The organism is Cellulomonas sp. KRMCY2 (assembly GCF_000526515.1).
In the GTDB taxonomy this organism is placed as follows: Bacteria; Actinomycetota; Actinomycetes; order Actinomycetales; family Cellulomonadaceae; genus Actinotalea.
In genome coordinates this window covers 2,171,557-2,286,441 of record NZ_JAGF01000001.1, presented here as the reverse complement: position 1 = coordinate 2,286,441, position 114,885 = coordinate 2,171,557, and the positions used below count along the sequence as shown (strand labels likewise).

At 72.7% G+C, this 114,885-nt stretch carries 103 protein-coding genes and 2 riboswitches (2 of these 105 cut by a window edge); of the genes, 48 read left to right on the top strand and 55 right to left on the bottom strand.

The annotated features are described in order from the left end of the window. Together K415_RS0111050 and K415_RS21765 are read right to left on the bottom strand one after the other, a co-directional pair. Positions 1-339, bottom strand: the 5' end (the start) of a protein-coding gene (locus K415_RS0111050) for an SPFH domain-containing protein (RefSeq protein ID WP_024287118.1). 597 nt of this gene lie to the left of the window's left edge; only the first 339 of its 936 coding nucleotides appear in the window; the start codon lies at positions 337-339; its stop codon lies off the left edge, out of view. Between the two features lie 82 nt (positions 340-421). Next, positions 422-1,078: a general stress protein gene (locus K415_RS21765; protein WP_024287117.1), complete on the bottom strand. Its 657-nt coding sequence runs from the start codon at positions 1,076-1,078 to the stop codon at positions 422-424. A gap of 112 nt (positions 1,079-1,190) precedes the next feature. Here K415_RS21765 and K415_RS0111040 point away from each other — a divergent pair, with 112 nt between their 5' ends. Further along, on the top strand, positions 1,191-2,480 hold the full coding sequence (locus K415_RS0111040) for a magnesium transporter MgtE N-terminal domain-containing protein (protein WP_024287116.1): 1,290 nt from the start codon (positions 1,191-1,193) through the stop codon (positions 2,478-2,480). Further along, positions 2,473-3,030, top strand: a complete 558-nt coding sequence (locus K415_RS0111035) for a DUF1003 domain-containing protein (RefSeq protein ID WP_024287115.1) — start codon at positions 2,473-2,475, stop codon at positions 3,028-3,030. Before K415_RS0111040 ends, K415_RS0111035 begins: the two co-directional genes overlap by 8 nt. Positions 3,031-3,049: 19 nt before the next feature. On the opposite strand, the gene K415_RS0111030 is transcribed toward K415_RS0111035, so the two are convergent. Next, positions 3,050-3,847 carry a maleylpyruvate isomerase family mycothiol-dependent enzyme gene (locus K415_RS0111030; protein ID WP_024287114.1) on the bottom strand — a complete coding sequence of 266 codons (798 nt, stop codon included), beginning with the start codon at positions 3,845-3,847 and terminating at the stop codon, positions 3,050-3,052. A 143-nt stretch (positions 3,848-3,990) separates the two neighbouring features. On the opposite strand from K415_RS0111030, the gene K415_RS0111025 reads away from it, so the two are divergent. The 8 genes from K415_RS0111025 to K415_RS0110985 all read left to right on the top strand — a co-directional run bounded on the left by K415_RS0111025 (position 3,991) and on the right by K415_RS0110985 (position 13,925). Continuing rightward, entirely contained in the window at positions 3,991-5,133 is a 1,143-nt protein-coding gene (locus K415_RS0111025) for a P-loop NTPase (protein ID WP_024287113.1), read from the top strand. Positions 5,134-5,193: 60 nt separating this feature from the next. Further along, complete coding sequence (locus K415_RS0111020; protein ID WP_024287112.1) at positions 5,194-6,036, top strand: DeoR/GlpR family DNA-binding transcription regulator; 843 nt, start codon at positions 5,194-5,196, stop codon at positions 6,034-6,036. After that, on the top strand, positions 6,033-7,253 hold the full coding sequence (galT, locus tag K415_RS0111015) for a galactose-1-phosphate uridylyltransferase (protein WP_024287111.1): 1,221 nt from the start codon (positions 6,033-6,035) through the stop codon (positions 7,251-7,253). The genes K415_RS0111020 and galT overlap by 4 nt, the downstream gene beginning before the upstream one ends. Then, positions 7,250-8,482: a galactokinase gene (gene galK, locus K415_RS0111010; RefSeq protein WP_024287110.1), complete on the top strand. Its 1,233-nt coding sequence runs from the start codon at positions 7,250-7,252 to the stop codon at positions 8,480-8,482. Before galT ends, galK begins: the two co-directional genes overlap by 4 nt. A gap of 329 nt (positions 8,483-8,811) precedes the next feature. Further along, positions 8,812-9,876, top strand: coding sequence for a hypothetical protein (locus K415_RS0111000; protein WP_024287108.1), 1,065 nt, complete (start codon positions 8,812-8,814; stop codon positions 9,874-9,876). Between the two features lie 247 nt (positions 9,877-10,123). Next, positions 10,124-11,740 (top strand): efflux RND transporter periplasmic adaptor subunit, encoded by a 1,617-nt coding sequence (locus tag K415_RS0110995; RefSeq protein ID WP_231494873.1) that lies wholly within the window; start codon positions 10,124-10,126, stop codon positions 11,738-11,740. Then, positions 11,737-12,468 carry an ABC transporter ATP-binding protein gene (locus K415_RS0110990; RefSeq protein ID WP_024287106.1) on the top strand — a complete coding sequence of 244 codons (732 nt, stop codon included), beginning with the start codon at positions 11,737-11,739 and terminating at the stop codon, positions 12,466-12,468. The genes K415_RS0110995 and K415_RS0110990 overlap by 4 nt, the downstream gene beginning before the upstream one ends. Continuing rightward, positions 12,468-13,925: an ABC transporter permease gene (locus tag K415_RS0110985; RefSeq protein WP_024287105.1), complete on the top strand. Its 1,458-nt coding sequence runs from the start codon at positions 12,468-12,470 to the stop codon at positions 13,923-13,925. The genes K415_RS0110990 and K415_RS0110985 overlap by 1 nt, the downstream gene beginning before the upstream one ends. 67 nt (positions 13,926-13,992) lie before the next feature. Here the strand turns inward: K415_RS0110985 and K415_RS0110980 are convergent, their stop codons facing one another. After that, the gene (locus K415_RS0110980; protein ID WP_024287104.1) at positions 13,993-14,592 is read right to left on the bottom strand and encodes a transcriptional regulator; all 600 of its coding nucleotides are present in this window, start codon (positions 14,590-14,592) and stop codon (positions 13,993-13,995) included. Positions 14,593-14,649: 57 nt separating this feature from the next. Between K415_RS0110980 and K415_RS0110975 the strand changes: the two genes are divergently transcribed. Continuing rightward, positions 14,650-15,978, top strand: a complete 1,329-nt coding sequence (locus tag K415_RS0110975) for an MFS transporter (protein WP_231494872.1) — start codon at positions 14,650-14,652, stop codon at positions 15,976-15,978. Positions 15,979-16,041: 63 nt separating this feature from the next. Here the strand turns inward: K415_RS0110975 and K415_RS0110970 are convergent, their stop codons facing one another. The 4 genes from K415_RS0110970 to K415_RS0110955 form a co-directional block, all read right to left on the bottom strand. Then, a complete protein-coding gene (locus tag K415_RS0110970) occupies positions 16,042-16,839 on the bottom strand; it encodes an exodeoxyribonuclease III (protein ID WP_024287102.1) in 798 nt (265 codons plus the stop codon). A 296-nt stretch (positions 16,840-17,135) separates the two neighbouring features. Continuing rightward, positions 17,136-18,035: a bifunctional methylenetetrahydrofolate dehydrogenase/methenyltetrahydrofolate cyclohydrolase gene (locus tag K415_RS0110965; RefSeq protein ID WP_024287101.1), complete on the bottom strand. Its 900-nt coding sequence runs from the start codon at positions 18,033-18,035 to the stop codon at positions 17,136-17,138. Next, positions 18,032-19,312 carry a serine hydroxymethyltransferase gene (glyA, locus tag K415_RS0110960; protein WP_024287100.1) on the bottom strand — a complete coding sequence of 427 codons (1,281 nt, stop codon included), beginning with the start codon at positions 19,310-19,312 and terminating at the stop codon, positions 18,032-18,034. Before glyA ends, K415_RS0110965 begins: the two co-directional genes overlap by 4 nt. Positions 19,313-19,382: 70 nt before the next feature. Then, positions 19,383-19,468: riboswitch (ZMP/ZTP riboswitch) on the bottom strand. A gap of 13 nt (positions 19,469-19,481) precedes the next feature. After that, a complete protein-coding gene (locus K415_RS0110955) occupies positions 19,482-20,048 on the bottom strand; it encodes a GNAT family N-acetyltransferase (protein ID WP_024287099.1) in 567 nt (188 codons plus the stop codon). Between the two features lie 140 nt (positions 20,049-20,188). Between K415_RS0110955 and purU the strand changes: the two genes are divergently transcribed. Beyond that, on the top strand, positions 20,189-21,061 hold the full coding sequence (gene purU, locus K415_RS0110950) for a formyltetrahydrofolate deformylase (RefSeq protein ID WP_024287098.1): 873 nt from the start codon (positions 20,189-20,191) through the stop codon (positions 21,059-21,061). 82 nt (positions 21,062-21,143) lie between these two features. Here the strand turns inward: purU and K415_RS0110945 are convergent, their stop codons facing one another. From K415_RS0110945 to K415_RS0110930, 4 genes are read right to left on the bottom strand one after another with little or no spacing between them, the layout of a single operon-like run. After that, positions 21,144-22,382, bottom strand: coding sequence for a sugar ABC transporter permease (locus K415_RS0110945; protein ID WP_024287097.1), 1,239 nt, complete (start codon positions 22,380-22,382; stop codon positions 21,144-21,146). Continuing rightward, a complete protein-coding gene (locus K415_RS0110940) occupies positions 22,379-23,173 on the bottom strand; it encodes an ATP-binding cassette domain-containing protein (protein ID WP_024287096.1) in 795 nt (264 codons plus the stop codon). The genes K415_RS0110945 and K415_RS0110940 overlap by 4 nt, the downstream gene beginning before the upstream one ends. Continuing rightward, a complete protein-coding gene (locus tag K415_RS0110935; RefSeq protein WP_024287095.1) occupies positions 23,173-24,258 on the bottom strand; it encodes a substrate-binding domain-containing protein in 1,086 nt (361 codons plus the stop codon). The genes K415_RS0110940 and K415_RS0110935 overlap by 1 nt, the downstream gene beginning before the upstream one ends. Beyond that, positions 24,255-25,373, bottom strand: a complete 1,119-nt coding sequence (locus tag K415_RS0110930) for an ROK family transcriptional regulator (RefSeq protein WP_231494871.1) — start codon at positions 25,371-25,373, stop codon at positions 24,255-24,257. The genes K415_RS0110935 and K415_RS0110930 overlap by 4 nt, the downstream gene beginning before the upstream one ends. A 443-nt stretch (positions 25,374-25,816) precedes the next feature. On the opposite strand from K415_RS0110930, the gene K415_RS0110925 reads away from it, so the two are divergent. From K415_RS0110925 to K415_RS0110915, 3 genes are all read left to right on the top strand, one after another. Next, positions 25,817-27,106 (top strand): ABC transporter substrate-binding protein, encoded by a 1,290-nt coding sequence (locus tag K415_RS0110925; protein WP_024287093.1) that lies wholly within the window; start codon positions 25,817-25,819, stop codon positions 27,104-27,106. Positions 27,107-27,187: 81 nt separating this feature from the next. After that, positions 27,188-28,093, top strand: coding sequence for a carbohydrate ABC transporter permease (locus tag K415_RS0110920; protein WP_024287092.1), 906 nt, complete (start codon positions 27,188-27,190; stop codon positions 28,091-28,093). A 32-nt stretch (positions 28,094-28,125) separates the two neighbouring features. Continuing rightward, complete coding sequence (locus K415_RS0110915) at positions 28,126-28,986, top strand: carbohydrate ABC transporter permease (RefSeq protein WP_081785221.1); 861 nt, start codon at positions 28,126-28,128, stop codon at positions 28,984-28,986. Positions 28,987-29,014: 28 nt separating this feature from the next. Here K415_RS0110915 and K415_RS0110910 read toward each other — a convergent pair whose 3' ends face one another. From K415_RS0110910 to K415_RS0110885, 6 genes are all read right to left on the bottom strand, one after another. Then, the gene (locus K415_RS0110910) at positions 29,015-29,560 is read right to left on the bottom strand and encodes a hypothetical protein (RefSeq protein ID WP_024287090.1); all 546 of its coding nucleotides are present in this window, start codon (positions 29,558-29,560) and stop codon (positions 29,015-29,017) included. 81 nt (positions 29,561-29,641) lie between these two features. After that, the gene (locus K415_RS0110905; protein WP_024287089.1) at positions 29,642-30,298 is read right to left on the bottom strand and encodes a class I SAM-dependent methyltransferase; all 657 of its coding nucleotides are present in this window, start codon (positions 30,296-30,298) and stop codon (positions 29,642-29,644) included. A gap of 86 nt (positions 30,299-30,384) precedes the next feature. After that, positions 30,385-36,204, bottom strand: a complete 5,820-nt coding sequence (gene pulA / locus K415_RS0110900; RefSeq protein ID WP_024287088.1) for a pullulanase-type alpha-1,6-glucosidase — start codon at positions 36,202-36,204, stop codon at positions 30,385-30,387. Between the two features lie 159 nt (positions 36,205-36,363). Then, positions 36,364-36,645, bottom strand: a complete 282-nt coding sequence (locus K415_RS0110895; protein ID WP_024287087.1) for a DUF167 domain-containing protein — start codon at positions 36,643-36,645, stop codon at positions 36,364-36,366. 38 nt (positions 36,646-36,683) lie between these two features. Further along, complete coding sequence (locus K415_RS0110890) at positions 36,684-37,688, bottom strand: malate dehydrogenase (protein ID WP_024287086.1); 1,005 nt, start codon at positions 37,686-37,688, stop codon at positions 36,684-36,686. Beyond that, positions 37,688-38,929 (bottom strand): NADP-dependent isocitrate dehydrogenase, encoded by a 1,242-nt coding sequence (locus K415_RS0110885; protein WP_024287085.1) that lies wholly within the window; start codon positions 38,927-38,929, stop codon positions 37,688-37,690. The genes K415_RS0110890 and K415_RS0110885 overlap by 1 nt, the downstream gene beginning before the upstream one ends. A gap of 231 nt (positions 38,930-39,160) precedes the next feature. Here K415_RS0110885 and K415_RS0110880 point away from each other — a divergent pair, with 231 nt between their 5' ends. Beyond that, on the top strand, positions 39,161-40,150 hold the full coding sequence (locus K415_RS0110880) for an aquaporin (protein WP_024287084.1): 990 nt from the start codon (positions 39,161-39,163) through the stop codon (positions 40,148-40,150). On the opposite strand, the gene K415_RS24655 is transcribed toward K415_RS0110880, so the two are convergent. Further along, positions 40,114-40,500 (bottom strand): hypothetical protein, encoded by a 387-nt coding sequence (locus K415_RS24655; RefSeq protein WP_024287083.1) that lies wholly within the window; start codon positions 40,498-40,500, stop codon positions 40,114-40,116. The two genes, K415_RS0110880 and K415_RS24655, sit on opposite strands and share 37 nt — an antisense overlap. A gap of 22 nt (positions 40,501-40,522) precedes the next feature. On the opposite strand from K415_RS24655, the gene K415_RS0110870 reads away from it, so the two are divergent. Next, positions 40,523-41,830: an NAD(P)/FAD-dependent oxidoreductase gene (locus K415_RS0110870; RefSeq protein WP_231494870.1), complete on the top strand. Its 1,308-nt coding sequence runs from the start codon at positions 40,523-40,525 to the stop codon at positions 41,828-41,830. Between the two features lie 99 nt (positions 41,831-41,929). Here K415_RS0110870 and purH read toward each other — a convergent pair whose 3' ends face one another. Next, positions 41,930-43,561, bottom strand: coding sequence for a bifunctional phosphoribosylaminoimidazolecarboxamide formyltransferase/IMP cyclohydrolase (gene purH / locus K415_RS0110865; RefSeq protein ID WP_024287081.1), 1,632 nt, complete (start codon positions 43,559-43,561; stop codon positions 41,930-41,932). Positions 43,562-43,598: 37 nt separating this feature from the next. Continuing rightward, a riboswitch (ZMP/ZTP riboswitch) is annotated at positions 43,599-43,690 on the bottom strand. Positions 43,691-43,737: 47 nt separating this feature from the next. Then, entirely contained in the window at positions 43,738-44,544 is an 807-nt protein-coding gene (locus K415_RS24275; RefSeq protein WP_024287080.1) for a TetR/AcrR family transcriptional regulator, read from the bottom strand. 120 nt (positions 44,545-44,664) lie between these two features. Here K415_RS24275 and K415_RS0110855 point away from each other — a divergent pair, with 120 nt between their 5' ends. Continuing rightward, the gene (locus tag K415_RS0110855) at positions 44,665-45,615 is read left to right on the top strand and encodes an NAD-dependent epimerase/dehydratase family protein (protein ID WP_024287079.1); all 951 of its coding nucleotides are present in this window, start codon (positions 44,665-44,667) and stop codon (positions 45,613-45,615) included. Between the two features lie 39 nt (positions 45,616-45,654). Here K415_RS0110855 and purN read toward each other — a convergent pair whose 3' ends face one another. Next, positions 45,655-46,257 (bottom strand): phosphoribosylglycinamide formyltransferase, encoded by a 603-nt coding sequence (purN, locus tag K415_RS0110850; protein ID WP_051480508.1) that lies wholly within the window; start codon positions 46,255-46,257, stop codon positions 45,655-45,657. 181 nt (positions 46,258-46,438) lie between these two features. Here purN and K415_RS0110845 point away from each other — a divergent pair, with 181 nt between their 5' ends. Continuing rightward, entirely contained in the window at positions 46,439-47,059 is a 621-nt protein-coding gene (locus K415_RS0110845; protein WP_024287077.1) for a hypothetical protein, read from the top strand. 25 nt (positions 47,060-47,084) lie between these two features. Here K415_RS0110845 and K415_RS21760 read toward each other — a convergent pair whose 3' ends face one another. The 3 genes from K415_RS21760 to sucC all read right to left on the bottom strand — a co-directional run bounded on the left by K415_RS21760 (position 47,085) and on the right by sucC (position 50,776). Beyond that, a complete protein-coding gene (locus K415_RS21760) occupies positions 47,085-48,512 on the bottom strand; it encodes a DUF6350 family protein (protein WP_024287076.1) in 1,428 nt (475 codons plus the stop codon). Positions 48,513-48,657: 145 nt separating this feature from the next. Beyond that, the gene (gene sucD / locus K415_RS0110835; protein ID WP_024287075.1) at positions 48,658-49,545 is read right to left on the bottom strand and encodes a succinate--CoA ligase subunit alpha; all 888 of its coding nucleotides are present in this window, start codon (positions 49,543-49,545) and stop codon (positions 48,658-48,660) included. A gap of 49 nt (positions 49,546-49,594) precedes the next feature. Continuing rightward, positions 49,595-50,776 (bottom strand): ADP-forming succinate--CoA ligase subunit beta, encoded by a 1,182-nt coding sequence (gene sucC, locus K415_RS0110830; protein WP_024287074.1) that lies wholly within the window; start codon positions 50,774-50,776, stop codon positions 49,595-49,597. Between the two features lie 170 nt (positions 50,777-50,946). On the opposite strand from sucC, the gene K415_RS0110825 reads away from it, so the two are divergent. Genes K415_RS0110825 through K415_RS0110810 form a run of 4 tightly spaced genes read left to right on the top strand, consistent with a single transcriptional unit; the run spans position 50,947 to position 53,117 of the window. Then, positions 50,947-51,681 carry a hypothetical protein gene (locus tag K415_RS0110825; protein ID WP_024287073.1) on the top strand — a complete coding sequence of 245 codons (735 nt, stop codon included), beginning with the start codon at positions 50,947-50,949 and terminating at the stop codon, positions 51,679-51,681. Beyond that, on the top strand, positions 51,674-51,973 hold the full coding sequence (locus tag K415_RS0110820) for a hypothetical protein (RefSeq protein ID WP_024287072.1): 300 nt from the start codon (positions 51,674-51,676) through the stop codon (positions 51,971-51,973). Before K415_RS0110825 ends, K415_RS0110820 begins: the two co-directional genes overlap by 8 nt. Positions 51,974-51,990: 17 nt before the next feature. Continuing rightward, complete coding sequence (locus K415_RS0110815; RefSeq protein ID WP_197024705.1) at positions 51,991-52,722, top strand: hypothetical protein; 732 nt, start codon at positions 51,991-51,993, stop codon at positions 52,720-52,722. Between the two features lie 2 nt (positions 52,723-52,724). Then, positions 52,725-53,117 carry a hypothetical protein gene (locus K415_RS0110810; protein WP_155859434.1) on the top strand — a complete coding sequence of 131 codons (393 nt, stop codon included), beginning with the start codon at positions 52,725-52,727 and terminating at the stop codon, positions 53,115-53,117. Between the two features lie 109 nt (positions 53,118-53,226). Here K415_RS0110810 and pcrA read toward each other — a convergent pair whose 3' ends face one another. Then, the gene (pcrA, locus tag K415_RS0110805) at positions 53,227-55,818 is read right to left on the bottom strand and encodes a DNA helicase PcrA (protein WP_024287069.1); all 2,592 of its coding nucleotides are present in this window, start codon (positions 55,816-55,818) and stop codon (positions 53,227-53,229) included. A gap of 55 nt (positions 55,819-55,873) precedes the next feature. Further along, on the bottom strand, positions 55,874-57,448 hold the full coding sequence (locus K415_RS0110800; protein WP_024287068.1) for a methyl-accepting chemotaxis protein: 1,575 nt from the start codon (positions 57,446-57,448) through the stop codon (positions 55,874-55,876). 117 nt (positions 57,449-57,565) lie between these two features. On the opposite strand from K415_RS0110800, the gene ppk2 reads away from it, so the two are divergent. The 10 genes from ppk2 to fdxA all read left to right on the top strand — a co-directional run bounded on the left by ppk2 (position 57,566) and on the right by fdxA (position 68,175). Then, complete coding sequence (ppk2, locus tag K415_RS0110795; RefSeq protein ID WP_024287067.1) at positions 57,566-58,396, top strand: polyphosphate kinase 2; 831 nt, start codon at positions 57,566-57,568, stop codon at positions 58,394-58,396. Positions 58,397-58,844: 448 nt separating this feature from the next. After that, the gene (locus tag K415_RS21755; protein WP_024287066.1) at positions 58,845-60,632 is read left to right on the top strand and encodes a nitrite/sulfite reductase; all 1,788 of its coding nucleotides are present in this window, start codon (positions 58,845-58,847) and stop codon (positions 60,630-60,632) included. Further along, positions 60,629-61,342: a phosphoadenylyl-sulfate reductase gene (locus tag K415_RS0110790; protein WP_024287065.1), complete on the top strand. Its 714-nt coding sequence runs from the start codon at positions 60,629-60,631 to the stop codon at positions 61,340-61,342. Before K415_RS21755 ends, K415_RS0110790 begins: the two co-directional genes overlap by 4 nt. Beyond that, positions 61,339-62,295: a sulfate adenylyltransferase subunit CysD gene (gene cysD / locus K415_RS0110785; RefSeq protein WP_024287064.1), complete on the top strand. Its 957-nt coding sequence runs from the start codon at positions 61,339-61,341 to the stop codon at positions 62,293-62,295. Before K415_RS0110790 ends, cysD begins: the two co-directional genes overlap by 4 nt. Then, positions 62,295-63,602, top strand: a complete 1,308-nt coding sequence (locus K415_RS0110780; protein WP_024287063.1) for a sulfate adenylyltransferase subunit 1 — start codon at positions 62,295-62,297, stop codon at positions 63,600-63,602. The genes cysD and K415_RS0110780 overlap by 1 nt, the downstream gene beginning before the upstream one ends. Positions 63,603-63,647: 45 nt before the next feature. Continuing rightward, complete coding sequence (locus K415_RS0110775; RefSeq protein WP_024287062.1) at positions 63,648-64,733, top strand: ABC transporter substrate-binding protein; 1,086 nt, start codon at positions 63,648-63,650, stop codon at positions 64,731-64,733. Positions 64,734-64,735: 2 nt separating this feature from the next. Further along, a complete protein-coding gene (locus K415_RS0110770) occupies positions 64,736-65,497 on the top strand; it encodes an ABC transporter ATP-binding protein (protein ID WP_024287061.1) in 762 nt (253 codons plus the stop codon). Then, positions 65,487-66,503: an ABC transporter permease gene (locus K415_RS0110765; RefSeq protein ID WP_024287060.1), complete on the top strand. Its 1,017-nt coding sequence runs from the start codon at positions 65,487-65,489 to the stop codon at positions 66,501-66,503. The genes K415_RS0110770 and K415_RS0110765 overlap by 11 nt, the downstream gene beginning before the upstream one ends. Beyond that, the gene (gene cobA / locus K415_RS0110760; RefSeq protein WP_024287059.1) at positions 66,500-67,843 is read left to right on the top strand and encodes a uroporphyrinogen-III C-methyltransferase; all 1,344 of its coding nucleotides are present in this window, start codon (positions 66,500-66,502) and stop codon (positions 67,841-67,843) included. The genes K415_RS0110765 and cobA overlap by 4 nt, the downstream gene beginning before the upstream one ends. Next, positions 67,840-68,175, top strand: coding sequence for a ferredoxin (gene fdxA / locus K415_RS0110755; RefSeq protein ID WP_024287058.1), 336 nt, complete (start codon positions 67,840-67,842; stop codon positions 68,173-68,175). Before cobA ends, fdxA begins: the two co-directional genes overlap by 4 nt. Positions 68,176-68,218: 43 nt before the next feature. Here fdxA and K415_RS0110750 read toward each other — a convergent pair whose 3' ends face one another. Continuing rightward, positions 68,219-68,914: a response regulator transcription factor gene (locus K415_RS0110750; RefSeq protein ID WP_024287057.1), complete on the bottom strand. Its 696-nt coding sequence runs from the start codon at positions 68,912-68,914 to the stop codon at positions 68,219-68,221. Further along, the gene (locus K415_RS0110745) at positions 68,911-70,146 is read right to left on the bottom strand and encodes an ATP-binding protein (protein ID WP_024287056.1); all 1,236 of its coding nucleotides are present in this window, start codon (positions 70,144-70,146) and stop codon (positions 68,911-68,913) included. Before K415_RS0110745 ends, K415_RS0110750 begins: the two co-directional genes overlap by 4 nt. Before the next feature lie 164 nt (positions 70,147-70,310). On the opposite strand from K415_RS0110745, the gene K415_RS0110740 reads away from it, so the two are divergent. Together K415_RS0110740 and K415_RS24650 are read left to right on the top strand one after the other, a co-directional pair. Continuing rightward, positions 70,311-71,981 carry a PspC domain-containing protein gene (locus K415_RS0110740; RefSeq protein WP_197024704.1) on the top strand — a complete coding sequence of 557 codons (1,671 nt, stop codon included), beginning with the start codon at positions 70,311-70,313 and terminating at the stop codon, positions 71,979-71,981. Next, complete coding sequence (locus K415_RS24650; RefSeq protein ID WP_024287054.1) at positions 71,978-72,493, top strand: hypothetical protein; 516 nt, start codon at positions 71,978-71,980, stop codon at positions 72,491-72,493. Before K415_RS0110740 ends, K415_RS24650 begins: the two co-directional genes overlap by 4 nt. A 205-nt stretch (positions 72,494-72,698) precedes the next feature. Here the strand turns inward: K415_RS24650 and K415_RS0110730 are convergent, their stop codons facing one another. Both K415_RS0110730 and K415_RS0110725 read right to left on the bottom strand, forming a co-directional pair. Then, positions 72,699-73,169, bottom strand: a complete 471-nt coding sequence (locus K415_RS0110730) for a hypothetical protein (protein WP_024287053.1) — start codon at positions 73,167-73,169, stop codon at positions 72,699-72,701. Positions 73,170-73,408: 239 nt separating this feature from the next. Beyond that, complete coding sequence (locus K415_RS0110725; RefSeq protein ID WP_024287052.1) at positions 73,409-74,629, bottom strand: glycosyltransferase family 4 protein; 1,221 nt, start codon at positions 74,627-74,629, stop codon at positions 73,409-73,411. A 95-nt stretch (positions 74,630-74,724) separates the two neighbouring features. Here K415_RS0110725 and K415_RS0110720 point away from each other — a divergent pair, with 95 nt between their 5' ends. After that, the gene (locus K415_RS0110720) at positions 74,725-76,170 is read left to right on the top strand and encodes a GGDEF domain-containing protein (protein WP_024287051.1); all 1,446 of its coding nucleotides are present in this window, start codon (positions 74,725-74,727) and stop codon (positions 76,168-76,170) included. A gap of 70 nt (positions 76,171-76,240) precedes the next feature. On the opposite strand, the gene guaA is transcribed toward K415_RS0110720, so the two are convergent. Continuing rightward, positions 76,241-77,833 (bottom strand): glutamine-hydrolyzing GMP synthase, encoded by a 1,593-nt coding sequence (guaA, locus tag K415_RS0110715; RefSeq protein ID WP_024287050.1) that lies wholly within the window; start codon positions 77,831-77,833, stop codon positions 76,241-76,243. Positions 77,834-77,883: 50 nt separating this feature from the next. Further along, positions 77,884-78,219, bottom strand: a complete 336-nt coding sequence (locus tag K415_RS0110710; protein ID WP_081785219.1) for a DUF3817 domain-containing protein — start codon at positions 78,217-78,219, stop codon at positions 77,884-77,886. A 169-nt stretch (positions 78,220-78,388) separates the two neighbouring features. Here K415_RS0110710 and K415_RS0110705 point away from each other — a divergent pair, with 169 nt between their 5' ends. Continuing rightward, positions 78,389-80,266, top strand: a complete 1,878-nt coding sequence (locus K415_RS0110705) for an ABC transporter ATP-binding protein (protein ID WP_024287048.1) — start codon at positions 78,389-78,391, stop codon at positions 80,264-80,266. Continuing rightward, positions 80,247-81,980 (top strand): ABC transporter ATP-binding protein, encoded by a 1,734-nt coding sequence (locus tag K415_RS0110700; protein ID WP_024287047.1) that lies wholly within the window; start codon positions 80,247-80,249, stop codon positions 81,978-81,980. The genes K415_RS0110705 and K415_RS0110700 overlap by 20 nt, the downstream gene beginning before the upstream one ends. A gap of 79 nt (positions 81,981-82,059) precedes the next feature. Here K415_RS0110700 and K415_RS0110695 read toward each other — a convergent pair whose 3' ends face one another. After that, a complete protein-coding gene (locus tag K415_RS0110695; protein ID WP_024287046.1) occupies positions 82,060-82,668 on the bottom strand; it encodes a GNAT family N-acetyltransferase in 609 nt (202 codons plus the stop codon). Positions 82,669-82,771: 103 nt separating this feature from the next. Between K415_RS0110695 and arfB the strand changes: the two genes are divergently transcribed. Beyond that, positions 82,772-83,209, top strand: a complete 438-nt coding sequence (gene arfB / locus K415_RS0110690) for an alternative ribosome rescue aminoacyl-tRNA hydrolase ArfB (RefSeq protein WP_231494869.1) — start codon at positions 82,772-82,774, stop codon at positions 83,207-83,209. Here arfB and K415_RS0110685 read toward each other — a convergent pair. Further along, complete coding sequence (locus K415_RS0110685) at positions 83,166-84,008, bottom strand: SURF1 family protein (RefSeq protein ID WP_024287044.1); 843 nt, start codon at positions 84,006-84,008, stop codon at positions 83,166-83,168. The two genes, arfB and K415_RS0110685, sit on opposite strands and share 44 nt — an antisense overlap. A gap of 236 nt (positions 84,009-84,244) precedes the next feature. Between K415_RS0110685 and K415_RS0110680 the strand changes: the two genes are divergently transcribed. Genes K415_RS0110680 through K415_RS23480 form a run of 5 tightly spaced genes read left to right on the top strand, consistent with a single transcriptional unit; the run spans position 84,245 to position 91,783 of the window. Continuing rightward, positions 84,245-86,737, top strand: a complete 2,493-nt coding sequence (locus tag K415_RS0110680) for a phosphoketolase (RefSeq protein ID WP_024287043.1) — start codon at positions 84,245-84,247, stop codon at positions 86,735-86,737. Between the two features lie 20 nt (positions 86,738-86,757). Beyond that, entirely contained in the window at positions 86,758-88,905 is a 2,148-nt protein-coding gene (gene pta, locus K415_RS0110675) for a phosphate acetyltransferase (RefSeq protein WP_024287042.1), read from the top strand. After that, the gene (locus K415_RS0110670) at positions 88,902-90,104 is read left to right on the top strand and encodes an acetate/propionate family kinase (RefSeq protein WP_024287041.1); all 1,203 of its coding nucleotides are present in this window, start codon (positions 88,902-88,904) and stop codon (positions 90,102-90,104) included. The genes pta and K415_RS0110670 overlap by 4 nt, the downstream gene beginning before the upstream one ends. A gap of 46 nt (positions 90,105-90,150) precedes the next feature. Then, complete coding sequence (locus K415_RS24645) at positions 90,151-91,038, top strand: tetratricopeptide repeat protein (protein ID WP_024287040.1); 888 nt, start codon at positions 90,151-90,153, stop codon at positions 91,036-91,038. Next, entirely contained in the window at positions 90,941-91,783 is an 843-nt protein-coding gene (locus tag K415_RS23480; protein WP_231494986.1) for a GGDEF domain-containing protein, read from the top strand. The genes K415_RS24645 and K415_RS23480 overlap by 98 nt, the downstream gene beginning before the upstream one ends. Positions 91,784-91,809: 26 nt before the next feature. Here the strand turns inward: K415_RS23480 and K415_RS0110655 are convergent, their stop codons facing one another. The 15 genes from K415_RS0110655 to K415_RS0110585 form a co-directional block, all read right to left on the bottom strand. Continuing rightward, entirely contained in the window at positions 91,810-93,417 is a 1,608-nt protein-coding gene (locus K415_RS0110655) for a succinic semialdehyde dehydrogenase (RefSeq protein ID WP_024287038.1), read from the bottom strand. Positions 93,418-93,513: 96 nt separating this feature from the next. After that, positions 93,514-95,205, bottom strand: coding sequence for a phosphoenolpyruvate--protein phosphotransferase (gene ptsP, locus K415_RS0110650; RefSeq protein WP_024287037.1), 1,692 nt, complete (start codon positions 95,203-95,205; stop codon positions 93,514-93,516). Beyond that, positions 95,202-95,480 (bottom strand): HPr family phosphocarrier protein, encoded by a 279-nt coding sequence (locus K415_RS0110645; protein ID WP_024287036.1) that lies wholly within the window; start codon positions 95,478-95,480, stop codon positions 95,202-95,204. Before K415_RS0110645 ends, ptsP (K415_RS0110650) begins: the two co-directional genes overlap by 4 nt. Positions 95,481-95,536: 56 nt before the next feature. Further along, complete coding sequence (locus K415_RS0110640) at positions 95,537-96,577, bottom strand: zinc-dependent dehydrogenase (protein WP_024287035.1); 1,041 nt, start codon at positions 96,575-96,577, stop codon at positions 95,537-95,539. Further along, positions 96,574-97,056: a PTS sugar transporter subunit IIA gene (locus K415_RS0110635; protein ID WP_024287034.1), complete on the bottom strand. Its 483-nt coding sequence runs from the start codon at positions 97,054-97,056 to the stop codon at positions 96,574-96,576. The genes K415_RS0110640 and K415_RS0110635 overlap by 4 nt, the downstream gene beginning before the upstream one ends. Next, the gene (locus K415_RS24640; protein WP_024287033.1) at positions 97,046-97,357 is read right to left on the bottom strand and encodes a PTS lactose transporter subunit IIB; all 312 of its coding nucleotides are present in this window, start codon (positions 97,355-97,357) and stop codon (positions 97,046-97,048) included. Before K415_RS24640 ends, K415_RS0110635 begins: the two co-directional genes overlap by 11 nt. A gap of 30 nt (positions 97,358-97,387) precedes the next feature. Then, positions 97,388-98,617: a PTS mannitol transporter subunit IICB gene (locus tag K415_RS0110625; protein ID WP_024287032.1), complete on the bottom strand. Its 1,230-nt coding sequence runs from the start codon at positions 98,615-98,617 to the stop codon at positions 97,388-97,390. An 83-nt stretch (positions 98,618-98,700) separates the two neighbouring features. Next, positions 98,701-99,666 (bottom strand): 1-phosphofructokinase, encoded by a 966-nt coding sequence (gene pfkB, locus K415_RS0110620; protein ID WP_024287031.1) that lies wholly within the window; start codon positions 99,664-99,666, stop codon positions 98,701-98,703. After that, on the bottom strand, positions 99,663-100,424 hold the full coding sequence (locus K415_RS0110615; RefSeq protein ID WP_024287030.1) for a DeoR/GlpR family DNA-binding transcription regulator: 762 nt from the start codon (positions 100,422-100,424) through the stop codon (positions 99,663-99,665). Before K415_RS0110615 ends, pfkB (K415_RS0110620) begins: the two co-directional genes overlap by 4 nt. A gap of 213 nt (positions 100,425-100,637) precedes the next feature. Further along, positions 100,638-102,329, bottom strand: a complete 1,692-nt coding sequence (gene ptsP / locus K415_RS0110610; RefSeq protein WP_024287029.1) for a phosphoenolpyruvate--protein phosphotransferase — start codon at positions 102,327-102,329, stop codon at positions 100,638-100,640. A gap of 10 nt (positions 102,330-102,339) precedes the next feature. Then, positions 102,340-102,609 carry an HPr family phosphocarrier protein gene (locus K415_RS0110605; protein ID WP_024287028.1) on the bottom strand — a complete coding sequence of 90 codons (270 nt, stop codon included), beginning with the start codon at positions 102,607-102,609 and terminating at the stop codon, positions 102,340-102,342. 33 nt (positions 102,610-102,642) lie between these two features. Then, positions 102,643-104,172, bottom strand: coding sequence for a PTS fructose transporter subunit IIC (locus K415_RS0110600; protein WP_024287027.1), 1,530 nt, complete (start codon positions 104,170-104,172; stop codon positions 102,643-102,645). After that, positions 104,169-104,627: a PTS sugar transporter subunit IIA gene (locus K415_RS0110595; RefSeq protein ID WP_024287026.1), complete on the bottom strand. Its 459-nt coding sequence runs from the start codon at positions 104,625-104,627 to the stop codon at positions 104,169-104,171. Before K415_RS0110595 ends, K415_RS0110600 begins: the two co-directional genes overlap by 4 nt. A gap of 1 nt (position 104,628) precedes the next feature. After that, positions 104,629-105,579, bottom strand: coding sequence for a 1-phosphofructokinase (pfkB, locus tag K415_RS0110590; protein WP_024287025.1), 951 nt, complete (start codon positions 105,577-105,579; stop codon positions 104,629-104,631). A gap of 434 nt (positions 105,580-106,013) precedes the next feature. Continuing rightward, positions 106,014-107,138, bottom strand: coding sequence for a GuaB3 family IMP dehydrogenase-related protein (locus tag K415_RS0110585; protein WP_024287024.1), 1,125 nt, complete (start codon positions 107,136-107,138; stop codon positions 106,014-106,016). Between the two features lie 139 nt (positions 107,139-107,277). On the opposite strand from K415_RS0110585, the gene K415_RS0110580 reads away from it, so the two are divergent. Then, the gene (locus K415_RS0110580) at positions 107,278-107,997 is read left to right on the top strand and encodes an exonuclease domain-containing protein (protein ID WP_024287023.1); all 720 of its coding nucleotides are present in this window, start codon (positions 107,278-107,280) and stop codon (positions 107,995-107,997) included. A 45-nt stretch (positions 107,998-108,042) separates the two neighbouring features. On the opposite strand, the gene K415_RS0110575 is transcribed toward K415_RS0110580, so the two are convergent. From K415_RS0110575 to K415_RS21745, 4 genes are all read right to left on the bottom strand, one after another. Then, entirely contained in the window at positions 108,043-108,876 is an 834-nt protein-coding gene (locus K415_RS0110575) for an inositol monophosphatase (protein WP_029663567.1), read from the bottom strand. 35 nt (positions 108,877-108,911) lie between these two features. Next, positions 108,912-110,390, bottom strand: coding sequence for an IMP dehydrogenase (gene guaB / locus K415_RS0110570; RefSeq protein WP_051480883.1), 1,479 nt, complete (start codon positions 110,388-110,390; stop codon positions 108,912-108,914). Positions 110,391-110,508: 118 nt separating this feature from the next. Next, on the bottom strand, positions 110,509-111,147 hold the full coding sequence (locus K415_RS0110565) for a LuxR C-terminal-related transcriptional regulator (RefSeq protein ID WP_024287020.1): 639 nt from the start codon (positions 111,145-111,147) through the stop codon (positions 110,509-110,511). Between the two features lie 156 nt (positions 111,148-111,303). Next, positions 111,304-112,383 (bottom strand): MerR family transcriptional regulator, encoded by a 1,080-nt coding sequence (locus K415_RS21745; RefSeq protein ID WP_155859432.1) that lies wholly within the window; start codon positions 112,381-112,383, stop codon positions 111,304-111,306. 243 nt (positions 112,384-112,626) lie between these two features. On the opposite strand from K415_RS21745, the gene K415_RS0110555 reads away from it, so the two are divergent. Continuing rightward, complete coding sequence (locus K415_RS0110555) at positions 112,627-112,917, top strand: WhiB family transcriptional regulator (protein ID WP_024287018.1); 291 nt, start codon at positions 112,627-112,629, stop codon at positions 112,915-112,917. Between the two features lie 75 nt (positions 112,918-112,992). Here the strand turns inward: K415_RS0110555 and groES are convergent, their stop codons facing one another. Beyond that, complete coding sequence (groES, locus tag K415_RS0110550; protein ID WP_024287017.1) at positions 112,993-113,289, bottom strand: co-chaperone GroES; 297 nt, start codon at positions 113,287-113,289, stop codon at positions 112,993-112,995. 217 nt (positions 113,290-113,506) lie between these two features. Between groES and K415_RS0110545 the strand changes: the two genes are divergently transcribed. Further along, positions 113,507-114,694 (top strand): class I SAM-dependent methyltransferase, encoded by a 1,188-nt coding sequence (locus K415_RS0110545; protein WP_024287016.1) that lies wholly within the window; start codon positions 113,507-113,509, stop codon positions 114,692-114,694. Next, on the top strand, positions 114,694-114,885 hold the 5' end (the start) of the coding sequence (locus tag K415_RS0110540) for a glutamate--cysteine ligase (protein ID WP_024287015.1). Its footprint extends 945 nt past the window's final position; 192 of the gene's 1,137 nt are visible here — the first part of the coding sequence; the start codon lies at positions 114,694-114,696; the stop codon falls past the right edge of the window. The genes K415_RS0110545 and K415_RS0110540 overlap by 1 nt, the downstream gene beginning before the upstream one ends.

The following is a 114,885-nucleotide window of genomic DNA, read 5'->3' as shown; positions in this document are numbered from 1 at the left end:
CGGGATGACCCAGATCAGGCCTGCGCGGCGCACGGTGCCGACGTAGCGGCCGAAGAACTGCACGACGTTCGTCCGGCCCGGCTGGACGATCGCGAGCGACCCGGCGATGACGACCATGGCGAGGTAGGCGAGCGTCCCGAGCACGGCCATGAGGGCCGTGCCGTCGGCGTCGGCGCGGATGAGCGCCCAGGTGCCGAGCCCGGCGAGCAGGAGGGCGGCGCCCACCCCGACGAAGCCGTTGGCCTGCCAGGCGGGTCGTTCGCGGATGTCGACCTCGACCCCGCTGTGGCCGACCGGTCGTCCGGCGGGCGTGGGGTCACGTTCGACGATGGACGTCATGATTGCTGCCTCCTCGATCCGGCGACCACCGTGGTCGCCGCGATCAAAGTGATATCACATTGGAAGCAGCCGTGTCAGGTGCTCAGACCCCCGGGTCGGCCGGCGGCGCGGGCGGCCCGGTCCGATGGCCGGGTTCGGTCCGGTCACCGGGCTGGGCCGGCACACCGGGCTCCGGGGGCTGCGGGAGCTCTGCGGCTGTGGCCGGTCGCGCAGGCTGGGCCGGGACGGCCGGAACCGCGGCGCGACCGAGCCCAGGACCGCCGGCCTCGGCCAGGAGCGCGCGCGCCTTGTGCGCGTGCTCGGAGCCGCACAGCAGGGCGTAGGTCGACGCGACGATCTGGCTCGACGACGTGAAGTCCCGCCTGCCGCCGGCGAACGCGTAGGAGATCACCGAGAACAGGATCCCGAAGGCGGCACCGATCGCGACCGCCGGCAGGATCGGCAGCGCGGCCGCATCGGTGGTGGCGAAGAGCGACAGGAGCAGCCCGACGAAGAGCCCGAACCAGGCTCCGGAGGCGAGCCCGGCCAGGGCGACCCGCGAGTAGGTCAGGCGCCCGGTGACCCGCTCGACCATCCGCAGGTCGGTGCCGACGATGGTGACGTGCTGGACCGGGAAGGCCTTGTCCGAGAGGTGGTCGACGGCGTGCTGCGCCTCGAGGTAGGTGTCGTACGCCGCCACCTGCTCACCCTTCGGCAACGTCGGGACACGGGGGACGCCGGACGTCCGGTTCATCGTCATGGTCGTGATTCTCGCCCATCGGACCGGCCGGGGCCACCACTGCCCTCGAGCACGCGCGCTCCGGCCCGGCGGGCCATCGGACGCACGTGTCCGGTCGCACTACGCTGACCGCGTGAGCGTCGGAACCCGCGTCTTCGCCGCGCGCCTGGCTGGAACCGTCGTCTTCGACCCGATCGGGGACCACGTCGGCCGCGTGCGCGACGTCGTCGTGCTCCTGCGCAGCCAGGGACCCCCGCGCGCGGTCGGCCTGGTGGTCGAGGTCCCGGGACGCCGCAGGGTCTTCCTGCCGCTGACCCGGGTGACCAGCATCGACGCCGGCCAGGTGATCAGCACCGGCCTGCTCAACATGCGGCGGTTCGAGCAGCGCGCGTCGGAGACGCTCGTCATCGGCGAGCTCCTGGACCGCCGGGTCGAGCTGACCGACGGCTCGGGCGAGGCGACGATCGTCGACGTCGCCCTCGAGCAGCAGCGCTCGCGGGACTGGCTGGTGACCCGGCTCTTCGTGCGGCGGCAGCCCGCCGGCAAGGGGCTCGCTCTGCGCCGCCGTGGCGAGACGTTGCTGATCGACGCCCACGAGGTCAAGACCCTGGCCGGCGGCGCCGCCCAGGGTGCCGAGCTGATGCTCGCCTCCTACGAGGGCATGAAGCCGGCCGACCTCGCCGACGTGCTGCACGACCTCGGCGCCACCCGACAGCTCGAGGTTGCCAGCGCCCTGGACAACGACCGCCTCGCCGACGTCCTCGAGGAGCTGCCCGAGGACGACCAGGTCGCGATCCTGTCCGCGCTCGGTCTGAACCGGGCGGCCGACGTCCTGGACGTCATGCAGCCCGACGACGCCGCAGACCTGCTCAGCGAGCTGCCCGTCGAGCAGGCCGCCGAGCTGCTCGAGCTGATGGAGCCGGAGGAGGCCCGCGACGTCCGCCGCCTCCTGGCGTACGAGGAGAACACCGCCGGTGGTCTGATGACCACCGAGCCCGTCGTGCTGCCGCCCGAGACCACGATCGCGGCTGCGCTGGCACACATCCGCCGCCAGGACCTGCCGCCGGCCCTGGCCTCGATGGTCTTCGTGGTGCGCCCACCGCTGGAGACCCCGACCGGCCGCTTCCTCGGTGCTGTGCACTTCCAGCGGCTGCTGCGCGAGGCACCGCACGAGGCGATCGGCGCCCTGGTCGACACCGAGATCGAGCGGGTGACCGCGGACGCCCCCCTGAGCCAGCTGACCCGGCTCCTGGCGACCTACAACCTGCTCGCGCTGCCGGTCGTCGACGAGGAGCGGCGCCTGCTCGGCGCGGTCAGCGTCGACGACGTGCTCGACCACCTGCTGCCGGAGGACTGGCGCGAGAACGACGCCGAGGACACCGACCGGGCGATGACCGCCCAGATGGAGGCGGGCCGTGGCTGACCGACTCGACCTCCCCCGCGACGCCCGCCGGTCGCTCGTCCGACGGCCCAAGTTCCGGCCCGACGTCTTCGGGCAGGTGTCCGAGGGCATCGCCCGGTTCATGGGCACGCCGCGCTTCCTCCTCTACATGACCGTCTTCTGTCTCACGTGGCTGTCCTGGAACACCTGGGGCCCCGACGACCTGCGGTTCGACAAGGCCGCGCTGGGATTCACGGCACTGACGCTCATGCTCTCGCTGCAGGCGTCGTACTCGGCGCCACTGATCCTGCTCGCACAGAGCCGGCAGACCGACCGCGACCGGGTGGCTGCCGAGCAGGACCGCCAGCGCGCGGACCGCTCGCTCGCGGACACCGAGTACCTCGCGCGCGAGATGGCCGCCCTGCGCATCGCCCTCGGCGACGTCGCCACCAGGGACTTCGTCCGGTCCGAGCTGCGTGACCTCCTGCAGGAGATGTCGGCTGAGCGGGAGTCCGAGCGCGAGGCGGACCGCGAGGACCAGCAGCCCGACCGGGCGGGTGAGCGCACGGCCCGCCAGGACGCCCCGCGCTGACCTACTGGGTCGCTCTGACCTACTGGGTCGCCTCGGTCACCAGCGCACGCAGCCGCTCCAGCAGCGCGCGGTCGCCCGAGATCGTCAGCGCGTCCGCCGTGCCCCGGCCCCAGAGCCACCGGTCGAGGTCCCAGGCCGAGCCGTTGAGCGTCAGGTCGTCCGCCCCGCCATCGTCCTCGTCGAGCACCGCGGCGGCATCCAGGTCGTAGGTCGTGCCCGATGTGGCGCTGGTCCCGGTGAACCTGCCCAGGGCCAGCACCCAGGAGGCGTCGACGTTGTCGCAGGCGATCGCCACCGTGACGCCGTCCGGCGTGAAGGTGCCCCAGTCCGGTACGCCGTCCAGCATGACCCGCAGCAGCTCGTCGACGCCGTCCGCGGCCAGCTCGGCCGACGGGGGCCCGGCTGCCCGGCCGGCCGTGAGGTCGGCGTCGACCCGATGGATCAGCGCCTCGTGCGCCTGCCGACGGGCCACCCAGCCGACGGTGCCGCCGTCCTCGTGCCACGACCAGCAGGGCTCGTGCGGGTCATGGGCGGCGAGGGCGGCGAGCAGCTCGGTTCCGGACCGGGCCGCGAGCGCTCGCAGTCCGGCGACGTCGGTCGGTCGCGGTCGTTCGGCGACGTCGTCACCCGTCACACCTGTGCTCACCACCTGCGCCCAGGAGTACTGGACGTCGGTGAGGTGCCAGAGCAGGTCGGCCGCCGTCCAGCCGGCGCACGAGGGGACGGGTGCGTCACCGGGGATGCCGGCGAGCGCCTCGAGGAAGCGCTCGGACTCCTCGCGGATCGCGATCAGGTACGTGCCGTGCTCGATGTCCATGTCCCGGAGCGTAGACACCAGCACCGACGCCCGCGCGCCGGTCGGTCGGTCGGTCGGTCCGGGAGTCTCTCCGTGGCGCAGCCCACAGCCACCGGTGTGGTCGGTCCCGTACCGGATCCGCGACGCCCGCTTACGATGTCCGCATGCCAGTGCCCACAGTCGAGTCCGTCACCGCTGCCCTCGCCGGCGTGATCGACCCGGAGATCCGCCGCCCGATCACCGAGCTCGGGATGGTGCGCTCGGTCACCCTCGACGAGACGACGGCCGGTGCTGAGGTCGTCGTCGGTATCGACCTGACGACCGAGGGCTGCCCGCTCAAGGACACGATCACCACGGACGTGACAGCGACGGTCACCGCCCTCGAGGGTGTCGCCTCGGTCCGGGTGGACCTCGGCGTGATGAGCCCGGAGCAGCGGTCCGAGCTGCGCTCGATGCTCCGCGGGGGTGCGTCCGAGCCGGTCATCCCGTTCGCCCAGCCCGGCAACCTGACCCGGGTCTACGCGATCGCATCGGGCAAGGGCGGCGTCGGCAAGTCCTCGGTCACGGCCAACCTCGCGGTCGCGATGGCCGCCGACGGGCTCAAGGTCGGCGTGCTCGACGCAGACGTCTACGGGTTCTCGATCCCGCGCATGCTCGGCGTCACGCAGACCCCGACCAAGGTCGACGACATGATCCTGCCGCCGATCGCGCACGGCGTGAAGGTGATCTCGATCGGCATGTTCGTCCCGCCCGGCCAGCCGGTGGTCTGGCGCGGCCCGATGCTGCACCGGGCACTGCAGCAGTTCCTGGCCGACGTCTTCTGGGGCGACCTCGACGTGCTGCTGCTCGACCTGCCACCCGGGACCGGCGACATCGCGATCTCGGTGGCCCAGATGCTGCCGTCCAGCGAGCTCGTGCTCGTGACCACGCCGCAGGTCGCGGCGTCCGAGGTCGCCGAGCGCGCGGGTTCGATCGCCCTGCAGACGCGGCAGCACGTCGTCGGGGTCGTGGAGAACATGTCGTGGCTCGAGCAGGCGGACGGCAGCCGCCTGGAGATCTTCGGCGCCGGCGGTGGGCAGATCGTCGCGGACAACCTGGCCCGGGCCACCGGGACGCAGGTGCCGCTGCTCGGTCAGGTGCCGATCGACGTGGCGCTCCGCGAGGCCGGCGACGACGGCACCCCCGTCGTCCTGACCGCACCGGACTCCCCCGCCGCGCTCGTGCTGCGCGAGGTCGCCCGGTCGCTCTCCCAGCGCTCGCGCGGGCTGGCCGGCCGATCACTGGGCCTGACTCCCGCCGGTCGCTAGGCACGGCCCCACACCGCACGCGGTGTCGACTTCTGTTCGCTTGTGGTGAATACTGTTCGGGTGCTGGCTTCTCAACGGCAAGAGCTGATCCTGGGCGAGGTCCGCGCGCGCGGCGCAGCCCGGGTGGCCGACCTCGTCACCCGGCTCGACGTCTCCGACATGACGATCCGGCGGGACATCTCCGAGCTCGCGCGGCGGGGCCTGGTCGATCGCGTGCACGGCGGGGCAGTCGACGCACGGCACGCGGCGCACGAGCCCGGCTTCCGCGCCAAGCGCGAGCTCGCCGCGACCCAGAAGTCGGCCATCGCACGCGCGGCTGTCGAGCACATCACCCCGGGCGGGGCGATCGCACTGTCCGCCGGGACGACGACGCACCTGCTCGCCCAGCTCGTCGCCGACGACGTCACGCTCCGGCCGCTGACCGTCGTGACGAACTCGCTGCCCGCCGCCGAGGCGCTGCACCGCCCGGACGACCACGCGCTGACCGTCATCCTGACCGGCGGCACCCGCACGCCGTCCGACGCACTCGTCGGACCGGCCGCCATCCGGAGCCTCGAGGCCCTGCACGTCGACGTGGCCTTCCTCGGCGTGCACGGCCTGGACCCCTACGCGGGCCTGACGACGCCGAACCTCCTCGAGGCGGAGACCGACCGCGCGCTGATCGCGTCCGCCCGCCAGACGGTCGTCCTGGCGGACCGGTCGAAGTGGGGCGAGGTCGGCCTGAGCCGGATCGCCGACCTCTCCGACGTCGACGTCCTGATCTGCGACGACGGCCTGGACGCCGACGCGGTGGCCATCCTGCGTGACGCCGTCGGCCGGCTCGTCCTGGTCTCCGTCGACGCGTCGCCCCCGGCCCCCGAACCCCACCGAGCACCCGCCCGCACCGCACAAGGAGCACCGTGACACCCACCGGCTCAGCGCCCACCGGTCCAGCGCCCACCGGCGTGCGTCGCACGGCGACCACCCTCGCCGACGGCCGTGACCTGATCTACTTCGACGACTCCGAGCCGTACGCCTCCGGAGCGTCGACCCGCCGGCTGGACGACCCCCGCCCGCTGCCGAACCGGTTCGCTCCGGTCGTCGGGCCGGACGGCGTCGAACGACCGGTCACCGGCCCGGAGATGCGGCTCGACCCGCTGACCGGGGACTGGGTGCCGATGGCCTCGCACCGGATGAACCGCACGTTCCTGCCGGCCGCCGACTCCTGCCCGCTGTGCCCGGCCCGCCCGGGGGCGGAGTACTCCGACGGCGAGATCCCGGACACCGACTACGACGTCGCCGTCTTCGAGAACCGCTTCGCCGCGCTCATGCAGCTGCCGACCGACACGCTCGGCGAGGGCTGGCAGGTCGACGGGGAGCCGCTGTGGCAGGCCCGCCCGGCAGCCGGCCGCTGCGAGGTCGTCTGCTTCTCGGCCGATCACACGAGCTCCTTCGCCGACCTGACCCCCCAGCGGGTGCGCACGATCATCGAGGCATGGGCGGACCGCACCACCGAGCTGTCCGCCATGCCCGGCATCGAGCAGGTCTTCTGCTTCGAGAACCGCGGCCGCGAGATCGGCGTGACCCTGCCGCACCCGCACGGCCAGATCTACGCCTTCCCGTACGTGACCCCCCGGACCCAGGCGATGCTGCGCCAGGCTGCCGAGCACCGCGAACGCACCGGCGGCCACCTGCTGCGCGACGTGCTCGACGCCGAGCGGCGCGCCGGGACCCGCGTGGTGCTCGAGTCCGAGCACTGGACCGCCTACGTGCCGGCCGCTGCCCGATGGCCGGTCGAGGTGCACCTGGCCCCGAACCGCGACGTCCTGGACCTGCCCGGACTGACCGACACCGAGCGGGACGACCTCGCCGTCGTCTACCTGCAGCTGTTGCGCCGGCTGGACCGGTTCTTCGTCGAGGCGGACGGTGGCCCGATCCCGCTGCCCTACATCGCCGGCTGGCACCAGGCCGTCGTCGGGCCGGGCCGGGAGCTCGGCCGCCTGCACCTGCAGGTCTTCTCGGTGCTGCGCGCCCCCGGCAAGCTCAAGTACCTCGCGGGGGTCGAGTCCGGGATGGCCTCCTGGATCAGCGACACCACCCCCGAGCTGATCGCCGCGCGCCTCCAGGCGATCGCGCTGTGACCGCGACCTGGATCGAGGCGTGGGCGCCCGCCGACGGGGCCGCTCGCGTCCGCGACGCGTTCGAGGCGCGGTTCGGTGCCGCGCCCGACGGCGTGTGGTCGGCCCCCGGGCGGGTCAACGTCATCGGTGAGCACACCGACTACAACGGCGGTCTGTGCCTGCCGATCGCCCTGCCGCACCGCACGTACGTGGCCCTGCGCCGCCGCCGGGCCACCGACGGGCAGGACGACGTCATCCGTCTCGCCTCCGCGCAGGAGGCCTCCGCGGGCGTCGTGACCGTCCGCCTGTCCGACGTCGCACCGGGCACCGTGCCGGGCTGGGCGGCCTACGCGGCCGGCGTCGCCTGGGCGCTGCGCCAGGCGGGCCACCCGGTCGGCGGGTTCGACGCCGTGGTGGACTCGTGCGTCCCCTACGGGGCCGGTCTCTCCTCCTCCGCCGCGCTCGAGTGCGCCGTCGCGGTTGCGCTCGACGAGGTGCACGACCTGGGTCTGGCAGCCCACGACAGCGGCCGGGCAGCGCTCGCGGACATGTGCATCCGGGCGGAGAACGAGATCGCCGGCGCACCGACCGGCGGCATGGACCAGTCCGCGTCCCTGCGCTGCACCGCCGGGCACGCCCTGCTGCTCGACGTCCGTGACGGCTCGACCCGCCACATCCCGTTCGACCTCGCCGCGCACGGCCTCGCCCTGCTGGTCGTCGACACCCGCGCCGAGCACCAGCTGGTCGACGGTCAGTACGCGGCCCGTCGGGCGATGTGCGAGCAGGCCGCGCGGGCACTGGGTGTGGCCACGCTGCGCGACGTCGCCGACCTGCCCGCCGCGCTGGCCCGGCTGGCCGGGGAGTTCGCCGACCAGGCCGACGTCGTGGCGCGCAGGGTGCGGCACGTCGTGACCGAGATCGCCCGGGTCGAGGAGGTCGTGCGCCTGCTGGACGCCGACCAGGTCGAACAGGTCGGCCCGGTCCTGACGGCGGCGCACGTCTCGCTGCGCGACGACTACGAGGTCAGCTGCCGCGAGCTCGACCTGGCCGTCGACTCGTGCCTCGCCGCCGGCGCGCTCGGCGGCCGGATGGTCGGCGGCGGGTTCGGCGGCTCGGCGGTCGCGCTGGTCCGGTCCGGCGACACCGGGCGGGTCGCCGCAGCGGTCGCCGCGGCCTTCGCCGACGCCGGCCTCGCCGCGCCGGCGTTCGTCGTCGCCACCCCGGCGGAGGCTGCCGGCCGCACCGCGTGACCTCGCCCGGGCCGGGCTCCGCCGACCTGTGACGGAACCGTGACTCAAATGCCCTGAGAGCGGTTCCAGGTGCGCGCTACGGTGGGCCCTTGGCTGCTCATGTGCAGTCACAGCGACCATCCAGTGACCCGTCCGGGCCGATGGCGCTCCGGGGGCACAACGTTTTGTCGCCGCCGGACGTCATGAGTGCTGGGGTCGTCTGCGCACCGCCCGGGCAGATCCGACCATGGCCGTACGAGAGGTCATCCCGCAGGACGATCTGCACGACGACCGCCCGCCAGTACGTTCGCTTCGAGACCGGCCACACGTCCTTCCCGAGAGGCACATCGATGAAGATCTCCACGTCCCGGACATCAGTCGCGGCCGCAGCCTGCGCGGCCCTGGCCCTGACCCTCGCCGGCTGCGGTTCGGGCGGCGAGAAGGACGACGGCGCGGCGTCCGCCGCGGAGCCGGAGCTCGGCCCGCTCGACGAGTACTTCGAGCAGATGTACGGCGACTACGACGAGGAGCAGGGCAACGCGGACATGATCCGTGTCGAGGAGCTCACCGCCGAGTGCATGGCCGACCTCGGCTTCCAGTACACCCCGGTCGACTACTCGTCCAAGAGCAGCGGCATGGCCCTCTCTGCGGATGCGGAGGACATCCCGTGGGACACCCTGGAGTTCGCCGAGCAGTACGGCTACGGCGCGACGACCAACCCGGGGGGTGAGGAGCAGCCGCTGCCGGAGGAGGAGGGGCAGGAGTTCGTCGACCCCAACCAGGAGTACGTCGAGACGATGTCCGAGACCGAGCAGCAGGCCTACTGGGAAGCCCTGTACGGGGTGCAGAACTTCGACGAGACGGACCCCGAGGCCGAGTACGAGTACAACTGGGAGGACGCCGGCTGCCAGGGCAGCGCCTCCAACGAGGTCTACGGGGACATGGGCATGGGCGGGGGCGACGACGAGTTCGCCGCCCTCCAGGAGGACATGAACGCGATGTGGGAGGCCGCCATGGTCGACCCGCGCATCACCGAGCTCAACGCCGAGTGGGCCACCTGCATGGCCGACGCCGGCTACGCGGGGCTGGCCGAGCCCGCGGACGCCCAGAACCTGATCTACGACAAGACGAACGCGATCTACGAGGACGCCTACGCGGACATGGACCCGAACGGGGAGTGGACCGAGGAGGACTACGCCGCGATCGAGGCGGGCATCCAGGACGATCTCGCTGCCATCACCGACGAGGAGATCGAGACGGCGGTGGCCGACTACACGTGCCGGGACGAGGTCGACCTCACCAAGGCGCAGCAGGACATCAACATCGAGTACCAGCAGGACTTCGTCGACCAGCACAAGGACGAGCTGGACGCCTGGCTCGCGTCCACGCAGGCCGACTCGGGCGCCAAGGGCTGAGCCGCCGGCGCGCCGTCCCGCGCCTGGCCGTCACACCGGCCGGGCGCGGGACGCAACCTGTCAGGCAGATGGTTGTCCACCCCCGGTCGCGACGTCGTGACGTGCGCGTCATCCCGTGGGGTGATCTACCTGGTTCGTACGATCGCTACGGTCGCTCCAGCGGCCCACCTGCCTGCCCGGTCCACCCGGTGGGAACCACCAGAACACCCCGAGCCGACGCCATGAGAGGCCTTGCACGATGACGACGATGACGGGCTCGACCCGCACGATCTGGATCATGGCGATCACCGCGGTGGTCAGCCTCGGCGCCGGCCTCGGCCTGAGCCGCCTGATCATCTCGCCGGCCGACGCCGCCGCGAACGCGGCCCCGCCGGAGGCCGGTCAGATCACCGTCCCGGTCGAGCGGCGGCTGCTCGCCAACGACGTCGTGCTGCGCGGCGACGCGATCTACGAGGACCCGGTGAACGTCACCCTCGAGACCGGCGACCTCGGCGGGGCCGCCATCGTCACGGGCCAGGTCCCCGAGGTGGGCGCAACGCTCGACGCCGGCGCCGTGATGCTCGAGGTGACCGGCCGGCCGGTCATCCTGCTGGCCGGTGAGCTGCCGGTCTACCGGACGCTGCGGGTCGGGGTCTCGGGGCCGGACGTGCTCCAGCTCAAGGCGGCGCTCGGTGCCCTGGGCATCGACGCGGGCGACCCGGAGTCCGACGACTACGACGCCGCGACGGCCGCTGCGGTCGTCGAGCTGTACAACCGGGTCGGGTACGCACCACCCACCGCCGGCGCGGACGCCGACGACGCCCTCGACGCCGCCCGGGACATGGTCCGCAGCGCCGAGGAGCAGGTGACGACGGCACGGCAGGAGGTCGACCACCCGCAGGGCGGGACTCTGCAGTCGCAGCGGCTGGCAGCACGGCAGGACGCCGACCTGGCATACATCGCGTACCACGAGCTCCTGGACAGCTGTGCCGCACCGGTCCCCGAGGGCACCGATCCGCCGAACTGCAGTGACTCGGCTGTCAGGTCACTCGAGTTCGCCATGAACGTGGCGATCGCGGCCCGCGACGAGGCGAATGCCGCTCCCGACACCTCTGCCGCCCAGGCCGCCCTGACCTCGGCCCAGCGAGCCCTCACGGACGCCCGCGAGGACCTCGCCAAGGCCCAGCAGGACGTCATCACCCCGCTGCCCTCGAGCGAGGTCGTCTACCTCAGCGCCACCCCGCGCCGTGTCGACTCCGTGAACGTCAAGCGGGGTGCGACAGTCGCCGGCACGGCCGTGATGAGCGTCTCGGGTGCGACCCTGCAGATCGCCGGGAACGTGTCGCAGACGGACGCCGACCTCATCGCCGAGGGCTCACCGGTGACGATCACGCTGCCCGGCGGCGAGGACGTGACCGGCACGGTCCTGACGGTCGGCGTGCCGGCCGCAGGTGACACCGCGTCGGAGGACTCGGACCGCAAGCGCGTCGTCGTGGTCCCCGATGCCCTGACCGAGGAGCAGCGCGCCGAGCTGCAGGGCGCGAACGTCCGGATGACGATCCCGGTCAGCTCGACCGAGGGCGAGGTGCTCGCGGTCCCGACCGCAGCCCTGACGGCCGGTCCGGGCGGTGAGGCCCGCGTCGAGGTCCTGGGCGACGACGACGCGTCGACCCTCGTCACCGTCGAGCCCGGCCTGGCCGCAGGTGGCTTCGTCGAGGTCACGGCCGTCGACGGGGAGCTCGCCGAGGGCGACCGGGTCGTCATCGGCATCACGGGCGGTGGCGCGGCCGACGAGCAGGGCACCGATGAGACGGACGCCGACACCGAGGAGCCGACGGACGACGCGACGACCGAGCCGACCACCGACGAATCGGGCGACGCATGACCCTGATCGACGTCGTCCACAGCCCTGGACAGGAGCCCGCGGCGACCCCGGTGCCGTCCCCGGTGATCGAGCTGCGCTCGCTGACCCGCACGTTCCCCGGCACCCCGCCGGTCGAGGCGTTGCGCCAGGCGAACCTGCGGGTGGACACCGGCGAGTACGTGTCCGTCGTCGGGCCGTCGGGTTCGGGCAAGTCCACGCTGCTGCACATCCTTGGCCTGCTCGACCGTCCGACGTCGGGTGACTACCTGCTCGACGGCGTGCCCACCGGGACCGCGTCGGAGCAGGACCGCTCGGCCCTGCGCGGCGGGCGGATCGGCTTCGTCTTCCAGTCGTTCCACCTGCTCCCGCACCGCACCGTGATGGACAACGTGCTCCTGGCCACGCTCTACAGCGGTGTCCCACGGGCCGAGCGCAAGGAGCGGGCGCTCGCGGCGCTGGAACGGGTGGGACTCAGCCACCGCCTGAGCTTCATGCCGACTGTGCTCTCCGGGGGTGAGCGCCAGCGGGTGGCGATCGCCCGTGCCGTCATCGCGTCGCCGCACGTGCTGCTGGCCGACGAGCCGACCGGGAACCTGGACTCCACGACGTCGGCCGGCGTGATGGACCTGTTCGACGAGCTGCACCGCGACGGTCTGACGCTCCTGGTCATCACGCACGACGCCGCAGTCTCGGCACACGCCCAGCGGCAGGTCCGGATCGCCGACGGCGTCCTGACCGAGGTCGCCTGATGGCCTGGCCCAACGTGCTGAACCGGTCACGTGGTGCAGGTCCGGCCGACGAGGGCACCGAGGGCACGCTCCCGGCGGACGGCTCTGTCGTCGATGGCGCCGATGGCGCCGACAGCGGAGCCCGCACACGCTCCCGGGGCAGGAGGTGGCTGCCACGGTGGCTGCCACGGTGGCGCCCGGCGTCGCTGCGACTGCCGGGCGCACGGCGGCGGCGGTCGTCCGTCGTCCCCCGCGGCGCCGCGCTCGACCGGTACGGCATCCGTGACCTGGTCGCCGAGGCCGCGCACGGCATCGGTGCCCGACCCGGCCGGCTCGTCCTGACGATCATCGGCACCGTGCTCGGCATCGGCTCGCTGGTGGTGACCGTCGGGCTCGCGCAGACCGCGGCCGGCCAGATCGCGCGCCAGTTCGACGCCGTGGCCGCGACCCAGGTCGTGGTGCAGCCTGCGACCAGTCGAACCCAGAGCGGCGAACGCGCCGTCGGCCGGATCCCGTGGGACGTCGAGGACCGGCTCGAGCGGATCGCCGGCGTGGAGGCGGCCGGCGGCATCAGCTCGGTCGACATCGGCGAGGCGACGATCACGGCGGTGCCGGTCAACGACCCGTCCGCGCCGACGCTCGCCACCCCGAAGGTCGTCGCCACGACCCCGGGCCTGCTCGAGGCCATCCGTGGCCAGGTGGTGACCGGCCGCTACTTCGACTCCGGCCACGACGAGCGGGCCGACCGCGTCGTGGTGCTCGGCGCACGGGCGGCGACGCGGTTGGGCGTCAACCGGGTCGAGAGCCAGCCGTCGATCTTCATCGGCGAGCGCTCGTACACGGTGATCGGGATCATCGACGACGCCAAGCGTCGGACGGACCTCCTGGACGCCGTGATCATGCCGGTCGGCACGGCCCGCGCCGACTTCGGTCTCACCGGGCTCGAGGAGGCCCACGCCACGATCGCCGTCGGGGCCGGGCCGGTCGTCGGCGCGCAGGCCGGGCTGGCACTCGAGCCGAACAACCCCGAGAACATCGACGTCCAGGTGCCGCCGAGCGGCTCGGCCGTACGGCAGAACGTGCAGGCCGACATCAATGCGATCTTCCTCGCGCTCGGCGGGGTGGCGCTGCTGGTCGGTGGGCTCGGGATCGCGAACGTCACGCTCCTGTCGGTACGCGAGCGGATCGGCGAGATCGGTCTGCGGCGGGCGTTGGGCGCGACCAGGTCGAACATCGGCAACCAGTTCCTCGTCGAGTCCGTGGTGATCGGTCTGCTGGGCGGCCTGATTGGCGCGGCGCTCGGCGTCGGCGTCGTGGTCGCCGTCTCCCTGGCCAAGGAGTGGACGCCGATCCTCGACACCCTCGTCGTGATCGGCGCCGCCCTGCTCGGCGGGGTCATCGGCCTGGGCGCCGGCACGTACCCCGCCCTCAAGGCCGCCGGCATCGAGCCGATCACGGCGCTGCGCGGCGGCACCTGACCCCCGCCCGCCCTCCCGGGTCCGTCCGACCGGCGCACCGGCCGAGCAGCCGCACCGGCCGAGCAGCTCAGTGGGGCTGTGGGTCGGGCAGGCGGGTCGGCGTGGGGAGACGGGCGGCGTCCTCGTGGATGGCCAGGAAGATCGAGTAGGGCGTCCCGGCCGGATCGGCCGGGCGGTCGGCGAGCTCCTGGAAGATGTCGGCCATCCGGCGCTCGAGCTCCGCGTAGGCGGCAGCATCCAGCCGGACGCCGAGGCGGGTGGCGCGCAACGAGCTGGGGTCCGCGTCGTCGACGTCGGCCAGGAACGCATCGATCAGCACCCGGTTCTGGTCGGGCCCGGTGGCCGCCCGCCAGGACTTCCTGGTCGCCAGGTACGGCACCTCGCGTGCGCCGCGTGCCCCACGACGCTCGGACTGCGCGGCCAGGAAGCCCCGGCCGGCGAGGGTCCGGACGTGATGGAACGTCGCCGCGGGCTCCTTGCCGAGCCGATGCGCGATCTCCTTGTTCGTCAAGGCCTCGTCGAGGCACAGCCGCAGGATCCGCACGCGGATGACCGACGCGAGTGCGCGGGCGTCGGCGTCGCGCGCGGCATCGTCCGGTGGACCGGGGGTGACCGGGGGCCGTGCCGCACCACCCTGCCCGCCCGCCATCTGCTCAGCCTGTTCCATGGCAGCCACTGTAGCCAGTGATTGACAACTCCCAATCACTAATGCATGCTTCCGACCGTGACCAGCGAACCCACCGAACGCGACGCCACCGCCGGCCAGGCCGTCCCTGGGCTCCCCGGCCCGGCGCACCGGTCGTTGGCCTTCCACCGCAACTTCCGCCAGCTGTGGATCGGCGATGCGCTCGGTCAGTTCGGCGCTCAGCTCACCGGGCTGGCCCTGCCCGTCTACGCCGTCACGAACCTGCACGCCACCGAGTGGCAGATGGGCGCCCTGAACGCCGCCGAGACGGCAGCGTTCCTGGTCATCGGTCTACCGGCCGGCGCGTGGGTGGACCGGATGCGCAAGCGCCGGACGCTCATCGTCGCCGATCTGGTCCGTGCCGCCGTCCTCGCAGTCGTCGTGCTCACGGCCGTGGCGGGGCACGCGTCGATGCCGGTCCTGTACGCCGCCGGCCTGGTCCTGAGCGCAGCGACGGTGTTCTTCGACGTCGCCCACCAGAGCTACGTGCCCGGTCTGGTCGGCCTCGAGCACATCGTCGAGGGCAACTCCAAGCTGCAGGCCACGCAGTCGGTCGCGATGGTCGGGGCACCGGCGATCGGCGGCGCACTCCTGAGGGTGGTCACGGCACCGGTCCTGATCGGCGGAACCGTGGTGACGTACCTGTTCTCCGCCCTGTTCGTCGGCCGGATCCGCGACGCCGAGACGCTGCCCGCCGTCGAGGACCGGCGCCCGCTGCGCACCGAGATCGCCGAGGGCCTTGGGTTCGTCGTCCGCCAGCCGCTGCTGCGCAGGATCGTCGCGTGCACCTCGATCGGCAACCTCTTCGGCGCCGTCTCGTCAGCCGTCGTCGTGATCTTCGTGCTGCGGATCGTCGGCCTCGACGCTGCGGCGCTCGGTCTGGTGCTCTCCGCGTCGAGCGTCGGTGGGCTGGTCGGCGCTGTGCTCGCCGACCGCGCCGCGCGGTTGCTCGGCGAGGGCCGGGTCGTCGTCGTCTCGGCGCTTGCGATGGGGCCGGCGTTCGCACTCACCCCGCTGACCCTGCCCCTGGCCGCCCTCGGGGTCCCCCCGGAGGTCCCGCTGATCGCCGGCGGCGTGCTCTTCACCTTCGCGGTCGTGGTCTACAACGTGGCTCAGGTCAGCTTCCGCCAGCGGCTGTGCCCACCGGCCCTGCTGGGCCGGATGAACGCCTCGGTGCGCTTCATCGTGTGGGGCACGCTGCCGATCGGCGGCCTGCTCGGCGGACTGTCCGGGACGCGCCTCGGGGTCACGCCGACGCTGTGGCTCGCGGCCGGCGGCGTGGCAGCGTCAGCGCTCCCCGTGCTGCTGTCGCCACTGGTCCGGATGCGCGACCTGCCGGTGCCCGCCCATGAGCCCCACCGCGCGTGAGCACCGCCGCCAGTGAGCCCCACCGACCGTGAGCCCCACCGACCGTGAGCCCCGAGAATCGAATCAGAGGTCGTAGGTGACCACGAGGGGCGCATGGTCGCTCCACCGCTGCGCGTACGACGGCGCCCGGTCCACCTCGGCCTTCAGAGCCCGGTCGGCGAGCTCCGGCGAGGCGATCTGGTAGTCGATCCGCCAGCCGGCGTCGTTGTCGAAGGCCTGGCCGCGCCACGACCACCACGTGTAGGGGCCTGGTCCGTCACCGCCGAGGCGCCGGCCGAGGTCGACCCAGCCCTGCTCGTCGAACCAGCGATCGAGGTAGGCGCGCTCCTGCGGCAGGAAGCCTGCGGCCTTGAGGTTGCCCTTCCAGTTCCTGATGTCGATGTTCCGGTGCGCGATGTTGAGGTCCCCGGTCAGGACGACGTACCCGCCCGCCGCCCGGAGCTCGGCCAGGCGCGCGGTGACCAGATCGAGGAAGTGGTACTTCTCGTCCATCGTCGGGGTCTCGGCCGTGCCGGAGTGGACGTACGTGGAGATCACCGTCAGTGCGCCGCTGCCCGGCAGCTCCAGGTCCGCCTCGACCCAGCGACCGCTGTTGCTCACCACGTCCCGGTCCAGCCCGATCCTGATCGCGCTCATCGGCAGGCGCGAGGCGATCCCGACCCCCGCTCGCCCCTTGGTCCGGCACTCGGCGTGCGCAAGGTCCCACTGGTCGGGTGGAAGGAAGTCACCGAGCATCTCCTGCGGGGCCCGGACCTCCTGCAGCAGCAGGACGTCGGGCTTGCGGGCCTCGACCCAGTCCCCCATCCGCCGCCGGAAGGCGGCCCGGATCCCGTTCACGTTGGCAGTGGCGATCGTCAGCACGCGCTCATCCAAGCCCATCGGTCCGACATCGCGCGCGCACGTCCACCCGGGGCTCCTCCCACCGTGACGCCCAGCCCGTCCGGCCAGCGCCCAGCCCGAATGGAGCGTTCGGACGCCGACGCGCCGAGCGTGTCAGGCTCGAACGCTCCACTCACGGGCCGAACGCTCCACTCACGGGCCGGACGCTCCACTCACAGGCCGGACGCTCCACTCACGGACCGGACGCTCCACTCACGGACCGGACGCTCCACTCACGGACCGAACGCTCCACCGGGCGGGAGGTGCGCCGGGGCGGGTCAGGCGGTGGTGGTCGAGGAGCGGGTGGCGGCCTCGGCGGAGTCCACCACGTTGGCGAGCAGCATCGCGCGGGTCATCGGGCCGACCCCGCCGGGGTTGGGCGAGATCCACCCCGCGACGTCCCGGACGCCCGGATCGACGTCGCCGATCAACCGGGCCTTGCCGGTCAGGTCGTCGACGATCCGGGACACGCCGACGTCGAGCACGACCGCACCGGGTGCGACGTCCTGCGCCCGGACGATCCCCGGCACCCCCGCCGCCGCGACGATCACGTCCGCCCGCTTCAGGTGCGCCGACAGGTCCCTCGTCCCGGTGTGCGTGAGCGTCACTGTCGCGTTGTGCTCGCGGCGGGTCAGGAGCAGGCCGATGCTGCGGCCCACCGTCGTCCCGCGCCCGACGACGACCACGTGCTTGCCCGCCACGGTGATCCCGTGCCGTCCGAGCAGCTCGAGGATCCCGCGCGGCGTGCACGGCAACGGCGAGTCGATCGGCTCGTTGACCCGGAGCACCAGGCGACCGAGGTTCGTCGGGTGCAACCCGTCGGCGTCCTTGGCCGGGTCCATGCGTTCGAGGACCGCGTTGGTGTCGATGCCCTTCGGCAGCGGCAGCTGGACGATGTATCCGGTGCAGGCCGGGTCCGCGTTGAGCCGGTCGACCGCCGCTTCGACGTCGGCCTGGGAGGCCGTCACCGGCAGGTCCACCCGGATCGAGGCGATGCCGACCTCGGCGCAGTCGCGGTGCTTGCCGCCGACGTACGCGAGCGAGCCGGGGTCGTCGCCGACCAGGATCGTGCCGAGGCCGGGCACGGCCCCCGCCGCCCGGAGCGCCGCGACCCGCACGGCGAGCTCCGCCTTGACCGCCGCCGCTGCCGCCGCGCCGTCGAGAACCCGTGCGGTCACTGCTGCAGACCCGGGTAGAGCGGGAACGCCTCGGTCAGCTTCTGCACCCGGGCGCGCAGTGCCTCGACATCGGTGCCCTGGCCGGCGACCAGGGCCGTCGCGATGATGTCGGCGACCTCGGTGAACTCGGCGTCGCCGAAGCCCCGGGTGGCCAGCGCGGGCGTGCCGATCCGCAGGCCGGAGGTCACGCGCGGCGGCCGCGGGTCGAAGGGCACCGCGTTGCGGTTGACGGTGATCCCGGCCGTGTGCAGGAGGTCCTCGGCCTGCTGACCGTCCAGGTCGGAGTGCCGCAGGTCGACGAGCACCAGGTGCACGTCGGTGCCGCCGGTCAGGACCGAGACGCCGGCCGCTGCGACGTCAGGCTGCGAGAGGCGGTCGGCGAGGATCCGTGCACCGTCGAGCGTGCGCTGCTGGCGGTCCCGGAACCCGTCGGTGCCGGCGATCTTGAAGGAGACCGCCTTGGCCGCGATGACGTGCATCAGCGGGCCACCCTGCTGGCCGGGGAACACCGCCGAGTCGATCGAGCGGGCGAACTCCTCGCGGCTCAGGATGAAGCCCGAGCGCGGGCCGCCGATGGTCTTGTGCACGGTCGAGGAGACGACGTCGGCGTACGGGACGGGGCTCGGGTGCAGGCCGGCTGCGACCAGGCCGGCGAAGTGCGCCATGTCGACCCAGAGCTTGGCGCCGATCTCGTCGGCGATCGAGCGGAAGGCCGCGAAGTCGAGCTGCCTCGGGTACGCGGACCAACCGCCGATGATGACGTCGGGCCGGTGCTCCAGCGCCGCCTCGCGGACCTTGTCCATGTCGATCAGGAACGTGTCGGGGTCGACTCCGTAGGCCGAGACCGCATACAGCTTGCCGGAGAAGTTGATCTTCATGCCGTGGGTCAGGTGCCCGCCGTGAGCCAGCTCGAGGCCGAGGATCCGGTCGCCCGCGTTGATCAGCGCGTGCAGGACTGCAGCATTGGCCGTGGCGCCGGAGTGCGGCTGGACGTTGGCGTGCTCGGCGCCGAAGAGGGCCTTGGCGCGCGAGATCGCCAGTCTCTCGGCGATGTCGACCTGCTCGCAGCCGCCGTAGTACCGCTTGCCCGGGTAGCCCTCGGCGTACTTGTTGGTCAGGACCGAGCCCTGGGCCTGCAGGACGGCGCGCGGGACGAAGTTCTCGCTCGCGATCATCTCGAGGGTGCCCCGCTGGCGGGCGAGCTCACCGTCCAGGACGGCCTGGATCTCGGGGTCGAGCTGCGACAGCGGCAGGTCGAGGACGTTCTCGGAGGTCATGGCTCTCCTTGCGCATCAGCAGTGTGGTGGTGGCCCCGGGTCTGTCCGGGCACGCACACTCGGTGTGGTGACCGGGGGCCCAGGCGTACGACCCGAAGTCTGCTGCTGCGTCGCTCCCCGGTGGTGACCCACCCTTCGCCAGTCGCGACCGGCTCAGACTAGCGCGTCGTCAGACGGGCTCTGCCTCGGTGGCAGCGTCCGCGGTCTCGTCCGGCTCGTCGTCGTCCGTGTCGTCGGCGTCATCGGCGTCGTCGGCGTCGTCACCGAGGATCTTGCGCAGGTACGCGTAGGTGAGGTCGCCCGCCGCCTGGTCGTACTGGTGCTCGTACCCGTGCTTGGTGTACATCGCGAGGTTCTGCAGCGAGTCCTGGCCGGTGAAGACCCACACCTCGGAGGTGTCGGCGCGAAGGTGCGCCGGGACCGCGAGCAGGAGCTGGGTGCCGATCCCCTTGCCCTGCAGGTCGGGAGCCACCGCGAGCCGACCGAGGGTGGCCTTGGGGCCCTCGAGGCCGACCCGGATCGACCCGACGAGGCGGTGCCCGATCCACGCGCCGAGCGTCACGACGTCGGGATCGGCGAGGTCGGCCCGCAGCTCCTCGAGAGTCTGGGTCAGCGGTGGGATGTTCGGGTCGTCGTAGATCTGCGCCTCGCTGACGAAGGCAGCACGGCGCACGGTCAGCAGCTCACCGGCCGCCTCGTCCCGGACGATGTCGATCCTCACCTCTGGCGTGCTCATGCAGCCATCGTCTCAGACGCCCGGGATCGGCGGGCCGGACACTCCGCCCGCAAGACGGTCGTCGGGCCGAACCGCCATCCTGCATCGACGCGACCGTGCCGCTCACGGGACCGGGCGTGAGCCGGGTAGCCTCGGGCCTCGTGACCGATGCGCCGATCGCCCCCGCCGTGCCGACCCACTGGGTGCTGAGCCTGTCGTGCCCGGATCGTCCAGGCATCGTGCACGCCGTCGCCGGTCTGCTCGCCGAGCACGGCGGCAACATCACCGAGTCCCAGCAGTTCGGCGACCCGCTCAGCGGCCTGTTCTTCATGCGGGTGCAGGTCGAGTCCCGCACGTCCCGCACCGAGCTCACCTCGGCCTTCGAGCTGCTCGCCGCCACGTTCTCGATGACCTGGCAGCTCGACGTCGTCGGCCGGCCGATGCGGACCCTCGTCATGGTCTCGACGGCTGCGCACTGCCTCAACGACCTGCTGTTCCGGCAGCGCTCCGAAGGCCTGCCGGTGGACATCGTCGGCGTGGTCGGCAACCACGTCGACCTCAAGGGCCTCGCCGAGTTCTACGGGATCGGCTTCCACCACGTGCCGGTGACCCGCGACACCAAGGCCGCGGCCGAGGCCCGCCTGCTCGAGCTGGTCGAGGAGCTCGACGTCGAGCTCGTCGTGCTCGCGCGCTACATGCAGATCCTGTCCGACGACCTGTGCCGCGCCCTGAACGGCCGGATCATCAACATCCACCACTCGTTCCTGCCGAGCTTCAAGGGCGCGCGTCCCTATGCCCAGGCCCACGAGCGCGGGGTCAAGCTGATCGGCGCGACCGCGCACTACGTGACCGGCGACCTCGACGAGGGCCCGATCATCGAGCAGGACGTCGAGCGGGTGGACCACTCACGCCGGGTCGAGGACCTGATGGCCCTGGGTCAGGACGTCGAGCGGCGTGCGCTCGCGCGAGCGGTGCGGTGGCACGCCGAGCACCGCGTGCTCCTCGACGGGCACCGCACGATCGTCTTCCGCTGAGCAGTCCGGGGCACCGAGCAGTCCGGGTCACCGAGCAGTCCGCGGCACCGAGCAGTCCGCGGCGCCGGCCGGTCCGGGTCGGTCAGCGCGTCGGCGCCGGCCGCGAGCGACGCGACAGCGCGTCGAGCGTGACCGCGAGCGCGAGGACCACGCCGGTGACGATGTAGCGGATCGAGCCGTCGACGTTGAGCAGGGTCAGACCGCTCGAGATCGACTGGATGACGAAGACGCCGAGCACGGCCGACCACGCGCTGCCGCGGCCGCCGAACAGGCTCGTCCCACCGATGACCGCCGCGGCGATCGCCGTCAGGTTGGTGTCCGAACCACCGGTCCCCTGGTTGGCTGCGGCGAGCCGGCCGGCCGAGAGCACGCCGCCGAGCGCCGCGAGCCCGGCCGACGCCATGAAGCACGAGACGTACACGCGGCGCACGGCGAAGCCGGCGCGCCGCGCCGAGTCCACGTTGCTGCCGATCGCCCGCACCGAACGGCCCCATCGGGTGCGTCGGAGCAGCAGGTCGGCCACGGCGACCAGCCCGACGAACAGGGCGAACATGGCGCCGATGCCCCGGTTGAGGTTGAGGTACCAGGTCGGCACGAGGACCACGATGCCGAGCAGGCCGGTCCGGACCGCGACGGTGGTGAGGGTCGCCGCCGGCAGCTCGGCAACGAGCCGCCGGTGCCGCTCGAGCAGTCGCGAGGCCGCATAGCCGACGACGACGACCACGACCACGACGTAGGACGTGACCGGATGCAGGAAGGTCTGCTGGCAGAACCGCACGAGCCACGACTCGTAGGGCAGGTTGACCGACCCGGTCGACCCCAGGACCCGTACTTGGATGCCGACGCACACGAGCAGGCCGGCCAGGGTGATGACGAAGCTCGGGACGCCGAGCCGGGTGAACAACCAGCCGTAGATCGCACCGACCCCGGCACCGAGGGCGACGGCAGCCACGACCGCCACCACGAGCGGCCAGCCCCGCTGCATGAAACCCACGGCGACGACGGCCGCGGCGAGCCCGCTCACCGCACCGACCGACAGGTCGATCTGGCCGACGAGCAGGATGAGGACGACGCCCAGCGTGATGACTCCGATGGTCGCCGACTGCAGCGTCAGGTTCACCAGGTTGTCGCTCGACAGGAAGTTGCTGTTGAACGCCTGGAAGACGAGCGCGAGAACGCCCAGCGCGACCAGGACCGGCATCGACCCGAGGTCACGACCCGGCCGCGGACGCCAGGGCGCACCCCCGTGCCGCCAGGACAGCTCGTGGCCTGCTGTGCGGTGCGCCCGCTCGCCCGTCGGCGCGGACCACGACCTGCTCATGAGATCTCCCCGTGCGCCCGGTCGCGGCGCGGGACGGCGGGGCCGACCCCGGTGATCGCGGCGATGATGTCCTCGTAGCTGGCCTGGTTGGCGTCGAAGTCCCCGTTGAGCCGGCCCCGCCGCAGCACCACGACGCGGTCGGCGACGGCTTGCACGTCGGTCATGTTGTGGCTGATCAGGACGACGCCGTAGCCGCGGTCGCGGACCCGCTCGACGAGGTTGAGCACCTCGGCCGTCTGGGTGACGCCGAGCGCGGCGGTCGGCTCGTCGAGCACCAGGACGCGTGGCTCACCGAGCAGCGCCCTGGCGATCGCGACGACCTGGCGCTGGCCGCCCGACAGGCTGGCGACGGGCGCGCGCACGGAGGGGATCCGCGCGGCCAGCTGGTCGAGCAGGCGCCACGCCTCGCGCTCCATCGCGACCTCGTCGAGGGCCGGCCCGTGGCGCAGCTCCTGACCGAGGAAGAGGTTGCCCACGACGTCGATGTCCTCGCACAGCGCGAGGTCCTGGAAGACGGTGGCGATCCCCAGGTGCCGGGCCACGGCCGGTGAGCTCAGCTCGACCTGACGGCCGCCGACGCTCACCTCGCCGGCGTCGGGCCGCAGCACGCCGGACATCACGCCGACGAGCGTCGACTTGCCCGCGCCGTTGTCACCGACGACGGCCACGACCTCCCGCGCGTGCACGTCGAGGGCGACGTCGACGAGCGCCCGGACCGCCCCGAAGCTGTACGAGATCCCGCGCAGGGACAGCACCGGCCCCGCCGGTTCAGCCGGTTCCACCACGTCCATCACTCCTCCTCCGCCTCGAGCAGCCCGAGGTCGCGACATGCCGGCACATAGGGCTCCACACAGATCTCCTCGACCGTGTAGACCCCACCCCGGACGATGACGTTCTGCACCTGGTCGCGGGTCACCGCGACCGGTTCGAGCAGCAGCGACGGGATCCCGTCCACCCGCGCGGTCGCCACCGGGCTCTCGCCCCGCAGCACCCGCACGGCCAGCTCGGCAGCCGTCCTGGCCTGCTGGCTGATCGCCTTGTAGACGGTCATGTCCTGGTCACCGGCGACGATCCGCTGGATGGCCGCGAGCTCGGCGTCCTGGCCGGTGACCGGCGGCACCGGGTCCATGCCGGCGGCCCGCATGGCCGAGATCGCGCCGCCTGCCGTGCCGTCGTTCGCGGCGTAGACGCCGATCACCCGCTCGGAGAACTGCGTGAGCTGGCCCTGGACCCACTCCTGCGCCTTGTCCGGGCTCCAGTCCGGGGTGTCGTACTCGGCGAGCACCTCGAGACCGGACCCCTCGAGCGCCTGCGCGAGCCCGCGCTTGAGCCCGGCCACGTTCGGGTCGGTCGGCGAGCCGTGCACCGCGAGCACGCCGTCGCCCGGTCGGATGTCGCCGCCGATCGCCCGCACGAGCGCCTGGCCCTGCAGCATCCCCACCCGTGCGCTGTCGTAGGCCACGAAGTAGTCGAGCGGCACGTCGGAGATGAACCGGTCGTAGGCGATCACCGCGACGCCGCGGGCCTCCGCGGCCGTCACGATGCTCTGCGCGGCCGCAGCATCGACGGCGTCGAGCACGAGGACACCGACGCCCTGGGTCAGGACCGACTCGGCCTGCTGCTGCTGCAGGGCCGCGTCCTGGTCGGCGTTGGCATAGAGCACCGTGCACTCCGGGCAGCGCTCGGCCACCACGTCCTCGAAGGTCGGGCGGTCGATGCTCTCGTAGCGCGCGGTCTTGGACTCGGGCAGCAGGAGCGCGATCGACCGGACCCCGAGGTCGTCGGGCGACGGGTCGGCCGGTGCGGTGCAGGCGGCGAGGAGCGCCGCGAGCGCAGCCAGGACGACCAGGCCACGCGTGGCCTCGATGAGCCTCATCCGGCGGCCACCACGGAGCCTGCGATGCTGGCCCGGTCCAGGGCGACGACGAGTGCGCCGCGGACCTCGGCTGTCGCGCCGAGCTCGGAGGGCAGCACCTCGATGTCGCCTGCCGCGCTCGGCAGGGTGCGCTGGGCCAGCACGGCGCGCAGCGGGTCGAGCAGGATCGCCCCGGCCTCGGCGAGCTGCCCGCCGACGACCACCAGCTCGGGGTCGAAGAGGTTGCACACGCTCGCCGTGGCGACGCCGAGGTGCTTGCCGGCGTCGAAGATGACCCGGCGGCAGCCCGGATCACCCTCCTGGGCGCGGGTGATCACGTCGCGCAGGGTCAGGCTGCCATGGCTGGACTGGAGCATCGCCAGCAGGACCGGCGCACCGACGAAGGTCTCGAGGCAGCCGCGGTTGCCGCACCGGCAGATCGGACCGTTGTCGTCGATCGTGACGTGCCCGATCTCACCCGCCATGCCGGACCGGCCGTGGAACACGTCGCCGTCGATCACCAGGCCACCGCCGACGCCGTGCGAGACCCGCACGTAGACGACGTTCCGGCGCCCGCGCGCAGCACCGAGCCGAACCTCCGCCAGCGCACCGAGGTTCGCGTCGTTGTCGATGTAGGCCGGGACGCCGAGCCGGCGCTCGAGCTCGTCCGGCACCGAGACGCCGTCCCAGCCGCGGAGCATCCCGACGGTGGAGACGAGACCGGTGCGCACGTCGACCGGAGCCGGCACACCGACGCCGACGGCCAGCACCTCCTGCATGCTCGCGTCGACCGACTCGACCATCTCGCTGATGAGCAGGGCCGCGCTCTCCAGGCCGGAGTCGGCCCGGTGGTCCGGGGGCAGCGGCATGCGCTGCTCGGCGACGATCCGGTGCGTCACGTCGGCGAGCGCGACCCGCAGGGACCGGGTGCCGAAGTGCACTCCTGCGACCAGGCCGAGGTTGCGCGCGAGGGTGACCTGCTGCGCCCGACGGCCGCTGCGCGAGGTGGGCGCGGTGTGCAGGAGACCGCTTGCCGTGAGCTCCTTGACGATGTTCGACACGGTGGCAGGTGACAGCCCGGTCACCCCGGCCAGCTCGACCTGCGTCAGGGAGCCGCGCCGCTGGACCGCACTCACGATCCTGGCCCGGTTGGCTTCACGGAGTGAAGTTTGAGAGCCGGGAGTCACCCGGTCATTGCCCACAGCGGGAAGGATACACAGGGCGACCTGGGCGACTCGGCACCGCCACTCCTGGCTTCACTAAGTGAAGACATCGATTCTCCCGTGACGAACGACCGCGCGGTCGCCGAGCACTGCTCAGACGCCCCGGGCCCCCGGTGGGTCGCCGGTGGCGGCCCGTGGCGCGCGAAGATCACGATTGGGGCACGCTTGCGTACACTTCTTGACACCAAAAGCCGCCAGTCGTTGGATCGGCCTTAGGACGGCAGAGCGATCTGCGTCGTTCGGCCCTGCTGCCCGCGATGATGCGCTGCAGCAACCCGCAGGGCGATCACCTCAGTGTCCCGGGCCGGGCCCTCACCTGACCCCATCCGTATGGCGACGAAGGCAGAGGAGACACGATGCGAACAAACCGGAGGTTCATCGCAGCGGCGACAGGGCTGGCCTTGGCAAGCCTCGCCCTGACGGCCTGCGACTCGGGCGGCGAGTCCGACGACACCGGTGACACGGGTGACGGGACGGCCGCGGAGGAGGTCGAGGTCTTCACCTGGTGGGCCAGCGGCTCGGAGAAGCTCGGCCTGGACGCGATGGTCGGCGTGTTCGAGGAGCAGCACCCCGACGTGACCTTCATCAACGGCGCGGTCGCCGGCGGTGCCGGTTCGGCCGCCAAGGACCTGCTCCAGTCCCGCCTGCAGGCCAACGACCCGCCGGACACCTTCCAGGCGCACGCCGGCGCGGAGCTCACCGACTACATCACCGCCGGCCAGCTCGAGGACGTCTCCGCCCTCTACGACGAGTTCGACCTGCGGGACGCGTTCCCGGCCGACCTTGTCGACCGCCTGACGGTCGACGGCAAGATCTACTCGGTGCCGTCGAACATCCACCGGTCGAACATGGTGTGGGCCAACCCGGCGGTGCTCGAGGAGGCGGGGCTCGACCCCGCAGCGCAGTACGCGAGCCTCGACGACTGGTTCGTGGCCCTCGACGCGGTCCAGGCCACGGGCAAGACCCCGCTGTCGATCGCAACGACGTGGACCCAGGTCCACCTGCTCGAGAACGTGCTGCTCGCGGACCTCGGCGCCGAGGCCTACTCCGGTCTGTGGGACGGGACGACCGACTGGGCCGGCGGCGAGGTGCTCGGTGCGCTCGAGGACTTCGAGAAGCTGCTCTCGTACACGAACACCGACCGTGACGGCCTCGACTGGCCGGATGCCACCCAGCAGGTCATCGACGGTCAGGCCGCCTTCAACGTGATGGGCGACTGGGCTGTCGCGGCCTTCGACGAGGCCGGCAAGGAAGCCGGGACCGACTTCATCTACTTCCCGGTGCCGGGAACCGATGGCGTCTTCAACTTCCTCGCCGACTCCTTCACCCTCCCGGTCGGCGCCCCGCACCCTGACGGCGCGAAGGCGTGGCTCGAGACCGTCGGCTCCGCCGAGGGCCAGACCGCGTTCAACAAGGCCAAGGGCTCCATCCCGGCCCGCACGGACGCGAACCCCGAGGACTTCAGCGAGTACCAGCAGACCGCGATCGAGTCCTTCGGCCAGGACACGATCGTCTCCTCGCTGGCGCACGGTGCCGCAGCGCCGATCGCGACGCTCAACGGGATCTCCGACGCGACCAGCAAGTTCACCACCGGGGCCTCGGACGTCGCGACGTTCCAGTCCGAGCTCGCCGAGGCCGTCGGCTGACGACCGCGCAGTGCCCGATGCCGTCCCGCCGACCTCCGTGAGGCCGGCGGGGCGGCCCGTCCGTTCGAGGGAGAGGCCGCCGTGCGTCGCGTCGTCCGTCGTTGGGGTCCGCCTCTCCTGCTGATCTCGCCGTCGTTGGCCCTGCTCGCGGTCTTCGTCTACGGGCTGCTCGCCGTCAACGCACACACCTCTGCCACGGACATCCACACCTCGGCGCAGGCCACCGGCCAGCTGCCCAACAGCTTCGTCGGCCTGGCGAACTACGCGGAGCTCCTCGGGGACGACGCCTTCCAGCACTCCCTGCGGAACCTCCTGCTCTACACGGCCGTCTTCCTCGGCGGCACGATGTTCTTCGGCTTCCTGTGGGCATGGCTGCTGGACCGACCGGTGCGGTTCGAGGGCCTCTTCCGCTCGGTCTACCTGTTCCCGATGGCCGTCTCGTTCGTCGCATCCGGCGTGGTGTGGCGCTGGCTGCTCAACTCGAACCAGGGCGAGGCGGCGTCCGGCCTGAACCGGCTGTTCCAGATGGTCGGTCTGGGCTTCCTGCAGAACAGCTGGTGGAACAACGTCAACTGGGGCATCGCCGCCATCGCCGTCCCGGCCATCTGGCAGCTGTCCGGCTACGTGATGGCCCTGTTCCTCGCCGGGTTCCGGGGTATCCCGGAGGAGCATCGCGAGGCCGCCCGGATGGACGGTGCCAGCGAGTGGCAGCTGTACCGGTACGTGATCTTCCCCCAGCTGAGCCCGGTCGCCCTTGCCGCTGTGATCGTCGTCGGCCACATGTCCCTCAAGGCGTTCGACCTGATCATGTCGATCTCCAAGCCCGCCAACTACCAGACCAAGGTTCCGGCCATCGACATGTACGTGTTCAAGTCGAGCTTCGACTACGCCAACTCGGCGGCCGTCGGCGTCGTGCTCCTGGTGATCGTGGCGCTCCTGATCGTTCCGTACCTCGTGCACCTGAACCGCAAGGGGGCCGACTCGTGACCGCCGTCGCCCCGGCCGCGCTCACGGCACCGCTGGGCAAGGTCCCGGTGGTTGCCGGGCCGAGGCCCAAGAGTCGTCTCTCGATCGGCAGGACGCTGCGCTACGTCGCGCTCCTGCTCTTCCTGCTCGTCGTGCTGATCCCGGTGTACGTGCTGCTCGTGACGAGCTTCAAGGGGGCCGGGGACGCCGCTCCGACCCGCGCCTGGGACCTGCCGCAGGCCTGGACCCTGGAGAACTGGCGAGGCGCATGGACCGCCCTGTCCCCCGCCCTGTGGCGCACGGTCCAGATGGTCGTGCCGGCCGCCGTCATCTCGTCCTTCCTCGGCTCGATGAACGGCTTCGTGCTGGCACGGTGGCGCTTCCCGGGCGCCGACGTCGTCTTCACGCTCATCCTGTTCGGGATGTTCATCCCGTACCAGGCGGTGATGATCCCGCTGCTGCAGCTGATGCTGGGGGCGGGCGTGCCGAGCGGCGTCCCGTCGCTGATCCTGCTGCACGTCATCTACGGCCTTCCGATCACGACGCTGATCTTCCGCAACTACTACATGTCCGTGCCCGAGGAGCTGGTCGAGGCGGCCCGGGTCGACGGGGCCGGCCTGCTGCGGACCTACGCGTGGGTCGTGCTGCCGATCTCGGTACCCAGCTTCGTCGTGGTGCTCATCTGGCAGTTCACGTCGGCGTGGAACGACTTCCTCTTCGCCGTGTTCTTCTCCTCGAGCCAGAACGGTCCGGTCACCCTCGCGCTGAACAACCTGGCCAACGGGGCGCTGCTGCAGGACTACGGCATCTCGATGGCCGGCGCCCTGCTGGCCTCGCTGCCCACGCTCCTGGTGTACATCCTGCTCGGCAAGTACTTCATCGGCGGCCTCATGTCCGGCTCGGTCAAGGGCTGAGCGAGCCAACGGACGATCGGCGCACGGATCAGCCGCGGCGGTACTGCACCGCTCCCCGGACGAGCGCGACGATCCCCCACAGGACCGCACCCCACAGCACCGTGAACCTGCCACCCGGTTCCGCGAAGGCGTAGGTCAGCCCGGTGACCGCGAGCCCGGCTGCTGCGATCCCACCACCGATGAGCATCGCGCGCTTGCCTGCCTGTCGCTCGGCCGACGGCCCCACCGCGAACGGCGAGACCCCCGGGGCGTACATGGCGCCCGCCGGGGCGTAGGCCGCACCCGGGGCGTAGGCCGCACCCGGGGCGTAGGCCGCACCTGAGGCGTGAGCCGGGCCCGCCGGCGACGTGCCGGTGGCGAAGCCGTCGTACGGCGGCGCGAGCACCGCCCCGGTCGGTATCAGGGTCGCCGACGCGGGCGCGTGGGCCGGTGCGTAGGTCTGCGGATCGGCACGCCACCACAGCCAGTCGGCCGGTGCCGGCGGCCAGCTCGGGTCGGGCTGCCAGCCCTCCGGTGGGGTCCATCCTGCTGGTGGCGTCGGCCAGCCCGGAGGCGAGTTGAAGGTCTGGGTCACGCCCGGACAGTACCGGCTGTGACGATCATGCCGGTGGCGCAGTCGCCCCGGGCGCGGCAGATTCACCCACCTGCACCAGCGTCAACGCCGGCGGGCGACCGCGACGAGGTGGGGGCTCAGGCCGAGCACGCTCGGCTCCACCTCGATCACCCGCGCGGCCTGCAGGATGGCCTGCCGGTCCGCCGGCTCGTCCCAGCGCGACGCCAGGTGCCTGAGCCATGGCGCGAGGCCCTCGACACCGACGACCTCCAGCACCTCGAGACCCGCGTCGTCCGCCTCCGTGCGCAGCTCCTCCGGTCGGTGGAAGTACGCCGTCGTGAACCAGCCGGGGTCCCCCGTCGGGTTCTCGTGCCGACCGGTGGCGAGGTCCGCCTCGACGAGCGTCCGGAACCGCGGTTCGAACAGATGGCCCTGAGCCAGACCGTCGAAGAGGGACGCGAACCGGGAGATTGCCATCCCGAGCACGAGACCGCCAGGGACGACGACGCGCGCCGCCTCCCGCCAGGCGGCGACGCGGTCGGCCCGCTCGGGCAGGTGGTACAGCGGGCCGAACATCAGCGCGACGTCGAAGGTCGCACCACCGACGTCCGGGACGCGCTGCGGCCCGGCGGTCAGGTGCCGACGGACGATCTCCTGGACGCGCGCGTGCTCGAGCCGGCCCAGGCCACCCCGCAGCCGTGCGTCCTCGTCGACATGGTGCTCGTAGTGCTCGCGGATCTCGTCCGGCAGCGCAGTCATCCGGGCACCGCACGCGGGTGCCCGGACGACTGTCGCCGGAGATCGGTGCCCGCCGCCGACCGACGGGCCCCGCACGCAGGTCCGTCTCAGCTCGGGCGGCAGCCGCCCGATCCACCATGGCCACCGCCGTGACCGTGGCGCTGGTCGTCGACCAGCGCGGTCACGGTGCGGGCCGGGACGGTCACGGTGCCGGTGGCGACGTCCCACCCCGTCTGCCGCACGACGTCGTCGCTGCCGGCTGCCAGCACCGGCGAGAGCGCGTACGTCGTGCCGGCCAGGCCGTCCACCGGAACCGTGATCTCCTCGTCCGAGGCGTTGAACACGACGAGCAGGCCGTCCAGGCGGCGGTCGACGTCGCGGCCGACCGTGTCGTCGACCCGCATGACGATCACACCCGGTGCCGCGTCGGGTCCGCTGTTGGGGAACGTGACCTTCTGCTCGATCAGGCCGGCGTCGCCCAACCGGAAGAGGTCGGTCGAGAACCGCAGCCGCAGCATGTCCTGGGCTGCCGCCGTCGCCGCTGCGATGTCCTGCGGCGTCGGCACCAGCGCCGGGTCGGCCAGCAGCGGCTGCTGGTAGGGCCACTTGGCGGCGTTGTCCCCGGCCGGCGGCAGGCCACGGCCGAAGCCGTTCTCCTGGCCGGTGAAGTCGAGCTCGTTGAACCAGTCGCCGGAGTTGTAGCTGTTGCGGTCCAGCGACTTGCTGCGCAGCAGGTCGGTGCCCGCGTGCCAGAACGACGGCGTCTGGGACAGGGCCGTGGTGGCCAGCGACAGGGTGTTCATCCGCACCCGGTCAGCCATCGGGGTGTCCGTCGGCAGCTTGAGCGTCAGGGCGTCGAAGAGCGTCTCGTTGTCGTGCGCGTCGACGTAGGTGATGACCTCCTCCGGTGACGTCGCGTAGCCGGCCGGCTGGCCGTTGTAGTCGAGCTCGGCACCCGTGGTGACCTGGCCGTCGCTGGCGACGAAGGAGTAGTCGCGCAGGTTGCCGGCGAGCCCGAGCCGGACCAGGTCGCCCTGGTGCTGCAGGCGGGCGAGCTGCTCGTCCTCGGTGCCGTTGACCGCCGCCCCGTTGGGGTCGGTGTAGGCGCCGCTGCCGAAGCCCTGGATCCGCGGGTCCTCGTCGAAGGGCCCACCGCCCCGGACCGCGTCGCGCAGCCGGTCGCTGAACGTACCGATGCCGGTGCCGTCGAGCTGGCCCTGGGTGGCCTGGGTGAAGAGCCGGTTGTCGGCCACCTCACCGAAGTTCCAGCCCTCGCCGTACAGGTAGACCTTCGAGCCGTCGACGCCGTCCTTGCGCATCGTCAGCTCCTCGAGCGCATCCCGGACCGCCTGCATCGTCTCGACGCTGTGGTGACCCATCAGGTCGAAGCGGAAGCCGTCGACCTTGTACTCGCTGGCCCAGGTGACCACCGAGTCGACCATGAGCTTCTCGGTCATGGAGTGCTCGGTCGCCAGGTTCTGGCAGCACGTCGACGTCTCGATCGCGCCGACCGCGTTGAGCCGGTGGTAGTACCCGGGCACGATCCGGTCCAGCACCGACTTCGGGTCCTGGCCGCTCGCAGCGGTGTGGTTGAACACCTGGTCGAGCACGACCTGCAGGCCGTCGGCGTGCAGCGCCCCGACCATCGTGCGGAACTCGGCGACCCGGGCACCGCCGTCGGGGTCGACGGCGTAGGAGCCCTCGGGCGCCGAGAAGTGCAGCGGGTCGTAGCCCCAGTTGTAGCCGTCCGCATCCCGGATCGGGTCGATGCAGGCCTGTTGCTCGATCGAGTCGGGCGCGAAGGATGCCAGGTCGCACGGCGGCGTGGCCTGTGCGCTGCGGTCCTCCTCGATCGACGCGATGTCGAACGTCGGCAGCAGGTGCACGGTGGTCAGGCCGGCTGCGGCCAGGTCGCGCAGGTGCGTACGGCCGGCACCGTTGACCGCGAAGGCCCGGTAGGTGCCACGCAGCTCGGCCGGGACCGTCGCGTCGTTGATCGAGAAGTCCCGGACGTGCAGCTCGTAGATCGTCTGGTCGACCGGCTCGACGACGGGCTGGCGCGTGCGCTCCCACTGCCGCGGGCGGTAGGCCCGGTCGTCCAGGTCGACGAGCACCGAGTGCGTCGAGTTGACGGTCAGTGCGACCGAGTACGGGTCGGTGACCTGGTTGACCTCGACCGCGTCGGTCGACGGCGCGTAGACGGTCACCTCGTACAGGTACGAGGCGCCGGACCAGAACCGCTTGCCCTGGACCGTCCAGGTGCCGTCGGACCGGCGCAGCATCGGCACCCGCTCGGGCTCGGCCGTGGTGTCGCCGTCGCGCCACAGCAGCACGTCGACGTCCTGCGCGGTCGGTGCCCACAGGGCGAGGGACGGCGTGTTGTGGCGCCACGTCGCACCGAGCGCGCGTTCGGCCGCGTCGGCCGCGTAGAGATCGTCGACGACCCCGGGGATCTGCACCCCGGTGATCGCCGTCGCCGCCGCGTCGGCCCCCGGACCGTCGTACTGGCCCACCAGGAGCTCACCGGTCAGCCAGGTGGCGACGTCGGGCTGCGCGACGCCGTCGAGGTGCAGGGCGAGGTAGCCCTCGAGCGCCGGGAAGCGTTCGAGCTGGGCAGCACTCAGGCCCGCGGGGTCGAGCACCAGGTCGACCGCCTCGCCGCCGGTGACCGCGTTGTCGACGACCTCGAGCGAGGCGTCCGGCGCGTGGTGCAGTCGCCAGACCAGGGTGGCCGGGTCGGCGCCCTCGGGCACCAGGTCGGCCGGCCAGGCGATCGTCGTCGCGTCGACCCAGTGCGCCTGCCACAGACCCAGACCAGCCAGCGGCGGGTCGGTGACCTCGATGGTCAGCAGGTGCGTGGCGATGTCGTAGGTGAAGGTGATCGGCTTGCCGCCCGGGGCCGAGAACGGGATGTTCGCCCCGCCCGGTGTCCCGCCGACACCGTAGTTCTCGTCCCACCCGAGGTTGTGCGCGACCTTGAGCTCGTACGCCCCGGCCGGGATGGCGGCCGTCGTGTACGTGTAGGTGCCGTCGCCCTCCTTGTCCTGGAGGGACGTCACGACGCAGTCCGGCTGCCAGTCGCCCGGGCAGCCGACCTCGCTCTGGAACGAGCCCGGCAGCGTGATGAGCGGGCCCTGGGCGCTCGAGCTGAACCACTTCGTGGCGTCGTCGTAGACGAAGGTCACGGCCTGGGGCTCGGCGAGCGAGAAGGTCACGTTGTCGCCGCCTGCCACACCGCCGGCGCCGTAGTTCTCGGTCCACGCGCCGTTGATGGCGATCTTGTACTGCCAGCTGCCGGCCGGGACCGTGAAGGTGCCCGAGTAGACGCCGTTGCCGCGGTGCGTGAGCATGATCGCCTCGCACTCGGGCTGCCAGTCGCCCGGGCAGCCGAGCTCGCTGTTCAGGTCGCCCGGGATCGACACCTGGATGTCCGTCCGGCCGGTGCCCGGACCGGGCTCCTCCGGCTCGTCCGGCACGACACCGTTGACGGCGACGCCGACCGACCCGAAGCTCGAGGCGGCCACCGCCGCGCCTGCGGCGTCCACGCTCACGGCGCGGTACTCGACGAGGGTGCCGTCCGCGAGGCCGGTGACGTCGTGGAAGACCCGCGGCGACGTCGTCTCGGCGGTGCCGAGCGGTGTCCACGCGTCGTCGCCGACGACCCGGTAGGCGAAGGAGGTCTCGGACCAGACGTCGTCCGCGACGTCCGCCCGGACCGGTGAGACCCCGGAGAGCGCAGCACCGGCGACCGGCAGGTCGACGGCGATGTCCGCGGCACCCGCGGCCACGGGTGCGTCCGCCACGAGCACCACGGCGGCCAGCGCCGGGACCGTGAGGGACACCAGGCCGTCGGTGTCCGCGGTGACCGCCGCGTGGTCGCCCAGCAGCGAGGTGAAGCCTGCGCCGGGAGTCAGGGTGTCGACTGTGACCGAGGTGGCGGAGGTGGCGTTGTTCACCGCGACCAGGTGCTCGATCTTCTCGTCCCGGTCGACGCGGGAGAAGGCATACACCGAGTCCTCGCCGGCACCGGTGTCCGGCCGCTCGATCTGGGCGCCGGTCTGGAGGGCGGGCGTCGTGTCACGCAGCGCAGCGAGCGCAGCGATGTGGTCGTAGAGCGGCGCGTCGGTGTCGAAGCGGTCGACCGACCCGACGGTCTCACCGGTCAGCAGCTGCTGGTCGGTGTACTCGGCGACCTGCGACGCGAAGAGCGTCTGACGGGCGCTCTTGTCGCCGCCGAGGCCGGCGAAGCCCTGCTCGTCGCCGTAGTAGACGACCGGCTGACCGCGCGTGAGGTACATCAGGCTGTGCGCCAGCTCCGACCGCTCGAGGCCGTTGCCGTCGCCGGCCACGAAGTAGCCGATGCGACCCATGTCGTGGTTGCCGAGGAAGGTCGGCAGGGCCGAGGCGCTCGTCGTCGGTGTCGTGTACATGTCGTCGCCCGCGAAGAGCTGGGTCAGACCGTCCGGGCTGAAGCCACGGGCGAACGTCGAGGCCGAGGACTGGAACGTGAAGTCCAGGACGGAGCTCATGTCGGTCCGGCGCACGTAGGGCGAGAGCTTGGCCGGGTCGGCGTCGTACACCTCGCCGAACATGAAGAAGTCGGGCTTGCCCTGCGCGTGGGCGTAGTCGAGGACCTCGGTGGTCCACTGCTCCCAGAACTCGAAGTTCACGTGCTTGACGGTGTCGATCCGGAAGCCGTCGATGCCCAGGTCGATCCAGCCCTCGTAGACGTCGACGAAGCCGTCGACCACCGTCGGCTGCTCGGTCATGAGGTCGTCGAGGCCGGAGAAGTCGCCGTACGTCGTCGACTCACCGGTGTAGGTCGAGTTGCCGCGGTTGTGGTAGAGCGTCGGGTCGTTCAGCCACGCCGGGACCTTGACCTCGGCGTCCTCGGGCGCGACGACCGGCGTGTACGGGAAGGAGTTGACGGGGTCGAGCGCGGGGAACGTCCCGGTGCCGGCGTACGTGGCGGGGTCGAAGGCCGTCACGCCGTCGGCCTCGTAGTACGGGCTCGTGGCCTGGTCGATGTAGGAGTACTGGCCCTCCGAGTAGTCGATGACGTCGGCGGTGTGGTTGGTGATGATGTCGAAGTAGACCTTGATCCCCCGCGCGTGGGCGTCGGCGATGAGGCCCTCGAGCTCGGCATTGGTGCCCAGGTGCGGGTCGATCTGGGTGAAGTCGGTGATCCAGTACCCGTGGTAGCCCGCCGAGGCGTCGGCGCCGGTGCCCTGGACCGGGCGGTTGAGGAACGACGGCGTGAGCCAGATCGCCGTCGTGCCGAGGCCGTCGATGTAGTCGAGCTGGGCGCGGAGACCCGCCAGGTCGCCACCGTTGTAGAAGCCCTTGTCGGTCGGGTCGAACCCGGTCGTGAGGCGGTCACCGGTCAGGCCACCGGTGTCGTTGAGGGGGTCGCCGTTGGCGAACCGGTCGGTCATCACGAAGTAGAACTGCTCGGCTGACCCCGGCTGGCGCACGGGTGCGGCGACCAGGGCGTCGTCGGCCGGGGTGTGGTCACCGGTCAGGGCCGTGGGGGTCAGCGCGATCCGGTGCGTGGTGTCGTCGTAGGTCACCCGGAGGGTCGTCGGGCCGGCGATCACCAGGGGGATGTTGTCGCCGCCGCCGTCGCGTCCGTACGCCTCGTCCCAGGTGTCGTTGAGCGCGACCTTGTACTGCCAGGAACCGGCCGGGACCTCGAACTCGGCGGCGAACTGGCCGGGCGTGGCCGTCGCGGCGAGCTCGGTCGCGGGGCAGTCGGGCTGCCAGTCGCCGGGGCAGCCGAGCTCGCTCTGCAGGTCACCGACGAGGGCGACGCTCGTGGCGACCGCCTGCGCGGTGGGAACGAGCGGACCGGCGAGGCCCACCGCTCCGGTCAGGGCAACCGCGAGGGTTGCCAGCAGGGCGGTCGCTGCGCGCGTGGGCTTGGCCATCGGGGACTCCCTTGTCACCACGTTCTTCACCCGGGTGAAGTCGGGTGTCCCCGGACTGTAAACCATGCTGCAACTTGCAGCAATGGGATGAATGCGGTCGGCGTCCCTGCTGGTCGGGCCCCGCTACACGCCGTGACCGGGCGCGGGCCGCCGCGCAGATCAGCCCTCGAGGAGCTCCACGAGGCGCTGAGCGACAGCGGCAGCGGGGCTGTCGATCTCGATCACCTTGTCGCGACTGGTCGCACCGGTGAGCAGCCGGACGTGACGTCGTCGGACGCCGAAGGCCCTGGCGACCGCCTCGAGCACCGCTTCGGTCGCGGCGCCCTCGACCGCGCGGGCGCTCACCGCGACGACGAGCCGATCGGCGTACGCACCGCCGACCCGCGTCCGGGACGCACCCGGCCGCACCCGGACGGCCACCCGGGCCCAGGTGTCAGCCACGGGCCCGGCCTACCCGACCGGTGCGGGGAGGCGACACGTCAGAGCAGGCCGAGCTCGTGGACGGCGTCGCGCTCCTCGACGAGCTCGGCGATCGACGCGTCGATCCTGGCCCGCGAGAAGTCGTTGATCTCGAGCCCCTGGACGATCTGCCACCTGCCGTTGACCGAGGTGACCGGGAACGAGCAGATGAGACCCTCCGGCACGCCGTAGGAGCCGTCGGACACGATGCCGGCCGACGTCCAGGTCCCCTCGGGGGTGCCGAGCACCCAGGAGTGCACGTGGTCGATCGCCGCGTTGGCCGCCGACGCTGCCGACGACGCGCCGCGTGTCTCGATGATCGCCGCGCCGCGCTTGGCGACCGTCGGGATGAAGACGTGCTCGAGCCACCCGCTGTCGCCGACGACGTCGACGGCCGGCCGGCCGCCGATCGTCGCGTGGAAGATGTCCGGGTACTGGGTGGCCGAGTGGTTGCCCCAGATCGTGACCCGCTTGATCCGCCGGACACCGACGCCGGACTTGTGGGCGAGCTGGGACAACGCGCGGTTGTGGTCGAGACGCGTCATCGCCGTGAACCGCTCCGCCGGGACGTCGGGGGCGTGCGCCTGGGCGATCAGGGCGTTGGTGTTCGCCGGGTTCCCGACCACCAGGACGCGGACGTCGTCGGCGGCTCCCGCGTTGATCGCCTCACCCTGCGGCCCGAAGATCCCGCCGTTGGCCGCCAGGAGGTCGCTGCGCTCCATGCCCGGTCCGCGCGGGCGCGCACCGACCAGGAGGGCGACGTTGACCCCGTCGAACGCGGCGCGCGCGTCGTCGTAGATCTCGACCGACTCCAGCAGGGGGAAGGCGCAGTCGTGCAGCTCCATCGCCGTGCCCTCGGCGGCCTTCATCCCTTGGGGGATCTCCAGCAGCCGGAGCCGCACGGGGGTGCCGGTGCCCAGCATCGCGCCGGACGCGATGCGGAACAGCAGCGAGTAGCCGATCTGGCCGGCCGCACCGGTCACCGTGACGGTGACCGGGTGGGCGCTGGGGTTCGGGGGGGCCATCAGATCTCCTTCGAGCCTGCTGATCGACCGAGGCGTGCGGCGAGGTTCTCATCCAGTGCAGCGAGGAAGTCCTCGGTGGTCAACCAGGGCTGCTCCGGACCGACGAGCAGGGCCAGGTCCTTGGTCATCTTGCCGCTCTCGACTGTCGCGACGACGACGTCCTCGAGGGTCTGGGCGAACGCGGTGACCTCGGGCGTGCCGTCGAGCGTGCCGCGGTGCCGCAACCCGCCGGTCCAGGCGAAGATCGACGCGATCGGGTTGGTCGAGGTCGGTCTGCCGGCCTGGTGCTGGCGGTAGTGCCGGGTGACGGTGCCGTGCGCGGCCTCGGCCTCGACGGTCCGGCCATCCGGCGTCATGAGTACCGACGTCATCAGCCCGAGCGAGCCGAAGCCCTGGGCGACGGTGTCCGACTGGACGTCGCCGTCGTAGTTCTTGCAGGCCCAGACGTAGCCGCCCTCCCACTTCATCGCCGCGGCGACCATGTCGTCGATCAGGCGGTGCTCGTAGGTCAGGCCGGCCGCGGCGAACGCCTCGGCGAACTCGGTCTCGAACACCTCCGCGAAGATGTCCTTGAACGCGCCGTCGTAGGCCTTGAGGATCGTGTTCTTGGTCGACAGGTAGACCGGGTACCCGCGCTGCAGGCCGTAGGCGAGGGACGCCCGGGCGAAGTCCCGGATCGAGTCGTTGAAGTTGTACATCCCCATCGCGACACCGCCGCCCTCGGGGTAGGTCACGACCTCCTGCGTGATCGGCTCCGAGCCGTCCGCCGGCGTGAAGGTCAAGGTCAGGGTGCCGGCACCGGGCACCTTGAAGTTGGTCGCCCGGTACTGGTCGCCGAAGGCGTGCCGGCCGATGATGATCGGCTTGTTCCAGCCCGGGACCAGCCGCGGGATGTTCGAGATGATGATCGGCTCGCGGAACACGACGCCGCCGAGGATGTTGCGGATCGTCCCGTTGGGCGAGACCCACATCTTCTTGAGGCCGAACTCCGCCACCCGTGCCTCGTCCGGCGTGATGGTCGCGCACTTGACGCCGACGCCGTGCTCCTTGATGGCGTACGCAGCGTCGATCGTGACCTGGTCGTCGGTCGCGTCGCGGTTCTCGATCGACAGGTCGTAGTACCGCAGGTCGATGTCCAGGTAGGGGTGGATCAGGCGGTCCTTGATGACCTGCCAGATGATCCGGGTCATCTCGTCGCCGTCCAGCTCGACGACCGGCCCGACGACCTTGATCTTGCCCATCGATGAACTCCGTTGCTGTGGTGGTTCGTGCTCCGGCCCCAGGCGCCCGGCGGACCGGCTGCGCCGGCGGGGCGTCGGCGCCTCCTGCTGCCGGTCAGATTACTCGACGTCGAGAGATCTTTCCGAACGGGTGCGCCTGACCGGCGGTTGTACCGTACGGCGTCCGTTGCGATGGCATGATGCCCGACGGTGGCGTAGACGATGCCCACCGCTCTCGACGACAGGATTCGCATGTCCACCAACGACCCCACCCCCATCGACCCGGCCGTGACCGACGCCGCGGCAGGCGCTGCCCCCGAGCTCGGGACCGTCGACGACGCGCCCGGCTCCGCACCGGTCGACGACGTCGCGGACGACGACACCGACACGCCCGTCGGCTTCGGCGGCTTCATCCCGACGACCTCCGCTACGGACGCCGGCGGCCCCGGCGTGGCCGCGCGGATCGGCGCCGAGGCGCTCGGCACCTTCGCCCTGGTGATCGTGACGCTCGGGACCGTGCTGTACAGCCCACTGAGCGGCGCCGGTGCGTTCGGCAGCGCGCTCGCGGCGGGCCTGGTCCTCGCCGCCGCCACAGCGACCCTCGGGCACGTCTCGGGTGGCCACTTCAACCCGGCCGTCACGCTCGGCTCGGCGATCGCGGGCCGGACGCCCTGGCTCGACCTCCCGCTCTACTGGCTCGCACAGCTGGTCGGCGGGGTCGCGGCTGCCGCCGTCCTCTTCTCGACGATCCCGAGCGGGCTGCCTGGCCTGCTCCAGCTGACCGATGCCGGTGAGCTCTGGGCCATGACGGCCAACGGCTGGGACAGCGGCTCACCGCTCTGGGCGATGTCCGGCGACACCGTCGGCTTCGACCTCAAGGCCGCCCTGCTGCTGGAGACCGTCGCCGCAGCGCTCCTGGTCGCCGTCGTGCTGGGCGCCCGGCACCGCCGCGCGCTGCCGGGTGCGGCCCCGATCGCGATCGGGTTCACCTACGCCGCCCTGCTGCTCGTGCTCAGCCCGGTCACCGGCGCGTCGCTCAACCCGGCACGCTCGACCGCGTCGGCGATCTTCGCCGGGGGCGACGCGATCGGACAGGTGTGGCTGTTCTGGGCCGCGCCCCTGCTCGGTGCGGCGATCGCCGGACTGGCATGGTTCGCGTTCGCCGGCACGTCCGTCGAGGACGAGGCGATCGACGCGATCGACGCTCAGGACGACGGGGAGCCGGTGCCCGACCGGTACTGACCCGCTGCTGACCCTGCCGCTGATCCTGCTGCCGACCCGGTCACGGACCCGGTCGCAGCAGGGTCAGGGGCGACGCCTGGCGCAAGCATCAGCAGCCCGATGCCCAGCGCGAGCAGCAGGAGGATCGTCACGTCCAGCCAGGTCGAGCGCACCGCGATCCCCTCGGGATGGCGGCCGCGGCCGATCAGCCGGGCGGCCGCGGCGCCGACCAGCGTCGCCACGAGCACGGCTGCGGCGGTCCGGGCACCGTCCGCGACCGCCGTCAGGGTCATCCCGACGAGGGCCAGCACGACGAGCCAGAGTGCCGGGGCGGTGTGCCGTTCGACCGGTTCCGGCGGGGCAGGCGTCACGCCCGGAGACTACCGTGATCGGGTGCCGGCCCACCGCGACCTCACGTCAGCCGACCCGCCCGACGACCTGACCCACGACCTGACCCACGACCTGGGCGGGCCGTTGCGCTCGATCGTCGTCGTGGGCGGCGGGCTCGCCGGGAGCCAGGCGGTCCACGCCCTGCGCGACCACGGCTTCGACGGGCACGTGACCCTCGTCGGGGCTGAGGACGTCGAACCCTACGACCGGCCGCCGCTGTCCAAGGAGCTGTTCACCCGCGCCGAGCCGGCCTGGCTCCGGGCGGAGCTGGGCATCGACCTCGACCGGGCGGACGACGTCCGGCTCGGCGAGGCCGCGACCGGCCTGCAGGTCGGCGCGCACGGTGTGACGATCCGGACGACCACCGGGTCGGTCGCAGCAGACGCGGCCGTCCTGGCGACCGGCGCGCACGCCGTCCGGCCGGCCGGGTGGGAGACGGCCCTGACCCTGCACACGGCCGCCGACGCCGCCCGGCTCCGGACGGCGCTGACGCCCGGAGCACGGCTGGTGATCGTCGGAGCGGGCTGGATCGGCGCCGAGGTGGCCGGCGTCGCGGCCGGCGCCGGGGTGGACGTGACGGTGGTCGAGGCCGCGCCCGCGCCGTCCGCGACAGCCCTCGGCGTCCCGGTCGGTGCCCTCACGATCCCCTGGTACGCGGCGGCCGGTGTCCGCCTGCTGACCGGGACCGGTGTGGTCCGCGTCGCAGCCGGGCAGGTCGAGCTCGCCGACGGGCGGGTCCTCGACGCCGACGTCGTGCTCGCCGCGGTCGGCGCCCGGCCGTCCTCGGCCTGGATCGGCGACGCCCTGCCGGTGGCCGCGGACGGCTCGATCGCCGTCGACGGGGGCTACCGCGTGCCCGGCACCCGCGGCCGGGTCGTGGCCGTCGGCGACCTGGCCCGCCGACGTTCCGCGCGGCACGGCTGGGTCCCCGGGGGGCACTGGGACGGCGCCCTGCGCGGGCCGGCGGTGGCGGTCCGCACCTTGCTCGGCACGGCCGGCGACGGACCGCCGCACGACGTGGCGCCGTACGTCTTCTCGACGCAGCTGGGCCATGAGCTGGCGATGGTCGGCGCACCCGGCCCGGAGGACGACGTCGTGCTCCGCGGGACGGGTGACGATCACGCGGCTGCGGAGTTCACGGCGCTGTGGTTCACCGCCGGGACCGACGAGCTCACCGCCGTGCTGGCGGTCGACCGACCCCGCGACGTCGGGGCAGCCCGCCGGCTCTTCACCGCGCCGGCGCTGCCCCACCTCGACCGCGCCGTCGCCGCCGACCCGGCCCGCCCCCTGCGCGACGCCCACCGCCCCTGAACCACGTGTCGGACCAGCGACCACCGCTCGGGCGGCCGCAGGTCCGACAGGTCTGGGCCGCGGGTCCGACAGGTCGTGGGCGGAGCAGGGGCAGCAGGGTCAGTGCGCGAAGTGGCGGGTGCCGGTGAGGTAGAGGGTTGCGCCGGCAGCGGTCGCCGCGGCGATCACCTCGTCGTCGCGGACGGAGCCACCGGGCTGCACGACGGCACGCACGCCGGCGTCCAGGAGCACCTGGAGGCCGTCGGCGAACGGGAAGAACGCATCGGAGGCCGCGACCGCCCCGCGGGCCCGCTCGACGTCGCCGGAGTTGGCTCGCTCGACGGCCAGCCGGCACGAGTCGACCCGGTTGACCTGCCCCATCCCGACCCCGATCGACGCACCGTCGGAGGCCAGCAGGATCGCGTTCGACTTGACCGCGCGGACCGAGCGCCAGGCGAAGGCCAGATCCGCGAGCGTGGCCGCGTCGGCCGGCTCCCCGGCGGCCAGGACCCAGCGCGCCGGGTCGTCGCCGCCGTCGGGCGTCACGGCATCGATCCGGTCGGTCGCCTGGACGAGCAGGCCGCCGCTGATCGGCCGGGTCTCGACCGTCGCGGTCGGCGGCGTGTCGACGACCAGCAGCCGGATGTTCTTCTTCGCGGTGAGGATCTCCAGGGCGTCCGGCTCGAAGCCCGGCGCGACGACGACCTCGGTGAAGACCGGTGCGATCTGCTCGGCCGCGGCCTTCGTGATCACACCGTTCGCCGCGATGACACCGCCGTAGGCCGACAGCGGGTCGCACGCGTGCGCCCTGGCGTGGGCCTGGGCGATGTCCGCGCCGACGGCGATGCCGCACGGGTTCGCATGCTTGATGATCGCGACGGCCGGACCGCTGTGGTCGTGCGCGGCCCGCCACGCGGCGTCGGCGTCGACGTAGTTGTTGTAGCTCATCGCCTTGCCGTGCAGCTGCCGGGCCGTCGCCAGCCCGCCGGCCTGGTAGCCGTTCGTGTAGAGCGCGGCACGCTGGTGCGGGTTCTCGCCGTAGCGCAGCACGTCGGCCCGGTCCCAGGTGCCACCGATCCACGCCGGGAAGCCCGTCGCGATGCCGTCGACGGCGTCGGTCGTGGTCAGGACGTTGCCCATCCAGGACGCGACGGCGACGTCATAGGTCGCGGTGTGCACGAAGGCCTTCGCCGCGAGCGCGGTGCGCTGCGCGTGGGTGAAGCCGCCGGCCCGGACCGAGGCGATCACGTCGTCGTACGCCGTGGGGTCGACGACGACGGCGACGCTCGGGTGGTTCTTCGCGGCGGCCCGGACCATCGAGGGGCCGCCGATGTCGATCTGCTCGACGCACTCGTCCGGCCCTGCGCCCGACGCCACGGTGGCCGTGAACGGGTAGAGGTTCACCACGACGAGCTCGAAGGTCTCGACGCCCAGCTCGGCGAGCTGGGCGAGGTGCTCGGGCCTGCGGGTGTCGGCGAGGATGCCCGCGTGCACGCGCGGGTGCAGCGTCTTGACCCGGCCGTCGAGGCACTCGGGGAAGCCGGTGAGCTCCTCGACCGGGGTCACCGGCACGCCGGCGGCGGCGATCGTCGCGGCGGTCGAGCCGGTCGAGACGAGCTCGACACCGGCGTCGTGCAGCGCAGCGGCGAGCTCGGGCAGGCCGGCCTTGTCGTAGACGCTGATCAGGGCCCGGCGGACCGGGCGCCGGGCATCGTCGGCGGGGAGGGGGGCGGGACGGGTGCTGGCAGACATCGGGATGCTCCTGGGTCGGCACGGTACGAACGGTGCACCCAGGCACCCAGGCGAACGGTGCACTGCAGGGGACGTCGGCCGCTCCCCGGTGGTTGCTCCACCTCAGGTACGCCAGTCACGGCCGGGGCCAGTCTAGCGGGGTAGGGCGGGGCAGGGGAGGGCAGGGCAGGGCGCCGTCACCGGCCCGGTCCGGCCGTCCCCCGATCGTCAACCCGCCGGGGCGATCCGCGACCCAGGTCCACCCGCAGCCCGCCGCCGGCCGCCGCCGTGGCGAGGATGGCGTCGAAGGCTCGGGCCGGGTCGGCAGTGACCTTGTGGAAGTGTCCGAACAGCTCGGCAGTCACCGCGCCGACCAGACAGACGAACAGCGTGAAGGAGCGCACGGCTTCCCACGCCGACCAGCCCGGGCGGTCCGCGAGCGCCGTCACGCGTCCCGGCGCGGCCGCCAGGGCCGCGGCGAACTCCAGCGCGCCGGGATCCACCAGGCCCTCGGCGTCGAAGCCCGGCCCGACCGGTTCCAGCGACCCGTCGGCATGGGCATCCAGCACGATGCCGATGATCACCGCCCAGATCCGGGTGGCCGGGGCGACCGTGTCCTGCGGGGCGGCGTAGCCGGGCACCGGGGTGCCGTAGATGAGCTCGTAGGAGCGCGGGTTGGTCAGGGCCCAGGCCCGGAATGCCTGCCCGACGGCGAGCCACACCTGGGCAGGCGGCTCCCCCCGGCCCCGGGCCGCGGCGGCCGCGTCCTCGCAGACCGCGCCGACCGCGTCGTACGCCTCGATGATGAGCAGGGTCAGCAGGGCGTCCCGCGACGCGACGTACCGGTACACGGCCGAGGACGCGACGCCGAGGTCGCGCGCGACCGCTCGGAGCGAGAGCCCGGCGGCCCCGTCGGCGACCAGACGTGCGCGGGCCGCGTCGAGCAGGTCCGCCGTGAAGGTGGCCCGTGCCCGTTCGCGGGCCGTGCGGGGGGTGGCCGTCATGGGTCCATCATGCCGCATGAAGAGCACTGTTCACTAGAGAGAGCGGTGCTCTTGACATCGCCTGGACACATGTGTGAGCATCGCTCATACAAGAGAGCACCGCTCACACTCGGAGGCACGATGTCCCGCCACGTCATCCTGGGCAAGGGCCCGATCGGTCGAACCCTCGCCGGCCTGCTCGCCACGACCGGCCACGACGTCCTCGTCCTGAGCCGTTCCGGTGCGCCGACGCCGGCCCATCGCCGCGCCGGCCGCTCCACCGGCCCCGGCACGATCACCCATGCCGCCATCGACGGCACCGACGGCCGGGCACTCACGGCGTCGGCGGCCGGCGCCGAAGCGCTCTACAACTGCGTGAACCCGCCCTACCACCGCTGGGCGACCGACTGGCCGCCCGTGGCCGAGGCCCTGCTCCAGGCGGCCGAGGCCACCGGGGCGCCCCTCGTGATCGCCGGCAACCTCTACTCCTACGGAGCCGGCACGTATCCCATGCGCGAGGACTCGCCCCTCGCGAGCACCGAGACGAAGGGTGTCGTGCGCGCCGCGATGTGGCGTGAGGCGCAGGCCCGGCACCGCGCCGGCCGGCTGCGGGCCACCGAGGTCCGCGGGAGCGACTACCTCGGACCCGAGGCCGAGCAGCATGCGCACGCCGGACCCCGCATGCTCGACCCCCTGCTCGCCGGCCGTCGGCTGGCCCCGATCGGCTCGGCCGACCAGCCGCACAGCTGGACCTACCTTCCGGACTTCGCCTGCGCCCTCGCGTCAGCGGCGACCGAGCCGGCGGCGTGGGGGCACGCCTGGCACGCCCCCACGCCGGAACCGCTGACCTACCGCGAGCTCGCCACCCGATTCGCCGAGGCAGCCGGCGCACCACGACCGCGGATCGCGCCCGTGCCGATGTGGCTGGTCCGCCTGATCGGCGTCGGGCAGCCGATGCTGCGCGAGATCCATCGGATCGGCTACCAGTTCACCGAGCCCTTCGTGCTCGACTCGACCCGGTCGCAGCAGGTGCTCGGGCTGGCGCCGACGCCGTGGCCCACGATCATCGCCGAGACGCTCGCCGCCCGCTGACCTCAGCCGAGCAGCCGGGTCCGGCCGAGCAGCACGACCTCAGCCGAGCAGCCGGGCCCGGCGCCCGTCGACGACGAGCCCACCACGGGCGATCCGCCCGACGACGTCGACCAGCAGGGCCCGCTCGACGGTCTTGATCCGCTCGTGCAGGCTCGCCTCGTCGTCGTCGGCCGCGACCTCCACGGCCCGCTGGGCGATGATCGGGCCGGTGTCGACACCCGCGTCGACCAGGTGCACGGTGCAGCCCGTCACCTTGACGCCGTGCGCGAGCGCGTCACGGACACCGTGCGCCCCCGGGAAGGACGGCAGCAGCGCGGGATGGGTGTTGATCACGCGGCCGCCGAAGCGGCCGCCGAAGCGGTCGAGGAAGGGCGCACCGAGGATCCGCATGAACCCGGCGCTGACCACCAGGGACGGGCCGAACACGCGCACCGCCTCGGCGAGCGCCGCGTCCCAGGCGGCCCGGTCGGCGAAGTCGGACGGCGCGACGACGGCTGTCGCGACGCCTGCGTCCCGCGCGACGGTCAGGCCGCCCGCGTCCGCGGTGTCGCTCACGACGCCGACGACGCGGGCCCCGTAGGCCGGGTCGCCGTGCGCGGCGAGCAGGGCGGCAAGGTTGGAGCCCCCGCCCGAGACGAGCACGACGACGCGCGCCGGTCCGGGCGTGCCCGTCGCGTCGGACGACCGCCGGCCGTGGCGGGGGGCAGGGGGGTTCGGGGCCACGCGGCGACCCTAGCGGTTTCGCTCCCGCCGGACGCCGGGCGCTCGTCCGCAGGATGGGAGACTTGACCCACGCCGTCCCGGCGCCCGGTGAGGAGAGATCGTGAGCAACCCGTACGCACCGCCCCCGGGCGGCTCGGGTGCCCGCTCCCCGGACCCCGGACCAGGTGGTCCGGCCGGGTCGCCCGACACCCCGGCGGACGGAGCACGTCCCGACGTCCGGCACCCCGGCGGCGGAACCGGTCCGGACGCCCGGCACCCCGGTGGCGAACAACGTCCGGACGTCCGGCAGCCCGGTGGGCCCGACAGCGCGCCCCAGCGTCCGGCGGATCCCGAGGCGGTCCGCGCCGCGAGCCGCCAGGTGATGCACTTCGGCCTGCTCATCCTGGCGACCCTGCTCACGGCATCGCTGACCCTGCCGTGGCAGGCAGCGGCCCTGGCGTTCGCGATCGGCGCCATCGTGGTGGGCATCCGGGCGATCAGGACGGTCTGGCGGGCCGGGATGCGTGGCACGCTCGTCCCGGTCCTTGCCGTCGGACTGGCGCTGGCCGCGCTCATGTCGCTGTCGCTGGTGACGATGCTCGCGCTGTGGCCGCTCCAGGTGGACCGCCAGGACTGCCTGCGCGGCGCGCTGACCATCTCGGTCCGTGAGGGGTGCGAGACCGCGTTCCAGGACGCCCTGACCGCGCGGCTCGAGCAGGCGCTCGGACAGGGCGGCGGCTGAGCCGACGTGCTCCAGCCGACGCCGATCAGGTGCCGGCCCGACCGACCTCCGGCGTCGCATGCGCAGTGACGGCGGCATCCGCGGTCCGGGCATCCGCGGTCAAGGCGTCCGTGGTCTCGCCGTCCGAGGGACCGCCGGCCGGGGACCCGCCACCGGCAGGGCTGAGGTCGATGTCCGCGTCGCCGCGCAGCCGCCGCCACAGGTCGGCAGCGCGCCGGGCGACGGCCGCGCGGACCACGGGATCGCTCGGCACGGCCACCAGGGCGGCCCCCACAGCGGTGAGCCCCGTCACGAGCACGCCGATCAGGAGCACCGGACCGCCGACCACGGCAAGCCGGCCTGGTCCGACCGCCCCGCCGGCGAGCGCCGTGAGGATCGCGGCGAGCACGCCTGCGGCCACGGCGGCACACCCCGACGCCGCCAGCGGGTGCCAGGCCCGGGTCACCGTCAGGCGCCGGTGCAGCGACCACCCTGCCAGCCCACCGGCGACCACCACGACCAGAGGGACCCACCGGAGCGGGCCACCCTCGCTCCCCGGCTGCGGCAGCGCACCGAGCATCGGCAGCGCCGGCAACGGACCGCTGACGACCTCACCGGGTGAGTAGACGGTCCCCTGCCCGATCGCGAAGCCGGGTCCGACCAGCCACGCCATGGCCCAGAGCACGAGGTTCGGCGCGAGGGCGAGCTGGGCGACAGCGAGCAGCAGACCGCCGAAGGTGTCGACGCCGAGGCCGTCGACCACGTCGCCGGTCGCGGCGCGCCCCGCCAGCACCCAGGCGCTGGTGACCAGTGCCGCGACGCCGACCACCATGGTCAACGCGAGCGTCCCGGCTGCCGCACCGGCCCGCACGACGGCGTGGATGCGGGACCACCAGCGACGGGTGCGCTCGCGCAGGCGCCGAACCCGGACGATGCCGGCGCCGAGCCCCGTCCCGGCGACCAGGAGCGTTCCGAGCACGAGCCGCACGACCGCGCCCGGCCCGGCGCCCAGCGGCCCGCTCTCACCGGCGACCAGCACGACGGCGGCGACCACGACGCCGTAGCCACCGATCCCGGCGAGCCACGCGGACAGGGTGGGGTGCGCCGACCGGCGGGCCGAGGCGTAGGCGGAGAACACGGCGAGCGCCGTGATGCCGAGCGGGACGAGCGTGACGACGGTGCCACCGGCCGACAGCAGCCCGCCGTGCCCCAAGAGCCACAGGGCGCCGCCGACGGCGACCGCCCGCGGCCAGCCGATGCCGAGGTTGGACGGGTCGGCCGAGGTCGCGACGTAGGCGGCCAGGGCCGGCATGGTCACCACGAGGAACGACAGCAGCGCGGCCTGCGCGCCGGAGAGCAGGCCGGACACCCAGCGCGGCGCACCGTCGACAGGCGAGGGACCGGCGCTGCCGGTCCGCTGCGCCGCCGGGGTGCGTGCTGCGGCGCGGTCGCGCGGGGTCGGCGTTCTGCTCACCCGTTCATCGTCCCTGCTGGACCGGTGCACGCCCCGCCATCGGCCGGGCCGGGCGTGTCGCCGGCCCCGGAGGCGCCGGCCCCGGAGGCGCCGGCCCTGGAGGCGCCGGCCCTGGTGCGCGCGCTCTCGGCCCGGTCAGCGACCGTCAGGACAGGATCTGACGGATGAGCTCCGCCGTCTCGCTCGGCGTCTTGCCGACCTTGACCCCGGCGGCCTCGAGGGCCTCCTTCTTGGCCGCGGCGGTACCGGACGAGCCGGACACGATCGCGCCCGCGTGACCCATCGTCTTGCCCTCCGGCGCTGTGAAGCCCGCGACGTAGCCGACCACGGGCTTGGTCACGTGCTGCGCGATGTACGCCGCTGCGCGCTCCTCGGCGTCTCCGCCGATCTCGCCGATCAGGACGATGGCGGCGGTCTCCGGGTCGGCCTCGAAGGCCTCGAGCGCGTCGATGTGGGTGGTGCCGATGATCGGGTCCCCGCCGATGCCGATCGCTGTCGAGAAGCCGATGTCCCGGAGCTCGTACATCATCTGGTAGGTCAGGGTCCCGGACTTGGAGACCAGGCCGATCTTCCCCGGGCCGGTGATGTCCGCCGGGATGATGCCGACGTTCGACTTCCCCGGGCTGATCAGGCCCGGGCAGTTCGGGCCGATCAGGCGCACGCCCTTGGCCTGTGCGGCGGTGAAGAACTCCGCCGTGTCGGCGACCGGTACGCCCTCGGTGATGATGACCACGAGCGGCACGCCGGCGTCGACGGCCTCGAGCACGGCGGCCTTGGTGTGCGCGGGCGGCACGAAGACCACCGAGACGTCGGCTCCGGTCGCGGCCACGGCGTCGGCCACGGTGCCGAAGACGGGCACGGAGACCGTCCCGGTCCCCACCGCGAAGTCCACGTTCGTGCCGGCCTTGCGGGGGTTGACCCCGCCGACCACGGCGGTGCCACCGGCGAGCATGCGGGTCGTGTGCTTCTGCCCCTCGGAACCCGTCATGCCCTGGACGATGACCTTGGAGGCCTCAGTCAGGAAGATCGCCATGTCTGCTGTTCTCTCGTCTCTGCGTCGATGCGGGTCGGTGTCGCGGGGCTCAGGCGGCCGTTGCGCCGGCGTGCGCCAGCTGGGCGGCCTTGTCTGCGCCGCCGTCCATGGTCTCGGCGAGCGTGACCAGGGGGTGCGCGGCCTGCGCCAGGATCCGGCGGCCCTCGACGACGTTGTTGCCGTCGAGCCGGACCACGAGCGGCTTGGTCGCGTGGTCGCCGAGGATCTCCAGCGCCGCGACGATGCCGCTCGCGACCGCGTCGCACGCCGTGATGCCGCCGAAGACGTTGACGAAGACGGCCTTGACCTGCGGGTCGGACAGGATGATGTCCAGGCCGGCCGCCATGATCTCGGCCGAGGCGCCACCGCCGATGTCCAGGAAGTTCGCCGGCCGGACCCCGCCGTGCGCCTCGCCTGCGTAGGCCACGACGTCGAGGGTGCTCATCACGAGCCCGGCGCCGTTGCCGATGATGCCGACCGAGCCGTCGAGCTTGACGTAGTTGAGGTCCGCCGCCTTGGCGCGGGCCTCGAGCGGGTCGGTCGCCGTGGAGTCCTCGAGCGCGAGGTGCTCCGGGTGCCGGAAGTCCGCGTTCGCGTCGAGCGTCACCTTGCCGTCCAGCGCGACGATCCGGCCGTCGGTCGTCCGGACCAGAGGGTTGACCTCGACGAGGGTCGCGTCCTCCTCGCGGTACACGGTCCACAGCTTCCGGATGGCGTCGGCGACCTGGTCGGCGACGTCGGGCGCGAACCCGGCCGCCGCGACGATCTCGGCTGCCTTGGCCGCATCGATGCCGACCAGCGGGTCGACCGCGACCTTGGCGAGCGCCTCGGGGCGCTCGACGGCGAGCTGCTCGATCTCCATGCCGCCCTCGACGCTGGCCATCGCGAGGTAGCGCCGCTCGGCCCGGTCCAGCAGCACCGAGAAGTAGTACTCCTCGGCGATCTGGGCACCCTGGGCGACCATGAGCGTCCGGACCACGTGACCCTTGATGTCCAGGCCGAGGATCTCCTGCGCGCGCTGGGCGGCCTCGTCGGGCGAGTGGGCGAGCTTGACGCCGCCGGCCTTGCCGCGACCACCGGTCTTGACCTGCGCCTTGACGACGACCGTCCCGCCACCGAGCTGCTCGGCAGCGGCCCGCGCCTCGTCGGGCGTACGGGCGACGATGCCGCCCAGCACGGGGACCCCGTGCTTCTCGAAGACATCCCGTGCCTGGTACTCGAACAGGTCCACCCTGCTCCGCCTTCCGTCGTCCGGCTGCCGCGCACGAACGCGCCGCCCGCGGGGATCGTAACCGCGGCGGCCAGACATCTTCACATCGAGAGATCGCCGTTGTCCGATTCGCCCCATGATCACGGCCAGCCCGCTAACCTGTCCACGGACCAGCACACGACAGGGGACGCATGTCGCAGACATCAGGGGGCATCGACTCCGTCGTGCACCGGCTGTGGGACCTCGCCGCGTCGCTGCGCGCAGCGCAGGACGCGCTGCCGGACCAGATCCGCGGGACCGACGGCACGGGGTCGGTGGTCGTCTCCTTGGGCCGAGCCGGCGACGTGACCGGGATCGACGTCGACCGCGACTGGTCCGCCCACCTCGATCCGACAGCCCTGGGCACCGCCGTGGTCGAGGCCGCGGGCGTGGCCGGGCTGGAGCGGATGCGCGCACTGGCTCAGGCACCCACCGATGCACCGGTCCGGTCGCAGGAGCCTGCGCCGCTGCGGTGGGCGGTCCCCGAGCTCGCCGACGGCATGGTCGTGCCCCCGCTCGAGGACGTCGCGGAGCAGGCGATCAGCGCCCTGCACAATGCCGCCTCCGCTGTCGGCGCCGTGCCGAGCGTGCCGGCCGACGTCGTCGGGACCGGGGCCGACGGGCGGGTCACGGTCGGGTTCGCCGCAGGGTCCTTGACGCGGTGCGAGATCGATCGCGGCTGGGCCGACGGACGCGCCGGCCCGCAGGTCACCATGGCGCTCAACGAGGCCCTGGGTGCCGCGCGCGCCGCGCTGCGGGCCGAGGCCGAGGCCGTGGCGCAACGGTCCGCGGAGATCGACACCCTTCTTGCGGCGGCGCTGGCGCACCTGCGGCCACCGGACCCAGCAGTCACCGGGACACCACACCAGGGGGACCACCATGTCTGACGTCTTCGTCGTCACCGAGGCCCTCCGGAAGGAGGCCGGCACATGGGACGAGCAGGCCGTCCTCATCAGGAGCGCGGCCACCCAGGCGGGCGTGCTGCGGCTGACCCGGCTCACCGCCGGCATCTTCAACCCGATCGTCACCGAGTACGAGGCCACCATCGACGCGGTGACGGCCCGCTGCCTCGAGGGCGAGCGCGAGATGACGGCGATCGCCTCAGCCCTGCTCCGCAACGCCGACGCGTACGACCGGGGGGACGTCGAGGTCTCCGAGCACGTCGCCGACGCCTACTAGCACGCAGGGGGATCGTGATGTTCAGCGAAGCGCAGTACACCGCGGTGATCAACGAGCTCAACAGCGGGATGACGAGCCTGTCCGGCCAGCTCGGGCGCGTGGCGCCGACGATCAACAGCGCCACGTCGCACTGGTACGTCATGGACTGGGTCGCCGACGCCCTGGTCGACTGCGGCAACAAGCTCATCGAGTTCGGCTCGTGGCTCCTGGAGAAGCTCGGCGAGCTCCTCGAGGGGGTCCTCGCGCCGCCGCTGTTCTTCTGGAAGGCGTACGACTGGCACGCCTCGGTCGGCGCGCCTGCGTCGGCGGTGGCGGGCAACACCCACCCGAGCACGTTGCGCGCCGCCTACGACTGGACCGGTGAGGCCGCGACCGCCTACACCCGCGCAACCTCCACCCAGCCGACCGCGGCGGCCGAGATCCAGTCGATCTCCACCACGATGGCCGTGTCCCTCGGCATCTGCGCGGCAGCGGGCTGCGCCTTCTACGTCGCGCTCGGCGTCATCCTGGTCAAGGTCATCGTTGCGGCCGCCGCTGCGATCGCGGCCTTCGGCTCCGTCGTCTTCTCGCCTGCCGGCGTCGCCATCATCCTCGAGGAGGCGGCCGTCAGCGGGTCGCTGGTCTGGGCGGCGATCGCCTCGCTGACTGCCCTGCTCGCGGCGCAGACGGCCCAGATCGTCGCCATGAAGGGTGCGGCCTCCGCAGCGGACGCCTTCCCGAACGGCGCCTGGCCCGTGGGGGCCGTGTGACCATGCCCGGGACACCCTCCGCGAGCGATCCGGCAGCTGCAGCACGACGACGTCTGGCCCGGCTCGTCCTCGCCGCGATCCTCGGCGTCGTCGCCCTCGTCCTGCTGTGGGCCGGCGTGACCCAAGGATCCGCGGTGGCACTGGTCGTGGCGGCGCTCGCGCTGGCCTCGGCGGCCGGCGGCCTGCTCTCGGTCCGCCACGACCGGGTCCGGCGGGCGCGTGACCTCGCGAGGACGTTCGGCGGGTCGCCCGACGCCGCGGCGGAGTCCCTCGACCAGGACGCGATCCGGGTGCTGCGCGACACCCAGGGCGAGCTGGTCGCAGCACGCGAGGTCCGTCGTCAGCTGCCGATGCTCAGCCTCGACCAGGTGGCGCACATCGTTCGCTCGCTCTGACCTGCCCCGTGCGGGCTCGCCGTCACGCCGACGGTGGCCGCCGGCACGCGGACGGTGGCCGCCGTCACGCCGACGGTGGCCGGCTGCTGCCGGGACGCCGCCTCGCGGCTCAGAGCTTGGTCACGGGCGAGTAGCGCAGCAGCAGGCGCTTGGTGCCGTCCCCGCCGAAGTCGACCTTCGCCACGGCGTTGGCGCCGGCACCCTCGACGCCGACCACGGTGCCGAGGCCGTACGCGTCGTGCGTGACCTTGTCGCCGATCGTCAGGTTCGGCACGTCGCCCGCCTGGCGCGGCGTCGCCGACCCGAAGGTCGCGCCGGTCGAGGGCAGGGCGATCTTCTTCGTGGCCACGGGTCCGGACCGGGACCCACCGCCCGAGCCGCCGCCGGACCGCCCGCCCCAGGCTGACGCGCCGCCGCCCCAGCCGCTGCCCGAGCCACGCAGCACCGCCATGCTCGACTCGCGGCGCCGCCAGTCCACGAGCTCGTCGGGCACGTCGTCGAGGAACCGGCTCGCGGGGAACTCGTTGGGCACGCCCCAGGCGGTGCGTACGGCCGCCCGCGAGATGTACAGGCGCTGGCGGGCCCTGGTCAGCCCGACGTAGGCGAGGCGGCGCTCCTCGGCGAGCTGGTCGGGGTCGGCGAGCGACCTCATGTGCGGGAACGTCCCATCCTCCCAGCCGGTCACGAAGACGACCGGGAACTCCAGCCCCTTGGCGGTGTGCAGGGTCATCAGGGTCACCACGCCCTGGTCGGGCTTGGCCGCACCACCCGGGCTCCCGTCCGCCGAGGGGTCGTCGGCCGGGATCTGGTCGGAGTCCGCGACCAACGACACCCGCTCGAGGAAGTCGGCCAGGTCGGCATCGGGCTCGGCCGCCTCGAACTCGGTCGCGACGGCGTGCAGCTCGGCGAGGTTCTCCACCCGGGACGCGTCCTGCGGGTCCTCGCTCGCCCGCAGGTCCGCCAGATAGCCGGTGCGGTCGAGCACGGCGCCGAGCACCTCGGCCGGGCCGGCACCCGACGCCGCAAGATCACGGAGCTCGGACATCATGGTCGCGAAGGCCCGCAGGCCGGTGACCGCGCGGCTGCCGACGCCGGGAGCCTCCTCGACCCGGTCGAGTGCCGCGCCGAACGAGATCCGCTCCCGCTCGGCGAAGGCCGCGACCATCGCCTCCGAACGGTCGCCGAGGCCGCGCCTGGGCACGTTCAGCACCCGGCGCAGGTTGACGTCGTCGTCCGGGTTGGCGATCGCCCGCAGGTAGGCGACCGCATCCTTGACCTCGCGGCGCTCGTAGAAGCGCGTCCCGCCGACCACCTTGTACGGCAGGCCGACCCGGATGAGAACCTCCTCGAGCGCGCGCGACTGCGCGTTGGCCCGGTAGAAGACCGCCACGTCGCCCGGGCGCACCCCCTCGGTGTCGCCGAGCCGGTCGATCTCCTCGGCGACGAACCGCGCCTCCTCGTGCTCGGAGTCCGCCACGTAGCCGACGATCTGCGGACCGGCGCCCGACGCCGTCCACAGCCGCTTGGGCTTGCGCCCGGGGTTCCGGGAGATCACGGCGTTGGCAGCGCTCAGGATGGTCTGCGTCGAGCGGTAGTTCTGCTCGAGCAGGATCGTCCTGGCGTTCGGGTAGTCGGCCTCGAACTCGAGGATGTTGCGGATCGTCGCACCGCGGAAGGCGTAGATCGACTGGTCGGCGTCACCGACCACGGTGAGCTCTGCCGGCGCGATCGCCCGGCTCGACGCACCTGGCGCACCCGGCGCGCCCGCCACGCCGGTGGCGCCGGGACCGCCGGTGAGCTCGCGCACCAGGACGTACTGCGCGTGGTTCGTGTCCTGGTACTCGTCGACCAGGATCTGCCGGAACCGCCGGCGGTAGTGCTCCGCGACCGCGGGGAACGCCTGCAGCAGGTTGACCGTCATCATGATCAGGTCGTCGAAGTCCAGCGCATGGGCCTGGCGCAGCCGCACCTGGTAGCGCGCGTAGACCGCCGCCAGCACCTCGTCGAACTGGTTCGCGGCACCTGCGGACGCCCCGGACGTCGTCGCGTAGGTCTCCGGGTCGACGAGCTCGTCCTTGAGGTTGGAGATCTTCGAGGCCAGCGCCTTGGCCGGGTACTTCTTCGGGTCGAGGTCGAGCTCACGCGAGACGAGGGTCAGCAGCCGCTGGGAGTCCGCGGAGTCGTAGATCGAGAACGAGGACCGCAGGCCGAGGGTCGCGTGCTCACGGCGCAGGATCCGCACGCACGCCGAGTGGAAGGTGGAGACCCACATCGACCGCGCCGCGGGCCCGACGAGCTCGGCGACGCGTTCGCGCATCTCGCCGGCGGCCTTGTTGGTGAAGGTGATGGCCAGGACCTCCGACGGCCGCACCCGCCTGGTCGCCAGCTGGTGGGCGATCCGGTGCGCCAGCACGCGCGTCTTGCCGGAGCCCGCCCCCGCGACGATCAGCAGCGGCGAGCCGGTGTGCAGCACGGCCTCGCGCTGCTCGGGGTTGAGGCCGACCAGGAGCGCCTCGGCACGTTCGGCCCGGCCGACCGCACCCGACGCGTCTGCGTCGCGGGTGCCCGCAGCGCCCTCCGTCGGCTCGGCGTCCGTCGGCTCGGCGTCGTCGGCCTCGGTCGGCGGGACTGTCGACGGCAACCGGGCGCCGTCGGCTCGGCTGATCCCGGGCAGCGGCAGGTCGGAGAAGAGCGTGTTCATGGCACCCCAAGCGTAGGCGCGCCCGGTGACACCCGCCGACGTCGGGCCGCGGTGCTCAGCCGACCGCGACCGAGTCCTTGAGCCGCCGCGAGGTCGCAGCCAGCTCACGGGCTGCCGCCCGGATGTCCTCGAGCTCCTGGGTCGCGCGCCTCGTCGACTCCCCGACGCCCTCGAGCGAGGTGACGATCTCCCGCCCGCCGTCGGCGACCTGGGAGATCGTCACAGCCATCGCCGCGGTGGTCGCCGTCTGCTCCTCGACCGCACCGGCGACCGTCGTCTGGTAGTCGTTGATCCGGCCGACGACCTCGCCGATCCGGGCGATCTCCTGCGCGGCCTGGGTGACCGCGAGCTGGATCGACTCGACCCGCTGGGAGATGTCACCCGTCGCGCGCGCCGTCTCCTGGGCCAGGTCCTTGACCTCGCTGGCCACGACCGCGAAGCCCTTGCCGGCGTCCCCGGCCCGCGCCGCCTCGATGGTGGCGTTGAGCGCGAGCAGGTTCGTCTGCTCGGCGATCGAGGTGATGACCTTCACGACGCTGCCGATCTGCGCCGAGGACTCCCCGAGGTCCGCCACCGTCCGGTTCGTCGCCTCTGCGGCCGCGACCGCCTCGGCGGCGATCCTGGCCACGGAGTTGGCGTTCTGCGCGATCTCACTGATCGACGCGCCCATCTCGTGCGTACCGGAGGCGACGGTGTCGATCCCGACGCTCACCTCGGCGGCGGCGGCGGACACCGCACTGGTCTGCTGCGCCGTCCGCTCGGCGGCTGCGGCGATGCCGTCGCTGCTCTCGACCAGCCGCGTGGCGGCCAGGTCCAGCTGGCTGACGGCAGCCGACACGTCGCGGGCCACGGCGGCGGACCTGTCGAGGGTGGCGTTGAGCGCGCCGGCCAGCTGCTCGAGCTCGGTCCGGCCTGCACCCTCGGGGAGCCTGGTGGTCACGTCCCCGCTGGCCAGCACCGCTGTGGCCTGGCGGATCGGACGGACGATGCTCCGCCCGATGACGACGCTGACGCCGCCCGCCACGACGAGGATGCCCAGTCCGCTGAGCAGCAGCCGGCTCGCCTCCTTGAGCGCGGCCGTGCGCACGTCGTCGACGTAGACGCCCGATCCGATGATCCAGCCCCACGGCTCGTAGCCGGCGACGTAGGAGGTCTTCGGCTGCGGCGCGTCGGCGCCGGGCTTGGGCCACTGGTAGTCGACGAAGCCGGCACCCTGCTCCTGGACCACGCGGACGAACTCCATGAAGAGCAGCGTCCCGTCGGGGTCGGCGTTCTGGCTCAGGTCCGTGCCGTCGAGCTCGGGCTTCATCGGGTGCATGACCATCGTCGGGGTCATGTCGTTGATCCAGAAGTACTCCTGGCCGGAGTACCGCATCTGACGCACGGCGTCGATCGCGGCGGTCTGCGCCTCGGCCTCGCTCATCCGGCCGGCCTGCTGCTCCGCGCCGTAGAACGTGAGCACGCCGAGCGCGGTCTCCACGACGGTGCGGGTGGCGGTCTGGCGCTCGGACATGATCCGCGCCTGCATCTGGGTCGCGGCCAGGACGGCGAGCGCGGCCAGGCCGAGGCCGAGGACCGCGACGAGGGCGACGAGACGGGTGGTGATGGACAGTGCGGCGAAACGCTTCATGGCGCAGACTCCGGGGGGATGCGGATGGCGACCTGTCGGAACCATCGACCGATCCGGCGCGGTTGTGAGGTGGCGAAGGGGCTGACCTGCGCCGTCCGCAGGCCTACGCTGCCGAGCATGGCCAGTGCGACGGACCCCGAGGAACGCACCAACCGGTTCCCCAAGGCGGTGTACGAACGCGAGCTGTTCCGGCTGCAGGCGGAGCTCGTCAAGGTCCAGGAGTGGGTGCGGACCGAGGGCAAGCGACTCGTCGTGATCTTCGAGGGGCGCGATGCCGCCGGCAAGGGCAGCACGATCAAGCGGGTCACCGAGTACCTCAACCCGCGCGTCGCGCGGATCATCGCGCTGCCGGCGCCGAGCGACCGCGAGCGCACCCAGTGGTACTTCCAGCGGTACATCACCCAGCTGCCCGCGGCCGGCGAGATCGTCCTGCTCGACAGGTCCTGGTACAACCGGGCCGGGGTCGAGAAGGTGATGGGCTTCTGCACGCCCGACGAGTACCACCGGTTCCTGCACCAGTGCCCGATCTTCGAGCGGATGCTCGTCGAGGACGGCATCCTGCTGCGCAAGTACTGGTTCTCGGTCAGCGACGCCGAGCAGGAGGCCCGCTTCCGCTCACGGCTCGCCGACCCGATGCGCCAGTGGAAGCTCTCGACGATGGACCTGGACTCGATCTCCCGGTGGGAGGACTACTCGCGGGCCAAGGACCAGATGCTGGTGCACACCGACATCCCCGAGGCGCCGTGGTGGGTGGTCGAGAGCGACAACAAGCGGCGCTCGCGGCTCGACATGATCCACCACCTCGTCGCGAGCCTCCCCTACCAGGACGTCGCGCGGGTGCCGATCGAGCTGCCCGACCGGCCGCCGCCGACCGGGTACATCCGACCGCCCCGCGACACCCAGCGGTACGTGCCCGACTTCGCCTCGACGCTGCTCACGGAGTCGTGAGAGGCACGAACCTGCCGACAGGTCCGCACGGTGCACGCACCCCTCGACGCACCGCCGCGGAGCCTTGGCGCCACCTGCGCCAGGGCCAGACGTCCCAAGGGGCGGTCAGCCCATGGACACCATCTGGGACGGCAACCTAGCCTCGGGGCATGACCGGCCGACACAGCGCCCTGCGCGCCGCTGCCACGTGCACCTTCGGGCGCCCGGCGAGCTGTCGAATGACCGGCCGGCCGAGCACCCTGCGCGACGCCGCCCTGCGCCCGTCCGGGTGCGAGACGACCTGTTGTCGCTGACCGCCGTCTGACGCGGTCCCCCTCAGCCGTCGACGGCTGAGCCAGCACTCCACCTGCGCACAGCGCCACGCCCGACCCTCCCCGCCGCACACCTCCGGCAGGACGTCGCGGCGCCCTGGCGCGCGCTGTCGAGTCCGTGAGAACCCAGGAGCACGATGACTTCCGCCCGTCCCACCAGCACTGCGCCGCCCGCCGGCGCCGCCCGCCCCACCGGAACCACGCCGCCCGCCGGCACCGTGCGTCCCACCGACGGCGCGCGTCCTGCCCGCCCGGCGGCCCGCCCGCACGGCCAGTGGGCGGTCGACGGCCGCACGCCGCTGAACGCCAACGAGGAGATGAAGGCCGCGGGCAACGGCCTCGACGTCCGGCAACGCATCGAGCAGGTCTACGCGCACCGGGGGTTCGACTCGATCGACGACGCCGACCTGCACGGCCGCTTCCGCTGGTGGGGGCTCTACACCCAGCGCAAGCCCGGCATCGACGGCGGTCGGACGGCAACCCTCGAGCAGCACGAGATCGAGGACCGGTACTTCATGCTGCGGGTCCGGGTCGACGGCGGCGCGCTGACCACCGAGCAGCTGCGCACGATCGGCCGGATCTCCACCGAGCTCGCCCGGGGCACCGCGGACATCACCGACCGGCACAACATCCAGCTGCACTGGATCCGGATCGAGGACGTCCCGGAGATCTGGCGCCGCCTCGAGGCCGTCGGCCTGAGCACGACCGAAGCCTGCGGCGACGTCCCGCGGGTGATCCTCGGCAGCCCGGTCGCCGGGATCGCTGCCGACGAGATCATCGACCCGTCCTGGGCGATCGGCGAGATCGTCCGGCGCTACCTCGGCGACCCCGAGCTCGCGAACCTGCCCCGCAAGTACAAGACGGCCATCACGGGGCACCCGAGCCAGGACGTCGTCCACGAGATCAACGACGTGGCCTTCGTCGGCATGGTCCATCCCGAGCTGGGGCCGGGCTTCGACCTGTGGGTGGGCGGCGGGCTGAGCGTGGCCCCGCGCCTCGGCGAACGGCTGGGCGCGTTCGTCACCGAGGAGCAGGTCCCGCAGGTGTGGCTCGCGGTGACCGAGCTGTTCCGCGACTACGGGTACCGTCGACTGCGCAACAAGGCCCGGATGAAGTTCCTGCTCGCCGACTGGGGTCCGCAGCGCCTGCGCCAGGTCCTGCAGGACGAGTTCCTCGGCTACCCGCTGCCGGACGGGCCACCCGCCCCGCAGCCGACCCGCTCGGGGGACCACGTGGGTGTCCACGAGCAGAAGGACGGGCGGTTCTACGTGGGCGCCGCGCCGTACGTGGGCCGGGTCTCCGGTGCGGCCCTCCTGGCCGTCGCCGACCTGGCCGAGAGCGTCGGCTCGCGCCGCCTGCGCCTCACGCCGTACCAGAAGCTCCTCGTCCTGGACGTCCCGGCGGAGCACGTGCCCACGGTCGTCGCGGGTCTGCGCGAGCACGGCCTGGAGGCCGAGCCGAGCATCTTCCGCCGGTCGACCATCGCCTGCACCGGCCTGGAGTTCTGCAAGCTGGCGATCGTCGAGACGAAGGCGACGGCGGTGACCGCGATCGACACCCTCGAGGAACGGCTGGGCGACCTGGGCGACCTGACGCCGATCGGCCTGCACATCAACGGCTGCCCCAACTCCTGCGCCCGGATCCAGACCGCGGACATCGGCCTCAAGGGCCAGCTCGTCCAGGACGAGAACGGCGCGCAGGTCCCCGGCTACCAGGTCCACCTGGGTGGGGGCCTGGCCTCGCCCGACCGCGAGGAGCCCGGCCTGGGCCGGACGGTGCGCGGCCTGAAGGTGACTGTCGACGGCGTCCCCGAGTACGTCGAGCGGGTGGTCCGACGCTACGTCGCCGATCGCGTCGCCGGCCCGGCGGGGCCCGAGTCGTTCGCCGTCTGGGCGCACCGTGCCGACGAGGAGGCCCTCCAGTGAGCGCCGCGAGCCGGCCGCGACGCACGCCGGCCGAGCTCCGCGCCGTCGTGGCAGGCGCCGCGCCGGCCCTGAGCGAGGCGAGTGCCCCCGAGGTCGCCGCCTGGGCTGCCCGCGAGTTCGGCGACCTGCTCGCGGTGGCGTGCTCGATGGCCGACGCCGTCCTGCCGCACCTCGTCGCACAGGCGGCCCCGGGCGTCGACGTCCTGTTCCTGGAGACCGGGTACCACTTCCCGCAGACCCTCGAGACGCGACGACTGGTCGCCGAGCGGCTGCCGGTCCGGGTCGTCGACGTGCTGCCCCGGCTGACCGTGGCGGAGCAGGACGCGGAGCACGGGACGGACCTCTTCGCCCGGGACCCGGCGGCCTGCTGCCGGATGCGCAAGATGGAGCCGCTCGCCGAGCAGCTGGCCGGCTACGAGGCCTGGGTCACCGGGGTCCGCCGCGAGGAGGCGCCGACCCGGGCGACGACGCCGGTCGTCGGCTGGGACGAGGCGCACGGCCTGGTGAAGATCAACCCGCTGGCGGCGTGGACCTTCGACGAGCTGCTCGCCTACGCGTGGCAGAACGACGTCCCGCTCAACCCCCTGCTGACCGACGGGTACCCGTCGATCGGCTGCCTGCCCTGCACGGCCCGGGTCGCCCCGGGCGACGACCCCCGATCCGGCCGCTGGTCCGGACTCGCCAAGACCGAATGCGGGATCCACCGATGACCTCCACCGCAACAGCAGCGACGACCGGCGCCCGCCGGGACGACACACCGCCAGGGCGCCACCGGCTGACCCAGCTGCAGACCCTCGAGAGCGAGGCGATCCACATCTTCCGTGAGGTCGGCGCCGAGTTCGAGCGCCCGGTGCTGCTGTTCAGCGGCGGCAAGGACTCGGTCGTCATGCTGCACCTGGCCGTCAAGGCGTTCTGGCCGGCCCCCGTCCCCTTCCCGGTGCTGCACATCGACACCGGTCACAACTTTCCCGAGGTCCTGGCCTACCGGAACGCCACTGTCGCCCGGCTCGGCCTGCGGCTCGAGGTGGCCCGTGTGCAGGACTACCTCGACGACGGCCGCCAGCGTGAGCGTGCCGACGGGACCCGCAACCCGCTGCAGACCCTGCCGCTGCTCGACGCGATCGCTGCCCACCGGTTCGACGCCGTGTTCGGCGGCGGGCGCCGGGACGAGGAGAAGGCCCGCGCCAAGGAGCGCATCTACTCCCTGCGCGACGAGTTCGGGCAGTGGGACCCGCGCAACCAGCGGCCGGAGCTGTGGAACCTCTACAACGGGCGTCATGCGCCCGGGGAGCACGTCCGGGTGTTCCCGCTGAGCAACTGGACCGAGCTCGACATCTGGCGGTACGTCGCCGCCGAGCGGATCGAGCTGCCGGCCCTGTACTACGCCCACGAGCGAGCGGTCGTCCGGCGCGACGGCATGTGGCTCGCCGTCGGACCCTACTCCCGGCCCCGCGCGGACGAGGAGGTCACCACCCGGCGGGTGCGCTACCGGACGGTCGGCGACATGTCCTGCACGGGCGCCGTGGACAGCGACGCCACCAGGGTCGACGACGTCGTCGCCGAGGTCGCCGCGAGCCGCCTGACCGAGCGCGGAGCCACCCGGGCCGACGACCGCATCTCGGAGGCCGCCATGGAGGACCGCAAGAAGGAGGGGTACTTCTGATGGCGACGCTGCTGCGACTCGCCACGGCCGGGTCCGTCGACGACGGGAAGTCGACCCTCGTCGGGCGGCTCCTGTACGACTCCAGGTCCGTGCTCACCGATCAGCTCGACGACGTGGCCCGGGTCAGCCGGGACCGCGGCCTGGACCAGACCGACCTCGCACTGCTCACCGACGGCCTCCGCGCCGAGCGCGAGCAGGGCATCACGATCGACGTCGCCTACCGGTACTTCGCGACCGCCCGGCGCTCGTTCATCCTGGCGGACTGCCCCGGGCACGTGCAGTACACCCGCAACACCGTGACCGGCGCGAGCACCGCGGACGTCGTGGTCCTGCTCATCGACGCCCGCAAGGGGACGCTCGAGCAGACCCGTCGGCACCTGGCGGTCGCCTCGCTGCTGCGCGTGCCGCACGTGGTGGTCGCCGTGAACAAGATCGACCTGGTCGACTTCGACGAGCAGGTCTTCCGCCGCCTGTCCGCCGAGGTCGTGGCTGCCGCGACGGACCTCGGCCTGGCCGACGTGCGCACGATCCCGGTCTCGGCTCTCGCCGGGGACAACGTCGTGGATCGCTCCGCCCGGACACCCTGGTACGACGGTCCGAGCCTGCTCGAGCTCCTCGAGGAGATCCCGGCCGCCGGAGACCCTGCCACCGAGGACTTCCGGCTGCCGGTGCAGGTCGTCCTGCGCCCGCAGGCCGCCGCACCCGACGCACGGCTGCGTGACTACCGCGGCTACGCCGGGCAGATCGCCGCGGGCATCGTCACGGTCGGCGACCGGGTCGTCGCACTGCCGTCGGGGCGCACCAGCACGGTCCAGGGCATCGACACGGCCGACGGCGAGCTCGAGCAGGCGTTCGCCCCGCAGTCGGTGACCCTGCGCCTTGCGGACGACATCGACATCGCGCGCGGCGACCTCATCGCCGCGGCCGACGATGCGCCGGCACCGACCCAGGATCTCCGGGCCACGATCTGCTGGCTCTCCGACCGCGTCCTGCTGCCTGGCGCCCGGGTGCTGGTCAAGCACACCACCCGCACCGTGCAGGCGGTCGTGCGCGACGTCGTCGGTCGCCTGGACCTGGACTCGGCCACGATCGGCCCGGCCGAGCAGCTCGGGCTCAACGACATCGGCCAGGTGCGCCTGCGGCTCGCGGCCCCGATCGCGGCCGAGGAGTACGTGGTGTCGCGCCGGACCGGGGCCTTCCTGCTGATCGACCCGCACGACGGCGCGACGCTCGCGGCCGGCATGGTCGGCGAGCCGCTGGCCGAGGCGCGATGTCCCGGGCAGCGGCCCGCCCAGTACGTCATCTGAGGCGTGCCCCCGTCCGCCCCCACCTCGTCCCGGAATGAGACCGCCATGTCCTTCACGACCCGCACCACACGTCCGCCGGCGCTCGCTGCCGGCACGGCCCTGCTCGCGCTCACGCTGGCTGCGTGCGCGCCCGCCGCCGGCGCGGGACCCGAGGCGGCGGGCCCGCCCGCCGAGCTGCGCCTCGGCTACTTCGCCAACGTCACGCACGCGCCGGCGCTCGTCGGGGTCAGCGAGGGCATCTTCGAGGCCCGCCTCGAGGCGGCCGGCACACCCACCCTGAGCACCCAGGTGTTCAACGCCGGGCCGGCCGCGATCGAGGCCCTGAACGCGGGTGCGATCGACGCGACGTTCATCGGCCCGAACCCCGCGGTCAACGGCTTCATCCAGTCCGACGGCGATGCGCTGCGCATCGTCGCGGGCACGACGTCCGGCGGCGCCCAGCTCGTCGTGCAGCCCGGGATCGCCTCAGCCCAGGACCTCGTCGGGGCCAACCTCGCGACCCCGCAGCTCGGCAACACCCAGGACGTCGCGCTGCGCTCGTGGCTGACCTCCCAGGGGCTCACGAGCCCGATCAGCGGCGGCGGAGACGTCACGATCACCCCGACCGAGAACGCACAGACGCTCCAGCTCTTCACCGACGGCGAGCTCGACGGCGCGTGGCTGCCCGAGCCGTGGGCCTCGCGGCTCGTGGTCGACGCGGGCGCGCAGGTGCTCGTCGACGAGAAGGACCTGTGGCCGGACGGCCAGTTCGTCACGACCCACCTGATCGTCTCGCGCGAGTTCCTCGCCGAGCACCCCGAGACCGTCGAGGCACTGCTCGAGGGTCTGCAGGACTCGATCGCGCGGCTCGAGGTCGACCCGGCCGGTGCGGCGGCCGTGGTCAACGCCCAGCTCGAGGTCGCGGGCGGCGCGGCGTTGTCCGACGAGGTGCTGGCCCGGGCCTTCGGCAGCCTCACCTTCTCGACGGACCCGCTGGCGGGCACCCTCGGGACGGTGCTGGCGAACGCGGTCGCCGCGGGCACGACGACCGCGGCCTCGATCGAGGGCATCTACGACCTGCGACTGCTCAACGTTCTGCGCGTGGCGTCCGGTGCGAGCCCCGTCTCCGCCGCCGGTCTCGGCCAGGAGTGACAATGCCCGTACCCGCGCCCACCGCCGCACCCGCTGTCCGGGTCGACGCCGTGACCAAGAGGTTCTCGCCGACCGGCATCCCCGTCCTGGACGGGATCGACCTCACGATCCAGCCCGGCGAGTTCGTGTGCCTGCTGGGGGCGTCAGGGTGTGGCAAGTCCACCCTGCTGTCGATCCTCGCGGGCCTGCAGCCTGCGACATCGGGCTCGGTCGAGGTCGCGGGCGAGGGTGCCGCCCTGATGTTCCAGGAGCCCGCACTGCTCCCGTGGCTCACGGCCTCGCGCAACGTCGAGCTCGCGCTGCGGTTCAACGGCGTCCCCCGGGCACAGCGCGCGTCGCGGGCCGGCGAGCTGCTCGACCTCGTGCACCTGGGCGGCGCGGGCGACAAGCGGGTGCACGAGCTCTCGGGCGGGATGCGCCAGCGCGTCGCCCTCGCCCGCTCGCTCGCCCAGGAGCGCGACGTGCTGCTCATGGACGAGCCGTTCGCGGCGCTCGACGCGATCACCCGCGACCTCCTGCACGACGAGCTCGAACGGGTCTGGAAGCAGACCGGCCGGACGATCGTGTTCATCACCCACAACGTGCGCGAGGCCGTCCGCCTGGGCCAGCGGGTGCTGCTCATGTCGAGCCGACCCGGTCGGATCGTGCGGGAGTGGGCCGTCGACGTCAGTGGGGAGCGCCGGATCGAGGCACCCGAGGTCGCCGCCCTCGCCATCGAGATCACCGACCACCTGCGCAGGGAGATCCGCCGCCATGCTGCCTGAGACCAGCTCCGGGACTGTCGCGGTCGACGCCACCGGGGCGACAGCTCCCACCGACCCGACCCGACCTGCGCCCGACCCGACCCGAGAGCCCGACCCGACCCGCGAGCCCGACCCGACCCGCGAGCCCGACCCGACCCGCGAGCCCGACCCGACCCGCGAGCTCGAGGCCGGGCTCGACGCGCTGCAGACCGAGTCGGGCCCGCAGGTCCGGCGGCTCCGGCGCGCGGTGTCGGCAGCCTGGCCGCCGGGCCTCGCGCTCCTGCTCCTGCTGGCCGCGTGGGAGGGCTATGTCCGGCTCAGCCTCCGACCGCGCTACGTCGTGCCCGGCCCGACGGACGTCGTGGACGCGCTCACCTCGCTGTGGGCGAAGGGCGACGCACAGACGGCTCTCCTGACCAGCCTCGAGCGTGGGCTGGTCGGCTTCGTCGTGGCCGTCGCGATCGCCACGCCGATCGGCGTCGTCGTGGCCCGGGTGCGGTGGGTCCGGGCGTCCTTCGGTCCGCTGATCTCCGGGCTGCAGGTGCTCCCCTCCGTCGCGTGGGTACCCGCGGCGATCATCTGGTTCCGGCTCTCGGACGCGACCGTCTACTTCGTCATCCTGATGGGCGCGGTGCCGTCGATCATCAACGGCCTCGTCGCCGGCGTCGACCAGGTACCGCCGCTCTTCCGGCAGGTGGGTCGCGTCCTGGGCGCGAGCCCGTGGGAGCAGGTGCGGCACGTCGTGCTGCCCGCCGCGCTCCCGGGCTACCTCGCCGGGCTGCGTCAGGGCTGGGCGTTCTCGTGGCGCTCCCTCATGGCTGCGGAGATCATCGCCGTGGGCGGCAGGATCGGCTTCGGCCTCGGCTCGCTCCTGCAGCAGGGTCGCGAGCTGAGCGACATGACGACGGTGATCGCCGCGATCCTGCTCATCCTCGTGGTCGGCATCGCGGTCGAGCTCGCCGTGTTCGCACCGCTCGAGCGTGGCCTCCTGCGCCGTCGCGGACTGACCGCCGAGACGGCCCGATGACCACGCCAGGCTCCACGGCGGCGCTCCCCACCTTCCCCGTGACCCTCCGGGTCGCGGGACGACGCGTGCTCGTGGTCGGCGGGGGGGTCGTCGCCACCCGTCGCGCCCGAGGGCTGATCGACGCGGGCGCCCGGGTCGACGTCGTCGCGCCGGCCGTGACCGCCGAGCTCGCGGCCCAGGTCACCGAGCTCGCGCTCCTGGCCACCACCGAACCGACCCGGCCCACCGGGGCGTTGACCTGGCAGGCGCGTGGCTACGCGGCCGGCGACCTGGACGGTGCGTGGCTCGTCGTCACCGCGACCGGGGACGCGCGCGTCGACGACCGGGTCGCGGCCGACGCGGACGCCGCTCGGGTCTGGTGCGTCATGGCCGGCGACGCCGACGGCGCGACCGCGTGGACCCCCGCGGTCGGCCGGGTCGCCGACGTGCTCGTCGCGGTGAACGCCGGCCGGGACCCCCGCCGGGCGACCGCCCTGCGCGACGGGATCGTGGCGGCGATCGCGGCCGGCGACCTGCCGATGCGGCGCCACCGACGACCGCCGGGGCAGCTCGGCTCGGTGGCCCTCGTCGGCGGCGGCCCGGGCGACCCCGGACTCATCACGACGCGCGGGCGACGCCTGCTCGCCGAGGCGGACGTCGTCGTGGTCGATCGGCTCGCACCCCGCGCCCTGCTCGACGACCTGCCCGCCGACGTCCTGGTGATCGACGTCGGCAAGTCACCGGGCGACCACCCGGTGCCGCAGGACCAGATCAACGCCGCGCTCGTCGAGCACGCGCTCGCCGGCAACCGGGTCGTCCGGCTCAAGGGCGGCGACCCGTCGGTGTTCGGGCGCGGCACCGAGGAGGCCGCAGCCTGCGAGGCCCTCGGCATCCCGGTCGAGGTCGTCCCGGGGGTCACGAGCGCGATCTCCGTACCCAGCGCCTTCGGGATCCCAGTGACGAGTCGCGGTCTGTCCCGCGGGTTCACCGTGATCACCGGGCACGCCCAGATCGCCGCGGTCCCGCCGAGCCCCGACCACACGGTCGTCATGCTGATGGGTGTCGCGCGCCTCGCCGCGACCGCCGCCGAGCTGATCGCGGCCGGCCGTGACCCGGCCACCCCCGTCGCCGTGCTCGAGGACGGCTACGGACCTCGTCAGCGCGCGACCGTCGGGACCCTCGCGACGATCGGCGACCGCGCCGCCGCGGCCGGCGTCCAGCCACCCGCCGTGACGGTGGTCGGCGACGTCGTCCGGCTCAGCCCCGCCTGGCGCGCGGCCTTCCCCGGCGCAGCCCAGCCCGACGACGCAGCCCAGCCCGACGACGCAGCCCTGCCCCTGAGCCAGGAGATCCCCGCATGACCTATGTGATCGCTCAGCCGTGCGTCGACGTCAAGGACAAGGCCTGCATCGAGGAGTGTCCGGTCGACTGCATCTACGAGGGCAAGCGCTCGCTGTACATCCACCCCGACGAGTGCGTCGACTGCGGGGCGTGCGAGCCGGTGTGCCCCGTCGAGGCGATCTACTACGAGGACGACGTCCCCGAGCAGTGGAGCGAGTACTACAAGGCCAACGTGGAGTTCTTCGCCGACCTCGGCTCCCCCGGCGGCGCGGCGCAGACCGGCCCGATCGCCACCGACCACCCGATCATCGCCGCGCTGCCGCTCCAGGTCAGGACGGCGGACGACGGCTGACCGCGGCATCCCAGGTGTTCCACCGCGACCGTCGACCGGGCGCTCAGAGCAGCCGGCGGGCCGCCGCCCAGCGGGTCAGCTCGTGCCGCGAGGAGAGCTGGAGCTTGCGCAGGACCGCCGAGACGTGGGTCTCGACCGTCTTGATCGAGATGAACAGCTCGGAGGCGACCTCGCGGTAGCTGTACCCGCGCGCGATCAGCCGCATGACCTCGCGCTCCCGCGCCGAGAGCCGGTCCAGCTCGTCGTCCCCGGTCGCGATGTCACCGGCCGCCGTCCCGAACGCGTCGAGCACGAAGCCCGCGAGCCGCGGGGAGAAGACCGCGTCCCCGCCCGCGACGCGGCGCACGGCGTCGGACAGGTCAGGACCGGTGATCGCCTTCGTCACATAGCCGCGTGCCCCCGCGCGGATCACCGCGACGACGTCCTCCGCGGCGTCGGAGACCGACAGGGCGAGGAACTTCGTCGTCGCGAGCAGGTCGGCACAGGCCGTGATGACCTCGGCACCGCCGCCGCCCATCCCGCCGGGCAGGTGGACGTCGAGCACCACGACCGGCGGCTGCAGCGCGCGCACGAGCGTGATCGCCGCATCGACGTCGTCCGCCTCACCGATGACGTGGATGGACGCGTCGAGCGAGGCCCGCACCCCCGCCCGGAACATCAGGTGGTCGTCGACGAGCACGACGTCGACGCCGCGGCTCTCGGCACTCGCGGCGCTGCCGGCACTGACGGCACTGCTCATCGTGGTCCCTCTCCCTCGGTGGTCGGCACGCACAGGTACACCTCGGTACCGCGGTCCGCGCGGCTGCGCACCGTCGCGGTGCCGCCGCGACGCCGCAGCCGACCGATGATCGACTCTCGCACGCCGAAGCGGTCCGCCGGAACAGCCGCCAGGTCGAACCCGTCCCCGCGGTCACGGACGAACACCTCGATCTGGTCCGCGCCGACCTCGAGGTACAACGAGACCGGCGGACGCCCGTGGACGACGGCGTTGACCAGTGCCTCACGCGTCGCCTGCAGCAGGGCCTCGGTGCCGGCATGGGGCTCGCAGTCGCCGACGACGACCGTCTCGACAGCCGCACCGCGGCCGTCCTCGACCTCGGCGACGACGCGCCGCAGACCGGCCGCCAAGGAGGTGTCCGGCGTCGTGCGGTCGTCGTAGAGCCACTCGCGCAGCTCGCGCTCCTGAGCGCGGGCCAGGCGCGCGACGTCGTCCGGCTGATCCGCGCGGGAGCGGATCAGGGCGAGGGTCTGCAGCACGGAGTCGTGCAGGTGAGCGGCGATGTCCGCGCGCTCCGACTCGCGCGCGCGGGCGGCCCGCTCGTCCCCGAGCTCGCGCACCAGGCGCAGCCACCACGGGGCCAGGACCAGCGCGGCGCCGACGAGCACGGCGACGGCGGCGGCGGCGGAGCGGAGCAGGACGTCGAACGGCTCGTTCTGACCCACCAGGAGGAACAGACCGAGGCCGGCGAGCACCGTGCCGCCGGTCAGACGCAGGACGCTGACCGGTGTCCTGCCGCCCGCGTGCAGCAGGAACCGGCCACGCTGGACCGCGTCCAGCTGGCTCCACGCGAGCGCGGTGCCGAGCAGGACGATGAGCGTCGGGACGACCCAGGTGTAGTCGATCGACACCCCGGCCCGGACGGCGATCAGCAGCCCGGCGCCGACGAGCAGCACGAGCCCGATCCCGATGTCCGTCAACGGGATGCGCCGGCCGGGCTCGCGCAGTCTCGGGGCCAGCCTGCTCAGCGCCGCCGGACGCTCCTGCACTGCTGCCTCGACCGGGTCACCGACGGGCACCGTGACCCAGAACCAGACGTAGAGCAACGCCCCGACGCCGGCCCACGGCACCATCAGGACCATGATCAGACGGACCAGTGCGACCGGCACCCCCAGGTGCGCGGCGAGGCCCACGCACACACCACCGATCAGGCGGCCGCGGGGCGGACGCCGCAACGGCAGTCGCGCGGTCATGGTCACCAGAGCATCGTCACACGTCGGGAGGACCATGGGGTCGCCCCGGACGACGTTCAGGGCATACTCCGGGGTCGCCTCAGGGGCGACAGGCCCGCGGATCAGGGTTTGATCAGGGCGGGCCCCGATACCGTCGCCGCCGGGCGGGCACCAGCATGGGTGACATGAACGAGACCCCCCTCCCGCCCCAGGACCCGACAGCCGGCGAGCCGCCCGCCGCGGGCGGACCCCGCGCAGGCGACCAGCCCCACCCGGCTCAGCCGTTCGCCCAGCAGCCGTATCCCCAGCAGCCGTACGCCCAACAGCAGTACCCCCAGCAGCCGTATCCCCGGCCGCAGCGCGCCGGTGCGGACTCGTTCTTCGACGGGATCCGTCGCAGCGGCATCGTGCGCTCGGACGAACGCTGGATCGGCGGCGTCGCCGGCGGTGTCGCCCTGCGCCTCGGGATCGACCCGCTGGTCGTCCGCGGGCTCTTCGGCGTCAGCGTGCTCCTCGGTGGCCTCGGCCTGATCCTCTACGGGATCGGCTGGCTGCTGCTGCCCGAGCAGCGCGACGGCCGGATCCACCTCCAGCAGCTCCTCCGCGGGGACTTCGACGTCGCCGTCCTCGGCGGCTTCGCGGTCTTCGTGATCGGCGTCTCCTTCCCCGGCACCTGGTTCCCGGGCAGCTGGATGAGTGACCGGGGCTCCGGCTGGTTCAGCGGCCTGCTCTGGACCACAGCCGTCGTCGTCGTGATCGCCCTGATCGTCTCCGCGAGCAGGAACCGGACCGGCGGTCCGGGCGGTGGCCACGGGCCGACCACGACCCTCTACCCCGGCGCACAGCCGCCCTCCGGCGCGGGCCCCGCGCCCACCTCGACCTACCCGGGACAGCCCTTCGCCGCCCCGACCACTGCCGCGGCAGCTCCCCCGCGCCGACCGGAAGGACCGACGACCACGATGCCCCCGACCACCCCGTACCCGACCGGCGGACAGCCGGGCACCGGGCCTCGCACGTACCCCGCCGGCGGGTACCCGAGTGCGACGCACGCGACGCCCACCCCGAGCACCGGAGCGCACGGCGGGTACTCAGCGCCGTACGCCCAGGGGCCCTACGGCCAGGCACCGTACGGCCAGGCACCGTACGTCCAGACACCGCCTCGGGGCGTTCCCGTGACCACCCTGCCTCGCCCGGCTGCGCGCCGTGGGCCTGGTGCCGGCGCGGTCGGGATCGTGGTCGCCCTGAGCCTGATGACGCTCGCGACGCTGCTCTACCTCGACCGGACCGGCCGGTTCGACGGCCCCGTCCTGCTCACTGCCGGAGCGGTCTCCCTCGTGCTCCTGGGGATCGGGATCATCGTCGCCGGGCTGCGGGGACGGACCAGCGGCGGGTTCGGCGGCCTGGCCGTCGTCGCGCTGATCGTCCTCATCCCGCTGGCATCGCTGGAGTACGCGGACTGGGACGGCCACTGGCGCAGCGGGACCACGTTCGGCGAGATGGACCGCACCCCGACCGACGTCGCGACAGCCGAGGAGGGCTACTCGCTGGGCGCCGGCGACGCGCGCATCGACCTGACCGAGCTCCCGCTCGGCGGTCCGGCCATCGAGGTACCGGTCAACGTCGGTGCCGGTGAGGTCACGATCGTGCTGCCGGAGGACGGCGCCTACACGGCAGACATCAGCGTGTCCGCGGGCGAGGTCGTCTGGCTCGGCGACACCATCACCTCCGGGATGCCGGGGAACCAGGGCACGGAGCCCTACGAGTCCGATGCCGTCCACGACGGCGCGAGCCCCGACCTGAAGCTCGACATCACCGTCGGGTTCGGGACCGTCACGGTTGTGGAGGAGGGGCGATGAGCGACGAGACCACCGGGCCGATCGAGGCGCCGGAGCCGGTGCGTGCGCCGACGCCGTCCGGGACGACGGAGCGCATCACGCGCCACCTCAGGAACGACGAGCAGCCCACGACGACGGAGGACGCCATGACCACCATGGACCCTGGCAGCAGTGCAGCCACCGACAGCACAGCGACGACGGACAGCACAGCGACGACCGAGCTGCCCGTCAGCCCACCGGTCGCCACCGACCGACCCGCCACCGCGCGATCGGGTGGTGACGACGCCACCGGCGCCTGGTCGGCGACGACGGCGAGCGCGGCGCCACCGGTGGACCAGCTCGCCCGCAACGGCCTGCGGGTCGGGACGGTCGTCTGGGGCCTGGTGATCGCCGCCGTCGGGATCGGCCTGCTGGCGGTGGCCGGCGGAGTCGTCTTCGACGTCGAGCTGGCCCTGATCGGTCTGGTCGGGGCCGCGGGCCTCGCCCTGCTGGTCGGCTCGCTGGCGACCGGGATGCGTCGCCGCAACCGCTGAGCCACCTGCCGGTGCGGCCGTGTCGCGGTGCTCGGGCCGGAGGGGCCAGGGCGCCGCGGCAGGTCCGCACGGCAGGCCCGCACGGAGGGACACGAACGGCGGCCGCACCGGCAGGAGGTCCTGCTGGTGCGGCCGCCGTGTCCTCGGCTGTGCGTGGCTGCCGGGGGATGGTGGCAGCGGCGCGCTCCGGGCGAACCCGGAGAGGTCAGGCCGTCGTCGCCACCGGGGTGGCCGTGACGACCGTGCCGGTCGGGACGACCTTGCGCAGCGCCCAGCCGATCAGGATGAACAGCACACCCATGCCGACCGCGAAGGCCGCGACACCGAAGGCGATCACCGAGGTGAAGAGCGAGGCACGGAGGAACGAGCCGTTCATGACGGTCGCGCGGACCGGGTCCTCGCGGTCGAGCTCGGCGTAGGTCTTGCCGTCCGAGGCCTCGAGGGCGTGGGTGTTGATGATGTCGGCCTGGTAGTAGGCGTCGAGCGGGCCGTTGACGGTCTTGCCGGCGAACATCGCGGCGTCGTCGGCCACGGTGATGTTCTCAGCGACCAGCTGGGTGCGGACCATGGCCCAGGTCGCGGAACCGGCGAGGATCAGGACGATGCCCGCGAGGATGGCGATCAGGCCGACGATGCGAACGGACCTGCCGTTGGCGGAGGAGACAGTGGTGGACATGGTGCGATCCCTTCCCAGGAACTGACGTCAAGGGTTCCGAGCCGGTAGCGCCGGTCCGGGAGCTCTCGTCTGAGCTCATAGTGTGAGGATGCCAGGTTAGGCTGACCTTGCGTGTGGGCCCATGGTCCGGGGGCCCTAGGTCCTTGATTTCTTCCGGGAGTCACGGCGGGGCGGACCGGGTCAAATCCCCTGATCCCGGGCCACTACGACCCAGCATGTCGGCGAGATCGGGACCTCCGTCAGTTGCCGGAACTGCTTCTCAGGTCCCGGGCGCGTCCGTACTCGAGCTCGGCCGCAACGAGCGCGTTGGCCCAGTCGAACACCGGCGGATGGGTTCGGGCGCTGCCCAGCAGGGACGCGAGCAGCGCCGGATCGGTTGCCAGGCGCACGATCGCGCGGGCCATGCCGGCATCGTCGTCGACGAGCAGGCCGTCGACGCCGTCGGTCACGAACTCCTCGATGCCGGTCCCCCGCCGCGCGACCACCACGAGCCCGGCGGTCCGCGCCTCGAGCGCGGCGATGCCGAACGCCTCGAGGACGGCGGGCGCCAGGAAGACCTCGGCGTCGGCGTACGCGGCGCGCACCTGGTCCCGCGGGAGCCGCCCACGCAGCGTGACCACGTCGCTCAGCCCGCGGCGCGCGATCCGTCGTTCCATCGTCGTGCGCGCCGGCCCGTCACCCAGGACGTCCAGCGCCAGGGCGCCGGGCTGGAGCTGCGTCATCGCGTCCTCGACGATGCCGATCAACGCCGGGCCACGTTTGCGCGGGGCCAGCCGCATGGTCGCGACGCAGCGCAGCTGCGTACCGGCGTGACCGTCCAGGCCCGCCGGCCCGGTGGCCAGGTCCGGATCCCCGGCCGCGTCCGCCGCACGGGGCATCGGGACCCGCCCGACCGGCGGGTCCGGCCGGGCCTGCGGGGCCCATCGCTCCAGGTCCATCCCGTTGGGCATCACGTGGACGGGCGCGTCGAAGACCGCAGCCACGCGCGCCGCGGCCGCATGGCTCACTGCCGAGAGCGCGATCGGAGCCGACGCCCAACGCGACGCGCGCACCACTCGGCGCAGCGCCGGGACGGTGCCGTCGAGCATGCAGTGCCAGGTGATCGCGACCGGCGTCCCGTGCGCGACAGCGATCCGCGCCCCGTCGTAGGCGAACGGCGAGAGCACGCCGGCATGGACGTGCACGACATCGGGCCGCAGGTCAGCGAGCAGCGACCGGACCATCGGTGGTGCGGCCGGGTTGACCGGGAGGGCGAAGGGCATCCGGGTGCCCAACCGGTGCACCTGCACGCCGTCGTCGTCCTGCACGGCACCGCCGCGCTCGCCGCCGAGCCCCGCCGTCGCGGTCAGGACGTGCACCTCGTGGCCGGCGGCGACCTGCGCGCGTGCGAGGTCACGGACCTGGGACTCGATACCCCCGGTACGCGGCGGGTAGCAGTCCGAGACGTGGAAGATGCGCACCCGGCCAGGCTAGCCGTCGTCCGGGCCCCACCCGTCGGCCGCACCGCGCCCCGAGAGCGCCTCAGGGATTCTCTCCACACGCCGATAGAACAGGTATGACGCGGTGGGCCCGACAGGGCGCGAACTCGGCACTCCTGTGTGCCGTCCTCATCCTGGTGCCCGCGCACCTGCTCACCGACGGGCTCACGCGCGATCTCGTGTCCTCGGTCGCCGCCGTGCTGCCGATCGTCGTCCTGTGCACGGCGCTCGCCCGGCACCGGCTGGGCAACCCCCACCCGTGGCGGTTCGTGCTGGCCGGGCTGCTCATCCTCTGGGTCTACAGCGTGCAGTGGATGATCATGGTTCACGGCCTGGGCAGACCGCCCACAGGCCCGATCATCGCGTTCGCCATGCCGACCGGGTACCTGCTCTTCCTCATCGGCGCGGTCATGCTCGCGTACCGGCCGTCGCGCCGCAACGTCGGCGTGACCGTCGACTCGACGATCTTCACGATGAGCGCGGCCTTCCTGCTCTGGGCGATGCTGCTCGGTCCCTATCTCGAGCGGCTCGCCCTGCCGACCGCCACCCGGATGCGGACGATGGCCGCCGTCGTCCTGCTCAGCGCGACGGCCGGGGCGCTGAGCAGCGTCCTGTCCGCGGCCCGAGCACGCAACCCGTCCTTGGAGTACCTGCTCGTCGCCGTGGCGTCGAGCATCGTCGGCAGCGTCGCGCGGGAGCTCACGAGCTCGCCCTCGCATCCCGAGGGCGCCTGGTGGGTGGCCCCGTTCTGGATCATCGCGTTCTGCGGCGTCGGGGCAGCGGCCCTGCACCCGAGCGCGGCGACCCTGGTCGCGACGACCGCAGGACCCAGCAACCGGATCACGCCGGTCAAGCTCGTGTGCCTCGGAACCGCCCTGGGCATCGGACCCGTGATCGCCCTCACGCAGCACCTCGTGGGCGTGCCGGTCGACGGGGTGCTGGTCGGCGTCGGCAGCCTCGTCCTGATCCCCCTCGTGCTGGCGCGCATCTCGCAGCTCGCCCGGCTGTACGCCGCGGCGGAGCAGCGGCTCGAGCACCTGGCCGGGCACGACGAGCTCACCGGTCTGCCCAACCGACGGACCCTCGACGCCCATGTGGCGGACGCCCTCGAGCGGATGAACCGCGGCGAGACGGCGGGGGTCGTGGCCATCTTCTGCGACCTCGACTGCTTCAAGGAGATCAACGACGCGTACGGGCACCACACGGGTGACGAGCTGCTCGCCGATGTCGCCCGACGGCTTCGCTCATCCGTGCGTCCCGGCGACCTGGTGGCCCGGTTCGGCGGGGACGAGTTCGTCCTCGTGGTCGAGGGCGATCCTGCCGTGACGGGACCCGCGGCGGCGCTGCGGATCGAGCAGGCCCTCGCCGAGCCGGTGCGCTTCGGTGACGTGTCGGTGCCGGTCCGGATGAGCATCGGCGTCGCAGCGGCGCACCCGGGGGACCGGATCAGCGCCGATCAGCTGCTGACGGCCGCCGACACCACCATGTACTCCGACAAGCGCCAGCGGACACCGACCCGCTGACAGCGGTGCTCGCCCGGTCGGCCCGTGCGCCGCGTGACGCCGGCTCGCCGTACGCCTCCCGCTCGCCGCGTCACTCCCACTCGATGGTGCCCGGCGGCTTGCTCGTCACGTCGAGGGTCACCCGGTTGATCTCCGGCACCTCGTTGGTGATCCGGGTGGAGATCTTCGCCAGCACGTCGTAGGGCACCCGCGTCCAGTCGGCCGTCATCGCGTCCTCCGAGCTCACCGGCCGCAGCACGACGGGATGGCCGTAGGTGCGGCCGTCGCCCTGGACGCCGACCGACCAGACATCGGCGAGCAGCACGACCGGGCACTGCCAGATCTGCCGGTCCAGACCGGCGCGGCTCAGCTCCGCGCGCGCGATCGCGTCGGCCGAACGCAGCACGGCGAGCCGCTCGGCGGTGACCGCCCCGATGATCCGGATGCCCAGCCCGGGACCCGGGAACGGCTGACGCCACACGATGGCGTCCGGCAGCCCCAGCTCGAGACCGACGGCGCGCACCTCGTCCTTGAACAGCGCCCGCAACGGCTCGACGAGCTCGAACTGCAGGTCGTCCGGCAGGCCGCCGACGTTGTGGTGCGACTTGATGTTCGCGGCACCCTCGCCCCCACCGGACTCGACCACGTCCGGGTAGAGCGTGCCCTGCACGAGGAAGCGCACCTCCTCGCCGTGCGCGCCGCTCTCCTGGACGACCTCACGGGCCGCGGCCTCGAAGACACGGATGAACTCCCGGCCGATGATCTTGCGCTTGGTCTCCGGGTCCGTGACGTCGGCGAGCGCGGTCAGGAAGCGCTCGCGCGCGTCCACGACCTTGAGCTGGACGCCGGTCGCCGCGACGAAGTCGGTCTCGACCTGCTCCGCCTCGCCCTGGCGCAGCAGGCCGTGGTCGACGAAGACGCAGGTCAGCTGCTCGCCGACGGCGCGCTGCACGAGGGCTGCCGCGACGGCCGAGTCGACGCCGCCGGAGAGCCCGCAGATGATGCGCGCACCGCCGACCTGCGCCCGGATCGCCTCGACCTGCTCGGCGATCACGCTGCCCGCCGTCCAGGTCGGCCGAAGACCGGCGCCCCGGAACAGGAAGTTCTCCAGCGCGTGCTGGCCGAGCGGCGAGTGCTTGACCTCGGGGTGCCACTGCATGCCGAACAGTCGGCGGTCCCGGTCCTCGAAGGCCGCGACCGGCGACCCGGCCGAGGTGGCCAGCACGGTGAACCCTTCGGGCGCCGCGTGCACGGCGTCGCCGTGGCTCATCCAGACCGACTGCGCGGTGGGCGAGCCGGTGAGCAGGACCCCCGGCTCGCGGACGTCCACATGCGTGCCGCCGTACTCGCGGACGCCGGTCTCGGCCACCGTCCCGCCCAGGGCGCGGGCCATCGCCTGGAAGCCGTAGCAGATGCCCAGCACGGGCACCCCAGCGGCGAACAACGCTGCGTCCACGGCCGGCGCGCCCGGCGCGTACACGCTCGCCGGCCCACCGGAGAGGATCACCGCGGACGGCTTCCTGGCCATGATCTGCTCGACCGACCACGTGTGCGGCACGATCTCGGAGTAGACCCGCGCCTCACGCACGCGGCGCGCGATCAGCTGCGCGTACTGGGCGCCGAGGTCGACGACGATGACGGGGCCGGCGGGGCCGATGACGGGCTGCGGCTGGGAGTCGGTCACGGCACGAGTCTAGTGAGGCTCTCGACGGCCGGGCCCGTGGTGTCCATCCGTCAGCCGCGGCCACCGTCGCGCGCCGACGCCGCAGCCGAGCGCACCGGGTGCCCGGCGGAGATCTGCGCCTCGCCCTCGACGTGCACGCGCCGCTCGACGACGAAGGACATCACCGGCACGACACCGCCGAGCACCATCGCGGCCAGCCGACCGAGACGCCACCGCATCGTCGACCAGAGGTCGATCACGGTGACGAGGTAGACCACGTAGATCCACCCGTGCGCGAACGGGATCCACTCGATCCAGCGGAGCACGCCCGACCCGGGCCGCAGGCCGTACCTGACGGCCATCTCCAGGCACAGGACGAGCAGCATCCCACCCGTGACCCAGGCCATCACGCGGTAGCGCTGCAGCGCACCGGCCGCCTTGGTCGTCCAGCTCTTGTCAGCCACGTCGAGCCTCCTGTGTCGTGGTGCGACCGCGTGGCCGCACCCTCGTGCCGGCCCATCCTCCCGCACAAAACAGGTCGTCCGGTGTCGGTCCGCACCCGTACCGTTGCCCCTCGTGCGTCCCCTGCCGCAACCCCATCCCGGCGTCCCTCCGCTGACGTCTGCGCCGGCCTACCTGCTGTGGGTCGCGCGGTGCCAGGGCTGGCTGATGCTCGGCAGCGCCGCGACGGGGATCGTCACGGCCGTGACGCAGGCCGCCATGCCCTACCTGCTCGGTCGGCTGGTCGACGACGGCCTCGCGCAGGGCCTCTCGCGCACGCTGCTGACGGGCTGCCTGCTCCTGCTCGCCGCCGGCCTCGTCCAGGCCGGTGCCAACGTCCTGGGGCACCGGCTCGACGTGGAGAGCTGGCTGCGAGCGGCCTTCCGCACCTCCCAGCTCGTCGGGTACCACGTGAGCCGGACCGGGGACGCCGTCACCGCGGAGCTGCCGACCGGCGAGGTCGTCTCCACCGTGGCGTCCGACTCGCTGCGCGTCGGCGAGGTCTTCTTCGTCGCCGCGCGCTTCGTCGGCGGGGTCGTGGCCTACGTCGTCGTGGCGTTCCTGCTGCTGGACAGCTCGGTGACGCTCGGGGTGGCCGTGCTGGTCGGCCTGCCGCTCGTCGCGGGCATCCTCGCGTTGCTGGTCAAGCCGCTGCAGCGCCGTCAGGCCGCCCAGCGCGAGGCCTCCGGTCGCCTGACGACGCTCGGCGCGGACACGGTCTCCGGGCTGCGCATCCTGCGCGGGATCGGCGGCGAGGACGTCTTCGTCGCGCGCTACCGCGAGCAGTCGCAGACGGTGCGGCACGCCGGGGTGCGGGTCGCGCAGACCCAGTCCCTGCTCGACGCCCTGCAGACCCTGCTGCCCGGACTGTTCCTCGCGGCCGTCGTCTGGTTCGGCGCGCGGCTCGCCATCGTCGGTGAGATCTCCCCCGGGCAGCTGGTCACGTTCTACGGGTACGCGGCGTTCCTGACCGAGCCGCTGACCGCTGCGACGCAGGCCGTGCAGGTCGTCTCGCGCGCCCTCGTGGGGGTGCGCAAGATCCTGCGCGTGCTGCGCGTGCCCATCACCGGGGCCGACCGTGACCCGCTCAACCCGGCGCACGTCGACGGCGCGATGGAGCGGGCCCTGCGCCGTCCCACCGTCCCGTCCGGCGCCGATCTCGTCGACGAGGTCACCGGGCTGGTCGTCCGGTCCGGGCAGGTGACCGCTCTGGTCAGTGCGGACCCGGACGAGACGGCGCACATCGCGACCCGGATCGGGCTGCTCGGCGGCGAGCACGCCGACGCCGCCGATCGCGTGCGGCTCGGCGGGGTGCCGCTCGGTGAGCTCGGCCTGGCCGAGGTGCGGCGCCGCATCGTCGTCGCGGAGTCCACCCCGCAGCTGTTCACCGGGGTGCTGCGGGACGAGCTCGCGGTGCGCGACCGCGCCGGCACCGACGCGCTGATGCGCGCGCTCGACGTCGCCGACGCCGCTGACGTGCTCGACTCGCTGCCCGGCGGGCTCGAGGGTGAGGTCGCCGAGAAGGGCAGGTCGTTCTCGGGTGGCCAGCGCCAGCGGGTCGCCCTGGCGCGTGCCCTGCTGACCGAGCCGGAGATCCTCGTGCTCGTCGAGCCGACCAGTGCCGTGGACGCGCACACCGAGGCGCGGATCGCCCTGCGACTGGCCGCCGCACGGGCCGGACGCACGACAGTGATCGTCACCGCGAGCCCGCTGGTCCTCGACCGGGTCGACGAGGTCGTCCTGGTCGACGGCGGCGTCGTGCAGGCCCGCGGCACGCACCGGAGCCTGCTCGACAGCGGCGACGCGAGCGCAGCCCGGTACCGGGCCGTCGTGAGCCGGGCGGCGGCAGACAGCACCGAGAGCACCGCGAGCACAGCCAGCACCGAAGGGGCCGACAGGGCCGACGCACCGCGCGAACGAGAGGAGGACCTCCATGAAGCTGCCCATCGCTGACGGCGCCACGCTGCGCACCCACACCGGGCGGCTGCTGCGTCGGCACCGACGAGGGTTCGGCCAGGTCCTCGCCCTGCACACGCTCGCCGCGACCGCCGGCCTGGCCGGTCCGTGGCTGCTTGGTCGCATGGTCGACGCCGTGGCCCAGGGCACCACGACGTCGTTCGTCGACCAGGCGGTGGTCTTCCTGGTGGTCGCCGTGCTCGCGCAGACCGTGCTGATCCGCTACGCCCAGCGGTCCGCCATGATCCTGGGCGAGTCGATCTTCGCCGAGCTGCGCGAGCAGTTCATCGAGACAGTCACCCGGCTGCCGCTCTCGACGGTCGAGCGCGCCGGCACCGGCGACCTCGTCGGTCGCACGACCAACGACATCGACCGGGTGCAGCACAGCGTGCGCTTCGGCATCCCCCGGATCCTCGTGACCACCGCGACGATCGCGCTCACCCTGGTCGCCGCCTTCGCGGTCAGCAGCCTCGTGGCGATCGGCATGCTCGTCGGCGTCCCGCTCCTGGTGGGCACGACGCGCTGGTACCTCAAGCGCGCCCCGGCCGGCTACCTGCGCGAGTCGGCCGCCTACGCAGCGCTCAACGGCACCATCACGGAGTCGGTCGAGGGCGCCCGGACGGTCGACGCCCTGGGCCTCGGCCTGCGCCGCCGCGAGCGCATCGACGCGGACCTCCGCGAGGCCTTCGCGGCCGAGACGTACACGCTGCGCCTGCGGAGCATCCTGTTCCCCGGCGTCGACCTGTCGTTCGTCCTGCCGATCATCGGCGTCGTCGCCTGGGGCGCGTACCTGATCTCCACCGGCGACGTCACGATCGGTGCGGTCACGACGATCGCCCTGTACGCCGTCCAGGTGGTCCACCCGATCGGCGAGCTGATCTTCTGGCTCGACGAGATCCAGGTGGGCGCGACCTCGCTCGCACGGATCATCGGCATCGAGTCGGTCCCACCGGACCGCGAGGTCGGCGACGTCCTGCCGACCGACGAGCACGTCGTCGCGACCGACGTGCGGTACGCCTACCGCGAGGGTCACGACGTCCTGCACTCGGTGGGCCTCGACCTCCGGGTGGGCGAGCGTCTCGCCGTCGTCGGACCCTCGGGGGCCGGCAAGTCGACCCTCGGGCGCATGCTCGCGGGCATCCACCCGCCGACCGGCGGCCAGGTGACGGTCGGCGGCGTCCCGCTCGTCGACCTGCCGCTCGAGGCGCTGCGCGGGCACGTCGCCCTGGTCACCCAGGAGCACCACGTCTTCGTCGGGACGATCGAGCAGAACCTGCGTCTGGCCAAGAGCGCGGCCGACGACGACGAGCTCCGGCGCGCGCTGGCAGCGGTGGACGCGTGGGACTGGGTCGAGGCGCTGCCGGACGGGCTGGCGACCGAGGTCGGCTCGGGCGGCCTGAACCTGAGCCCGGCGCAGGCCCAGCAGATCGCGCTCGCCCGCCTGGTCCTGCTCGACCCGCACACGCTGGTCCTGGACGAGGCGACCTCGTTGCTCGACCCGCGCGCGGCCCGGCACCTCGAGCGGTCGCTGTCCGCGGTGCTCACCGGGCGCACCGTGGTGGCCATCGCGCACCGGCTGCACACCGCGCACGACGCCGACCGGGTGGCTGTGGTCGACGGCGGACGGATCACCGAGATCGGTTCGCACGACGAGCTCGTCGCGGCCGGCGGGGACTACGCCGACCTCTGGCGTTCCTGGCAGCGCGAGTAGCTGTCGGCCTGGCCGACCGGGCGGTCCACACCGCCAGGTCGGCCGAGCCGGGTCAGACCGCCAGGTCGGTCGGTCCGGGTCAGACCGCCAGGTCCGTCGGTGCACCGAGGTAGGTCACGCCCGGCACCTGGAGGGGGAGCTCACGGAAGCCGAGCCGGTCGTAGAAGGCCCGGGCCGCGGTGTTGGTCGGAGTCATCCCCAGGTGCACCGCGGGCACCCTCGCCTCGCGGAGCGCCGCGAGGAAGGTCCGGATGAGCGCCCGGCCGAGACCCTGGCCCTGGTGGCTGGGCAGCAGGTCGATGTGCAGGTGAGCCGGGTAGGCCGCGAGCTCGATGTGCACGTCGCGCTCCGGGTGGTGCAGCAGCTCGGTGAGCTCGGCCTGCGGCGTCGACGCCTGGTCGACGAGCGGGTACCGGTCGGCAACGGTCGGCAGCCAGCGGGCGCGGTGCTCAGCGGCCCAGCGTGCGGTGTCCGCCGTGCCCAGCACGTAGCCGACGACCCGCCCGTCGTCCTCGGCGACGAACGCCAGCTCCGGCTCGAGCGCGAGGTACGGACCGGCGAACACGTCAGGCATGAAGTCGTCGGTCGTGTACTGCCCACGCGCGTCCGCACCGCTGTCGGCGGTGCGCACGCACACGTCGTACACGTCGTCGCGGTCCGCCGGGCGGTAGGGCCGGATGATCGTCATGGCGCCTACTGTGCCGCACGTCCGATCGGCGTCGGCACCCGACGGGTTGCGCGGGCAGCCCTCGAGTGGCGCAGGCGACCTCCGGAGCGGCAGGCTGGTGGCCGTGTTCGGATCGGTGCGGCTGCGCGGCGGTGTCGTCATCGACGACGCCGAGCTCGGCTGGCGCTTCTCCCGGTCCCAGGGTCCGGGCGGGCAAGGGGTCAACACGGCCGACTCCCGGGCCGAGCTGTCCTGGGACGTGGGCCGCAGCCCCGCCCTCGACGCCGTCTCGCGGGATCGGCTCCTGACGAACCTCGGACACCGGCTGGTCGACGGCGTGCTGACGATCGCCGCCTCCGAGCACCGCTCCCAGCTCCGCAACCGTGAGGCGGCGCTCGCCCGCCTGGTCGCCCTGGTCGACGACGCGCTACGCCCGCCCGCTCCCCCGCGGCGGCCGACGGCGGCGAGCCGCGCCTCCCGCGCCCGTCGGGCGACGGCCGAGCGGCAGCGCCGTCAGGTCAAGTCGATGCGTCGCCGCCCGACGCCGAGATCGGCGGACTGACACCGTCGTCCGGATCCAGCTCCTCGATCGCCGCCCGCGTCTCGTCGCGGACCATCCGCGCCCAGAGCAGCACGGCGAACCCACCGAAGATCCACCACTGCAGCGCGTAGGCGAGGTTCTGCAGGTTGAGGCCGCCGCCGGGCACCGTGGGCGGTGGCAGCAGCGCCAACCCGGCGTCCTGGGCGGGCTCGACCTCGGCCAGCACCAGGTAGCCCGAGTAGATCGGCCCGCCCCAGAGGTTGACGAGCTCGGCGGGACTGACCGCGTCCACCTGCCCCGCAGGCAGACCACCGGTACCGCCCGCCTCGCCGGACTGCAGGTAGCCGGTGACCTGGACGGTCCCGCTCGGCGCAGGGTCCAGGGCTCGGGCGGCCTGCGGGTCGGCCACCCAGCCGCGGACCACCGCAAGGACCGGCTCGCCCGGGCCCTGGGTACGCAGCGGCGTCAGCACCAGGTAGCCGGTCGCGCCGTCGTGCACCCGACCGCTGACCAACAGCTCGTCCGCACCGAAGCTGCCGGTCGTGACGACCTTGCGCCCGACGAGATCACCACTGAAGCCCGTCTGGGGCTCGAGCACCTCGGTGAGCGGGTCAGCCGGCGCCTGGGCGGCCGCCGCTGCCGTCGTCCGCGCATTGGCCGCACCCCGCTCCTGGGCCCGGTCCAGCTGCCACACACCCAACCGGGCGCAGACCGCCGCCGCGCCGAGCAGCAGGAGCAGGAGCAGGAGCATGCGCGGGGTGGTCGCCGTGCGCAGGTACGAGTGCGCCGGGACCTCTCGGCCTCCGGCGGATCGGCTCATGCCCGCAACGCTACCGGCGCCCGCCCCAAGGTCACGCCCGCCAGGTGGCTGCGCGACGGGTCGCGATGTGATGGCATGGGGGCTGGTGGTGTCCTGCGTCACACCGGGACTGCTGGTCATGGTCGCAGACGCCCCACGGGGCCAAACGTCCCATGTCTTGGGGGTGCCGACCGGCACCCTGGAGTGCGCGGCGGGACAGGCCCGCCGGGCGATCGGTTGCACAGGAGGCACGTCAGATGACCTCAGTCCTGGACCGTCCCGCTCAGTGGCCGAGCCGCGACGTCGCGCCGCTCGACGACGCGACGCTGCACCGGGTCGACGCCTGGTGGCGGGCGGCGAACTACCTGTCGGTGGGCCAGATCTACCTGCTCGACAACCCGCTGCTGGCCGAGACGCTGCACCGGGACCACGTCAAGCCGCGTCTGCTCGGTCACTGGGGTACCACACCCGGGCTGAACTTCCTGTACGCGCACCTCAACCGGATGATCGGCGAGCGCAGCCAGCCGACGCTCTACATCACCGGGCCGGGTCACGGCGGGCCAGGCCTCGTGGCCAACGCGTACCTCGACGGCACGTACTCCGAGGTGTACACGGACATCACCACCGACTCGGAGGGCATGCGCAAGCTGTTCCGCCAGTTCTCGTTCCCCGGCGGGATCCCGAGCCACGTCGCGCCGGAGACCCCGGGCTCGATCCACGAGGGCGGCGAGCTCGGCTACGCCCTGTCGCACGCCTACGGCGCCGCGTTCGACAACCCCGACCTGCTCGTGGCGGCGGTGATCGGGGACGGCGAGGCCGAGACGGGGCCGCTCGCGACCAGCTGGCACTCGAACAAGTTCCTCGACCCGCTGCACGACGGCGTCGTGCTGCCGATCCTGCACCTGAACGGCTACAAGATCGCCAACCCGACGGTGCTGGCGCGCATCCCCGAGTCCGAGCTGCTCGAGCTCATGCGCGGCTACGGGCACACCCCGTACGTCGTGTCCGGCGGCTTCGAGGGCGAGCACCCGTCGATCGTGCACCAGCGGATGGCGCAGGTCCTCGACGAGTGCCTCAACCAGATCAGCGAGATCAAGGCGGCGGCACTCGCCGGCACCCTGACCGAGCGTCCCCGTTGGCCCATGATCATCCTGCGCACCCCGAAGGGCTGGACCTGCCCGCCGGTGATCGACGGCAAGCAGGTCGAGGACTCGTGGCGCTCGCACCAGGTCCCGCTGGCCAGCGCCCGCGACACCGACGAGCACCTGCACGTGCTCGAGGGCTGGCTGCAGTCCTACCGGCCGCAGGACCTCTTCGACGCCACCGGGCGCCTGGACGCCGACATCGCGTCGCTCGCACCCCACGGTCGCCTGCGGATGAGCGCCACACCCCATGCCAACGGTGGCGCACTGCTGCACGACCTGCGCCTGCCCGACTTCCGCGACTACGCCGTCGACGTCCCGAGGCCCGCCTCGACGATCGCCGAGGCGACCAAGGTGCTCGGCGAGTACCTGGCCGGCGTCGTGGCGGCGAACCCCGACAACTTCCGGATCTTCGGGCCGGACGAGACGGCGTCGAACCGCCTGCAGGCGGTGTTCGAGGTGACCGACAAGCAGTGGAACGCCGAGGTGCTGCCGACGGACGAGCACCTGGCCCGCTCCGGGCGCGTCATGGAGATGCTGTCCGAGCACCAGTGCCAGGGCTGGCTGGAGGGCTACCTGCTGACCGGCCGGCACGGCGTGTTCAGCTGCTACGAGGCGTTCATCCACATCATCGACTCGATGTTCAACCAGCACGCCAAGTGGCTCAAGGTGACCAGCGACATCCCGTGGCGCCGGCCGCTGGCCTCGCTCAACTACCTCTTGACGTCGCACGTCTGGCGCCAGGACCACAACGGCTTCTCGCACCAGGATCCGGGGTTCATCGACCACGTGATCAACAAGAAGGCCGAGATCGTCCGGGTGTACCTGCCGCCGGACGCCAACACGCTGCTGGCGACCTACGAGCACATCCTGACCAGCCGCAACTACGTCAACGTCGTCGTGGCCGGCAAGCAGCCCGCTCCGACCTTCCTGACCATCGACGAGGCGATCGCACACTGCGCGCGCGGCCTGGGCATCTGGGAGTGGGCCGGCACGGAGAAGCGCGGGGAGGACCCGGACGTCGTGCTCGGCTGCGCCGGCGACGTCCCGACCCTCGAGGTCCTGGCCGCCGCCGACCTGCTGCGCCAGCACCTGCCGGAGCTCAACGTCCGGGTCGTCAACGTCGTCGACCTGATGCGCCTGCAGGACGAGCACGAGCACCCGCACGGGATGAGCCACCGCGAGTTCGACACCATCTTCACGCCGGACAAGCCGATCATCTTCGCGTACCACGGCTACCCGTGGCTGATCCACCGCCTGACCTACCGCCGCACCGGGCACAGCAACCTGCACGTGCGCGGCTACAAGGAGGAGGGCACGACGACGACGCCCTTCGACATGGTCATGCTCAACGACCTGGACCGCTTCCACCTGGTGATCGACGTGATCGACCGGGTCCCCGGGCTCGGCACCCGCGCTGCCGAGCTGCGTCAGGAGATGGTCGACGCGCGACTGCGCGCTCGCCAGTACACCCGCGACCACGGCGAGGACCTCCCCGAGGTCCGCGACTGGGTGTGGCCCGATGCAGGAGATACTGCAACGGCGACCGGCGGACCGCAGGCCAACCGCGTCTCGGCGACCGCCGTGACCGCGGGCGACAACGAATAGCGAAGAGAGACGGCGCCGACGTGGCACGCAGCATCTACATCACCTCCGCCGAGGGCGACACCGGGAAGTCGACGATCGCCCTCGGCGTGCTCGACCTCCTGACCCGCAGCGCCTTGCGGGTCGGCGTCTTCCGGCCGGTGGCCCGCTCGACGGACCAGAACGACTACGTCCTGGAGCTCCTGCTCGCGCACGACGGGGTCGACCTGACCTACGAGCAGTGCGTGGGCGTCACCTACGAGGAGGTGCACGCCGACCCGGAGGCGGCGCTGTCCCGCATCGTCTCGCGGTACCACGAGGTCGATCGGCAGTGCGATGTCGTGGTGATCGTCGGGACCGACTACACCGACGTCGCCGGGCCGACCGAGCTGTCGTACAACGCGCGGATCGCCGTCAACCTCGGCGCGCCGGTGCTGCTGGTCGTCCGCGGAGCAGGTCGTCGCCCGGACGAGGTCCGTCAGATCGTCGACGTGTGCCTCTCGGAGCTGCGCACCCAGCACGCCGAGGTCATCGGCGTGGTCGCCAACCGGTGCGCCCCGGAGGAGCTCGTCACGGTGCGCGCGGCCATGGGCACCGACCTGCCGACCTGGTCCCTGCCCGAGGACCTGCTGCTCAGCGCACCGACCGTCCGGGCGCTGATGGAGGCCGTCGGCGGCCGCCTCGCGGCGGGCGACGAGGAGCTGCTGTCCCGCGAGGCGCTGGACCTGCTGGTGGGCGCGATGTCCGTCGAGCACCTGCTCGAGAAGCTCACCGACGGCGCAGTGATCATCACGCCCGGCGACCGCTCGGACATCCTGCTCGGCCTGCTCATGGCGCACGCCGCGGACGGCTTCCCCTCGTTGGCCGGCATCATCCTCAACGGCGGCTTCTACCCGCCGTCGGCGATCGCACGCCTGGTCAACGGGCTCGGCCAACGGCTGCCGATCATCCGGACCGACCTGGGCACGTTCCGCACCGCGAGCCGGGCCGCGGCGACGCGGGGCCGGCTGTCGGCCGACTCCCAGCGCAAGGTCGACACCGCGCTCGCGCTCTTCGACAAGCACGTGGACGGCACGACGCTGCTCGCGCGCCTGGACGTCTCCCGCCCCACCGTCGTCACGCCGCTGATGTTCGAGTACGAGCTGCTCGACAGGGCACGCAACGACCGGAAGCACATCGTCCTGCCCGAGGGCAACGACGACCGGATCCTGCGGGCCGCGAGCACGCTGCTCCGCCGCGAGGTCGCCCAGCTGACCATCCTCGGCAACGAGACCACGATCCGGGCCAGGGCCACCGAGCTCGGGCTGGACATCAGCGGCGCCGCGGTGGTCGACCCGAAGGACGGTGCGCTGTTCGACCGGTTCGCTCTCGAGTACACCGAGCTGCGCAAGCACAAGGGCATGACTGTCGAGCGGGCCAAGGAGATCGTCGGCTCGGTCTCCTACTTCGGCACGATGATGGTCCAGCTCGGCCTGGCCGACGGCATGGTGTCCGGGGCGATGCACACCACCGCGCACACGATCAAGCCGGCCTTCGAGATCATCAAGACCGCGCCGGGCGTCTCGATCGTCTCGAGCGTGTTCCTGATGTGCCTCGAGGACCGCGTCCTGGTCTACGGCGACTGCGCCGTGAACCCCGACCCGACCGCCGAGCAGCTCGCGGACATCGCGATCTCCTCGGCGGAGACGGCTGTGCAGTTCGGCATCGAGCCGCGGATCGCGATGCTGTCGTACTCGACCGGCGAGTCCGGCACGGGTGTGGACGTCGACAAGGTGCGGGCCGCGACGGCCCTGGTCCGGCAGCGGCGTCCCGACCTGTCCGTCGAGGGCCCGATCCAGTACGACGCCGCCGTCGACGCATCGGTCGCCCGGGCGAAGATGCCCGAGTCGAGCGTCGCCGGCCGTGCGACGGTCTTCATCTTCCCGGACCTCAACACGGGCAACAACACCTACAAGGCGGTCCAGCGGTCGGCCGGTGCGGTGGCCATCGGCCCCGTCATGCAGGGTCTGCGCAAGCCCGTCAACGACCTGTCGCGCGGCGCGCTCGTCCAGGACATCGTCAACACCGTCGCCATCACCGCGATCCAGGCCCAGGCGTTCGCCCTGGCCGAGCAGCTCGCCACGTCCGAGGGCCGGTCCGGCTCCCCGGTGTCACCGGTCACCCCCGCGGTCCAGTCAGGAGCAGTCCAGTGAGCTCGAAGGTCCTCGTCATCAACTCCGGCTCGTCGTCCATCAAGTACCAGCTCCTGGACGTCGAGACGGGTGAGGCGCTCGCCACCGGTCTGCTCGAACGGATCGGCCAGCCGGTGGGCGCGATCAAGCATCAGGGACCCGCGGGCACCACGACGCTCGAGCAGCCGATCCCCGACCACGAGGCGGGGATCGCGACGATCCTCGCGCTCTTCGCCGCGCACGGCCCGCAGTTCGAGGCCGCGGACCTCGCCGCTGTCGGTCACCGCGTGGTGCAGGGTGGCGACCGGTTCCCCGGCCCGGTGCTGGTCGACGACGCGGTCGAGACCGCGATCGACGAGCTGTCCACGCTGGCACCGCTGCACAACCCGCCGAACCTCGACGGGATCCGCGCCGCGCGGCACGCCTTCCCGACGGTGCCGCACGTCGCGGTCTTCGACACGTCCTTCCACACGACGTTGCCGCCCGCCGCGTACACCTACGCGATCGACCGCACCATCGCCAAGACGTACGCGATCCGCCGCTACGGGGCGCACGGCACCTCGCACCGCTACGTCGCCCGGCGTACCGCGGAGCTGCTCGGCAAGGACCCCGCCGACGTCAACGTGATCGTGCTGCACCTGGGCAACGGCGCCTCGGCGACCGCCGTCCGCGGTGGCCGGTCGGTGGAGACCTCGATGGGCCTGACCCCGCTCGAGGGCCTCGTGATGGGCACCCGGTCCGGCGACATCGACCCGGCGGTCGTCTTCCACCTGCAGCGGGTGGCGGGGATGACGACCGACGAGCTCGACGACCTGCTCAACCGCCGCTCCGGGATGCTGGGGCTGTCCGGCTCGTCCGACATGCGCGACGTGCACGACGCCGTCGCGGCGGGTGACGAGGTGGCGCGCACGGCGCTCGAGGTCTACTTCCACCGCATCAAGAGCTACGTGGGCAGCTACTACGCACACCTCGGCCGGGTGGACGCGATCACGTTCACCGCCGGGATCGGCGAGAACGACGACATCGTCCGGATCAACTCGCTCGCCGGCCTCGAGCGGCTCGGCATCCGCGTGGACGCCGAGCGCAACGCCGGACGCAAGAAGTCCGAGTGCGTGATCTCCCCGGACGGGGCCGAGGTCACGGTGTTCGTCATCCCGACCAACGAGGAGCTCGAGATCGCCCGCGAGGCGCTCGACGTGGTCGCCGCGAGCGGAGTGTGACCATCGATCGGCTCATCGTCGGCCCTGGGATGCCGATCATCTGGGTGTGAGCCAGAGCGCAGGCGCTCCTGCCGAGCTGGCCGATCTGCTCGCGACCGTCGAGCGGACGGCCAACGCGGAGCCGTTGGCCTGCCTCGAGGCGGGCGGGCCGGCGCTGGCCGCCGCCCGCGCCGCCGGGGACACCGACGCCGAGCTGCAGGTCCAGTACTTCATCGGCTTCGCCAACCACCTGGTCTCCCGGGACGATGCGGCGATGGCCGCCATGGAGCACGCGCTCCACCTGGCCCGCGCCCGCAAGGACCGGCGCTGGGAGGCCCGTGTGATCGGCGGGCTCGGCGCCGTGCACAGTGGCTTCGGCGACAATGCCTCTGCCATCGAGTACCTCGAGCAGTCGTTGGCGATCCGCCGGGAGATCGGTGACGCGTTCGGCATCGCGGCGTCGCTGAACAACCTCGGGGTGACGTTCGAGGAGATGGGCCTCTTCCCGGACCGAGCCCGGGAGCTGCTGCTCGAGGCCCACGAGATGTTCGTCGAGCTCGGCAGCAGTCACGGCCAGTCCGCGAGCCTGAGCCACCTCGCCTCGCTGGACATCGCCCGGAGCGAGGCCCTGGCGGCGACCGACCCCCAGACCGCCGCCGAGGTGGCCGACCTGGCGCTGGTCACGGCGCGCGCCGCCATCGACTGCGCGGCGCAGCGACGGCAACCTCCGCCTCGAGGGCGAGACCCGGATCACCGAGGCGCGCGCACTGATCGCGTCGAACCGGACCGCGGAGGCCCGGCTCGTGCTGGACGAAGCGACCGCGATGGAGTCCATCGTCGGCACGGCGCACTTCCGGCTGGGTCTTGCTGCAGCCCGTGGCCGACTGCACCGCCGGCTCGGCGAGTCCGATGCCGCGATCACCGCCCTCGAGGCGGGTCTCGCGCTGGGCGATGACCGCGCGCGGCCCTTCGAGCGCGCCGGGCTGCTCAGTGAGCTGGTCGAGATCCACGAGGAGCGCGGCGAGCACGCGCTGGCGCTGGCCGCGCACCGACGTCTGCTCACCGCCACCCTGGACCAGCGGGACGACGCCGCCGGACGCCGGGCGCGGGCGCTCAACTCCCGCCTCGACCTCGAGCGCGCCCAGGTCGCGGCGCAGGCCGAGCGACTGCGGTCCGAACGGCTCGAGCTGCTCAACCGCGAGCTCGCCCACTACGCCAACCACGACGCCCTGACCGGGCTGGTCAACCGGCGCGGCTTCGACACCGCCCTGGCCGCGCGTGCCGCCCTGCCCGACGAGTCGCTGACCTACGTCCTGGGCGACCTCGACCACTTCAAGGCGGTCAACGACGACTTCTCGCACGCGGTCGGTGACGAGGTGCTGCGCAGGGTCGCCGAGGTCGTGCGGGCGGCTGTCCGCGGTACGGACCTGGTGGCCCGGATCGGCGGGGAGGAGATCGCCGTGCTGCTGACCGACCCGGCGAGCACGCCCTGGGTCGCCGACGTCTGCGAACGCATCCGCCGCGAGATCGCGGGCCACCCGTGGGACGAGGTCGCTCCCGGCCTGCGGGTCACGATCAGCATCGGGGCGGCGTCACGTCGGCCGGACGAGCCGGTCGCCGAGCTCGCCGCCCGGGCCGACGCCCTGATGTACGAGGCCAAGGCGGCCGGACGCGACCGGGTCGTGCTCGACGCGGTCTGACTCGCGCGCGACGCGGCGCCGGCGGCTCAGGGGAGCCGGAGCGCCTTCATCAGCCGGAGGCCCGCGGTGAACAGCTCGGTCCACCGCTCGGCCGGCAACGCGTACAGCCGACCGAGGCCCAGGCCCCGGTGGGTGCCCCGCTGCACCGCGACGGTCTGGGACCACGTGGTGGCCCACAGGCCCTCGGGGCCGTGCCGACGGCCGGAGCCGGAGGACTTGACCCCGCCGATCGCGGCACCGGTCGATCCCCAGGCGGCGGCATACCCCTCGTTGATGTTGACCATCCCGGTCTCGATCCGGCTCGCCAGCCGCCGACCACGCGCCACGTCCCTGGTCCAGATGCTCGCGTTGAGGCCGTACTCGCTCGCGTTGACGACCTCGACCGCATGGTCGTCGTCCCGCACCCGGGTCACGACGACGACCGGACCGAAGGTCTCCAGCGTCGCGACCAGCGCCTGCTCCGGCACGTCGGCCAGCAGCGTCGGCTCGTAGAAGAGCGGCCCGACATCGACCCGGTGCACCCCGCCGGTCAGCACCCTCGCCCCGCCCCGCACGGCGTCGTCGACGTGCTCGGTGACCCGCGCGAGCTGAGCGGCCGAGGTGAGCGAGCCGACGTCGGCCGAGTAGTCGAGGGCGGTGCCCAGCCGCAGGGCCCGCACCCGCGGGATCAGCTCGGCGAGCACGGCGTCGGCGACGGCCTCGTGCAGCAGCAGCCGCTCGATCGACACGCACAGCTGACCGGTGTTGGCGAAGCAGGCGCGGACAACTCCCTCGGCGGCGACCGCCGGGTCTGCGTCGTCGGCGACGTACAGCGCGTTGTGCCCGCCGAGCTCGAGGGAGGTCGGGACCAGCCGGCCGGCTGCCGCCCGGGCGACGACCCGGCCGGTGGCTGTCGAGCCGGTGAGCACGAGGTGGTCGACCTGGTCGACCAGCGCGCCGCCGATCTCGGAGCCGGGGCCGCTGACGACCTGCACCAGACCGGCCGGCAAACCGGCCTCGAGCAGCAGGTCGACCCCCCACAGGGCGCTGAGCATGGTCTGCTGGTCCGGCCTGAGCACCACCGCGTTGCCTGCTGCGAGTGCCGGTACCGCCTCGCCGACGGACAGGTTCAGCGGGTAGTTCCACGGCGAGATCACCCCGACCACACCCCGCGGGCGCCGGTGCACGGTGACCCCGGTGAGGCCCGGGACGAGCCCCGCGACCCGCTGCGGCGCGAGGTACCGGGCCGCCCGGCGCGCGTAGTGCCGGGTGATCAGCGCCAGGTCCGCGACCTCCTCGTAGGCGCTCGCGCGCGCCTTGCCGTTCTCGAGCTGGATCAGGTCCAGGACCTCCGACTGCCGGTCCAGCACCAGGTCGTGGAACCGGAGCAGGATGCTGCACCGCTCGGCGATCGGCGTCCGCGCCCAGCGCCGCTGCGCGAGCCGGGCCGTCGCGACCGCCGACGCGACGTCGGCCACCGTGGACAGCGGGACGGCAGCGACCGGGGCCCCGGTCAGCGGTGTGCACGCCAGGTTCGTCGCGGCACCGGGGGACGCCACGACGTGCGCGAGCAGCCGCCGGACCTCCGTCGGCTCGAGGACCCAGGTGGCCCGCGGGTCGGTCTCCGGGTCGATGACGTCGGCAGGGTTTCCCATGGCGGTCAGGGTACGGCGCACCGCCGACGCCGCCCACCCGTGCGGCCGGCGGGTCAGCCCCGTCGGCGCGTCCGTCGCGCGGATGCCTCCCCGCGGTCAGCCCAGCGCGAGCACCTCGCGAACCTCGGGGTCGACGAGCCCGAGAGCAGCCGCACGGGCCGCGCCGGCGGTCCGGGCCGATCGCGCCGCGGCCGCGATCTCCTGGCAGCCGGCGAGGGTGTGCCGAGCCAGGGCGAAGCGCACGCCCGGCACTGCGGCCGGCGACATGGACAGGCTCGTGGCACCCAGCCCTACCAGGACCAGGGCCATCGCCGGGTCGGCGGCCGACTCGCCGCACACCCCGACCGGCTTGGCTGCCTCGACCCCCGCGCCGGCGGCCGCCGCGACGAGGTCGAGCACCGCGGGCTGCCACGGGTCGAGCAGGTCGACGAGCTCGCCGAGCAGCCGGTCGGTCGCCATCGTGTACTGGGCGAGGTCGTTGGTGCCGAGCGAGATGAAGTCCACCTCGGTCAGCAGGTCCCGCGCCCGCAGCGCGGCCGACGGGATCTCGACCATCACACCGACCTGCTGGATGCCGACCTCGCGGGCCAGGGCCGCGAACTGGGCGGCCTCCTCGACGGTGGCGATCATCGGGGCCATGACCCACGGCGGGTTCCCCGCGCGCTGCCCGGCCGCGGCGATCGCCGCCAGCTGGGTGCGCAGGAGGTCCTCCGCGGTCCGGACCAGACGGAAGCCACGCACACCCAGGGCGGGGTTCTCCTCCCCCGCCCGGGTGACGAAGGCCAGTGGCTTGTCGGCGCCGGCGTCGAGGGTGCGGACCACGACCTTGCGCCCGTCGAGCGCACGCAGGGCCCGTTCGTAGACGACCGCCTGGTCCTCCTGGGTCGGCGCCGTCGTCCGGCCGAGGAAGAGCACCTCGGTGCGGAACAGCCCGACGCCCTGCACACCGGCGGCCGGCGAGGTGAGACGCTCGGCATCCTCGGCTGTCCCGATGTTCGCGAGCAGCTGCACGGGGTGCCCGTCGCTCGTGGCACCGGGTCCGGTCTCCTGGGCCAGGGTCGCGAGCGCGGCCTGCCGGGCCACCACGCGGGACCGGGTCTCGTCGTCGGGGTCGATCGTGACGGTGCCCGACGCGGCGTCCACGGCCACCTCCATGCCGTCGGCCAGCGCTGACGCACCCACGACCCGCACGACGCACGGGATCCCGAGCTGGCCGGCGATGATCGCGGTGTGGCCGGTCGGTCCACCCTGCTCGATCACGATGCCGAGCACCTTGTCGAGCTCCAGGGCTGCGGTGTCCGCCGGGGACAGGTCGTCGGCCACGATCACCGACGGGCGGGCCAGGGCCGGGACGCCCGGCTCGGGCAGCCCCTCCAGCCGGGCGATGACGCGGTCCCGCACGCTGCGCAGGTCGGTGACCCGCTCGGCGAGGTAGCCACCGGCCGCCGCGAACAGGTCGCAGAACTCGGCAGTCGCCCGGTCGACCGCGACGACGGCGGCCTGACCGCCGACGATCCGGCCCCGGACCTGGCTGATGAGCTCGGGGTCGGCCGCCATCAGGGCGGTCGCGCCGAGCACGTCGCCGATCGTGCCGCTGGCCTGCTCGGCTCGCACCTCGAGCGCAGCCGCGACCGCGGCGAAGGCGGCCTCCACCTCGGCCGTCGCCGCCCCGACGTCCAGCGGTGCGGGTGCGTCCTGCGCGACCGTCGGTGCCGGGTGGGCCCGGGCGACCGGACCCACCACGGCACCGCGCCCGACCCCGGACCCGCGGAGCACCTGTCCGCTCACGCGGGCTTCACCTCGTCGAGGTCGGTCGCCAGGAGCTCGACCAGACCGTCCAGGACACCCTCGGCGCCGTCGCCCTCGGCGGTCAGGGTGACCTGCTCGCCGCACTTCACACCCAGCGCCATGACGCGCAGGATGCTGGCCGCCTCGACCGGCGGACCGTCCCCCTTGGCGATCCGGACACCGAGCCCGGAGGCCGCAGCGGCCTGGGAGAACAGCTTCGCCGGGCGGGCGTGCAGGCCCACCTGCGAGGCGACGACGACAGTGCGTTGTGCCATGTCCACTCCTTCGTGGTGCCGTGCCGGACGCGCGGTCCGGCACGGCGGGATGACTGCTACGGCTCGATGGTGACCTTGATCGCTTCGCCCCGGGAGACGATGCCGATGCCCTCGATCACCTGGTCGAGCGGCAGCCGGTGCGTGATGAGGTCGTTGACGGGCACCTTGCCGTCCGCGATGAGCTTGAGCGCCCGCTTGTTGTGCTCGGGGCTCGAGCCGTTCGCGCCGATGATCATCAGCTCGCGGTAGTGGACCAGGTTCGAGTCGAGCGTGATCGTCGGGTTGTCCTTGGGCAGACCGCCGAAGAAGCTGATCCTGCCCTGACGCGTCGCCATCGCCACCGCCTGCTCCTGGGCCTTGCCGGAGGCCGCTGCGGTGATGATCACGTTGGCGCCCCGGCCCTCGGTCAGCGCGAGGACGGCCTCGACCGGGTCCTGGTCCGCAGCGCAGATCGCGGCGTCCGGCGAGACGAGCGCCGCGGCCATGTCCAGCCGCTCCCGGCTCAGCTCGACGAGGAAGACGCGGCCGGCCCCGAACGATCGGGCGAGCCGCACGTGCAGGCAGCCGATCGGGCCGGAGCCGATGACGACGACGTCGTCCCCCGGCTTGATCCCGACGAGCTCCTGGGCGTTGAGCGCACAGGCGAGCGGCTCGGCGACCGAGGCCTCGGCGAAGCTCACGCCCTCCGGGATCCGGTTGAGGCCGTCGACGGCCAGGACGTTCTCCGGGACGACCATGAACTCGGCGAACCCGCCCTCGAACTGGTAGCCCATCGAGACCTGGTTGGGACAGATCGTCATCCGGCCGTGGGTGCAGTCGGGACAGACACCGCACGGGATCGCCGCGATGACCTGCACGCGGTCACCAGGGGCCCAGCCGGTCACCTCGGCACCGGTCTCCACGACCTCGCCGGCGATCTCGTGGCCCATCACCCGCGGCGGGCTGATGTTCTGGTGCCCGAACTTCGAGATCTTCACGTCCGTGCCGCACGTCGAGCAGGCACGGACCCGGATCTTGACCTCACGGGGTCCTGGCGACGGCTCGGGCGCGTCCTCCAGACGGACGTCTCCGGGCGCGTGGAAGCGTGCGACTCTCATCGTTCTCCTTCAGGGGTGTGCTCGGGATCATCGTCGTCCGGAGCGGGGGTGAGCATGGTGAGCACCGTCTCGGCGCTCTCGGCGGCGCGCAGCGCGGCGGCGCGCTCGGGGTCGAGCAGGATCTGCGCGAGCTCGGCGAGGATGTCGACGTGGCCGTCACCCTTGGCCGCGATGCCGATGCAGACGGTGACCTGGGAGCCGTCCCAGTCCACGCCGTCGGGGAAGCGCACGAAGCACAGGGCGTCGCGCAGGACGGCGTCCTTGCCGGCGAGGGTCGCGTGCGGGATCGCCACGCCCTCGCCGATGTAGGTCGAGACCGAGTCCTCCCGCGCACGCATCGCCGGGACGTAGGCGGCCTCGACGGCCCCGCAGTCCACGAGCGCCTGCCCGCACAGCTCGATCGCCTCGTACTTGTCCGCGGCCCGCTCGGCCAGGCGGATGGCGCCTGGCGCGAGCAGGGCGGAGGGGTCAACCGACATCGATCGTCTGACCCTTCTGGATGGCCGTGACGACACGCGTCACGGCCGGGTCGCCGAGGAACAGGTTGAACGCGACGACCGGGGTGTCTCCGGCGATCCGTCGGGCACGATCGGCCAGGCCGGCGTGCGTCAGGATGACGTCGGCGTCCTGCGGGATGTTCTGGATCGAGGTGTGCTCCACGGTCACGCCCTGCTTCGCGAGCTGCTTGCGCACGGTGCTGGCCAGCATGACGCTGCTGCCCATCCCGGCGTCGCACGCGACGACGACCTTGTGCACCGTCGAACCGTCGATGGTGGTCATGGATCCTCCTTGATCAGCGGATGAGATCGATCAGCGGATGGTGTCGGTGGGCGCGGGTGCGTCCGCCGTGGTGACGCCGGCCTTCGAGGCGGCCTTGCGCTCGGCGACCTCCGCCTGGGCGGCGACGAGGTCGGTCTCGGCCTGCTCGGCCTCCGCCTCGGCCTTCGCACCCCGGCCGAGGCCCAGGAGCAGCGACGCGACGACGAAGCTGACGACCGTCGCGACGACGACGCTCAGCAGGACGGGCAGGAGGCCACCCCGGGGCGACATCGTGATGTAGGCGAAGATGCTGCCCGGGGCGGGTGAGGCAACCAGACCCGCACCGGTCAGGATGTTGGTGAAGATGCCCGCGGCGCCACCGGCGATCGCGGCCACCACCAGCTGCGGCTTCATCAGGACGTACGGGAAGTAGATCTCGTGGATCCCGCCGAAGAAGTGGATGATGATCGCGGCCGGGGTCGACGCACGCATCAGACGCGGGCCGAAGAACATGAACGCGACCAGGATGCCGAGGCCCGGGCCCGGGTTGGTCTCGAGCATGAACAGGATGGACTTGCCGGCGTCCGCGGACTCCGCCGCACCGAGCGGGGTCAGCACGCCGTGGTTGATCGCGTTGTTGAGGAACAGGATCTTGCCGGGCTCGATGATGAGCGAGGCGAGCGGCAGCAGGCTGTTCTCGACGAGGAAGTTCACGCCGGACTCGGCCCAGCCCATGATCGTGTCGACGACGGGGCCGATCGCCAGCAGGCCGGCGATGGCCATACCGCCGCCGACGATGCCGGCGGTGAAGTTGTCGACGAGCATCTCGAAGCCGGGCTTGGTGCGCTCCTGGACGAAGCCGTCGATCTTCTTGATGATCCACGCGGCCGCCGGGCCGATGAGCATGGCGCCGAGGAACATCGGCGAGCCCGTGCCGACGATGACGCCGACCGTGGCGATCGCGCCGACGACGCCACCCCGGTTGCCGTGCACCATGCGGCCACCGGTGAAGCCGATGAGCAGCGGGAGCAGGTAGGTGATCATCGGTCCGACCAGGCCGACGCCGGTCAGGCCGACATCCGGGTTGGTTGCCGTGTAGTCGCCGTAGCCACCGATCTCGGCCTGCGGCCACCAGCCCACCTCGATGAAGATCGCGGTGATCAGGCCCCAGGCGATGAAGGCACCGATGTTGGGCATGACCATGCCGGCGAGGTAGCCGCCGTACCGCTGCACGGTGGCCTTCACCCCCGATCCGGTGACCGTAGGTGTGTAGTCGCTCATGTCTGGAACTCCTTCGTTGCCAGGTGGATGGTGTGTTCGGTGCTGTGTTCCGGTGTGGTGCTGATTTCCGGTGTGCTGGGGGTTCACCCCGTGCCGACGAGCGGCTCGTCGAGCCGTGCGTCGAGATCCTCGGCCGGGAGCACGTGCGCGGCTCCCGGGTCGATGTCAGCGGGTCCGGGCATCTGGCTGCCCGGGAGCTGGACGGCGGCGGCGCCCCAGGCCAGGGCCGTGGCCAGGGCCGCGCGGCCGTGCCCGGCGGACCGCTCGGCCGCCAGGAACCCCGCGAGGAAGGCGTCACCTGCCCCCACGCTGCTGCGCGGGGTGAGCGCGATCGACTCCCCGACGGCGACGCCGTCGTCGTCCACGAGCAGGGCGCCGGCCGAGCCGAGACTCACGAGCACGCGTCGCGCGCCGGCGTCCCGCAGCTGTCGTGCCGCGGCGACGACGTCGGCCCGGGACGACAGCGGGCGGCCGACGGCAGCGGCCAGCTCCTCGGCGTTCGGCTTGATCAGGTCGGGTTCCGCGGTCACGGCGTAGGCCAGTGCGGGACCGCTGGTGTCCACCGCGACGCGGACTCCCGCGTCGGCGAGCCGGCGCGTCATCTGCGCGTACTGGTCGGCCGGCACACCCGGCGGCAGGCTGCCGCACAGGACGACCCAGCCGCCCGGGTGGGAGTCGGCCAGCGCGCGCGCGACCACGAGCTCCAGCTCCTCGGCCGTCAGCGCCGCACCGGGTTCGTTGATCTTGGTGACGGTGCCGTCGCCCTCGGCGATCGTGATGTTCGACCGGGTCCGCCCGGAGACCGGCACGATCACGGCATCCACCCGCTCGGCGGCCAGCAGCTCGACGAGCTGCTGGCCGTCCGAGCCGGCGATCGGCAGGACGGCGCGGCTCGGGACACCGTTGGCGAGCAGGGCCCGGGTGACGTTGACGCCCTTGCCACCGGGGTGCAGGTGCGTGCCACGTGCGCGCAGGACCTCGCCCCGGACGAGGTGGTCCACCTCGACGGTGCGGTCGAGGCTCGGGTTGAGCGTGACGGTGATGATCATGCGCGCACCACCCGCGGGCCGGCTGCCTCGATCTCGTCGGCGAGCTCGGGCTCGAGGTCGAGGTCGGTGATGACCGTGTCGATCGCGCTCAGCGGGGCGACCTGCGCGAAGTCGGTGCGGCCGAACTTGGTGTGGTCGGCCAGCACGACGCTCCGGCGGGCGGAGGCCACGAGCGCCCGCTTGACACCGGCCTCAGCGAGGTCGGGGGTGGTCAGGCCCCGCTCGACGGTGATGCCGTTGGTGCCGAGGAAGGCCACGTCGACGTACACGTCGGCCATCGCCCGCTCGGCCCAGGTGCCGACGGCGGCGAGGGTCCGGCCGCGGACGGTCCCGCCGAGCAGGTGCAGGGTGATGTTGGTCCGGGTGGCCAGGAGCATCGCGATCGGCAGGCTGTGGGTCACGACCGTCAGCTCGCGGTCGGTGGGCAGCAGCTCGGCGAGCCGGATCGTCGTCGTGCCCGCGTCGAGGATGATCGCGCCACCGTCCGGCAGCTCGTCGAGGGCGGCCTTGGCGATCCGCTCCTTCTGGCCCGCCATCCGGCCCTCGCGGTCCGCGACCGCGGGCTCGATGCCCAGCCGCTCGACCGGGATCGCCCCGCCGTGCATCCGCCTGAGCAGGCCCCGGCGTTCGAGCAGGGTCAGGTCCCGACGCACCGTCTCGGGGGTCACGTCGAGCGTCTCGGCGAGGTCCTTGACCTCGACACGACCGTCGAGGCGGGCCTTGCTGAGGATCTCCTGCTGACGCTCCGTTGCGTACACAGCCACTCCGCACTGTCTGTTCGGATGTTGTAATGGCTTTGTCTAGTTCCGTTTCTGCCCGGTGTCAAGTCCCTACAGGCAGAAGCTCTCCCCACACGCAGAGACGTCCCCGCCGACAGCCCAGGAGGTGTCAGACCCACGACCCACGACCCGACCCCACGTCCGACGGGTCGGTCGCGGGGTCGGGTCGCCTGAGGGGCCCGTGCCGCGCGTTCAGCCCAGGGCGAGCACATCGCGGACCTCGGGGTCGACCAGCGCCAGCGCCACCGCACGCGCCTGCTGCGCCGTCCTGGCCGCACGGGCCGCCACGGCGATCTCCTGGCAGCCGGCGAGGGTGTGCCGAGCCAGGGCGAAGCGCACGCCCGGGACGGCCGCCGGGGACATGGACAGACTGGTCACGCCCAGGCCGGTCAGCAGCAGGGCCATCACGGGATCGGCCGCGGACTCGCCGCACACCCCGACCGGCTTGCCGAGCTCCACCCCGGCCGACGCGGTCGCGGCGACCAGGTCGAGCACCGCCGGCTGCCACGGGTCGAGCAGGTCGACGAGATCGCCGAGCAGCCGGTCCGTCGCCATCGTGTACTGCGCGAGGTCGTTCGTGCCGAGCGAGACGAAGTCGACCTCCGCGAGCACGTCCCGGGCACGCAGAGCCGCCGACGGGACCTCGACCATCACCCCGACCTGCTCGATCCCGACCGCCCGCGCCATGGCCGCGAACTGCGCGGCCTCGTCGACCGTCGCGATCATCGGGGCCATCACCCACGGCCGGGTGCCGGTCTCGTGCGCGGCTCGGGCGATCGCAGCGAGCTGGGTGAGCAGGAGATCCTCGGCCGCCCGGACGAGCCGGAAGCCGCGGACCCCGAGGGCCGGGTTCTCCTCCCCCGCCCTCGTGACGAACGCCAGCGGCTTGTCCGCCCCCGCATCGAGCGTCCGGACGACCACCTTGCGGCCACCCATCGCGGCCAGCGCCCGGGTGTACGCGGCAGCCTGGGCGTCCTCGGTGGGCGCGGTCGCATGGCCCAGGAAGAGGACCTCGGTACGGAAGAGGCCGACACCCTCGACGGCGGCGTCGGTGAGCCGCTCGGCATCCTCGGCGGTGCCGATGTTGGCCAGCAGGGCCACCGGGTGGCCGTCAGCCGTGGCACCGTCGGCGAGGTTCTCGGCCAGCGCCGCGAGCGCGACCCGCCGTGCCTCGACGCGGGCCTTCGTGACGGCGTCGGGCCCGACGACGACGGTGCCCGCTGCCGCGTCGACAGCCACGATCTCGCCGTCCAGGAGGTCCGACGCGCCGGCAGCACGGACGACGCACGGCAGTCCCAGCTGGCCGGCGATGATCGCCGTGTGGCCGGTCGGGCCACCCTGCTCGATCACGATGCCGAGCACCATCTCGAGGTCGAGCGCAGCGGTGTCCGCGGGCGACAGGTCGACGGCCACGATCACCGCGGGGCGCTCGAGCGGCGGGACGCCGGGCTCGGGCACGCCCAGACATCGGGCGACCACCCGGTCGCGCACGCTGACCAGGTCCGTGACCCGCTCGGCGAGGTACCCACCCGCTGAGGTGAACATCGACGCGAAGTCCCCGACCACCGCCGACAGTGCCGTCAGCGGCGGCTCACCCTTGTCGATCCGACCGAGGACCTGCTTGCGCAGCGCCCGGTCGTCTGCCATCTGTGCGGTCGCCGAGAGGACCTCGGCAAGCGTTCCCGCGGCCCGGCCGGCCTGCGCCCGGAGCCCCGCGGCGACGTCGGCGAAGGCCTGCTCGACCATCTCCTTCGCCGCCGCGGGGTCGGCGGGAACGAGCTCGTTCGCGGGAACCGTCGGCGCCGGACGGACCCGGGCCACCGGACCCCAGACCGCGCCGCGACCGACGCCGACGCCCTGGAGCACCCTGCTCTGCTCACTCACCGGGCACCACCTACTGGGCGTCGAGATCGGTCTCGAGCAGGACGACGAGCTCGTCCAGCACCCGGTCGGACTCCGGCCCGTCAGCCTCGAGGACGACCGTCTGACCGGGGCCGGCCCCCAGCGCCATGACCATCAGGATGCTCGAGGCATCCATCCCCTCCTCGCCCGGCTTGGCGATGGTCACGTCCACGCCCGAGGCCGCGACGGCCTGGGTAAAGATCGAGGCCGGCCGTGCGTGGAGTCCCACGCGTGAGGCGACGACGGCGGTTCGCTGCGACATGTCGAGCCTTCCTGGTTGTGCGTGAAGCGCGGCTCAGCGAGCGCCGGTGAGAGCAGCGACGCTCTCCACGGACTCGAGGACGGACTCGTCCGGGTTTCGCCCGATGCTCTTCGCCAGGACCAGCGCGACAGCCGAGACGACCATTCCGACGAGGAGCGCGAGCAGGAACAGGACCGGCTTGTTGGCCAGGGCCGAGACCCAGACGCCCCCGTGCGGGGCGAGGATGCCGGAGCCGAAGGCCATCGAGAGGCCACCGGTGACGGCGCCACCGAGCATGAACGACGGGATCATCCGGACGGGGTCGGCAGCCGCGAACGGGATGGCGCCCTCGGAGATGAACGACGCACCGAGCAGCCAGGCGGACTTCCCGGACTCGCGCTCCGCCTCGGAGAACATCCTGGGCCGGACCACCGTCGCGAGGGCGATCGCCAGCGGCGGGACCATGCCGGCAGCCATGACGGCGGCCATGATGACCGCGGGCTTGTCACTGCTGGTCGCGGCGTTGGCCAGGCCCGTGGTGGCGAAGACGTAGGCGACCTTGTTGACCGGTCCGCCGAGGTCGAAGCACATCATCAGGCCGAGCACGATGCCGAGCGGGACGAGGGCGGAGGTGCCCAGGCCGTTCAGCCAGGAGGTCAGGCCGTCGTTGACGGCCTTCATCGGCGGGCCGATGACCAGGGCTGTCGCGACGCCGACGACCATCACGGACAGCAGCGGGGTGACGACCACCGGCATGACACCGCGCACGCCCTTGGCGACCTTCCACCGGGAGATCCACAGGGCGACGAAGCCCGCGAGGAAGCCGGTGGCGATACCGCCGAGGAAGCCCGCACCGACCAGGCCGGCAGCGAACCCGCCGACGAACCCGGGAACGATCCCGGGGCGGTCGGCGATCGCGTACGCGATGTACGCGGAGAGCGCCGGCACCAGGAAGCTGAAGGCCCACTTGCCGATCCAGAAGAGCAGCACGGCCCAGGACTGCAGGGATCCCAGCGAGAACCCGTCGGAGATCCAGCTGGTGAACGCCCCGCCGTCGAAGCCGTCCACGACGGCGGTGACCGCGATGGCCCCGTCCTTGCCCCAGGCGACCGATGCGAGCAGGAAGCCGACGGCGATGAGGATGCCGCCGGCGGCGACGAACGGGATCATGTACGAGACACCGGTCATCAGGTACTGGCGGATCCGGGTCGCGGTGCCGACCTGCCGCACCGGCGCGGCGGGAGCGGCGGCGACCGAGCCCGCTGTCCCGGCCGGCGCTGCCTTGACGGCCTCGACCGCGGCGGCGATGACGCCCGGTGCGTCGTGCACGGCCTTCTTGACGCCGACGTCGACCGTCGGCTTGCCGGCGAAACGACCCTTGTCCTGGACCTCGAGATCCGCAGCGAAGATGACGCCGTCGGCCGCGGCGATGATCGCCGGGTCGAGCGGGGTCGAGCCGGCCGCACCCTGGGTCTCGACGACGCACTCGTGGCCGGCTGCGAGGGCCGCCTGCTCGAGTGCCTCGGCGGCCATGTAGGTGTGAGCGATACCTGTGGGGCATGACGAGACCGCGACGAACTTCATGACGGGACCACCTCTCGTGTGACGATGTCGGCGACCGTGACGGCATCAGGGGCCTGCTTGATCGATGTGCGGAACGACTCGTGGACCAGCCGGCGCGCGAGCGCGGCCAGGATCTTCAGGTGATCGGAGTCACCGCTCGCAGGTGCCGCGATCAGGAAGATCAGCGTGGCCGGACCGTCCGGCGCGCCGAAGTCGACGCCTGACGGGACGCGACCGACAGCCAGGCTCGGGACTGTCACGTGCTCCGAGCGGGCGTGCGGCAGGCCGATCCCACCGGGCATGCCGGTCGCCATCTGCGCCTCGCGCGCCCGCACGTCGGCGTGGAAACCGTCCGCGTCGGTCACCCGGCCGGCAGCGGCGAGCAGGTCGATGAGCTGACGCGTGACGTCGTCACGGTCGGTCGCGACGATGTCGAGCGCGACGAGCTCGGGGGTGATCAGAGGGTTGGTGCTCACGTCACAGCTCCTTCAGGGTCAGGCTCGGGTTGGGCTCCTCGACGACCGTGACGGCGGCGAGGTCGATCTGCTCGGGGCGTGGCATCTCGGTCCCCGGGAGCTGGACGGCGGCGCGGCCCCAGGCCACCGCCGTCCTGAGCCGCTCGGACGGTGCTCGACCGTCGGCGGCGACGTAGCCCGCCAACGTCGAGTCCCCGGCGCCCACTGTCGACACCGGCACGATCGGGTCGCCGCCTGCCCACCAGCAGGCCTCGGCGGTCACGAGCAGTGCACCGTGCGCACCCAGGCTCACCAGCACCGCCTCCGTGCCGAGCGCGACGACCTCCCGGGCGGCGTCGCGGACGTCGCCGACCGTGTGGAGCTCGCGCCCCACGAGCTCGGCGAGCTCGTGCTCGTTCGGCTTGACGACCGCGAGGCCGCCGGCCCTGACCGCGGCGGCCAGCGGGGCGTCGGACGTGTCGAGCGCGAACGGGACGTGGTGGGCGGCCGCGAGGGCTGCGAGCCGGCTGAGGATCGACGTCGGCACGCCCTCGGGCAGGCTGCCGGCGGCGATCACGCAGGTCGTGCCCGGGCGCAGGTGCTCGTCGACGGCAGCGAGGATGCGCGCCTGCTCGTCGTCGTCGATCCGGGGTCCGGGGGCATTGACCTTCGTGGTCCCGCCGTCCGGGACCGTGATCGTGACATTGCTCCGGATCGCGCCCGCGATCGGCACCGGGTGCGCCGGGACGCCGTGCCGCTCGAGCTCGGAGACGAGGACCGGCCCGTCGGCCCCCCCGATCGGGAACACGGCGACCGTCGCGATGCCGTTCTGCTGGAGCGCGCGCGAGACGTTGATGCCCTTGCCGCCGGCGTCCAGGTGGGTGCGGAGCGCCCGGTTCACCTCGCCGACCAGGAGCCGTTCGGTGTCGAACGTCCGGTCGAGGCTCGGGTTGAGCGTGACTGTGATGATCATGTCTGCACCGTCCGCGGTCCGGCCGGGACACCGTCGTCGAGACGTGCCCTGCTGACCCTGCTCAGGGTCGTCCGCTGCCCCTCGGTCGCGTTCACAGTCGCTCCGCATTGTCCGTTCGGATGTTGTTATGGCTTTGTTTACTTCCGTTTGCGTCCGTTGTCAACACCCGGTCCGGGTCCTGAGACCCTCCACCGCCGCATCCGCACCCGGGCGAGCCGCCCTCCCGTCCCCCCACGAGCCGTCAGGTCCACCGGTCCCGCGGGGAGCATGGGGCGGACAGCTCTCGCCTACAGACCCACCAAACCAGCGTGCGGGGGACCCCACAACCCCTGCGGCGACCCGGTGGGGAACGCCAGAACCCCGTGCACCGGGGCGCACGGGGTTCTGGTGGAGCCGGGTCGGGTCGGGTCGGGTGGCCCGAGGTCGGGGTGGGGTCAGTGCGGCTGGTAGGGCGAGACGACGACCTCGACGCGCTGGAACTCCTTGAGGTCGGAGTAGCCGGTGGTCGCGAGCGCCCGGCGGAGCGCACCGACCAGGTTCAGCGTGCCGTCCGCCTGTCGACCGGGGCCGAACAGGATCTCCTCGAGGGTGCCGGCGGTACCGACCTCGACCCGCTCACCGCGTGGGAGCTGCGGGTGGTGCGCCTCGGGGCCCCAGTGCCAGCCCGCGCCCGGGGCCTCGGCGGCCCTGGCGAGGGCGGCACCGACCATCACGGCGTCGGCGCCACAGGCGACCGCCTTGACGAGGTCCCCGGACCGCCCGACCCCGCCGTCGGCGATCACGTGGACGTAGCGGCCGCCCGACTCGTCGAGGTAGTCACGGCGTGCGGCCGCGACGTCCGCCACGGCACTGGCCATCGGCGCGTGGATGCCGAGGGTGACCCGCGTGGTGTGCGCCGCGCCACCGCCGAAGCCGACCAGGACGCCGGCCGCGCCGGTCCGCATCAGGTGCAGCGCGGCGGTGTACGTCGAGGCCCCGCCGACGATCACCGGGACGTCGAGCTCGTAGATGAAGCGCTTGAGGTTGAGCGGCTCGGCGCGCCCCGACACGTGCTCGGCCGAGACGGTCGTGCCCCGGATGACGAACAGGTCGACCCCGGCGTCGACGACGTGCTTCCAGTACTGCTGGGTCCGCTGCGGGGACAGCGCACCGGCGACCGTCACGCCGGCACGGCGGATCTCCTGCAGCCGTTGGGTGATCAGCTCGGGGATGATCGGCGCCGCGTAGATCTGCTGCATGCGGGCCGTCGCGCTCGCCCCGTCGAGGGCGGCGATCTCGGCGAGCAGCGGCACGGGGTCCTCGTACCGGGTCCAGAGACCCTCGAGGTCGAGCACACCCAGGCCGCCGAACCTGCCGAGGGCCACAGCCGTCTCCGGGCTCATCACCGAGTCCATCGGCGCGGCGACGATCGGCAGGTCGAAGTGGTAGGCGTCGATCTGCCAGCCGACCGAGACCTCCTCGGGATCGCGCGTGCGGCGCGAGGGCACCACGGCGACGTCGTCGAAGGAGTAGGCCCGGCGACCGCGCTTGCCGCGGCCGATCTCGATCTCGTTGCTCACCGCCCCAGGCTACCGGCGCGACGGCCCGAGCCGGCTCATCAGCTCGAGGAAGCAGGTCGGTCCGGCCCCCGCGGCGTGGCCGCCGTCGATCTGTGGGTGGTCGCTGGCAGGCTTCGGACAACGAGGGGTGGTCGCAGTGATGGCATGGGTCGACGCAGCCGTGGTCGGTTTCGACACCGAGACCACCGGGGTCGACGTCGGGGTCGACCGGATCGTCACGGCCGCGGTCGTGCGCCGGTCAGGCAGGACGACGTCGGTCACCTCCTGGCTGATCGACCCGGGGGTCGAGATCCCGGCCGCCGCCGCGGCGATCCACGGCATCACCACGGAGCATGCGCGCGCTCACGGGCGCCCGCCCACCGACTGCCTCGACGAGATCGCCGAGGTGCTCGCGGACGCGCTGCGCGCCGGCGAGCCGGTCGTTGCCTTCAATGCCGCGTACGACCTGTCACTGCTCGACGCCGAGCTGCGCCGCAACGACCTGCCGACCCTGCCGGAGCGGATCGGCCGCGAGGTGCGCGTCGTCCTGGACCCGCTGGTCCTCGACCGTCACCTGGACCGGTACCGGCGCGGCAAGCGCAAGCTCGGTGACCTGTGCGCCCACTACGCGATCGGCGACACGGCCCACCTGCACACGGCCGACGTCGACGTCCTGGCGACCCTCGACGTGCTGCGCGCACTGACTGTCGCGTTCCCCGAGATCGGCACCATGGCGCTGGACGACCTGCACGACCTCCAGGTGCGCGCGCACCGCACCTGGGCGGAGGGCTTCAACCTGTGGCGGACGTCCCAGGGCATGTCCGGGCCTGGTGCCGAGCTCACCTGGCCGGTGCGGCTTCCGGAGCCGGTCCTGGTCTGAGCACCGGCAGGCCGGTCCCGGTCCGAGCATCGGCGGGCGGCGCCGTCAGCCGAGCCCGAGACCTGCGATCACGGCGTCCGCGGCCTCGGCCGATGCCGCACCGACCAGGCCCGAGCGCGCGTCGTCAGCGCGGTAGTCCGACCCGTCGAGCCGCCGGGACACCCCACCGACCTCACGCAGCAGGACGGCCCCCGCTGCGTGGTCCCACGGGTGGGTGCGCCAGTAGAACGCGAAGTCCTCCTGCCCCGACGCGATCCGGGCGTAGGTCGCACCCGACCACAGCCGCAGGCTCGGGTACGCAGCGGGACCGATGGCGGCGATCCTGGGCTCGACCTGCTCGCGCAGCCCGGTCGGCAGGCCGTCCGCGCTGCCGCTCAGGAACGAGGTCGCGACCCCACCGCGCAGTGCCGTGAGGTCAGGGGCGGGCCGGGCCAGCCGATCGCCGTTGCACCATGCCCCGGCGCCGCGCATCGCGACGAACATCTGCTCGTGCTGCGGCAGGCAGATCCAGCCGCCCACGGCCCGGCCACGCTCGACGAGCGCGACCATCACGGCATGATCCGGCAGGCCCTCGACGAACGCCTGGGTGCCGTCGATCGGGTCGACGACCCAGACCTGCTCGGCCCCGGCGATCACGTCGAGCAGTCGCGGGTCGGCCGCAACCCCCTCCTCGCCGACGACCGGGATCCCGCGGCCCAGCATCGTCAGACCCTCGACGAGCGCTGCCTCGGCGGCCAGGTCCACCACGGTGACCAGGTCACCGGGGGACTTCTCGCTGACGTCGCCGTCGCGCAGGTCGCGGAACCGCGGGGTCACGACAGTGTCTGCGACGTGCGTGATCAGCGCCGTGACGGCGTCGACGTCGATCTCCCGTGCCATGGACAGCCCTTCGGTCGTGCGGGGGCGGGTGCCGCTCAGCGCGAGGAGTAGTTCGGAGCCTCCGCGACCATCTGCACGTCGTGCGGATGGGACTCCTTGAGCCCGGCCGCCGTGATCCGGACGAACCTGCCACGCGCCTGCAGCTCGGGCACCGTGCGGGCGCCGACGTAGAACATCGACTGGTGCAGACCACCGATCAGCTGGTGCGAGACGGCGCCGAGCGGGCCCCGGTAGGGGACCTGCCCCTCGATGCCCTCGGTGATGATCTCGTCGTCGGAGAGGTCGCCCTGGAAGTAGCGGTCCTTGGAGTACGACCGGCGGTCCCCGCGCGACTGCATGGCGCCGAGCGAGGCCATCCCCCGGTACCGCTTGAACTGCTTGCCGTTGACGAAGACGAGGTCACCAGGGCTCTCGTCGCACCCGGCGAGCAACCCGCCGAGCATCACCGTGTCCGCACCTGCGACCAGGGCCTTGGCGATGTCACCGGAGTACTGCAGGCCGCCGTCGCCGATCACCGGGACACCGGCCGGCTTGGCCGCGAGCGACGCCTCGTAGATCGCGGTGATCTGCGGGACGCCGACGCCTGCCACGACGCGCGTGGTGCAGATCGAGCCCGGTCCCACACCGACCTTGATCGCGTCGACCCCGGCATCGACGAGCGCCGCAGCACCCTCGCGGGTCGCGATGTTGCCACCGATGACCTGCACGTGCCGGGTGGCCGGGTCGGCCTTGATCCTGCGCACCATGTCGAGCATGAGCCTCGCGTGGCCGTTCGCGGTGTCCACCACCAGGACGTCGACACCGGCGTCCACCAGGGCCACCGCACGCTCCCACGCGTCACCGAAGAACCCGACGGCCGCGGCGACCACGAGCCGGCCCTCCGCGTCCTTCGTGGCGAGCGGGTACTGCTCGGACTTGACGAAGTCCTTGACCGTGATCAGACCGCGCAGCACCCCGCTGTCGTCGACCAACGGGAGCTTCTCGACCTTGTGCTTGGCCAGGAGCGAGGCGGCGTCCGGCCGGGTGATGCCCACCGGACCGGTCACGAGCGGCATCACCGTCATCACGTCACGGACCCGCAGGGTCGCGTAGTCGGCGGCGGCGACGAAGCGCAGGTCACGGTTGGTGATGATCCCGAGCAGCCGGTCCTCCGCGTCGACGACCGGGAGCCCCGAGACGCGGTACTTGCCGCACAGGTCGTCGAGCTCGGCGAGCGTCGCATCGGGGCCGACCGTCACCGGGTCGGTGATCATGCCGGACTCGGAGCGCTTGACCAGGTCGACCTGGTGCGCCTGGTCCGCCACCGACAGGTTGCGGTGCAGCACGCCGACACCACCCTGGCGCGCCATCGCGATCGCCATCCGCGCCTCGGTGACGGTGTCCATCGCCGCGGACAGCAACGGGATGGCGACGGAGATCTCGCGGGTGAGCCGCGAGGTCGTGTCGACCTCGCTCGGGATCACGTCCGTCTCGCCGGGCAGCAGCAGGACGTCGTCGTAGGTCAGGCCGATCATCCCGAAGGGGTTGGCGGCATCGGCAGCTGCGGAAGGGCCGGGCTCGAACGCGCTCACCCGGTGATAGTACGCAACGACCGGCGCCGGACCGGCGCCCGTCCGCTCCCTGGAGCGACGGTCAGCGGATGAGCCCCTGCCGGAGGCCGATCGCGACGGCCTGTGCACGGTCGGCCGCGCCGAGCTTGCGGAAGAGCCTGCGTGCGTGCGTCTTGACGGTGTCCTCGGAGAGGAACAGGTCGCTGCCGATCTGGGCGTTCGAGCGTCCGTTGCTCATCCCGGTCAGCACCTCGAGCTCGCGGCGGGTGAGGTCGACGCCGCCGGGACCCGACGGACGCGGCGCGACGACGATGCCGTCGCGGCCGTTCGGCGGACCGGGCTGGTGCGGGACGGTGGTGGCCGACAGGCTGTGCGCGGCCACGGCGGCGAGCTCGCTGCGCTCGACGTCGGGCGCGAGGTAGCCGCGGGCACCCAGGGCGATGGCGCGGTCGAGGGTGATCTCGTCACCCGGCACGGCGAGCATGATGACGACGGGTTGGGAACCGGTCATGCGCAGCCGGCGGATCGCCTCGATCGGGCCGGAACCCGGCAGGTGCGCATCGATCAGCACGAGCGCGGGTACCGAGCGGCGCACGAGGGCGACGAGCTCCTCGGCGGTGGCGGCGCCGCGCGCGGGCACGAGCGCCGGGACACCGTGCGCCGCAGCGACGATCCGGTCGCGCACAGCAGCGGTGCCATGGCATACGACGATGCCTGCCATCCGCCTCCTTCCGCCCACGCGACACGGTCAGGACCATGCCACCAGCACGGAGGTGGTGTCCGCGCTGGAACTGTCATCGGCCGTGGCGGGCGGGAACCTTAGCCGTCGGCACGGGTGAACCACTGTCCCGATCACCCGTCGCCTGCGAACGGCGAGTCACCCGAGAACGGCGAGGATCTCGTGCAGGGCGCCGGTCAGGGTCCGCACATGGTGCACCGTGGCCGACGACGGCACGTCGAAGGGCGCACTGCCCTGTCGGTGGACGAAGACCGGCACCGAGCGGTCAGCGGCGATCACGGCGCTCACCGCGTCCGCGGCACGGTCGGAGTCGCCGGGCGCGCCCGCCTCGTGGACGAGGGCCACGGACGGCTGCATGCGTTCGACCGCGGGTCCGACCGCTGCGAGAGAACCGCCGGAGAGCACCCGGACCGGGACGCCACGAGCCTGCAGGGCGGTCGCGATCACATGGAGCAGAAGGTCCGGGCGGACACCGGCCGCGATCGCCAGGACGGTCGGGGCACCGTCGGCGCTCGCACCGTGCGGCGAACCGATCGAGCCGTCGACCCGCTGCGACCGGGCGACCTCGACCGCGGCGCGGCTGCGGAGCTCGGCGAAGGCCGCCGACTCGAGCGCGGGCACCACCGACTCCCCCGGCCGCTCGAGGACCGGGCGCTCGGCGAGTGCGCGCAGGGACGGCGCGACGAGGTCGGACCACCAGGCGAGGACGTCGCGCGGATGGACCCGCGCGAGCATCCACCGGACGGCGGCGTTGTCGAAGTGAGCGGCAGCGGCGACCAGTGCCGCCGGGTCGGCTGCCATCGGGACGGCGTCCGTGTACGCGTCGAGGACGTCGGTGACCGACGGGACCCGGACCGACGAGGCCGACGACGCCTCCGCGGACGACAGGGCGGTACGGGCCGCCTCCGACGGGGCGACACCCTCGAGGGTGAGCCGGCGCATCACCAGGAGCCGCCCGACGTCCGTCGACGAGTACCGGCGGTGCGAGCCCGCCATGTGCTGCGACGGACCGAGCCCGTAGCGGCGGTCCCAGGTCCGCAGCGTGGCGGGTGCGACACCGAGCCGCCGGGCGACCGCTGCGACGGTCAGGGCAGGGCCCTCGGCCTTGGCACCGCGCACTGCGGTCCCTGCGGATGCGCCGTGGCTGCGGGCGGCGGGCTCGTCTGCGGCGGGGACCTCGCGCGACGGCTCCGCGGCGTCGGAGCTCGTCGGGACCATGAAGCGATTGTGCACAGCCCACGGCGCGATCCGCCACCGCACGCGCTGATGAGCACACGGTTGTCATTTCGCTTCGCGAGACGCTTCAGCGCGAATAACCATGACCAAGGGGGTTGACCAACTTGTGACGCGGTTCTAGGTTGGAGACAGCGCATCGACCAGATGACGACCGATCGCCCAGGCGTACCCCGCCATCGATCACCGAGAGCGACCGGCAGCCGCCGGTCCGACCCAGGAGGACCCATGACGGAGATCTCGCGACTGCCCGGTCCGGTGATGGACCTGTGGGAGTGGCAGTACGAGGGCCTGTGCCGCGAGGCAGACCCGGCCCTCTTCTTCCACCCGGAGGGCGAACGCGGCTCGGCCCGTCGTCGCCGCGCGGAGGCCGCCAAGGCCATCTGCGCCACGTGCCCCGTGATCGAGATGTGCCGCGAGCACTCCCTCGCCGTGCGCGAGCCGTACGGCGTGTGGGGCGGGCTGTCCGAGGAGGAGCGCACCGCGCAGCTTGCCGGGCGCCTGCGCAAGGCCGGCTGAACGACGCACGACGAAGCCCCGCACCGGATGTCCGGTGCGGGGCTTCGTCGTGCGCAGCTCAGGAGCTGGCCGAGCTCACTTCACGACGACGGCGAGGATGTCGCGCGCCGAGAGGATCAGGTACTCCTCACCGGCGTACTTGACCTCGGTGCCGCCGTACTTGCTGTAGATGACCGTGTCGCCGACTGCGACGTCCAGCGGGACGCGCTGGCCGTTGTCGTCGACGCGGCCGGGACCGACTGCCAGGACCTCGCCCTCCTGGGGCTTCTCCTTGGCGGTGTCCGGGATGACAAGACCGGAAGCCGTCGTCTGCTCTGCTTCGAGCGTGCGGACAACGACCCGGTCCTCGAGCGGCTTGATGGAGACCGACACAGCGGACCTCCCCTTCGCATTCGTGGGAACGGATGATGATCATGGCCGCGGACCTGGGCTGCCCGTCGTCGCGGGTGCCGGTCAGCCCGATTGCTGTCCGATGCGGCTGGTAGCAATCTATTGCCGCGTTAGCACTCGGTCAACACGAGTGCCAGTCGCCCGCACCACCGGCGGCCCGGGCGGCCCCTGGCGGACGGGGCGTGCAAGGATCGGCCTCGTGGACCCTGCCGCCCTGAGCCTGCTGCTGAGCCCTGAGGGGTGGGCGCTCCTCGGTGCACTGCCGCGCTACGACGAGCGCCTGGCGATGGTGCTGTCCGAGCGCCTCCAGCGCGAAGGCGTCGATGCCGTCCTGGTGGCTGCCGCGCTGACCCAGTCGAGGCTGCGCTCCAGGGCACGGGAGAAGTTCGACGACTTCGCCGACGGCATGCTCTTCACCGCCGCCGGCCTCGAGCAGGCGACCCGGCTCAACGTCGGCGCCCGCCACGCGCAGCGGTACACCGCCGCAGGCTGCACCCGGGTGGCCGACCTGACGTGCGGCATCGGCGGGGACTCGATGGCGTTCGCTGCCCTCGGCGTCGCGGTCCTCGCCGTCGACCTCGACGAGCTCACTGCGGCGATCGCGACGGTCAACCTGCGGCACTTCCCCGAGGCCGAGGTCCGGCACGCCGACGGCCTCACCCTCGACCTCCTGGCCGAGGGCGTCGACGGGGTCTTCGCCGACCCTGCACGCCGTACGACCGGGGGGCGCCGGCGGCATGACCCGTCGGCGTACAGCCCCCCGCTGGACGACGTCCTGGCGGTGCGCTCGACCGTCCCGGCGCTCGGCGTCAAGGTCGGGCCGGCCATCGCGCACACGGCCGTCCCGGCCGACGCCGAGGCCCAGTGGGTCAGCGCGGACGGCGACGTCGTCGAGGCCGGCCTCTGGTTCGGCCCGCTCGCACCGGACGGCCCCGGACGCAGCGCCCTCGTGCTGCGCGGGAGCCACGCGACGACGTTGCGCGAGCCGGCCGGCGGGCTCGTGGCACCTGAGGTCGGGCCCGTCGGCGGCTACCTGTACGAGCCGGACGGCGCCGTGATCAGGTCCGGCCTGGTCGCGCTGGTCGCCGAGCAGGTGCGCGGACGCCTGCTCGACTCCACGATTGCCTACGTGACCTCCGACCACCTGACCACGACCGACGTCGCGACGGCCTATCGCGTGCTCGACGTGATGCCGTTCGGGCTCAAGCGCCTGCGCACCGCACTGCGTGAGCGCGGGGTCGGGCGGCTCACGATCAAGAAGCGCGGCACCGCCGTCGTGCCGGAGCAGCTGCGCAAGCAGCTCGACCTGCGGGGCGACGAGGAGGCGACGATCGTCCTGACCCGGGTCGCGGGCAGCCAGCAGGTGCTCGTGGTGGAACCGGTCTGATGGAGATCCCGTTCGCCGCATCCGAGCGCTCGACCATCGGGATCGAGTGGGAGCTGGCGCTGGTCGACTCCGACAGCGGGGACCTGCGCCAGGTCGCGCAGACAGTGCTCGACGCGGTCGCCCCACCAGGCGGCGGCGAGCACCCGACGATCCGCCAGGAGCTGCTGCTCAACACCGTCGAGATCGTCACC

What these genes read in the sequence shown, in the direction of transcription:
- K415_RS21765 (WP_024287117.1), bottom strand. Translation starts at nt 1,078, where the DNA reads ATGACGATGAACCGGACGTCCGGCGTCCCCCGTGTCCCGACGTTGCCG.
- ppk2 (WP_024287067.1), top strand. Translation starts at nt 57,566, where the DNA reads ATGGCCAGTGCGACGGACCCCGAGGAACGCACCAACCGGTTCCCCAAG.
- K415_RS0110765 (WP_024287060.1), top strand. Translation starts at nt 65,487, where the DNA reads ATGCTGCCTGAGACCAGCTCCGGGACTGTCGCGGTCGACGCCACCGGG.
- K415_RS0110985 (WP_024287105.1), top strand. Translation starts at nt 12,468, where the DNA reads ATGGCCTGGCCCAACGTGCTGAACCGGTCACGTGGTGCAGGTCCGGCC.
- K415_RS0110575 (WP_029663567.1), bottom strand. Translation starts at nt 108,876, where the DNA reads ATGGCACGGGAGATCGACGTCGACGCCGTCACGGCGCTGATCACGCAC.
- K415_RS0111000 (WP_024287108.1), top strand. Translation starts at nt 8,812, where the DNA reads ATGAAGATCTCCACGTCCCGGACATCAGTCGCGGCCGCAGCCTGCGCG.
- K415_RS0110695 (WP_024287046.1), bottom strand. Translation starts at nt 82,668, where the DNA reads ATGACGATCATCCGGCCCTACCGCCCGGCGGACCGCGACGACGTGTAC.
- K415_RS0110740 (WP_197024704.1), top strand. Translation starts at nt 70,311, where the DNA reads ATGAACGAGACCCCCCTCCCGCCCCAGGACCCGACAGCCGGCGAGCCG.
- fdxA (WP_024287058.1), top strand. Translation starts at nt 67,840, where the DNA reads ATGACCTATGTGATCGCTCAGCCGTGCGTCGACGTCAAGGACAAGGCC.
- K415_RS0110720 (WP_024287051.1), top strand. Translation starts at nt 74,725, where the DNA reads ATGACGCGGTGGGCCCGACAGGGCGCGAACTCGGCACTCCTGTGTGCC.
- K415_RS0110565 (WP_024287020.1), bottom strand. Translation starts at nt 111,147, where the DNA reads ATGGCAGGCATCGTCGTATGCCATGGCACCGCTGCTGTGCGCGACCGG.
- K415_RS0110600 (WP_024287027.1), bottom strand. Translation starts at nt 104,172, where the DNA reads ATGAAGTTCGTCGCGGTCTCGTCATGCCCCACAGGTATCGCTCACACC.
- sucD (WP_024287075.1), bottom strand. Translation starts at nt 49,545, where the DNA reads ATGGCGATCTTCCTGACTGAGGCCTCCAAGGTCATCGTCCAGGGCATG.
- K415_RS0110625 (WP_024287032.1), bottom strand. Translation starts at nt 98,617, where the DNA reads ATGAGCGACTACACACCTACGGTCACCGGATCGGGGGTGAAGGCCACC.
- K415_RS0110750 (WP_024287057.1), bottom strand. Translation starts at nt 68,914, where the DNA reads ATGAGCAGTGCCGTCAGTGCCGGCAGCGCCGCGAGTGCCGAGAGCCGC.
- K415_RS0111030 (WP_024287114.1), bottom strand. Translation starts at nt 3,847, where the DNA reads ATGGACATCGAGCACGGCACGTACCTGATCGCGATCCGCGAGGAGTCC.
- K415_RS0110635 (WP_024287034.1), bottom strand. Translation starts at nt 97,056, where the DNA reads ATGTCGGTTGACCCCTCCGCCCTGCTCGCGCCAGGCGCCATCCGCCTG.
- K415_RS0110640 (WP_024287035.1), bottom strand. Translation starts at nt 96,577, where the DNA reads ATGAGAGTCGCACGCTTCCACGCGCCCGGAGACGTCCGTCTGGAGGAC.
- K415_RS24640 (WP_024287033.1), bottom strand. Translation starts at nt 97,357, where the DNA reads ATGACCACCATCGACGGTTCGACGGTGCACAAGGTCGTCGTCGCGTGC.
- K415_RS0110935 (WP_024287095.1), bottom strand. Translation starts at nt 24,258, where the DNA reads ATGAGGCTCATCGAGGCCACGCGTGGCCTGGTCGTCCTGGCTGCGCTC.
- K415_RS24650 (WP_024287054.1), top strand. Translation starts at nt 71,978, where the DNA reads ATGAGCGACGAGACCACCGGGCCGATCGAGGCGCCGGAGCCGGTGCGT.
- K415_RS0110890 (WP_024287086.1), bottom strand. Translation starts at nt 37,688, where the DNA reads ATGGCCCCCCCGAACCCCAGCGCCCACCCGGTCACCGTCACGGTGACC.
- K415_RS0110905 (WP_024287089.1), bottom strand. Translation starts at nt 30,298, where the DNA reads ATGACTGCGCTGCCGGACGAGATCCGCGAGCACTACGAGCACCATGTC.
- K415_RS0110810 (WP_155859434.1), top strand. Translation starts at nt 52,725, where the DNA reads ATGCCCGGGACACCCTCCGCGAGCGATCCGGCAGCTGCAGCACGACGA.
- K415_RS0110800 (WP_024287068.1), bottom strand. Translation starts at nt 57,448, where the DNA reads ATGAAGCGTTTCGCCGCACTGTCCATCACCACCCGTCTCGTCGCCCTC.
- K415_RS0110995 (WP_231494873.1), top strand. Translation starts at nt 10,124, where the DNA reads ATGACGGGCTCGACCCGCACGATCTGGATCATGGCGATCACCGCGGTG.
- pulA (WP_024287088.1), bottom strand. Translation starts at nt 36,204, where the DNA reads ATGGCCAAGCCCACGCGCGCAGCGACCGCCCTGCTGGCAACCCTCGCG.
- K415_RS0110605 (WP_024287028.1), bottom strand. Translation starts at nt 102,609, where the DNA reads ATGTCGCAGCGAACCGCCGTCGTCGCCTCACGCGTGGGACTCCACGCA.
- K415_RS0110655 (WP_024287038.1), bottom strand. Translation starts at nt 93,417, where the DNA reads ATGGGAAACCCTGCCGACGTCATCGACCCGGAGACCGACCCGCGGGCC.
- K415_RS21755 (WP_024287066.1), top strand. Translation starts at nt 58,845, where the DNA reads ATGACTTCCGCCCGTCCCACCAGCACTGCGCCGCCCGCCGGCGCCGCC.
- K415_RS0110645 (WP_024287036.1), bottom strand. Translation starts at nt 95,480, where the DNA reads ATGGCACAACGCACTGTCGTCGTCGCCTCGCAGGTGGGCCTGCACGCC.
- K415_RS0110955 (WP_024287099.1), bottom strand. Translation starts at nt 20,048, where the DNA reads ATGAGCACGCCAGAGGTGAGGATCGACATCGTCCGGGACGAGGCGGCC.
- K415_RS24275 (WP_024287080.1), bottom strand. Translation starts at nt 44,544, where the DNA reads ATGACGGCCACCCCCCGCACGGCCCGCGAACGGGCACGGGCCACCTTC.
- K415_RS0110780 (WP_024287063.1), top strand. Translation starts at nt 62,295, where the DNA reads ATGGCGACGCTGCTGCGACTCGCCACGGCCGGGTCCGTCGACGACGGG.
- K415_RS0111025 (WP_024287113.1), top strand. Translation starts at nt 3,991, where the DNA reads ATGCCAGTGCCCACAGTCGAGTCCGTCACCGCTGCCCTCGCCGGCGTG.
- K415_RS0110925 (WP_024287093.1), top strand. Translation starts at nt 25,817, where the DNA reads ATGCGAACAAACCGGAGGTTCATCGCAGCGGCGACAGGGCTGGCCTTG.
- K415_RS0110730 (WP_024287053.1), bottom strand. Translation starts at nt 73,169, where the DNA reads ATGTCCACCACTGTCTCCTCCGCCAACGGCAGGTCCGTTCGCATCGTC.
- K415_RS0110580 (WP_024287023.1), top strand. Translation starts at nt 107,278, where the DNA reads ATGGCATGGGTCGACGCAGCCGTGGTCGGTTTCGACACCGAGACCACC.
- K415_RS0110885 (WP_024287085.1), bottom strand. Translation starts at nt 38,929, where the DNA reads ATGGGCAAGATCAAGGTCGTCGGGCCGGTCGTCGAGCTGGACGGCGAC.
- K415_RS0110980 (WP_024287104.1), bottom strand. Translation starts at nt 14,592, where the DNA reads ATGGAACAGGCTGAGCAGATGGCGGGCGGGCAGGGTGGTGCGGCACGG.
- pcrA (WP_024287069.1), bottom strand. Translation starts at nt 55,818, where the DNA reads ATGAACACGCTCTTCTCCGACCTGCCGCTGCCCGGGATCAGCCGAGCC.
- K415_RS0110945 (WP_024287097.1), bottom strand. Translation starts at nt 22,382, where the DNA reads ATGAGCAGGTCGTGGTCCGCGCCGACGGGCGAGCGGGCGCACCGCACA.
- K415_RS0110775 (WP_024287062.1), top strand. Translation starts at nt 63,648, where the DNA reads ATGTCCTTCACGACCCGCACCACACGTCCGCCGGCGCTCGCTGCCGGC.
- purH (WP_024287081.1), bottom strand. Translation starts at nt 43,561, where the DNA reads ATGTCTGCCAGCACCCGTCCCGCCCCCCTCCCCGCCGACGATGCCCGG.
- guaB (WP_051480883.1), bottom strand. Translation starts at nt 110,390, where the DNA reads ATGATCGGCCTGACCTACGACGACGTCCTGCTGCTGCCCGGCGAGACG.
- K415_RS21745 (WP_155859432.1), bottom strand. Translation starts at nt 112,383, where the DNA reads ATGGTCCCGACGAGCTCCGACGCCGCGGAGCCGTCGCGCGAGGTCCCC.
- cobA (WP_024287059.1), top strand. Translation starts at nt 66,500, where the DNA reads ATGACCACGCCAGGCTCCACGGCGGCGCTCCCCACCTTCCCCGTGACC.
- K415_RS0110685 (WP_024287044.1), bottom strand. Translation starts at nt 84,008, where the DNA reads ATGAGCCGATCCGCCGGAGGCCGAGAGGTCCCGGCGCACTCGTACCTG.
- K415_RS0110815 (WP_197024705.1), top strand. Translation starts at nt 51,991, where the DNA reads ATGTTCAGCGAAGCGCAGTACACCGCGGTGATCAACGAGCTCAACAGC.
- glyA (WP_024287100.1), bottom strand. Translation starts at nt 19,312, where the DNA reads ATGACCTCCGAGAACGTCCTCGACCTGCCGCTGTCGCAGCTCGACCCC.
- K415_RS0110990 (WP_024287106.1), top strand. Translation starts at nt 11,737, where the DNA reads ATGACCCTGATCGACGTCGTCCACAGCCCTGGACAGGAGCCCGCGGCG.
- pfkB (WP_024287025.1), bottom strand. Translation starts at nt 105,579, where the DNA reads ATGATCATCACAGTCACGCTCAACCCGAGCCTCGACCGGACGTTCGAC.
- K415_RS0110710 (WP_081785219.1), bottom strand. Translation starts at nt 78,219, where the DNA reads ATGGCCTGGGTCACGGGTGGGATGCTGCTCGTCCTGTGCCTGGAGATG.
- K415_RS0110770 (WP_024287061.1), top strand. Translation starts at nt 64,736, where the DNA reads ATGCCCGTACCCGCGCCCACCGCCGCACCCGCTGTCCGGGTCGACGCC.
- cysD (WP_024287064.1), top strand. Translation starts at nt 61,339, where the DNA reads ATGACCTCCACCGCAACAGCAGCGACGACCGGCGCCCGCCGGGACGAC.
- K415_RS0110855 (WP_024287079.1), top strand. Translation starts at nt 44,665, where the DNA reads ATGTCCCGCCACGTCATCCTGGGCAAGGGCCCGATCGGTCGAACCCTC.
- pfkB (WP_024287031.1), bottom strand. Translation starts at nt 99,666, where the DNA reads ATGATCATCACCGTCACGCTCAACCCGAGCCTCGACCGCACCGTCGAG.
- K415_RS0110820 (WP_024287072.1), top strand. Translation starts at nt 51,674, where the DNA reads ATGTCTGACGTCTTCGTCGTCACCGAGGCCCTCCGGAAGGAGGCCGGC.
- K415_RS0110680 (WP_024287043.1), top strand. Translation starts at nt 84,245, where the DNA reads ATGACCTCAGTCCTGGACCGTCCCGCTCAGTGGCCGAGCCGCGACGTC.
- K415_RS0110825 (WP_024287073.1), top strand. Translation starts at nt 50,947, where the DNA reads ATGTCGCAGACATCAGGGGGCATCGACTCCGTCGTGCACCGGCTGTGG.
- K415_RS0110555 (WP_024287018.1), top strand. Translation starts at nt 112,627, where the DNA reads ATGACGGAGATCTCGCGACTGCCCGGTCCGGTGATGGACCTGTGGGAG.
- K415_RS0110700 (WP_024287047.1), top strand. Translation starts at nt 80,247, where the DNA reads ATGAAGCTGCCCATCGCTGACGGCGCCACGCTGCGCACCCACACCGGG.
- K415_RS0110880 (WP_024287084.1), top strand. Translation starts at nt 39,161, where the DNA reads ATGTCCACCAACGACCCCACCCCCATCGACCCGGCCGTGACCGACGCC.
- K415_RS0110745 (WP_024287056.1), bottom strand. Translation starts at nt 70,146, where the DNA reads ATGACCGCGCGACTGCCGTTGCGGCGTCCGCCCCGCGGCCGCCTGATC.
- K415_RS0110940 (WP_024287096.1), bottom strand. Translation starts at nt 23,173, where the DNA reads ATGGACGTGGTGGAACCGGCTGAACCGGCGGGGCCGGTGCTGTCCCTG.